This is a genomic window from Streptococcus sp. 2018WUSS126 (genome assembly GCF_044427425.1).
Classification (GTDB): domain Bacteria; phylum Bacillota; class Bacilli; order Lactobacillales; family Streptococcaceae; genus Streptococcus; species Streptococcus hashimotonensis.
This window is the reverse complement of sequence record NZ_JAOTGB010000006.1, coordinates 1-89,611: the sequence shown is the minus strand read 5'-3', so window position 1 is coordinate 89,611 and position 89,611 is coordinate 1. Positions and strand designations below refer to the sequence as shown.

Below are 89,611 nucleotides of genomic sequence, written 5' to 3'. Positions count from 1 at the left end.
GGAGTAGAACAATTTCTAGTTTCTCAGAGACAGACTTTGGACTTCTTTTGGACATAATAAAACTCCCTTTATAGTTTCTAGTGAAAATTTTTGTTTTTTCACTGTCCACTATAAGGGGAGTATATCACTTGAGAATAGCAGTTTAATCTTATTTAATCTTGTCTTCTTCGTAGTCACCATTTGGACAGACAACTTGTTTACCACCACCACGAACTTTTTTCTCAACGAGATAGTGGTCGCATTTCGGACAAGAACGCCCGACTGGCTTGTCCCAAGAAGTAAATTCACACTCTGGGTAGCGATCGCAACCATAGAAAAGACGATTGCGTTTGCTCTTGCGTTCAATCACTTGCCCTTTTTGGCAAACCGGACAAGTCACACCGATTTCCTTGGTGATTTGTTTGGTATTGCGGCAATCAGGGAAATTGCTACATGCATAGAATTTTCCAAAGCGACCTAATTTAATAACCATTTCATGTCCACAAACATCACAGTCAAAGCCAGCTGGTTCATCCTTAATTTGGATTTTTTCCATCTGTTCTTCTGCCTTAGATAATTCTACCTTGAATGGCTGATAGAAACCGTCAATGACCTTCTGCCACTGCTCTTTCCCGATTTCTACATCATCCAATTTTTGTTCCATATCGGCTGTAAATTTGACATTGACAATATCTGGGAAGAATTCAACAATCAGCTTATTAACGATTTCTCCGAGTTCAGTTGGTTCAAATCGCTTAGCCGCAAGCTTAACATAGTAACGTTTTTGAATGGTTTCAATCGTTGGTGAATAGGTTGACGGGCGACCTACACCATTCTCCTCTAATGTTTTAATTAAGGTTGCTTCAGAGTAGCGAGCTGGCGGCTGAGTAAAGTGTTGTTCTGGATTTGTTGACGCGCGTACCACCGTGTCACCTTTTTCCATATCTGGCAACATCTTATTTTTATCAGCGTCGTTATAGACCGCCATATAACCATCGAATTTTACTTGGCTACCATTAGCAGCAAAAACAATACCATTTTGACCCAAACGAACACTCATGGTATCAAAAACTGCTGCAGCCATCTGACTTGCGACAAAACGATTCCAAATCAGTGTATATAGTCGCAATTGGTCCTTGTCCAGATATTTTGCAATTGATTCAGGTGTTAAGTTAACATTTGATGGACGAATGGCTTCGTGGGCATCTTGTGCACCACTGGCATTTTTTACTTTATTACCATGCTTTGAATAGGTAGCACCAAAACACTCCGTGATAAAGTCAGCAGCTTGTGCTTGTGCAACAGGGCTAATACGTGTTGAATCCGTACGCATATAGGTAATCAAACCTTGGGTACCACCTGTGCCAAGACTGACACCCTCATAAAGTTGTTGGGCAACCATCATGGTTTTACGAGTACGGAAATTGATTTTATTAGCCGCATCCATCTGCATGGTAGAAGTTGTGTAAGGCAGAGGTGCGTTTCGTTTGCGTTCCTTACGCTCAACCTGTTCTACTAAGAAATCATCCCCATCAAGTCGGGCGAGAATTTCTTTAACCTGCTCATTGTTTTCAATTTTAGTTTTCTTTCCATCTATACCGTAGAATGAAGCCTGGAATTTCTTGCTCCCCTTTTTGAAGGTTGCATCAATTGTCCAATATTCTTCTGGTTTGAAATTGCTGATTTCATTTTCACGGTCAATTATTAATTTGAGAGCAACCGATTGAACACGTCCTGCTGACAGACCTTTTTTGACTTTCTTCCATAAAATAGGTGATATGGAGTACCCTACAATACGGTCTAAGACGCGTCGAGCTTGTTGGGCATCTACCAAGTCTAGGTTAATAGCACGTGGCTCCTGAAAGGCATTTTTTACTGCATCTTTTGTAATTTCATTAAAGACAACACGGTTTTTATCGTTTGCGTCCAATCCCAAAATGTGAGCCAAATGCCAAGAAATTGCTTCTCCTTCGCGGTCCGGGTCACTCGCAAGAAAGACTTGCTTTGCATTTTTTGCTTCTTTTTTCAAAGAATTGATGAGTGGTCCTTTTCCACGTATATTGATGTACTCGGGTGCATAGTTGTTATCAAAGTCAATAGACATACTAGATTTCTTCAAATCTCGAATATGCCCGACTGAAGCAACGACCTTATAATTTTTACCAAGATATTTTTCGATTGTTTTTGCCTTAGCAGGCGACTCTACAATAACGAGATTTTTCTTGGTTGTTGTTTTTTTCTTACTAACTGTTTTTGTAGCCATTCTTATACCTTACAAATATTTTTAACCTCACAAAGAATATACTATTTTTCAGTCAGTGTCAAGATATTTATTTTCCTATAGGAAGACTTGTTTTAAAATTGATACTCAGAAATGATGTCCAAGCCTGATGTAATGCACTTTGCCCCCTCTTGAATCAGATGATGACAACCATCTGATTTTCCGTCCATAATGGAACCAGGAATGGCATAGACTTCCCTTCCTTCTTCCAAGGCACGTTCGCAGGTAATCAAGCTACCAGACCGCATTTTTGCCTCACAGACCACCAGACCTTCTACCAACCCAGCAATGATCCGATTCCGTTCAGGGAAATGGTATTTGAGTGGCTGAGCACCAGCTTCATACTCTGTCAGCACCAGATGGTGTTTGCCAATGTAGGTCTGCAAGTCCTTGTTTTCTTTGGGATAGACCTTATCCAAACCTGTTCCAATTACAGCAATGGTTTGGCCTCCATTTTTCAAACTGGCGATATGGGCAGCCGTATCAATTCCTCTTGCCAAACCACTGACAATGACAAAACGATTGTTGAGTTCTTTGATAATCTTCTGAACAGACTGAACGCCATTTTTACTGGCATTTCGTGTACCAACAACTGCCAGCTTTGATTTTTCTAGCAATTCTAAATCCCCTTGATAAAACAAAAGTACAGGTGGATTGTAAATCTGTTTGAGCGCCAAAGGATAGATATCATCTAAAATTGAAAATGATGGATACTTATTAAATTCCTCGCGACAGGCTTTTGTATCTAGATTCTTATAATTTTCCATAAATAGCACTGGATTTTTACATTCAGACACTACAGCGACATTACGTAAGGTCAATTTTTTACCGTGTTTTTCTTGATAGGCCAAAACTTTATTAATATTAAGATTGGTCAAACCTGCTTTTTTCCATTTAAACAATTCAAAATTATTCATTTTCTTCACCTCATTCTTATTGTTCGTAATGGAAAGAAAAAAATGGGAGTGGGAAAGAACTCGACCACAAAAAGAGTTCGTCAACAAGTCTTTATTTCTAGTTGTTGATCTGAAACAGTCTATCCCCAGACTGTTTCACTCCCACCCCCGCATAGCTCCAAAGGTTCGGGGAACCTTTGGAGGTTGGAGATGAAGCGAACTTTGTTCGCAACAGTCGTAATGGTCAGATTTGGAGTGTGAGACACGAACAAATCTACCAATCAACCACTGCGCTGAGATGTTGACAAGAACTCTGAGAAGTGGCGTTATTACTTTAATTTTCGAGGTATTTCTTTGATAACACGCGCAGGATTTCCCGCTAAAACGACATTATCACCAAAAGACTTGGTTACAACAGCACCAGCACCAGCACCAACAACGACATTGTCCCCCAAGGTCACGCCTGGTAAGATTGACACACCACCACCAGCCCAGAAATTATCACCAATGGTAATAGGTGCGCCATATTCTTTTCCTGAATTTCTTTCATCGGGATCTAAAGGATGTAATGGAGTCAGCAGTTGCACATTGGGACCAAGCATGGCATTTTTCCCGATTCGTATCGGACAGACATCAAGCATAGTACAGTTGAAATTAGCATAAAAATCCTCTCCGACATGAATGTTACTTCCGTAATCACAGTAGAAATTTGGCTCCATGTAAATCCGCTCTCCTGTAGCTCCAAACCAGTTTTTCAAGATTTGAGAACGTATAGAGCCATCTAATTCATTATTGAAGTCCCGCATCTTTTGGCGAGCCAGAGTTCTCATTTGTCTAAGTTCTGAATCGGCAGCTATATAAAATTGTCCTGCTATCATCTTTTCTTTTTCAGTCAGCATACATCTGCTCCTTTTTTTCTTCTTAATACATATCTTAGGTTTTATTAATCTAAAAGTCAATCCTTCTTGACAAGTCCAGCTAAGATTTGGTATTGTTCTTATTAATTTAAACCAACGAAAGAGGGAATCATGCAAGAAAAACATGAACAAACTATAACTTTGACTGCTGCTGAATTGCTTGGGTTGATACAAACTGAATCGGTGCAATTACTAGACGTTCGTGACCCAGAAGAATATTCAGCTGGTCATATTGATGGTGCTATTAATTGTCCCATGGATCGGATTGCCACATTTGATGGACCAGTCGACCAACACTATCTCCTCATCTGTAAGAGTGGAAAACGTAGTAAGCTGGCCAGAGAAATCATGTCATCTAAGGGATATAAGGCAAATGATATTGCAGGTGTCATGGATGCTTGGGACGGATTGATTGTGAAATAAGGGTATTTCGGAAAGGAAGTACCCTTTTTCTTTACTTTATTTTTTAAAAATTATATAATCTAGTTATCGATACTAGATAAAAGGAGGTGGATAACCATGAAACAAACTATCCCCTACTGGCATGAATTACCTGATTTAGATTTGTATTTGGACCAAGTTCTGCTGTATGTTAATCAAGTAGTCCATTCTCAGGAAAGCCTTGAACAGAAGAGTTTATACTCAATGAAAATCAACAGTAGCCTAGGAAACGAAGCTGATGATAGAACTGGGGTTCATCAAGGCAAGTTGACAAGGGATAATGTTGATGTTCGAAGAATATTAACTGCTGCCATGGTCAATAATTATGTCAAACACAAACAGATTGAAAAACCTGTTAAGAAAAAATATCAGAAACAGCAAGTTGCCCGCTTGATTGCCTTGACTATCTTAAAAAATGTCTTTTCTATTCAAGAAATCAGTCAGACCTTAAATCTTCTTCTCCAGACAGACAGTTCTGAAACATTATACAATCATTTTGTTGACTGTATGCGAAACGAGGAGAGCGATGAAACGCCTGAAATCATTCGTTATGCCTGCCAGTCTGTTAAACTATATTACAAAACCCGTCAACTCACTATGGAGTTAGAAAGGAGTCACCATGAATCCTAGTTTGAAATTGAGCCTGAAACTATCCTTTGGAGAGGAGGTTGCTAACAGTGTCACCCATGCAGTCGGAGCCCTGCTTATGTTGGTCTTACTCCCCATTACTGCTATCCATTCCTTTCAAGATTATAATGTGACAGCGGTAGTTGGCATGACTATCTTTGTCATCAGCCTATTTCTCATGTTCCTATCCTCTTCCATCTACCACTCCATGCCCTACGCTTCTACTCACAAATACATCCTAAGGATTATCGACCACAGCATGATTTACATTGCTATCGCTGGCAGCTATACACCTGTTGCCCTATCCTTGGTCGGTGGTTGGTTGGGGTATCTAATTGTTGGTTTACAATGGGGATTAACCATTTTCGGCATTCTCTATAAAATTTTCGCCGAAAAAATCAATGAAAAATTTAGCCTTTTTCTCTATCTCTTTATGGGCTGGTTGGTTGTCTTTATTCTGCCAGCCATTCTTCAAAAGACTGGACTTGTTTTCGGAATTTTGATGCTGGCTGGTGGTTTATCTTATACTATTGGAGCCCTCTTCTACGCCAAGAAAAAGCCTTATTTCCATATGATTTGGCATCTCTTTATCCTACTGGCTTCAGCACTGCAATATATCGCCATTGTCTACTTTATGTTATAAGAAAGCAGCTTCTAGAAACCTAGAGGCTGTTTTTAATGCATTAAACTGATAATCATTCCAATCAGATAAAGGGCTGACACAATGCTCAAAAATACCAAATGCGTCTTTCGGCTCATAACCAAGTACCCAACAAATTCCCGAATGAAAGCATTAAGGCTAAAGTAAAATCTGGTTTTTGCGCCGTAGCCGATACATTTGATTTTCAATTGTCGTGCCAATAGCAGAGCTCTGAAAACGTGATAGTAATTGGTTACAAGTGCAAAGCGACTGCCAGGTTTCATCAGGGCATAGGAAAATTTCAAGTTTTCCTCGGTATTGGTTGATTGGTTTTCTATCACAATATCTTCCGCAGGAATACCCTGTTCCAAGGCATAGTTAGCCATGGCCTGCCCCTCTGCCAGAAGTTCATCAGGACCCTGTCCGCCTGACATGATGAGCTTGCTGCCAGGATATTTCTGGTAGATCGCTATGCCTTTTTCAATCCGCGAAGCCAAAAGCGGCGTTACCTTATCACCAATCAAGCCAGCACCTAAGACCACTACATAATCAAGCTTGCCTGGGAAGAGATTGACCAAGTTGACAAAGCTAGACGTGGTATAGAGCATGCTGATGATAATAGCATATGACACCAAAAAACCAATGTAGACGAACACCATATTGAAAAAGCTGATGCCTGAAAGGGATTGAACCACAAAGGGAGTGATGAAGAGATAGAAAGTCAGGGCAACCGCCAGTCCCATGGATAGGAAATTATGGAAGCGAACCCCTTCTCTCTTCAAAATCTGAAAGCCATTCAGATAAAGTGTGAAAAGCAAGACAAATGGACCACTTAACAAGGCTAAAAAGAGCACCATCGCCATGGCTATAGCCAGCAAGCGCAAGATTTCATTGTTTTCGAGAATGCCTGTTGAGATAATCCATGCCAAGGCCCAGACGAGGATGTTCAAGGCAAACAGTGAGATAAAAATCGACCGCCGCTCCCAGAAATAGACGAGAGCAAACAAACCGATAGCCGCTAAAAATAACCAGAAAAAGACTGTCAAGACTAGTTTCCCCCTGCTACCATAGACTTAATGGGCTCAAAGGTCTTACGGTGAATTGGCGTGATGCCTAGCTTGTTCAAGCCTTCCAAATGCTCTGACGTTCCATAACCAGCATTCTTGGCGAAGCCGTAGCCTGAGAACTCCTTGTCATAATCCACCATCATCTTGTCCCGCGTCACCTTGGCCACGATAGAGGCCGCTGCGATAGACAGGCTGTTGGCATCCCCCTTGATGATAGAGGTTTGCGGCAGAGGTGTGTCCAACTTCATAGCATCTATTAAGAGGTGTTCAGGCTCTTGGTTCAGCTTTCCCAAAGCCTCTAACATAGCTAGCTTGGTCGCCTCGTAGATATTAACCTGGTCGATGACAGCTGCATCTTTGACGCCTACTCCGACTGCCACCGCTCGCTCCATGACTTCTTGGTAGATAGCTTCGTGCTTTGACTTAGGAATTTTCTTGGAGTCGTTGAGGTAGCGGATTTTGCAACTCTTGGGCAAGATAACTGCCGCTGCCACCACAGGACCTGCTAGAGGCCCCCGGCCGACTTCGTCGATGCCAGCGATCCACTCCACCCCATTTTCATAAAGGGCTTTTTCGTAACATAGCATAGCTTCTAAGCGAGCATCTTCTGCTGCTTCTTTTTCCAACTCCTTTTGGCGTTTCTTGATAGCAGCTTGGACCCCTGCTCGCACGTCCTGAGCCAAGTCTGCCCAGACAGGACTGTCTAGACTGTCCACCTGAGCCAGCAGAGCGGTCACTTCCTTAATCGTTGCCATCTAAGTCACTCACCCTGTCTAATGTATAAGTGCCCAAACGACCGTCCCGAACATCCTTGACAAAGAGGTTATAAAAACGGTCATAATCATCACGGAAACCCAGTTTCTTGGTCCAGTCCATGATGAGTTCAGGCGTTTCCTGCTCCAAATCCATGCCCTTGAACCGCTCTTGTAGACGTTCTGGGTAGTTGACCTTGAAATAGTCCAAACCAAAAATAGTCACTTCATCCATAGGCAAGAGCTGGTCCTTAATGGCTCCTGTCAGAGCCAACTTAAGTCCAACTTCCTGGTCCTCAAATTTAGGCCAGAGAATACCTGGTGTATCAAGGATTTCAAGATCCTTGTTTGACTTGAGCCACTGTTGACCTTTCGTCACACCTGGTTTGTTGCCGACAACGGCGATTTTCTTTCCAGCCAGACGATTCATGAGGGTAGATTTTCCAGCGTTTGGAATACCGATAATCATGGTTCGCAAGGTCTCCTTTTGAATCCCTCTTTCGCGGAGACGTTCAATCTTGTCTTTCATCAGACTCTTGGCTGCGTCGGTCACCTTTTTCACCGTCGCTTGCTCTTTTGAGTTGATAGCCAGGGTGCGAATACCCTGACCTTCAAAGTAGCTCTGCCATTCTTTGGTACGAACAGGGTCTGCCAGATCGACCTTGTTGAGAATCATGAGCTTGGGCTTGTCGCCGACAATCTTGGTCAGCATAGGGTTTTGGCTGGATAGGGGCAGGCGAGCATCGACCAAGATGGTCACGAAATCAACGTGCTTGATGTTCTCCTGCACCTGACGGCGAGCTTTTGACATGTGGCCCGGAAACCATTGAATTGTTGCCATGGGGTCCTCCTAAATATGATTCATTGAAAAAAGCCGTAAAAACGGCTTGTTTTTTTATTATTATAGCAGAAAATCAATATTTTGTCTTTCTTGTTCCTCTTAAATTCTCTCCCGTAACTTTTCAACAAAGAGATAGGCTGCGGGACAAATCAGAGTATTTTTTATTGTTAAATTGTTGATTTGGTAAATTTTCTTGCGGTCAGTATGCGGAAATTCTCGACAGGCTTTGGGACGAGCATCATAGATACTGCATAGATTATCGCCTCCAAGGAAGGGACAGGGCATGGATTGAAATACCTTATCTCCGTCCTCATCCACACGCAAGTACATGTCCTCAAAAACTGGAAGTTTCATGCGCAAATGCTTGGCAATTCGGGTAATATCTGCTTCTGTAAAGAGTGGTCCCAACGTTTTACAACAGTTGGCACACTCTGTACAGTCGATTTCAGAAAATACTTCGGCATGAATATCTTGAACAATTCTATCCAAATTTTTAGGTGCTTTTTTCTTCAAATTTGCTAGAAATTTTCGATGTTCTCCTTGCTTCTGCTGGGCCAATTGCTTGTATCTTTCAATATCGACGGTCATAAACTCTCCTTTTCGACCACTATTATACCACAAACTAGCTATTGAGCTCTGCTATTTTTCAAAACCTTCTTCAGAAAAAATCCTGCGGGAAACTTCGGATACGGGTAGACCAATAATGGTGTGAATATCCCCAGAAATACCTGCCACAAAGCGTGGGTCAAGCTCCTGAATACCGTATGCACCGGCCTTATCCAGTGGCTGCTTTTCACGGATATATGATTGAATAACCTCTTCAAGGGCTGGATAATAGTCGACAAAATCAATCTGTGCAACCGTATAAAAAACATCTAGTGAGTGTCTTGTCCGTAGGCAGACAGAGGTTACAACGTGATGACTCTTTCCAAAATAGGAACGTAACATGGTTTCAGCTTCTGTCAAATCTTGAGGCTTGTTAAAAATTTGCCCATCTGACACGACGATTGTATCCGCAGAAATGTAGAGATGGCCAGTTACCAAATCCATGTCCGATTTGGCTTTGGAAATTTCACAACAGGTTTTTGCAGCTCGAGTGAGAAAATCATCTGTAGCGAATTGTTTCATAAAATGTTCTTCGATACAACGCTCATCTACTTCAACTGATGCGATTTGTGGTTGTAAAAATCCCAATAATTGTTTACGACGTGGGGAGTTGCTAAGCAGAACGTAAGAACTAATCTGCTCACGATCCCCCTCTTTTTGATATTGAAATACAGTTTGCATGTTTCCTCCAGTCAAAAACAGAGTCCGAAGACCCTGTTTTCAGATGATTGATTAATTTTCTTTTCTACGACCTACTGCCATGGCCAGTCCTGCAAGACCTAAACCAAACAGGCTGAGCGTCAGATTCATCTGGTCACCAGTATTTGGCAAGACTCCTGCTTTTGTAGTTTTTACTGGACTTGCTACTTCTGGTTTTTTATCTCCTACTTTTGGAGAATCAACTGGGACCTTCTTGTCCGTTGCTGAAGTATTTTGTGCTTGATTAGATGGTGAATCTGTATTTTCGGCTGGAACAGTTTCTGGATTTGATGCTGGATTTTCTGGATCAGTATCCAATAAAATCTCGATAAAGTCTGGGTAGCCATCTTCATCCGTATCAATGCTTGAATTTACAGGAATGATACGTGAATATGGGTTGACAACCTCATAAGCTGATAAGTCAGCTGTCTTTAGGTATTCAGCAAAGACACTGTCCATTGAAGGACCTTCTTCTCGTGCTCCTCCAAGCATTGTGTAGCCGTCACCACCAGCAGCAAGGAAGTCATTTGTTGCTAAATAGTACGTTTTTTCAAGATCCAAGGCGTCATATTCGCCAGTCTCTGGATTAAGAATACCGATAAGAAGAACACGTTCTTCTACAGGAAGAGTTGGATCGTAGAATACATTTGCTCCTGAAATGTGTAGAAATCCACCACTAGCTTCAAAGAGTGGCATGCCATTTTCATCTAGAAGCATCTCGCCAGTTTCTGGATTCACTTGCAATGTAGATGATAAAGACTTGGTAAACATATCATAAATTTGCTGACCAGTCACAGTGATTTGAGAAACAATGTTACCAAATGGCAAGACTGCAATAATATCACCTTTTGTAACAGGCTGATCTTTAGCAATTGTTGCACGTAGACCACCACCGTTAGTCACAGCAAGGCTAGTTTTGTTTGAAAATCCTGTTTGACCATAGGCATAGATTGCATCTGTCACTGCATTCCCCAAGTTGGTTTCACGAACACGCACGTTTGAGCGGTCTCCGTTTAATTCCACTGGGTTATTTTCAATAACTACTTGAGCATTTTCAGCTTCATATTTTGCTTTAATTTCATCAACCAAGGCTGCGATTTTAGCATTTGGCGTCACATTTTTAGTATCCGCGGCAGAAATCAAACTAGCTTCACCCAATAATTTATCGGATTTCAAGGTTACTTTACCGATATTGTTCAAGTAAGAGCCTGTTTGATTATAAGTAACATTATCTCCATAGGTAGTCGCTTCTACCGTGTGGGAATGACCGTCGATAACAATAACACGTTTACCAGCTAATTTACTATTTTTAGAAAGTGCTTCAGCAAGAGTTGAGCCTCTCCATTCAACAGGCGTTGTAGAATCGACACCTAGGTGAGCTAGAATGATATAGTTCTTGTAAACACGATTATCTGCTAGAGCACGTGCTTCCACTTCGTCAATCACTTTATTGACTTCTGTGACTGGGTCGGTAAATGTTACTCCCTCAACATTTTTCGGATGGGTTTTTGTTGCAGTTTCAGGTGTTGTTACACCGATAACTACAAATTCATCACCTACAACAGTTGGAGTTTTATCGACGATAGTTGAAGCTTCAAAAACACGAGCGCCGTTAACGTAAGTGTTAGCACTCAATAGCGGGAAGTTCAAGGTTTCCTTGTACTTGATTGCTTGATCCATCCCAAAGTCAAATTCATGGTTACCAACAGCCATTGCATCATAGCCGACTTGGTTCATGATATTGGCGCGGTCTTCACCTTTTGTAGAGTTGGAAATTGGAAGTCCTTGGAAGGCATCACCAGCATCTACTACAATTGTATTCTTTACTTTGGCACGTTCTTCTTCAATGACTGCCGCAGCCTTAGCGTCACCAATGACATTCTTTTCTTCAAGAATGCGACCGTGAACGTCGTTTGTGTGGATAATGACTGCCTCTACTGTTTCTTCCGCAGCAGGGACAACAGTTTCCTCCGTTGCTACGTTTTCAACTGACGTTGCTGGTACCGTAGCAGTTGCATCAGTCGTTGCTGGCTGATTGGTTGTGGTAGCTGCAGTCGTTGTCTCAGCAGCTTGTACTTGTTGAGCTAAAACAAATGGAGCCAACAAGAGTGTGGACATTACAGGCAACAATAAATCTTTCTTTTTCATAAATTAACCTTCCTTTGGTGTTACTTATAGTACTATTATACACTTTTTACAGAAAAAAAACATTAAAATCGCTTACATGTCAAAAAGGTTCGAAATAAGCGAATTAGCTATCTAATCCGCTCATTTCCTATTTACCAAATACTATTTGTCCATTTGCAATGGTGTAAAGGACCTGTCCTTTCAGACTATCACCAACAAACGGAGAATTAGCAGACTTCGAGGCAAAATCTGCTGTAACCAACCGATTTGCATTTGGGTCAAAAATAACAAGATTAGCTGGGCCATTTTCAGCAAGATAGCCAGCATCAAGACCATAGAGCTTGGCTGGATTAATCGTCATTTTCTCCAGCAATTGCACGAGTGTCAGATGCCCTTCTTCCACCAGATGCGTCAAACCAAGTGAAAGCGAGGTTTCCAAGCCTGTCATTCCTGATGGGGCCTTTGTGAGATCTTCTACATTTTTCTCATCTGCGTGATGAGGAGCATGATCCGTCGCAATGACAGAGATAACACCAGATTTCAACCCATCAATCACAGCCAAGCGATCACTTTCTAATCGTAGTGGTGGGTTCATCTTAGCATTGGCACCTTTTGTTAGAAGTAAGTCCTCAGTTCGTGAAAAATGTTGGGGTGCTACTTCTGCCGTGACGCTTGCTCCGAGACCTTGAACAAATTCAACCACCTTGACCGACTCGGCTTTGGATAGATGCTGGATATGAACACGCGCACCCGTTTCATAGGCAATCATGACATCGCGAGCGACCATGCTGTATTCTGCTACGCCTGTTGCTCCACAAACATGAAAATGTTTTTCAGCTACTTGCTCGTTGAGTCCCAAGACGCCATTCAGGTCAGGGTCTTCTTCATGCAGGCTGATGAGACAGCCCTGCTCTTTGGCTAATTTCATAGCTTGTCTAACCACGCCAGCATTTGTCAAAGGAATACCGTCGTCCGAAAAGGCCACCGCTCCAGCTTCTAGCAAAGCAGGAAAATCGGTCAGGTTTTGCCCATCGAAATGATCTGTAATGGTTGCCACACTATAAATATGAATAGCTTCTTTTTTAGCGGAATCCAATACTTCTTTTAAGGTTTCAACATTTGAAATCGTCGGACTAGTATTAGCCATCATGACAACAGAAGTAAAACCACCCGCTGCTGCAGAAAGAGCTCCTGTATGAATATCTTCTTTATGGGTCTGACCAGGCTCCCTAAAATGCACATGAACATCGACCAAACCAGGAGCAACGACTAATCCTGTTGCATCAATCATCTGTTCAACGTCAGCAGAAATCGACTCCGCAATCTTAACAATCTTACTTCCGTCCATCAAGATGTCGCAAACCTTATCTAAACCGGATTGCGGATCCAATACTCGACCATTTTTCACTAATAACATTCATATTCTCCTTTGTAGTACCAAAGCCATTACTATCTACTATCGAAGCCAATCAATTCCTGTTCTGCCTTGTGAAGTCAAGTAGGCATTTGCTTGTGAGAAGGGCTTGCTTCCAAAGAAACCTCGATAGGCCGAAAGAGGGCTTGGATGAGCAGATTCGATAACCAGATGTTTTGGATTGGTTATCAACGCCTTTTTCTTGCGAGCATAAGCACCCCAAAGAATATAGACAACAGGCTGGTCTAAGCTATTGACCACCTTAATAACAGCGTCCGTAAAAGGCTCCCAGATTTGCCCTGCATGTCCATTTGCCTGACCTGCTGGAACAGTTAAACAAGCATTGAGCAAAAGCACACCTTGTTCCGCCCAGGCTGTCAAATCATGATCTTGTTTGACGCCAACATCATCCGTCAATTCTTTTAAGATGTTTTGAAGAGATGGCGGAGCTGGTACCGAGTTCGGAACAGAAAATGACAAGCCCTGTGCCTGACCAGGTCCGTGATAGGGATCCTGTCCCAAAATAACTACTTTAACCTCTTCCAAATCCGTCGTTTGAATGGCAGCAAATACCTTCTCACGAGGCGGATAAATGGTTCCACCAGCATAAACATGATCTAAAAACTGATTGATTTTACCAAAATAATGCTCTGGCAACTGCGCCTTTATCAATTCGTGCCAAGCTGAATGTTCCATAAACTGCTCCTAGTTTGAACTTTTCTCTTTAACAATATAAATCGGACGTTTCTTCGTTTCCAAGAAAACTTTTGCCAAATATTTACCGAGAATACCAATGGTCATCAACTGCAGACCTCCCAAAAATAGGATGATGCAAATAGTCGACGGCCAGCCAATTGTAGGGTCTCCGAACACCAAGGTTTTGAAAACCACAAAAACCATTAGAACTAGCGACAATAGGAAGGTGAAGAAACCTGTATAGGAGGCAATATTCAAAGGTGTATCTGAAAAGTTAATAATTCCTTCAATGGAGTAGGACAGTAGCTTCCAGAAAGACCAACTAGTTTCACCAGCGACCCTCTCAACATTTTCATATGGTAGGTATTCTGTTTCAAAACCAACCCAGGCAAAAATGCCCTTTGAAAAGCGATTGTATTCAGACACAGAAAGAATGGCATCTATCATGTGACGACGCATGAGACGGAAATCACGGGCACCGTCTACTACCTCGACCTGGCTGATTTTATTCATCAATTTGTAGAATAATTTCGCAAAAAAGCTACGAATTGGTGGCTCACCATCACGACTGACACGACGAGTTCCAACGCAATCTAAATCTGGATTTCCATCCAACATAGCCTTCATTTCCATCAACATTTCAGGTGGATCTTGCAAATCAACATCCATGACAGTCACTAGCTCACCTTTCGCAGCTTGTAGACCTGCATAGAGAGCAGCTTCTTTCCCGAAATTCCTTGAAAAGGAAAGATAGCGAACAGCTCGGTCTTGACCAGACAATTGGCGTAAAACCGTTAATGTCCTATCCTTTGAACCATCATTGACAAAAATATACTCAAATTGTTCCCCCATCTCCTTACGAACTTTCTCCATAGCATCGTAAAAATAGGGAATTGCCTCTTCTTCATTAAAACAAGGCACGATAACTGAAATCATGTTCTTCTCCTCATACGGTCAATTATTGTATTCTCAAAATACGTTAGAGACTATTATACCATTTTACAGGATAAGTTCCCAGAAATCGTGCGTGGGCTCGTTTTAAATCTAGTCTTCCTGCCAAGTTTCCTGATTTTGACGGAATTTTTTAAGCAGATTCAAACCATCTGCATTGATATATCCCTGTACTTTTGCGACCTTGATTAACTCTGAATAATTGCTGAGCGTCACCAATTTCACGCCAGCATTGTCAAAATTACGATCTGCCTTTGGCAATTCATAAGTAAAGATTGCCACAACACCAATAACGTCAGCGCCTTCACGCTCAGCTGCTGCTACGGCATCTAGAACAGACCCTCCAGTAGAAATCAGATCTTCAACGACAACCATTTTTTGTCCCTTGACGATGCGCCCCTCTAATTGATTCCCTGCACCATGGTCTTTGGGTTTGCTACGGATGTAAGCAAATGGCAAATTCATCCGATCTGCAATGATAGCGCCATGGGGAATACCTGCTGTGGCCGTTCCGGCAATCACCTCAACCTCAGGAAATTCCTCTTCAATGCGTTGGACAAAGCCATCTTCAATCAGATTTCGAGTTTCAGGATAAGATAGTGTAATACGATTATCTGTATAGATAGGGGATTTGATACCTGATGCCCATGTAAACGGCTTTTCAGGGCGCAGATGAACTGCCTTAATATCCAATAAGTGTGATGCGATTTCTGTTGCTAGTGTCATAATAGACCTCCTTCTAAATGCGTACCATTCCAACATGACCATCCCGCCGAATAGCCTGTCACTCCTAAAGTATTGGTTCAATCTATGAACCCTACAAAAAACTATATTTATCCCTGTTGAATTCTTACAGACTTCTCCTAGTCCACCATTTCAATCCATGAATTAAAATACTGTTCAATGAAATTGGTTTTCTCTTTTATTTCTGTCACGGTAAGTTTTTCATCAAGACCTGTCAGAACCCATTTATCCTCAACATCATCTCTGCGATGGATAATCGCGACCAATTTCCCCTCGAAAGCTGTCAAAGGCTGCCGAACAGCTTTGGAAATGATGTAAACATCTTGCTCTCACCATCTTCAGCCAATAGATTTGGAATGTAGCCATAATTGATGGGGTACTGGTTGCCAAATTTATCAATATACCCGATAGGTCTATCGATGATAACCTGATAAACCTTATTCACGATTCCACTCCTCTTTAATAGACAAATAGGTCTGGTAAGGATGTTCTGATTTTGTAATCGGGCGACCTACTACGATGTAATCACTACCGATTCGAGCAGCATCTGCTGGTGTCATAACTCGTTTCTGATCGCCTACTTCACCGCCAGTCGGACGAATCCCTGGCGTCAGGCACACAAAATCAGAACTTGTGGCATCTTTAATCAAAGCCACCTCATGCGCTGAACAAACCACCCCATCAAGACCAGCTTCTTGTGCTCTTTGAGCATAATGAACAACCGCTTCCTGCAAACTAGTCTGTATATTCTGGTCTGTTCTCATCTGCTCCTCTGAGGTAGAGGTCAACTGAGTGACCGCTATTAAAACAGCATCCTTACCCAATCCCCTTCGTGCTGCCCGCATCATCTCAACACCACCAGCAGCGTGAACGTTAGTCATATCCACACCGAGTTTTGCCAAGACTTTCATAGCAGACTCGACGGTATTAGGAATATCATGCAGTTTCAAATCTAGAAAAATACTGTGACCACAGCCTTTCAAATAATTGATAATACCTGATCCCTCCGCATAATACAACTCCATTCCAACCTTTACATAGAGTTTCTCATCTGGTGGAAACTGTTCCAGAAAAGACTGAACTTCTTCTTTACCTGCAAAGTCAAGGGCAATAATTGGTCTTGTTTCTTTCATAAAATCCTTTCATTTACACAAAAATCCCTGCCAAATCGGTCAGGGATGTGCACGAATTCAGCTTGAAAATCACCTTTCAAGCCTATTACATGACACCTTCCTAGCCTCTCTGGACTTAGTTAAAGGAGATATTTTCTTTATATTACTCTTTTATTTTACCTTTGTCAACGCTTACCCAAGCTATGTCTGATTTCTCGGCGTAAACCTTCCAAACTATCAATACCATAAACTTCCATGCGTTTTGGTAAGTCTTGAATAATCTTTGGACAAGCAAATGGGTCTGTAAAGTTGGCTGTTCCTACCCCTACGGCTGAAGCTCCTGCAACCATCATCTCTATGGCCTTGTCCGCCGTATCCACACCACCCATACCAATAATCGGTAAATCAGTCATCTGAGCAACCTGACGAATGAGTTTGAGAGCAACCGGAAAAACTGCTGGACCTGACATTCCTCCTGTACCATTTGCCAAGATTGGTTGTCGAGTTTTGAGATTGAATCGCATACCAACCAAGGTATTTATCATCGTCAAGCCAGTCGCTCCAGCATCCTCAGCAGCCTTGGCCAACAAGGTTATGTCTGCCACACTTGGTGTCAGCTTAACGTAAACAGGGACAGATGAGGCTTCGACTGCTGCTTTTACTGCTTGATAGGCTAATTCTGGTACCTGTCCAATCAAGAGACCATTATTTCCGTGGTCCACATTGGGACAGGAAATGTTCAGCTCGATAGCTTTTACGTTTGGAGCCTTTGAAATTTTTCCTGACACATAGGCATATTCTTCATTAGAAAAGCCAGCCACATTGGCAATGATAGGCAAGTCTGGAAAATGCTGTTCCAACCAGGGGAGTTTTTCGGATAAGACTACATCAATACCTGGATTTTGAAGTCCAATGGCATTGAGCATACCTGCTGGTGTCTCGGCTACACGGGGAGTCGCATTGCCATAACGAGGATGACGGGTAGTCGCCTTAATCATAATGGAACCAAGCTGATTAAGGTCATAATAATCTGCATACTCCTGACCAAAACCGAAGCAGCCAGAGGCTGGAATGATGGGATTTTTCAAGTCTAAGCCTGGTAAGGAAATCGCTAATCGTTTTGTCATTTCAACCTCCTATAAAATCAGACTACCAGTTGTAAAGACTGGATCTTCCTTGCAGACACGCTTGTTCTCGTGTTCTTGTCCCTCTTTGGGTTTGACAACACAGGCATAGCACGCCCCCATCCCGCAAGCCATCCTAGCCTCCAGTGAAATGTAGGCATGAGGATGGTCCTGAAAGCGTTGATCAACATAGTTCATCATAGCAGGCGCCCCACATGAGTAAATGGCAGCAAACTCGTTTGTCAGCTGTTCAACGACCGTTGCGACATTCCCCTTACGTCCATAGGAACCATCATCCGTTGTGACATGGACTTGGCCATAATTTGCTAATTCTTCTTCCAAAATGACAGCCTCTTTGGTGGCAAAGCCAATGACTGACGTGACTTTGGCGCCACGGTTCGCTGCCTGTTTCGCCACTTCCACCAAGGGAGGAACACCGATTCCTCCTCCAATGATGAGAATGCGGTCATCTTCTTTTAGAAAGTCTACTTCAAACCCTTTCCCAAGCGGTCCCATAACATCCAAATACTGCCCAACAGTCATTTTCGAAAAGACTTCCGTCCCTTGACCTTCCACTCGGTAAATAATCCGACATTGAGCCTTATTCCTATCAATCTCGGAAATAGATATTGGTCTCCGCAAGAGCATGGAATCATCTGGGACACGAATATGGATAAACTGTCCCATTTTCATATCTTGGACCATATCCCCCTGCAAGGTCATAGCAAAAATTCGTGGCGCTAGTTGGACTTGGTCCACCAGTAACATCCATTCTTTTAAAATCATCTTTTCTCCTATTCTATATAACAATGACACAGAAAACAAGAAAGTCGATATAGAGAAAAAACCTTGCTGGCTAGCAAGGTTACACGAAAAGAAGGCAACATTTGCCCTATTTATCACGTTCCCTTCTTCGCCTCTCTGGACTCAGTTAAAGGATATATTTTCAGCATTATACATTTTTTAGAATAATTTGTCAAATCATGTTACAATAGAGGTATGAGAATCCAACAATTATACTATATTATCAAAATTGCAGAAACAGGCAGTATGAATGAGGCTGCCAAGCAACTCTTCATTACCCAACCTAGCCTTTCCAACGCTGTACGAGACTTGGAAAAAGAAATGAAAATTAAAATCTTTTTCCGTAATTCTAAGGGCATTACCCTGACAAAGGATGGCATGGAGTTTCTTTCCTACGCTCGTCAAATTGTTGAGCAGACCGAACTATTGGAAGACCGCTATAAAAATCCGAATGCAAAACGCCAACTATTTAGCGTCTCTTCTCAACACTATGCCTTTGTCGTCAACGCCTTTGTCTCGCTTTTGAAAGAAACTGAAATGGAAGATTATGAACTCTTCCTACGTGAAACACGGACCTGGGAAATCATTGATGACGTTAAGAATTTCCGCTCAGAAATCGGAGTGCTTTTCCTCAACCATTTCAACCGTGATGTCCTGCTGAAACTTTTGGATGACAATCGACTATCCTATACAACTCTCTTCACTGCCAAACCACATGTATTTGTCAGCAAAACCAATCCTTTGGCACAAAGAAAGTCAATCACTCTCGATGATTTGGTAGATTTCCCCTATCTCAGCTACGAGCAAGGTATTCACAACTCCTTCTACTTTGCAGAAGAAATTCTAGCCCAGGAACACCATAAAAAATCGATTGTCGTATCTGACCGTGCCACACTCTTCAATCTCTTAATCGGTCTGGATGGCTACACAATCGCAACAGGTATCCTCAATTCAAATCTTAACGGAGATAATATTGTATCCATTCCTCTGGAATTTGACGATGAAATCGAATTGGTCTATATCCAACACGAAAAGGCATTGCTGTCCGACATGGGAGAAAAATTCATCAATTACCTACTTGAAGAGGTAAAATTCGACCAAAAATAAATACCATTTTATATATACAAGCAAAATACAATATGTTATGATACATTTATGAAAGACGTTGAAAAGAAAAATGAAAATAATTCATTTTTCTTTAAGGAAACGCTTTCATTTTTTTATACTCTATGCTATAATACATGTATCATATATATTAAGGAGTGGTTAGATGGCTCAAAATAAAATGTTAGCTATGATTCTTGCTGGTGGACGTGGAACACGTCTAGAAGGGTTGACAAAAAAAGTCGCCAAACCAGCGGTCGCATTTGGCGGAAAGTACCGCATTATTGACTTTCCTCTCAGTAACTGTGCCAACTCAGGTATTGATATTGTCGGAGTTTTGACTCAGTATGAGCCTGTTCTCTTGAACTCATACGTTGCTCAATCTCAACGTTGGGGGCTTGATGTACAAGGATCTGGTGTCTTTGTATTGCCACCGAGTGAAAAAATCGAAGGTTTCGGACTTTACAAAGGTACAGCCGACGCTATTACACAGAACATCGATTTCATTGATCTTCACGATCCAGAGTACGTATTGATTTTGTCTGGTGACCACATCTATAAGATGAACTACGACAAACTCCTTGATACACATATTCAGAAAAAAGCAGATGCCACGATTGCGGTTATCGAAGTTCCAATCAAAGAAGCTTCACGTTTTGGTATCATGAATACGGACGAAGATTACCGTATTGAAGAATTTGAAGAAAAACCAGAAAATCCTAAGAGCAATTTGGCATCAATGGGTATCTATATCTTCACTTGGAAGACCTTGAAAAAGTACCTTCAAGAAGATGACAAATTGGACACTTCATCTCACGATTTTGGGCATGACATCATTCCGAAATACTTAGAAGATGGCCGCACTCTCATTGCCCATCCATTCCGTGGTTATTGGAAAGACGTAGGTACCGTTAACAGCCTCTGGGAATCCAATATGGACTTGATTGATCACGCTGGAGATTTGGACCTTTCTGATCGCTCATGGAGAATCTATTCAGAGGATAAGGGATCTCCTGCCCAAGTCATTGGTGCGACTGCAACTGTTAAATCTGCCTATATTGATAAAGGAGCAGTTATTGATGGTACAGTAGTACATTCTGTTATTTCAACAGATGTACAGGTCAACCAAGATGCCGTCGTAAAAAATTCTGTCGTCCTGCCTGGTGCTATTATCGGCGAAGGTGTTGAGCTTGACTACGTCATCGTCGCTGAAAATATTAAAATTGCTGACGGAGTTAAACTCACAGGAGACATCGACCATATCCTCTTGATCGACAAGAATGTAACCAAGTAAGAAAGGACTGCTATGCTAAGAAATACTCTCGGAATTGTAAATATTGAAGGAAACAACGTACATTTTGGTGATGTGATGAAGCACCGTGGCGTACAAGCTTTCGGTTTCTTAGGTCGTTATCGCCTAATTGACTTTGCTCTATCCAATATGTCAAACTCTGGAATTACAGAATTCCAAGTGTACATGCCTGCCGAAATGCGTTCAACAATTCAGCACGTTGGTACAGGAAAACACTATAATATCAACAGTAAACGCGGTACCCTTCGCTTGCTCAATAGCGCAACAGACCCAAATAGTGTCTATCGTCACGATATTAATGCTTTCACAGAAAACATCCACTACATCGAAAATTCTACAAAAGATTATGTACTAGTTGCTCCATCTTACTTCATCTATAGCCAGGATTTTTCAAAAGTCATGGATGACCATATCGCAACGGATGCTGATATTACCGTTCTTTATAAAAACGTTTCAGATGCTAAAGAAAATTTCATCGGCTGCCAAACTCTCAAATTTGGTGAAGACCATCGTGTCGTAGCTTTTGAGGAAAACCATGGTAAATATAAAAACCGTCCCGTTTCCCTTGAAGCCTACATTATGAAACGGACTACATTTATCGACTTGATTAAACGTGCTAACAAAGTGTCATCTCTCTACTGGTTAAAAGATATTTTACGTGATACAGTTGACCAGTACAAGATTATGGGCTATGCACATCGTGATTATGTCGCATGTATCAATACGACTGCTTCCTACTTCAATACTCAAATTGAATTGATCGACCAAGATACCCGCAAACTCCTCTTCAAACATGATTGGCCAATCCATACCCAAACAAGTGATAGCTCACCATGTTTGTATGGTCCATTGGCAGAGGTCAAACGTAGCCTAATTTCAAACGGGGCGAACATCAATGGTCAAGTCGAAAATTCAGTCATTGACCGCGATGTTATCATCGAAGAAGGCGTTGTTATCAAAAACTCAATCATTCTCAACGGCGTGACAATCAAGAGTGGGGCAAATATTGAAAATGCAATTATCGATAAAGCAACTAAAATTATTCACCCAATTGACATCAAGGGAAGCGAAACCTCGCCTTCATACTTGAAACCACACCAAATCATTTAGGAGCTAACATGACAAAAAAATCTGTTCTCTTTGTAGCATCCGAGGGACTTCCGTTCATCAAGACTGGCGGATTGGCTGATGTTATTGGCTCTTTGCCAAAAGAATTGGTAAAACAGGGTTTAGATGTCCGAGTCGTTCTACCACTCTACAAAAAAATTGCAGTAAACAATCACTCTGATTTCGATTACGTATCAAGTTTTGATGTGCGGGCTGGCGACATCCAATCTATGGCAAATGTTTACAGTCAGGTTGTTGATGGAGTAACATTCTATTTTATTGAGCACCGCGATTTCTTTGAACGCGATGAACTATATGGATATGACGATGATGCCATGCGTTTTGGCTATTTCCAACATGCTACATGTCGTCTGTTAGAAGCACTTCATTTCTTCCCGGATGTCATGCACACACATGACTGGCACACTGCTGCCCTTCCATTCCTTTGCCGTACTTTCTATAGCTACCGCGAAGAATTCCGCAATATCAAGCATGTATTCACTATTCATAACTTGGCTTTTCAGGGAATTTTCCATAAACAAGCGCTTTGGTCAGCGCTTGGCATGGACTATAGCTACTATTTGGATGGTATTGCACGTTTTCATGATGAATGTATCAGCTTCATGAAGCTTGGTATCCTATACGCTGACAAGGTTACTACAGTTTCTGAAACTTATGCTCGCGAAATCCTAACGGAAGAATTCGGCGAAAACATGCAACATGTACTAGAGTTGCGCAAATATGACTTGGTTGGCATTGTCAATGGTATCGACTATGATAGTTGGGATAGTCAAACAGACCAGTACCTTGTGAGAAATTATAGTCTTGAAACGATTGAAAGTAAAAAGGCTAATAAACTGGCCCTGCAAGCACAATTTGCCCTTCCACAAGATGAGAATGTCCTATTGATAGGTATCGTCTCTCGCTTGACATGGCAAAAAGGGTTCTATCTCTTGACCGAGGTACTTGGCCATCTTCTTCAAGCCCATGTCCAATTTGTTATCTTAGGCAATGGTGAGGAAGACATTGAAAATGCCTTTAATCACTTTAAACACGCCTATCCTGATAAATTTGCATTCTACCGTGGTTACAATGAACCACTTGCCCACCAAATTTATGCAGCAAGCGATCTTTTCCTCATGCCTTCTATGTTTGAACCATGCGGCATTAGCCAGTTGATTTCAATGCATTACGGAACACTCCCTCTAGTGCGTGAAACAGGTGGCTTGGTTGATACTGTAGCACCATACAATATGTCTACCAAAGAAGGAACTGGTTTTAGCTTTGGAGGGCGTGACGCTTACAATATGCGACAAGTCTATGATTTAGCCCTTCAAACCTACTATGATCGTCCCGATGACTGGCATGCCATGGTTGAACAAGCTATGAAGCGTGATTTTAGTTGGACAGCTTCGGCAGAGAAATACATCTGGCTCTACCGTGAAATTAGTGGTTAGGAAATAAGATGAAAAAATAAACTGAATCGGAGTGGGACCCTAGTCCACTCCTTTTCGGCAATGGAGATTGCTATGACAGAATTTACTGACCTAGATTTATATTATATGAATGCTGGTGAGCATACCACTCTTTACGAAAAAATGGGTGCTCATATTATAAAAGAAGGAAACAAAATTATCGGAACCCAATTTCGTGTCTATGCCCCAAATGCCAGAGAAGTATTCTTAGTTGGCAACTTTAATGAGTGGCAACGCAGTCACTCTATGGAGCGTGAAATTGATGGTGTGTTTCAACTTTATGTAGACGGATTAAAATCCCTTGAAGATTATAAATATCTGATTATCACACACGATGGGCGTGAAATATATAAGGCTGACCCTTATGCATTTTTCAGCCAAGTTCGTCCAGACACTGCCTCTACAACCTACAATTCGCGTTATAAATTCAAAGATGACCTCTGGATGTATAATCGTGTTAACTATGATTTTAAAGAACAGCCAGTATCCATCTACGAGGTGCACTTAGGTTCGTGGAAGCAAAAATTTGCTAATAAGAATGAAGGAGGAGCTCCTGTAGAAGCTTTCAATAGTTATAAGGAAATTACTCCACTTCTCATCGAACATATCAGGGAAAATAACTACACACATATTGAATTATTGCCAATTACCGAGCATCCTCTCGATGCGTCTTGGGGCTATCAGGTAACAGGCTACTACAGTCCAACTAGTCGCTATGGCAAGCCAGATGAACTTAAGTATTTAGTTGACCAATGTCACCAAGCAGGAATCGGAGTGATTCTTGACTGGGTACCACTTCATTTCTGTAAAGATGCTCATGGGCTCTACCAATTTGATGGTAGTTGGCTATACGAATACTCCTACGAACAAGATCGTGAAAACCACCAGTGGGGGACTGCTAATTTTGACCTTGGAAAAGGACTGACTCGTTCTTTCCTTCTTTCTAATTTAAAATACTGGTTGGAGTATTTCCATTTTGATGGCATCCGTGTTGATGCACTATCTTATCTCCTCTATTGGCGTGGTGAAACAGATGAAGATAAGATAAATCATGCCGCTATTGACTTTATCAAACGTGTCAACGCCATGGTCCATACCGACTATAAGGGAGTCTTGATGATTGCTGAAGACTCTTCAAGCTTCCCTAAAGTCACACATCCTCTAGAAGATGGCGGTATCGGATTTGATATGAAATGGGATCTGGGCTGGATGAATGATACACTAAAATTCGTGGAACGCCCTGCTATTTATCGAAAATATCACTCAAATGAAATCACTTTTGGTATGTACTATAACCAAAACGAGCAATTCTTACTACCACTTTCGCACGACGAAGTTGTTCATGGGAAGCACTCCATTATCGAGAAGATGAATGGCGACTACGAAGATAAGTTCCATCTGGCTCGAGTATACTACAGCTTTTACTTTGCCCATCCTGGAAAGAAATTACTCTTCATGGGAAATGAATGGGGTCATATCCGTGAATGGCACGAATATACAGAAATGGACTGGGGACTGCTACAATTTCCAATCCACCATTCTTTCTATCAAATGATGAAAACATTATCTACTTTCTATAAAGAACATGATGCTTTCTGGAAATATGACTACCAAGCCTATGAAAAAGGATTTAATTGGGTAAAAATAGATGAAGAAGCAAGCCTGTATGCTTTTTCTCGCACTAGTGATGAGCAAGAAATCTTAACTATTCATAACTTTAATGATCAAGAACTGTTTGATGTACACTTGGATTTGCCAGCTGACAGCGAATATAAACTTGTCTTCTCATCTAATGCTATTCCAATGAACACATTTAGCCTCTATCCCGATGAAAATGGAGCTAGAATTACTGTACCACGTTTGACCAGTTTTTATCTAGAGCGTGTGAAATAATTATCTATAAAGAATGGAGTATTGAACCGACCCCAATTTTCTGTCTAACTTTTGGGATGTGGCTCACTTATTCCATTCTTTTTGCATGCAAAAACAACCACCGTTTCCGATGATTGTTCGTTTCTCTTATTCAACACTTGTATATGTTGCAGCTTTCTCAAGGAAAGTATCAAACTCACCACTTGCTTTTACTTCTGCGATAACCTTGTCTATCGCAGTTTTTAGTTCTGTACTACCTTTTGGCAAAGCAATGACTTTCGAATTCTCATCAATCGTTGGAAATTCAACGGATGCAACGGCTAAATCTGAATTCTGTGAAACATAACCAGCAGCAACTGGAGAATCCATTAAAATAGCATCAACTTTTCCTGATTTGAGCTCATTTACAGCTTCACCCATCAAGGTTAAAGAAATTAGGTTAGCTTGACTAATATTTTCCTGTGCGTAGGCTTCCTGTGTTGACCCCTTTTGTACCGCAAGAGTCTTCCCGCTCATAGCATCAATTGAAGTGAGTGAATTGGCGCTATCTTTTTTGATAAGTAAGACATCAGAAATTTGATAGTAACTTTCAGAGAAATCAAAAACTTTTGCACGCTCTTCCGAATACGATAGACCAGCAATTGCAATATCAGCTTTGCCATTTTGAACGCTAGACAATACATTGTCAAAACTCATTGCTGAAACTTCAAGCTTGACCCCAAGTTCGTCGGCTATTTTTTGAGCCAACATCATATCTGCACCAACAACTTCATTCTTTCCATCAACTAGTGCCTGAAACTCGAATGGAGCATAGTCTGGACTAGTTGCCACTACCAATGTACCTTTTTCTTTAATTTTATCTAATGCAGATTGTGATGACGTCGAAGAACAAGCTGCCAATGTCAGTCCTGCTAAAACTGTTGCTGCTAATGCCAAGATTTTTTTCATATTTCCTAAATACCTTCTCTATTATTTTAATAAAATACTTATTCTAAAAAACACAAGCTTATTGATTTTCATTGTATTTTCTTGCAGTTTTTCAGAATGTATTCTCATTTTAATTCATTTTTATACATTTGTCAAGAAAATATTATTTTTATTCAATTTAATTGTATAAAATTTAATTGTTAGCAATGGATAATTCATAGGCTTCTTGAACAAATTGATCCATCTGTCCAGATTCTACTAGTTTTGTAATGACAGAGTCAACTTTTTCCTTTAAGGCTGTACTTCCTTTTGGCAAGGCAATAGCATAGGCATCTGAATAGCTACTTTTTATCTCAGTATCTAAAATAACCAAATCATCATTTTTGGCAACATAGGCTTTCGCAATCGGCTCTTCAAAAATAACTGCTTCTACCTTCTGTGATTTTAATTGATTAATCAGCTCTCCGTTCGAAGCCAGAGCAATAACCGTGGAAGACGGGAGCTGTTCTTTAACGATTTGTTCTTGAATAGAACCTTTTTGTGCTCCTATATTTGCCTCAGCTAGAGAATCAAGCGATGTATATTGTGCAAGATCCTCTTTATTTATAATAACTTTATTGGTTGAGGTGTAATAAGGAATGGAAAAATCATACACTTTTGCACGCTCTTCAGTAGCTGAAATTCCTGAAATGGCAATATCCGATTGCCCTGACTGGACATTGTTTAAAACATTATCAAAACTCATCGCTGAAAATTCAACTTCTACACCCAATTCTTGACCAATGGCTTTTGCAAGCTCAATGTCAGCTCCAACGATTGTATCTTTACCATCAACCAGTGTTCTAAACTCAAATGGTGGAAATTCTGGATTCAATGCAACAATTAGTTTTCCCTTTTCCTGAACATCCTTCAAAGAAGTATCTTCTTGAGTAGCATTTCCACTACAAGCGCTTAGGGTCATCGTTGCCAGTAAAACCAAGCCTGTCATAATATATTTTTTCATCATCATATTCTCCTTTAAAATAATCCTGTGCATACTTATACCGTTTTTTATATAAAACATCGGACTTTCATTGTAGTAAAATGCATGTTTTTTCTCCTTTTTTGAAAGATAAAAACATTTTATGTCGTCTTTATACATTTGTCAACTCTTTTATTGTATTTTTATTCAAACATCATAAAAAAGAAGCTATTTCTAGCTTCTACCTAAAATTCCTATCCCACTCTCCATCTTCATTTTTTCTAGTATAAAAGAACTCGGACAAATCTGGCTCATCCATGACTTTCAGTATTTCTAGCAAATCATAGGCCAAATCCATCTGAGGCAGGTCCGACTTCTCGACCCAACGCACCTCACCTTCTTCAGTTGATCGGATAGTTCCTGTAAACTCTGTTGCCTTATAGAGAAATACAATGTAACGATGTCCTTCCTTGTCCGGCCAATGCTTTATTCCGACTAATCGTGCATTTGCAATCGTCAAGCCAGTCTCCTCAAAGACCTCACGAACAACCGAATCATGGAAATTCTCGCCTTCTTCAATATGTCCACCTGGAAAGGCAACACCAGACCAACGATAACGCTTGGGATCTCGAATCTGTACAACGACCTTCCCTTCCTTGTCTTCGATTAGACACATGTTGGTCAAAGTGACCATTTCTTTTCTAGCCATTTTCTCTCTCTTTCTGTTTTAAAATCATTCTATATTCTGTACGTTCTGCACCTAAATTGACCGTTTTTTTGACACCATCAAATCGGAAGCCTACTTTTTCATAGAAGGCAATGGCACGCGCATTCCCCTCCAATACCCAGAGAGTAACGGTTTCGTAGCTCTGCAATTTTTCCAAAGCTGCCTGCATGAGCTGGTAGCCTATCTTCTGATCATAATAGTCCGCCAAGACATAGAGGGCGTAGAGCTCCCCTGCCCCTTGCAAATCCTCCTGACTAGACGAGCCGTAACAGGCAAAGCCAACCACCTTATCATCCATCACAGCAATCAAGATATTCTGAGGATACCGAACTGCCCAGTCTTGACAGCGTTCTAAGGTGTAAGTATTCTTTAAAAATTCCTGAGGTAACAGGTCAGCATAGGCTTCCTGCCAAGACTTCCAATGTACATAAGCCTTGCCTTGTATTTCCGTCTCTGACTCCATAGGTTTGATAAGCATACGATACCCCCTGAACTTTTCCTCTAGTATACATTAAAAAACAAGTTGGCACAAGACCAACTTGTTAATGATTATTTAATTAAAAATCGATGTTCTGAAGTCATTTGTAGAGTTCATCAAGGCTTGATAAACTTTCACTTTGAGTGCATGAACACGACTATTGTTCAAGTTGAGGCTGTTCGCTTGGATGTCTGCCTCCATGGCTTCTTTCATCAAGTTTTGCAACTGTTCAAAGCTTGTGATGGTTACTTCCTTGGTAGAATTTGCAACACCTAGTTCATACTGCATGGTAAACGGCTTGAGTTTGCCTGCTACTGCTTTTTCCAAACGCTCAGTAAACATGGCTTTCTTGAAATCAGCCCATGAAGTATATTGACCTTGGAATACATAGTCTAAGACAAGATTGTCTGTAATCAAACCAACATCTTTTTTAGTCCATGTATCGTAAATCTTAGAGCCTTTTTCCATAGCTAGGTCAGACAATTGGCCAGAAGTATACGGTACAAATCCATCTGTGTAACCTTTAGCCGCAATCAATTCAAAGGCCATACGGCGGAACATGATATCACCTGGAGAACCGTTTGAGTTTGAAAGGGCTGAGAAGTTAGCCGCAAACATTGGAACGCTGACATAACTGTTTCGATCCCACTTCTTGCTTGTGTTTGCAGTATTGTTCACATACTGACGCTGAACGATAATGCTCTGATCAATCAAATCATTGAAGGACTTCAAGCTTGCAACTTCGTCATCTGTCAATGCACGAGCAGAGTTTCCAGCATGGGTATCAACACCATTATTTTGGACATAGTAGTTTTCAATCTTACGCAACCAAGCTTTCTTCGCTGCATCCGATTGAGCCAAGATGTTTGTACCTTCTAGGTAATCCAGCAAGTAAAGCACATCGAACTGGTTATGGTAATACTCATTGAAATCAGCCTCGCTGTTGAAACGTGCAACTGGGGCTCCGACATGGACACGGTTGGCTTCATCGCTATTATAGACTGCGTTGAATCCAAGGTTCATCTCAGTGACATTGAAGACATTTTGCAGAAGACCTTGGGCGTAAACTTCCATACCTTGACCAATACGGCGGCCATAGCCTTTCAGATAAATATCGCCATCTTGGTTGTGGACCATTTCGTGGGTATAAAGGGCTGTGCCATAATCTGACAGCATATCGTAAGTGATATAGTAGGTCTCACTTCCATCCGCAAAGGCAGTCTTAATAGACGGATGCTCACGGTACCACTTGTTGATAGGACCGTAGAAATCTTGGATAGCATCAACATCGGCTGTCAAGTTGCGATAAGATTTCGTGCCATCTTTACCGTACATGACGTAACCTTCGTTATTGAGGACAGATCTGAAGAGCTTGTCACGGTTGGCTTCGTCCATCATCTTATACCAGAAGTCCGCATTGTCACGCTGACGTTCTGCCGCCAAATCAACCATCTGACGAACCTTATCACGATTTTCAACTGTTGAATAATCATTTACATAGTGCTCGTATGAACCAATCGCAATGGTATTCATGTTGGTGATGATAAAGATATTTTCTTGTGGCAGGGTCAAGAGTGGCAAGAGCATGTGGTTGTACTTCCAAGTTGGGTTAGACACCGTATCATTCACAATCTTGCTGTAGGCACCGACATTGTACTTACTATAAGTATCTGTCGTTTCTTGCTTAGCAGCTACTTCTGGAATCAAGGACTTACCTTCAACCACATAGGCTTTAGTCGTTTGTTTGAACCATTCGTTGTTGGTCATTTCTGGTAAGAAGAGCTGACGATAGTCTTCCAGCATATCGAAAAGCTTGGTCTGATTATTTTGTTTACCAATGATGGATGCGAACGTGGTCACGTTGTTGTGGGCACGAAGAACATCATAGCCACCATTACCAATTGCAAGAATCATATCAAGGGCAGATGCTGCATCATTTCCGAAGAAGTCAGGTTCAAAGATGGTCAAATCTTTGGTGTTTACGTCCCCGTAATTGATGTCATACCAACGGTTCAAGTAAGTCAAACCTAGCACAAAGGCTTCTTTGTTATTGGTGATTTTCTCTTTGATGTAGTCTTCAGAAGCCTGACCTTGACCATTTAGACTAGCAACCAAAATCTTACGAACGTTGCTCTCTAGGTTGGCTTTCACTTGTTCAACGCTTTCACCAAAGTAGAAGTCTTTAGCTGTGCCAGTCTGAGTATCCACATTTAATTTTGTAGGATAATTGATAATAGCCTTCATAGCATCTGAATCAAGGACTACAGTAGAAAGGCTGCTTACCAAGTCATTGACAAGGGCACTTCTGTCATTCAAGAATGATTCTGGCGTGTAAATCAAGTCCGTACCTGAAATAGTGTACTCGACCACATGATTATTCTTGAAGTCTTCTAGATAAGAAACTGCCTTGTAGTCCACAGTGCCATCTGCATAATGAAGCATAATCTTATTGATATTAGCCTTCTCAGCGTAGACATCAGCAACTACAACATTGTCCTTCATTGGAACAACATCCAGCAAACGAACCTTGTTGAGCTTATCGTCTGTCGCAATCTTGTTTCCATAATAGACAAGAAGTTCCTTGTTGTAGAATGGCAAGATTTTCTCCATGTTGTAGTAGGCGATTTCATGGTCAGCCTGTGCCTTATCCAAGGTCAAGTAGTCTACTGAATAATGATTGAGATTAAGCGGTACAGAATCGTCGATTGTCGCTTGAATAGCCATAGCTTCCACTTTTGCTTGCGCTTCTTCATCAGTGATAACAGTGACATTACTCAAGCTATCGGATGTTGTTGTAAATCCGTCTTTAATCTTACCATTTGGATTTGCTGGTTGACCGATAATGCTTGTCGTACCAGTCATATCGCTGATAACATTGTTAACATTACCACTATATGGAGCATAAGCACCAGTTACTTGGTTGGCACCTGCGATTCCGCCGATGATGGCAGCTGATTCAGTCGTCACAATAGAACCAGTTGCATAAGAATTATAGACACTTCCTGGTACATCATAGACAAGCATGGTACGACCGACGATACCACCAGCTACTTGATTTTCCGTACCTGGGAGGGTAATGGTCGCATCAACCTTGGCATTTCCAACACTTGCCATCGTACCGTTACCCAAGATACCACCAGTTAGGCTTGCATCAGTTCCAGTTACTTCAATACTTCCCTTGAAGGATACATCCTTGATAGTAGTATTAGTTGCTGACTGAACCAGACCTGATACGTTTTGCGGACCTTTTAGGCTTGCTTCTACTGCTACGTTTGTAATGGTTGCTCCATTGGCATTGATAGCAATTGTTGCAAGTGGGTTCTTAGAGGTTGTATTCAAGCTTGCATTTTTAATATCCAAGTTTTGAACTTTACCACTCAAGTTAAAGAAGAGTGGTGCTTTCAAGTTGCTGATAGAAAAGGCGTAGCCGTCATTTAATCCATCCAAGGTACCGCTAAAGTTGGTCACATACGATGCAACATCTCCAACAGGAACTTCACTTGCGTCCAAATGCGCTCCTAGTTTGAAGGTGCCTTTTGGATTTGCCTTCATAGCATCAATCAAAGCTTTGAAGGATGTGTAGGTATTTGCATCAGTCGCCATCTTAGGAATGTAGAATTCACGGTTGGCAACGTATTGGGCATCCTTGTCCTGTACCAATTCATCAAAGGATGAAACTAGTTTGAAGACTGCCTTACCGTTCAAAGTCGTTTCTTCAACACTTGAAACAGGTAGGTATACTTCCTTGAAGCGATCTGAAGTCACCTTGATAAACAACTCATCTGTGTTTGTTGGCAGTTCTTCCAAGAATTCTTGACCAATGTAGCTACCATTCTTACGACGGTAAACAGTCACCGCATCAATATCCTTGATTTCAATCTTCTTGTAGACCAAATCAAATTTACGCATGCTTTCAAGAACAGCTTCTTGTTCTGAGCTTTGTTCCTGCTCTGCCATTGTGTAGAAAATCTTAGTCTTAACAGTGTAATCTGTGTAGAAATCAAGATTTTCAAGTGTCAACTGGCCATTTGGATCTGTAATGGCCTGTTCTTGAACCAAGGCACCTGTATTATCATAGAGAAGGGCAAGAGCTCGTTGGAAGTTGGCAGTTTCATCTGTCAACTTATAGCTGATTGTCGCTGACTTGGCATCGTCATTTTCAACCAAGTCTGTGATAATCACTTGTGGTACTTTTTCAACCTTTGTACCACGCGCAATGACTTGCTTAACTGGTTGTTTGGTGATTTCTTCTGTTACAGTAGGATTTTCCTGACGAACTCCCTTGATAGTCTGGTAAGTTGTCGTAACTGTCTTAGAGCCATTTACACCCACCGTTACAACTTTGGTCTTACCTTCTAGCAGTGTCGGGTCATCAACATACTCTGTTTCAAAGGTAATTTCAACTTGATTAGTTTCGGTTTCCGTACCCTCTATTGATTTTGTTCCTTTGAGAACCTCTTTCGTTGTTGGCTCTTCAAGGACTCTCTCAGTCACTGTTGGGTTTGGTTGACGGACTCCGTTGATTGTCTGATAAGTAGTGGTAACTTCCTTAGAACCAACCTTACCTTCATTAACAACTTTTTCTTCTCCAACATAAAGTTCTTCTGTTTCTGTGACTGTCGTTTCAAACGGAAGTTCTTCTGTTGCGACAACAGTTTCAACTCCAAGAACATCTGCTGTTTTCGTGCCGACTCTTACAACTTCTGTTACTGGCGCTTTTGTCACTACATCTGAAACTTGTTCGGATTTGATTAGTACACCATCGGCATAATAATTCTTAGTCTCGATTGTCCGAACACCATCTTGTCCCTTCTGTTCAACTTCACGGCTACCTTCTGCCAAGTTTACATCATAGATTTCTTGCACATCAAAGGCAAAGACTTCGGTATGAGTAACTGATTCTTCTGTTAAAGAATTCGTCGAGTTTTCATAACTTGGTTCTGTATCTGGTGCTTCTGTAACAATATCATCGGTTGCTTGTTTTGTACCAACTTCAACAATCTTTGGAACAGCAGTTTTTGTAACAGTCGAGGAAATCTCTTCTTCCGAAATAATTTGACCTTTTGAATGGACTTGTTTAATCGTTACAGTACGATCCCCATCCTGTCCTTCTTGTACCACTCGCTCTGTCCCCTCAGATAATTGGGGATTTTCTACGGTTTGAATTTCAAATGGAATGGCCTCTGTCTTGTTGACAATGGTTTCTGTACGGATTCCTTCTGAAACTGGGAATTCCGCTGTTTTTTCCTCTTCCGAAGTAGTTTGTTCAATAGCTTTGCTATCCTTCAAATATCCTACATAAACGTAGCCATCAATCTCAGCTGGGGTCGGCAATGCTTGTCCTGCAGATATTTCAATAGCATGGTTATATCGATCCAAAATTTGACTCGTCAATGCGGAGCTAGTTGGACCCAAGAAGCTTGCTCCCGTAGCTGTCAAAAGGATGACACCCGCCAACTCCTTCTTACCTTTTTTACCAAATCTAACAGCTAATAATAGGAGAGACACTCCGCCCGCCACCAATAGTCCAGTTTCTACAGAGCCAGTATTTGGCAACACTTGAGACGTGCTTGTCGATGGAGTAGATGCTGTGCCAGTAGCTGGACGATAAATCAGGTAATAATTTGCATCCGCTTCCTGAGCTAAGCCAGGCAAGTCACGAATAATCAACTCCTTTTCTGCATCTGTCAATTCTTGCTCTGTCACATAGGAATAATTGATAGACTGAGCACTAGCTGACGGTGCTGCTGCGACCGACGATGCAAAAAACAAACTTGCTACAGCTGCCGAGACAAGTCCAATTGACAGTTTCCGAAAACCGAACCGCTGTCGTTTTTCACCAAAAATATTCTTCATAAAAACTCCCCTATTCCCTAAATAGTATAGAAACCATTATACCTACTAAGAGAGGTTTCTACAAATTTTTTGTCTTGCATTCTTGAAACATTCTTAGTTCAATCTTTTGATCAGTTTATTTGCGATACATAGGGTGTACTAATATTTCTGATTCTATATTATTAATTTTCATGGGAAATAAACTCAATTATTTCGATATCTTCAAAAGTACCTTTATCTAAATCATAATAAAATGAAATTACAAATTCTGCTTCCAAACTCCTTGACTCATAAAAGAATTCTGGTTCACCCGGCTCATAGTCTGGGTTATGAGTAGTTATACTAAATTCAACATGAGTAGCCATATTAGCAGTGCAAGCGATTTCAAAAAAACTGTCTCCTATATTGTAATCTTCAATATTTGAACCGAAGATTGATAGAAATTCAAATTCTCCCCATCCAATATCACCATATTCTGCTTCGAAATACATATTAGGCAAAGTATTTATAAGATAGTCTTCTAAGACCTTCTTTATGTTAAAATCCTCCATTACAAGATTTTCTAAATCAAAAACATCTGAAACCTCTCGCTTTTTATTTGCAGATGAAAAACTATTCCCTAAACTAGAAGTAACTTTCGCAAGTGAGCTAGCCATAGATTTAATACCATCATTGGTTTTGGAATGCGATACCACTTCAGTCATATCTAATAATGCATTAGTAATAGCTTGAACAATCTGAGGCGATACTTCTTCTTTTGAAAAATGTTCTACAAATTCTAACTCATCTATTATATAAAACTCTGCTTCTCCTTCTTCCCTCATCTCATGAAGAAGTTCGATTCTTGGCCCGATAGTCTGCTCGTCTATTTTATAAAGTAGATCATTCTTATTCTTTGATTTTCCATCTGAAGTTACCAAAATAACGTGTTTAATATTCTTATTCTCTTTGGAATGTTTAATCAAATCCTTCCAGACGATTAAATCTCCGTACTTGAGCTCATACTTCACATTATTATATTTCCGATAACCTTGTTTATTACGATCATCATATCCAGGAGGGATATTATTTACATACCGTTCCTTTCCTTCATTTTGGACAGCATCAATAAAATCTTGTGAATATCTATCGCCTGTTCTTTCTTCAATAACACTAATCAAGTCATAATACAATTTTTCCTGGTTTCGCTTAACTTCATCAATTAAGTTAATTGCCTCTTTTTTTATCTTTTCATCTTCAGCATTTATCGTTTCCCAAATTAATTTAGCAATCTTTTTTTCCATTTCTTTTGGGGCATCTTTCCCATTTCTAAAAGAAAACTCTTTGAAAATATCTTTAGAAAAATCATCACCTAATTTTTTCCATCTTTTTTCGATGATATTTATCGCTGACTGAACATTTTTATTATTTCCCTCTAGGATTTGCTTTTTGTTAAAATGAAACTCCAGTGCGACTAAATATGGAATATAAAGATGTTCCTTATTTTGCTCTATAACTTTGAAAAATAGGCTTGATACCTCTGGTGTAAATCGAAAAATATTCAAAAGCGAAGTTGTGTCAAGTACAATAATTGTATTTAACGGATCCATGTCACTGCGGGGAAAATTATCTCTGTAAAATTCCTTAAATTCTTCTGAGTATTTCATATTAATTTCCTTTCTAGCTTCCTACATATTCTTCAACTCGATGACCATATCACGAATCTGGGCTGCCAGTTCAAAGTCAAGCACTTCTGCTGCTTCCTGCATTTGACCTTCCAGTTTCTTGATCATGGCCTTGCGTTCGTCTTTGTTGAGGGCATTGAAGTCCACCACTTCTTCCTTGTCCTGAGTGACAGCCTTGGTCACGCTAATCAGGTCACGGATTTCCTTCTTGATAGTTTGTGGAATGATACCATGTTCTTCATTATAAGCTATCTGGATTTGACGACGGCGGGCGGTTTCCTCCATAGCCTTCCGCATGGACTCGGTAACCTTGTCCGCATACATAATCACATGTCCTTCAGAGTTACGAGCTGCCCGACCGATTGTCTGGATGAGCCCTCGTTCATTACGTAGGAAGCCTTCCTTGTCAGCATCCAAGATAGCCACCAGACTGACTTCTGGCACGTCAATCCCCTCACGAAGCAAGTTAATCCCTATCAAGACATCAAAGACTCCCAAACGTAAATCACGGATAATCTCCGTACGCTCCAAGGTCTTGATATCTGAATGCATATACTTGACCTTAACGCCCATTTCTTTCAGGTAATCAGTCAAGTCCTCTGCCATTTTCTTAGTCAGGGTAGTGATAAAGGTCCGCTCACCTTTCTCAACACGGGCATTGATTTCACCCAAGAGGTCATCCATTTGACCCATGGTTGGACGGACTTCCACTTCTGGATCCAAAAGCCCTGTCGGCCGAATGATCTGCTCGACAACGGTATCGGTCTGCTCCATTTCATAGTCACCCGGCGTCGCAGATACATAGACAATCTGGTGGACATGGCTCTCAAATTCTTCCCTGCGCAGCGGACGGTTGTCCAGTGCACTCGGGAGTCGGAAGCCATAGTTGACCAACATCTCCTTGCGTGAGCGGTCACCATTGTACATCCCCTTAATCTGACCCATGGTCATGTGGCTCTCGTCAATCATAATCAGGTAATCTTCAGGGAAAAAGTCCAGCAGAGTATATGGAGGCTCGCCCTCGCTTCGCCCGTCCATATGTCGTGAATAGTTCTCAACTCCGTTGGTGTAGCCCATTTCCCGCAGCATCTCGATGTCGTAGTCGGTTCGTTGTTTCAATCGCTGAGCTTCTAAGAGTTTTCCTTCTGCTTCAAAGACCTTGAGCTGCTCTTCCAGTTCCGCCTGGATCTTGGCAATGGCCGTTTCCATATGGTCGACGTTGGTCACGAAGTGGGTGGCAGGGAAAATCGCCAAGTGGTCCACATCGCCCAAGACCTTACCTGTCAGGCTTTCAATCTCACGAATGCGGTCGATTTCATCCCCGAAAAACTCCACACGGAAAGCGTGTTCATCACGAGAAGCTGGGAAAATCTCCACCACATCTCCACGAACACGGAAGCGTCCCCGTTGAAAGTCGATGTCGTTCCGCTCAAACTGGATATCTACCAGAGAATTAAGCAACTGGTCACGGGAAATCTCCTGACCTGGGCGGAGGCTGACCACGCTATCTGAATATTCCTTGGGCGATCCCAAACCGTAGATACAGGAAACGGAGGCCACGACGATGACATCATTCCGTTCGAGAAGAGCTGAGGTCGCTGAGTGACGGAGTTTGTCAATCTCATCATTGACCGAACTGTCCTTTTCGATATAGGTATCGCTAGACGGTACATAGGCTTCTGGCTGGTAGTAATCATAGTAAGACACGAAGTATTCGACCGCATTTTCTGGGAAGAATTCCTTGAACTCGCTGTAGAGCTGACCAGCTAGAGTCTTGTTGTGGGCGATGACCAGAGTAGGCTTATTGACACGGGCAATGACCTGGCTCATGGTGTAGGTCTTACCAGTACCTGTTGCTCCCATGAGAATCTGGGCTTTTTCGCCCCCCTCGATGTTATCAACCAAGGTTTCAATGGCTTGGGGCTGGTCACCAGACGGTGAGTATTTTGATACAAGTTTAAATTGGTTTTCAGTATTTCGATTGATCATACTCCTATTTTATCATAAGTTCGACTAATGGAGAAACATTCTAAACCATTCACGACCATGTCCAAAATATTAAATTTCCTCACATTTTAATGACTTTGTATGTAAGAAAATCTAACATTGCAAAAACCTCGATTTTGCATTAATTTTCAGAATATGATATACTAGGACAGTTATTTTATAATAGAAGGAGTATGGAAATGAAGAAAAAACTACTCATGTTATTGGCAAGCATTCTGCCAGTATTCTTTATTTTTACTGGCGTTAAAGCTGACGATACTATTGATGTCGTATTTGACAATGCTTACGCCCCATTCGAGTTTAAAGACTCAGATCAAATTTATAAAGGATTAGATGTTGACGTCATCAACGAAGTAGCCAAGCGCTCAGGTTGGACCATGAATCAAAGCTTCCCAGGATTTGATGCAGCTGTCAACGCTGTACAGGCTGGATCTGCGGACGCCCTAATGGCAGGTACAACTATTACCGAAGCACGTAAGAAAGTATTTACTTTCTCAGACCCTTACTTCGACACCAAAATCGTTATCGCTACCACAAAGGCAAATACCATCTCTTCATATAAGGACCTTAAAGGCAAAACTGTCGGTGTCAAAAACGGTACCGCAGCTCAAAACTTCCTAGAAGAAAACAAAGACAAGTACGGATACAACGTAAAAACTTTTGATACTGGCGATTTGATGTATAATAGCCTTTCTGCTGGTGCTGTTGATGCTGTAATGGACGACGAAGCGGTTATTCAGTACGCTATTCAACAAGGTCAAGATCTAAGCATTGATATTGACGGCGAAGCCATCGGTTCATTCGGTTTCTCTGTCAAAAAAGGTAGCCAATATGAATATCTTGTTGAAGACTTTAACAAAGCTTTAGCTGAGATGAAAAAGGATGGTACCTACGAAACAATCATGAACAAATGGTTGGGAGCTTCTACCACTTCTACCGAAAGTGCCGACTACTCATCTCGTTTAAGCTTAACAGGAAACGCATCAGCTAAAGCAACACCTGTTAAATCAAGCTATACAATTGTGGCAGATTCTTCTTTTGCTCCATTTGAATACCAAGATGAATCAGGTAACTATGTCGGTATTGACATGGAATTAATCAAGGCAATCGCTGAACAACAAGGATTTACTATTACCATTCAAAACCCTGGTTTCGATGCTGCACTAAATGCTGTTCAAGCTGGACAAGCTGATGCAGTTATTGCAGGTATGTCTATCACAGATGCTCGTAAGGAAATCTTTGACTTCTCAAACGCCTACTATACTTCAAACATCCTATTAGCTGTTAAAAATGGTAGTGACATCGCTTCTTACGAAGACTTAAAAGGGAAAACTGTCGGGGCTAAAAATGGTACTGCTTCATATAGCTTCTTAGAAGAAAACAAGGCAAAATATGGTTACACCCTAAAAGCCTTCGACGAAGCTTCAAGTATGTATGACAGTTTAAACTCTGGTTCTATCGATGCTCTTATGGATGACGAAGCCGTTCTTCTATATGCCATCCAACAAGGTCGCAACTTTGCAACACCAATCCCTGGCGAAAAATCAGGTGAATACGGATTTGCCGTAAAAAAAGGTGCCAACCCAGAATTGATTGAAATGTTTAACAACGGTTTAGCTGCCCTGGTTGAATCAGGCAAGTATGATGAAATCCTTAATAAGTATTTCAACTCAACTGAAGAAGCAAGCGCAACAACTTCAACTGTTGATGAGACAACGATTGTTGGTCTTTTGAAAAACAACTACGGTCAGTTGCTCTCAGGTCTTGGTATCACAATTGGACTTGCCCTTCTATCATTTGCTATTGCAATTGTCATCGGTATTATCTTCGGTATGTTTGCAGTCAGCCCAGTTAAAGCACTCCGTGTTACTTCATCTGTTTTTGTAGATGTTGTTCGTGGTATTCCGCTCATGATTGTCGCTGCATTCATCTTCTGGGGTATTCCAAACTTAATCGAGTCGATTACTGGTCAACAATCTCCAATCAATGACTTTGTCGCTGGTACGATTGCCCTATCCCTCAACTCTGGTGCCTATATTGCTGAGATTGTTCGTGGCGGTATTCAGGCAGTTCCAGCTGGTCAGATGGAAGCATCTCGCAGTTTGGGTATTTCCTACGGAACAACCATGCGTAAGATTATCCTACCTCAAGCTGGTAAAATTATGTTGCCTAACTTTATCAACCAGTTTGTTATTACTCTGAAAGATACTACTATCATTTCTGCGATTGGTTTGGTCGAACTCTTCCAAGCAGGTAAAATCATTATTGCACGTAACTACCAATCCTTCCGTATGTATGCAATTCTTGCCATCATTTACTTGGTAGTTATCACACTCTTGACTCGCTTAGCACGCAAACTCGAAAAAGGAGGCAAATAATGGCTCAATTAAAAATCAACGTCCATGACTTACACAAGTCTTATGGAAAAAATGAGGTCCTCAAAGGTATTACTGCTAAGTTCTATGAAGGGGATGTTGTTTGTATCATCGGCCCTTCTGGTTCAGGTAAATCGACCTTCCTTCGGACAATGAACTTACTTGAAACCATTACAAGTGGTCAAGTAACAGTCGATGGATATGACTTAACCGATCCTAAGACAGATGTTGACGCCTTCCGTTCAAATGTCGGAATGGTATTCCAACACTTCAACCTCTTTCCACATATGTCTGTACTTGATAACATCACATTTGCGCCAATCGAACACAAATTGATGGACAAATCTGAAGCTGAAAAAGTCGGTATGGAATTATTGGAAAAAGTTGGATTGGCAGACAAACGCGACGCTATGCCAGACAGCCTTTCAGGTGGTCAGAAGCAACGTGTTGCCATCGCTCGTGCCCTCGCTATGAACCCAGACATCATGCTCTTTGACGAACCAACTTCCGCCCTTGACCCTGAAATGGTCGGAGACGTTCTTAACGTAATGAAAGACTTGGCTGAGCAAGGTATGACCATGTTGATCGTCACACACGAGATGGGCTTCGCCCGCAAGGTTGCTAACCGCGTTATCTTCACGGATGGCGGTGAGTTCCTTGAAGATGGTACACCTGAACAAATCTTCGACAACCCACAACATCCACGTTTACAAGACTTCCTAGATAAGGTATTGAACGTGTAAAAATACAAAAAGCCTTTGACCAAGTGTGTCAGAGGCTTTTTAACATCTCACAATTAATACCTATAACATCTTTTTGTAAGAACACCCTTTCTTAGTCTTCTCTACAACTTCAAAACCACATTTCTCAAACAGCTTTCGTGAACCAAGATTCCAATCGTAAATTTCTTCGACAAGTATTTCCACAAAGCCAAGCTCCCTTGCACGTTCTACCATTCGCTGCAATACCTTGGTTCCAATTCCTTTGTTCCAATACCGCTTATCTCCAATGGCAATGGCAAAATCATCTGCAAACAGCGTCACATCACCAATTGGGATAAACTGATCGTCTTCAAAAATTTCAATAAAGTAACATTCGCCATTTTTAGACAAATAATCATACATACGATCGAGCCGATCCAAAGTATAAGATTCCTTATTTCCATCAATCAGCCATACTAATTCTAGATCTTGGTGCCATTCAAAAGCAAAATCATGCTGACCATCATACCGACGTAAACGGACTTGTTTGTCTATTTCTAAAATATCTGCTTGCTCAATTCCAGTGATTGCCATTTCGGATCCTCTCTCATTTACAATAAGTTCATTTTAACATATATCTCTATCAAAATCTATGAATATTATAGCACGCGATTGACAAGCTTCTATCGATATGCTATATTAAAACAAATAAAGTATGCGAGGTAAGGAGAAATGGACAATAACAAGTAAACTCAATTTAAGTTCTATACTTATTTAGTAGTTTTCTTGCGCCCATTTTTCTGTTCCCTCTATTCCTTGAATAGGGTCTTTTTGAGCAGATTCCGACACACTACTAAATAGGTAGTGTGTTTTTTCTTGTAAAGGAGGCCTTATGCTACTAACCACTCAACACCTAACCCTCGACCATCAAAAAGATTTGAGAAATCTGGTTCATGACCTAACCCTCATTGTTAACCCTGGCGATAAAATAGCAATCATCGGCGAAGAAGGAAATGGAAAATCCAGTCTATTACTCACCTTGATGGATTCAGCTCTTGTCACAGATTACCTACTCCTATCAGGCAATATTCACCGATATTTTCACTCGCCAGTCTACATTCCCCAAAGTCTTTCACTGGAAATGGCAGAGCTAACCTTGAACGACTACTTCTTTGGAGATATGGACAGTGACATTGATTACGGCCTACTCTACCTCTATGCTGACCAGCTCCAGTTTGACAGTGAGCGATTTGCCAGTCAACAATTGATTGGAAGCCTGTCAGGTGGCGAAAAATTAAAAATTCAGTTAATCAAATCTTTAGCAACTCCATCTGATATTATTTTTCTGGATGAGCCGTCCAATGACTTGGATTTAGATACCTTACTTTGGCTTGAAAACTATATCATTACTAGTCCTAAAACCATTCTATTTGTTTCCCACGATGAAGACTTTCTTAGCAGAACAGCTACAAAAATCATTCACCTAGAATCAGTAAAAAAGAAAACACTTGCTCAGACCAAGGTTGAAGATCTTGACTACCAAGATTACGCATTGAGACGCCAACAAGCCTATCAGAAGCAAGTCCAACAAGCTCGGAACGACAAAAAAGAATTTGACAAAGCTATGAACAAGCACCTACGTCAAAAATCACAGGTTCGTCATACCTTGCTCAACACCCACGATGCCACACTAGGACGGCTCATAGCCAAGAAAATGAAGAATGTCTTATCACGTGAAAAACGCTATGAAAGAATGAAGGAAAATCTCACACAAGTTCCTTTTCATGAGGATGCCATTACCCTCTTCTTCTCAGACATTTCACCACTACCAGCTAGAAAACAAGTGCTTCACTTAGAAAACTTCCAATTGAACATTGAAGGGCGACAATTAGTTCAAAATATCCATTTCAATTTAAATGGACAAGAGAAAGTTGGCATCATTGGACAAAATGGAATTGGTAAATCCAGTTTTCTAAAGTTAATCTATCAAGAACTCAGGCAACGAGCGGACATAAACTTGGGCTACATGCCCCAGCACTATTCAGAAGTCCTTGATGAGTCTAAAACTCCACTTGATATTTTATTAGAAAATGGCAATTGTGAGCAGGAACAACTTATCTTAACACATCTAGCCAGTCTGCAGTTTACACGACAAGAAGTTCATCACAAGATCTGTGAACTTTCGGGGGGACAAAAAGCCAAGTTACTCTTGTTAAAAATGGTTCTTGATCAAGCCAATTTTCTCTTATTAGATGAACCCAGTCGAAACTTCTCTCCTACTTCTCAGCCATATATTCGTCAACTATTTGCCGATTATCCAGGTGGCTTGGTATGTGTATCACACGACAGACGTTTTTTGAAAGAAGTTTGTCAAAGAATCTACCGACTAACTGAGAATGGACTGGAAGAACTGGAACAGATATAAAAAAGGAAAATGGCACACACGCCAAATTTCCTTTTATTTATTAATAAAGAATGAAGTCATGCTATTCGATTCACAACCTATAATTTATCAAGAGCAAGCTGTAAGTCCTCAATCAAATCATTGATATTTTCAAGACCAACAGATAGGCGGATTTGATTTGGTGTGACACCAGCAGCAAGTAAATCTTCTGGAGCTAACTGAGCATGCGTGGTTGTAGCTGGATGAACTACTAGTGATTTGGCATCCGCGACGTTTGCTAAATTGGAAAAGATTTCCAAACTATCAATAACCTTACGCGCTTCTTCTGCTCCACCTTTTACTTGGAAAGAGAAAATAGAGCCAACTCCCTTAGGCAGGTATTTATCCGCCAAAGGCTTATAAGGACTATCTGGAAGTGATGGATAATTGACCGACTCTACCTGAGGATGACTAAGTAAAAAGTCAACAATTTTTTCAGCATTAGATACATGACGCTCTACACGGAGAGACAAGGTTTCTAACCCTTGCAAAAGCAAGAAGGCGTTGAATGGAGAAAGGGCAGCACCTGTATCACGAAGTAATTGTACACGAACTGCCACAATAAATGCAGCTGCACCAATATCACGAGTATAACTAATGTTATGATAGCTTGGATCTTCTTCAACAAATTGCGGAAACTTACCAGATGCCGCCCAATCAAACTTGCCGCTATCGACAATCACACCGCCAATGGTCGTACCATGCCCACCGATAAACTTGGTTGCTGAATGGACTACAATATCAACACCATGAGAAAATACATTAATCAAATATGGAGTTGCGAAGGTATTATCTGAAACAAGCGGGATGTGGTGGGTGTGTGCAATTTCTGCCAATTTTTCAAGATCAGGAATATTGATAACAGGATTTCCCAAGGTTTCAATAAATACAAGTTTTGTATTATCTTGAATGGCAGCTTCTACTGCTTCAAAGTCATCAATATCTACAAAGCTTGTTGTAATACCATAGCGAGGAAGAGTTTCTTTGAATAGGTTAAAAGTCCCACCATAGAGTGTCGTTGCCGCCACAATGTGATCGCCAGCATGTGCCAATGCTAGAATAGTGTATGTGATAGCTGCCATTCCTGAAGAAGTGGCCAAGGCACCAATGCCACCTTCTAAAGCTGCCACACGATTTTCAAAAGTAGAGACCGTCGGATTAGTGATACGAGTATAGATATTCCCTGATTTACGCAAGGCAAATAAATCTTCTGCTTCTTGAGCGTCTTCAAAAACATAGGAAGTAGTTTGATAGATGGGTACAGCACGTGATTTTGAAGTAGAATCAACTTCTTGTCCAGCATGGAGTTGAAGGGTTTCAAATGAAAATTCTCTAGTCATAAAGGTACTCCTTTGGTCTTTTTCTGTATTCTACCTCATTTTTACCATCTTGACTAATACTTAAATATTAGAGATATGTATAGTTAACAACTATAGCCATAGGATCAGTTATTCTAGAAAAATAATATTCATTTTCCTTGAATAAAATAAGGACAAGATTTACAATAAGATTATGAATACCTTAATAGAATATATCGGTCCGATTATCCTCATAGTGCTAATAATCTCTTACAGCATCTATCGCAGACGCCATCCTAATAATATAGACACTAAACAAGCGCTCAATTGTCCAAAATGTAAATCAATAAAACTGCAAACTTACGTTCCAACACAAAAAAGATATTCTCGTAAAGCCGGTATGATTGGTCATGCAATCAATGGCATAGAGGGAGCTATGTTTGCAATGCTCTATGAAGCTGATCGGACTTATTATCGTTGTCAACATTGCGGTTACCGATTTTCTAGAAAGGAGAATCGTTTTATTTCTAACATCGAATAACTTCCCTAATTTTAACAGCTATAATTCAAAAGTATTCACTCCAATTTTTAATAGCTGAAATATAATCCTATAAACGCATCATTAGACTTCTTCCTTTAAGATTCTAAGCTGATGCGTTTTTTTATTTATCTGTTACTCCAATCAGCATGAGATGTTTTTCTACAACTGTATCGGTTAACTGACTAGCTTAAAAATTCCTGTCCAATCTAGAAAGGCCTTTCGACGCATTTGTTCAATTTCACAGCGAAATAATCCTGCTAAGGTTGCTCTATTTAAAACAATATCATTCTTACGAGAAAGGCTAGTTACTTTATTTACAAGCGTCTCGACTTCTTCACCATCTCTAATTCCCATATCCCATAACTCTTGAAGTACTGATTTTTTATACATTTTCTCATATTCTGCCATACCTTGTAGAGTCCAGTAACGTTCATTATTCTCAACTTCTAACCATTGCCACACAATTTCTGTATCAGCTACATTAGGTTTTTCATGCTGACAGGATAGACAGAGGACCATCTGATTAGCCAGGCTCGTATCCTTGCTCCATTTACTTGATACAATCTGACACACAGCTACACCATGAGAACTTTTACATCTCCAGCATTTTCCTTCAAGCAATTCATCAGCGCTCAAAATTCCTCTTTCTATCAAAGTATCATTCCAATACTCTGCAACTTTCGATACTTCAGCTTTCTTATTCAACAAATTAAACATCTTCATTCTCCTGTTATAATTACTTTTCTAATATCTGTGTCCGAACCATACTAGCCTGCAACATTGCTAACTCAACGACACAAGAATAATGACTTAAATCAAGATTTTCCAACAAACGATAAGATACAAATAACTTCGGTTGCAATCGTGTGAGAGGTTTTGACCATATTACTGCTTCTGACTGGAATTGTTTGAGTGCCTGAAAATAAATCTGATTGACTGTAAGATAGGCTCTACCATTTAGTAAATATGCGTAATCTTGTATTAAATCTCTACAAAATGAAGCTACCCAAATAGCTGCGGTCTTCTCAGAATCAGCATCGTAATCGGCTAATAAGTCCAGCGTAATCAGACTTCCTTTTCCAAAATCCTTCGATTTCTGATTTCGCAATTTTTCAGCATTTATCGGAGTCGTCAAACCAAAATGATTAGCATAGGTTTCCCACTCTTTATAAATATCATTCCAAGAAATCTCTGTCATCCTTTTCATTTGCGACTCCTATTTTTCTTTTTGTGAGATTATCATAACACCGTTTTGATTTTTTGTCAAACATGTTAAACAAAATTTGCAAAAAATATTTTTTAATGGTATAATTGGTTAAACAGATAAGGAGACAACCATGATTTTAGGTGATATTTTAAAAGAATACCGAAGCAAGAATAAATTATCAATGGATAAATTCGCTGAATTATCTGGTTTAACAAAAGGCTATATTTCTATGTTGGAAAAGAACCAGCATCCCAAAACCAAAAAAGCTCTCCTGCCAACGATGGATACGCTAGAAAAAGTCGCTAAGGGCATGGCTATATCGGTTAGTGAACTAATCGGGCAACTAGATTCCAATCAGGATATAGCTTTAACGATTACTCCTTCCCAATTTAAACTCTTTCAACAGCCTATTCATCCAGAGATTCAAACCTTGGACAATGAATTAAAAGGTGATTTCCATGCACGATGGTTAACTTTTGGTCAAGAACAGTTAGCAGCTATGCAAACTGCCTCAGTTACTCCTTCTGCTTCTATTCTTCACTTGGATGACTATCGGGAGCGAATCGAATTACCTGTTCCTGGTAAGGTTTCTGCCGGTACAGGTTACTGGCAGGATACAGATATGAACAATCTTGTATCGTTCTATAACGATGAGATTCCGAATAGCCAATCTTATGATACAATCGCTCAGGTTGTGGGAGATTCTATGGCTCCGCATATCAAGGATGGAGACTATCTCTTCATTCGCCTAACTCCTCATATTCCTCTAAATACGATTGGAATTTTTTCAGTCAATGGCGAAAATTTTGTTAAAAAGTTCAAAGGTGACTATTTGCAATCACTCAATTCTGACTATGATGACATCTATTTTAACCCAGAAGACGATATTCGACCTATTGGTCAAGTTGTAGATATTTATAGTCCAGATTGATTTCTAAGCCTAGTTAATCACAAGTTATATTGGCTACATTCCTCTATCTAGTTTTGGAAAGTCTGTTCGTATAGCTGGTGTTGTTTCCTACTAAAAACAGACTGAAAAGCACAGTAAAGGGAGGCTATGACAGCCTCCCTTTTATATGTCAAATTGGAAAAGTCCATTACCAGATAGTTATTTGACAACAAGTTAATGATTAAATAATTATTCTGCTACCCTTATGTCTTTGATTGTCCTCTTACTATTTGTCTAAAGTGTGGAGATTGCTTATTATGATGAAAATCGCTAGAGGTTTTTGTGATTTTCTAAGGTTATGTTCAAAAGTTACAACATCTTGAACACATAGTAGTTACGACACGAATAATCTTAGCCTACTTCTGATTGAACCGGGTAGCAAGGCTAAATAATGAGTTAATGCTATGCATTTGACAATGGATATCACAAATAGATATAAAACAGGGATAACGGACTCTTCCCCCTACTAGCATCCCTCTCTTTTTATTAGAGAAAGATGACTAATAGTATATACACTTCTACGAACGCTAAAGAACTCCTTTCAGCAATTCAGATGGCGTTCAACATCTTAACTAACTATTTCCTTTTTTCAATTAGATTATACCACTATTATAAAACGCTTTCAAATAATTATGTGCTCCAAAGTCAATTTTTTTGCTTTTCTTTTTCCTTGATAAAGTTTTCCCACATTTTTTGTTGCGGCTTAGCAAATGGGTAGGTAGGAAAATCTTCTACAGAAACCCATTTCAATTCTTTTGATTCTGGAAGGTTAAGTGTTTCTGCCACACCTTCTACCATTTCTATCTGCCATTTGCGGTGACTAAAAATGTGCTGGACGATGCCAAATTCTTGCTCTTGCCAATCAACAGTCAGACCATAAAGTTCCGTAAAGCTCTGCCGAATATCTGGCTGAACAACTTCTTCTGCAACTTCAAAGAGAGAGACTTGTTTGTCAACGATTGCTCCTTTTTCCAAAAGCGGAAAAGACCAGAAACCTGATAGAAGACCTGCTTCATTATTTTTTTCCAATAAAAATTGATTGTCTTTATTTCTGATGAGAAATCCCTGGTAGGCCACGGGAATCGGCTTTTTCTTTGGTGCTTTGATTGGATACTTATCCATTGTACCGTTTAAGTAGGCTGCGCTAAAGGCTTTGACTGGGCTGTCCTGGGGACGTGGATTAACTGGCGATTCAATATCCGACCCCAGATCCATCAGGGCTTGGTTGAAATCGCCCGGTCGATCTGGATCAATCAATAGCTCCATCATCGCTTGGAAAATCTTGCGATTGGCAGGCAAACCAATATCATAATCAACCTCAAACAAGCGGCTGAGAACCCGCATCACATTACCATCTACCGCTGGTTCTGGCAAATTAAAAGCAATACTGGAAATTGCTCCAGCAGTATAGGGACCAATGCCCTTTAGGCTTGAAATGGCTGCATGCGTGGTCGGAAATTGCCCATCAAAATCTTCTACCATTTGCTGAGCCGCCTTTTGCATATTCCGCACGCGCGAATAATAGCCCAATCCCTCCCAGAGTTTGAGAATGACCTCCTCTGGTGCTTGTGCTAAATCACTAATCGTAGGCAAGTGATGGAGAAAACGTTCATAATAAGGAATGACCGTGTCTACTCTTGTCTGTTGAAGCATGATTTCAGAAACCCATATAGCGTATGGGTCCCTTGTCCTTCTCCAAGACAAATCACGTTTATTAGCATCATACCAATCTAAGAGTGCCTTGCGAAAAGATTGAATCTTTTCCTCCGGCCACATTTCGATTCCATATTCTTTCAAATCTAACATACATCTAGTATAACACAAAGAAAGGGAGTCAGCTTTTGCCAACTCCCTTATATCGTTTATAATCAAAATCAAACTAGCTCCAAAGGTTTGGGGAACCTTTGGAGGTTGGAAATAGAGCGAACGAAGTTCGTCTCTACAAAGGTTTGAGGAAACTTTGGAGGTTGGAGATTGAGCGAATGAATTTGTTTCTCTAAATCTAGCCAAGACTGTCTGTTTTTGATGTTCGAAGAATTTTATTCTACTTTACCTGTTACAAACATGGTAAAACTTGCTGAAGCAAGTAGCTGTTTATCTTGATTTTCTATCTTAACTTCGACGACCTTTGTTCTACTTCCATCATGTGTGCAAGAGCCTATTACTGATAAGGTATCACCAAGTTTAGCTGCCTTCATATAATGTATATTGGACTGTAGGGTAACAGAATAAGTCCCCCTTGCTACCGTTGTCAGACCTGCAACTGAATCTGCCAATGTGAAAAGAAAGCCTCCATGTGCTATGCCGTATGGATTGAGAGATTTTTCCGTCACCTTTGTGGTCAGTAGCACCTCTTTCTCATTGAGCATTGTAGCTTGATAGTCATCTAAAACCGTAATCGGTTGTAAGTTTAATTTATCTAACACTTTCATCCTCTTCTGTCTGCTGACTTGTTTGCATTTGATAATAAACGCCTTGTTCAGCCATCAATGCTTCATGATTCCCTTGCTCAACAATTTTTCCGTCCACCATGACCAAAATCAAGTCAGCTGATTGAATGGTTGATAGCCGATGAGCAATAATAAAGCTGGTCCGTCCTTCCATCAATTTGGCAAATGCTTCCTGTACTAAAATTTCTGTCCGTGTATCAATAGAGGAAGTCGCCTCATCTAAAATCAGGATTTTAGGTATTTTAACAAAGACACGCGCAATAGACAAAAGCTGACGTTGTCCCTGGGATAAGGCTTCACCTCCATCTGCCAAAACTGTATCATACCCCTGCGGAAGCTGACGAATAAAGAAGTCTGCATTAGCTGCCTTAGCCGCCTCAATGACCAATTCCCGCGTGGCATTTGGATAGCCATAGGCAATATTATCATGAATGGTACCAGATTTGATCCATGTCTCCTGTAAAACCATCCCAATCTGTCTGCGAAGATCCTCACGACTGTACTGGCTAATCGGAACCCCATCTAAAGTAATTTGACCAGCCGTTACATCGTAGAAACGCATGAGAAGGTTAATCATGGTTGATTTACCAGCACCAGTAGGTCCAACAATGGCTACCTTTTGGCCAGCTTTGACAGCAAGATCCAGATGTTCAATCAGAGAACGATCAGGACTATAGGAAAAAGACACATTTTCAAAGGAAATAGCTCCCTTCAGCTCCTCAGAGTCAATTTCCCGCTCAGCCTGATCATCAATGCTATCTAAAGCCAAGATAGCAAACAGTCTGTCTGCACAAGCTAAGGCGCTCTGCAATTCCGATAGGACCGAGGAAATATCATTAAAAGGCTTGCTGTACTGACTAGCATAATTGAGAAAAGTTGTCAGTGAACCCACTGTAAACTGCCCTGCCATAATTCTCAGAGCTCCTAGTCCTGCAAGTAAGGCATAAATAATAGCATTGATAAACCGCGTACTTGGATTGACCGTTGAAGAGGCAAAGATGGCCTGTTGGGAATAGGTCGCATATTGGTTATTCACAACTTGAAAACCTTGCGTAAATTGCTCTTGAGCATTGAAAGATTGAACCAGTGTCAATTGACTGATGGACTCTTCCAAATGCTGAGATTGCTTCCCACGTGCCTGAGTCTGTTGTCTATAATAACCATAGGATTTCTTAGCGATATAGCGTGCCACAAGCAGAGAAACTGGAGTTAATGCCACAACCAGCAACATCATCGTCAAGTCAAGCCTAGCCATAGTGAAAATGGTTAGGAAAATGGTCAAGATACCAATGAAAAATTGATTGAAAATCATCAAGAGACCATTTGTTAATTGCTCACTATCACTTGAAAAACGAGCCACCAAATCACCGACTGATTGACGATCAAGATAAGATAGGGGCATCTGGTGCAGCTTCACATAGACCTGTTCACGCAAATCGGCCACCATTCCGTAAACCAAGCGATTGGTTACCAAAGGTAAGTACCATTGCACCAGCGTATTAAGCAAGATAACCATTACCATTTTGCCTAAGATACCGAGTAAGACCTGACCATTTGCTATCAATACGGCATCGACTGCCTGACCAATCAAGATTGGCAGATAAACTGTCAGAAGCACTTGCACCAAAGTTCCCACCAACATCAAGGACATTCGAAGAGGCTGGCGTAAAACCAATCTGACCAGTTCCTTAAAACTAGATTGTCTCATAGCTATCCTCCTCTCCTTGTTGTTGCGATTGGTGAATTTCTTGATAAATAGCAGAGCTTCTCAGCAAGTCCTCATGGCGACCAAGTCCAACTTGACGCCCTTGTTCCAAGACTAAAATCTGATCAGCTGTCCGTAAACTATTGGTTCTCTGAGATACCATTATTAAGGTTTGCTCAGGCAATTCACGACAAATCGCAGCCAATAACCGACTCTCCGTCAAATAATCCAGAGCAGATGTTGCATCATCTAAAACCAAAATCGGAGCCTTTTGTAACATGGCGCGTGCTATTGTCAACCGCTGTCTTTGACCACCAGAAAAATTCTTCCCAAAGGCTTCGACTGGACTATCCAAACCACCCTTGTCTTCTATGAAAGATTTAGCTTGAGCAATTTCTAATGCAGACCATAGGTCACTATCAGATATTTCTTCCAATCCTAAAGATAGATTAGAACGAATAGTTCCAGCAAAAAGCTGAGCCTGTTGCGGAACGATAGCAACTCGCTGCCGCCACTCTTTTAAATTCTTAGGACTTTTTCCGTCAATGAAGAGAGAGAGCTGATTTGTTGGCACTGAATAGAGTGCCTGCAATAAATCTACTAGGGTGGACTTACCTGACCCAGTTCCCCCGATAATTCCCATAAACTGTCCCTTACGTAGGTCAAAAGCAATGTCAGACAGGGACTCCTCAGCAGATTTTGGATAAGAAAAGGAAAGATGGCGCACAGAAAAGATGATCTCCTTATCCTCACTAACCACTTTTGGCAAACTAGACTCTACATCCTCAGATGTTTGGTCAAAAACCTCTTGAATACGTTGCGCTGAAATATAGGTCTGGTTGAGAGTAGACACGACCATAATCATCTTGACCAATTCTACTAAAATTTGAAGAAGGTAGTTGATAAGAGCGACCATCATACCCTGTTCCAACAAATTGTGTGAAATGGCTATATTCCCCTGCCAGATGAGAATGAGTAAAGTGCTGTTGACCACTAAAAATGTCAATGGTGATAAAAGACTAGACCAAAAACCAGCCTGCAACTGTTGCTTCTTATAAATCTGATTTATGCCTTGAAAAGCCTTAATTTCCCGCTCTCTTTGTCCAAATGCACGAATCACTCGCCAACCAGTCACTGTCTCACGTACCTGCCCCACCAAACCATCTAATTCTTTTCGCATCGACTGATAAATACGGCTGGTTATAACAGAAATGACTGTCACTATAAAAATCAATAGGATAATCATTCCTAGAAAATAGGCAGATAGACTTGGGCTAATATAGAATGCCATGATGAGCGAACCAAATACGACAATTGGAGCACGTAAAAACAAACGAAGAAAAGTATTAATACCTGTTTGAATTTGTAAAGTGTCGCTGGTCAATCGTGTCAGCAAGCTGGATGAGGAAAGAATATCTCGGCTAGACTTTGGAAGGGAAAGAACCTTCTGATACAAGTCATTCGTCAGCTCTTTAGTCACTCCAACCGCTGCTTTAGCTGAATAATATTGCGCTATTAGTGAAACAATAATTCCAATACATGCTAGACCAACCAGTAAAAAAAGCATAGCAACCAGGTTTCCCTGGCTGCCATTTGGAATAATTGTATCAACGATATAGGCGATAATTAATGGTACCAAAAGCTCAAAACAAGCTTCCAATAGTTTGAAAACTGGACCTAATATGGATTCCTTAATATAGTCCTTAAAATATCGTGATAAAAATTTCATATTAACGGTGCTCCAAAGCCTGAACCGCAGTAATCAAGGTCAAGTTGTAAACATCATCAGGGTTACAACCACGAGACAAGTCGTTTACAGGCTGATTCAAACCTTGTAAAACAGGACCTACCGCTGCAAATCCACCCATACGTTCGGCAATTTTATAACCAATATTACCAGCTGAGATACCTGGGAAGATAAATACAGTCGCTTGACCAGCAACACTCGAACCTGGTGCTTTTAATTTACCTGTAGCAGGGACAAAGGCAGCATCAAATTGCAATTCACCGTCCAAATCCAACTCCGGACGCAATTTTTGAGCAATTTTAGTTGCTTCAACCACCTTATCAACTTTAGGACCTGAGCCAGAACCTTTTGTTGAATAGCTAAGCATTGCAACTTTTGGATCGATACCAAACATTTTAGCAGTACGTGCTGAGTTGATAGCGATTTCTGCCAAGGTTTGAGCATCTGGATCAATGTTGATAGCACAGTCACCAAAAATATAACGCTCTTCACCTTTTACCATCAAGAAGGCACCTGATGTTTTCGACACACCTGGCTCTGTTTTAATGATTTGAAGAGCTGGACGAACTGTTGAAGCGGTTGAATGAATCGCACCAGATACCATACCTTCTACTACGCCCATATATACCAACATAACACCAAAGTAGTTAACATCTTTCAACAACTCATGTGCCTGCTCTTCTGATACCTTACCTTTACGGCGCTCTACCAAAGCAGCTACCATCTCATCATATCTATCATAATGAGCTGGGTCAATAATTTCAAAACCTTCTGTAATCCCTTCAATGTCAAGGTAAATCTTAATACGATCTGGGTTTCCAAGTAAGACGGGTACTACATCCGACTCATTTACCAAACGTTTTGTCGCTTGCAAGATACGTGGTTCTTCACCTTCTGGCAATACGATACGTACTTTTTTACCCTCTAGCTTTGTAGCTAATTGCTCAAAAATTTTCATGAACAAACTCCTTAAATTTATTTACTTATTAACTGATTGATAACAGCCTGAAAATCCTCAGGAAGCGGTGCTTCCAAATCAATCCTTTCGGCTGAAAAAGGATTGTCGAAGGCTAAATTATGACAATGTAAGGCTTGACGTTCTATCCCACATTCCAAACTTCCACCATACATATCATCTCCTAACAACGGAAATCCAATGTGAGAAAAATGAACACGAATCTGATGAGTCCGCCCAGTATGTAGTTGAATATCTACTAAATGAATATCTCCCCACGATTGCACAACACGATAGGAAGTATGAGCATATTTTCCATTCTTTGTCACACAACGGGTAATGATGCTATCTTCTGGACGACCGATAGGGGCAATAATATCCCCTGTCTCTTCTAGCTGCCCATTCCCCTTCACCAAAGCATAATAACGTTTATGAATAAGCTTGGCCTGTAACTGCTTATCGAGTCGTGCATGGGCATAGCCGTGCTTGGCAAACAGCATGACACCTGATGTATCCCTATCCAGACGAGTCACAATATGAACCTGCTTATTCTCATAATTCTGCTCAATGAGATAACCTTTTACAAAATTTGCGATTGTGGATGAATGCAAGGCAGAAGGAATGGAGGCGTAGCCAACCGGCTTATTTATCGCCAGAAAATGATCATCTTCATAGACAATATCCAACGGAAAGAAAATCGGCTTTAAACTACCAGTCAAATCCTCTTCAGCAGGTATGTCAATTGTAACCCTATCTCCAATATCAAGCAAGTAAGTTGCATTTTGCTCAATATCGTTGACCCAGATATTGCCGCCGGTATACTTAATCTTCGCTAATAGGCCTTTAGAGACACCGTGTTTTTTAAGGAAAGTCTTTATTTTCGTATGCTGGTCAGCAATGAATTCAAACCGCATTACTCCACCTCTCCAATAAAGGCGTCCTTAACCCGATTCCAAAAACTAGTATGGCTCGGTGTTGCAACAAAATGAATCTTACTATTGTCTATCTGATACTCTATACTTTCAATACTATCATAGACAAAAGTCTTATTGTCCACCGCAATCGAGTAACGGTCACTATGCTTTGGTTCAATCACAATCTTGTCTTTTTTAGGGACAACAACGGATGAACCCAAGGTGCGGTAAACACGATTGTTCAAACTTGCCACTTCTGCAATCTGCAATGCCTCGATTGTTGGATGTAAAACAGCACCACCTAATGACTTGTTATAGGCTGTTGAGCCTGTCGGCGTTGAAACCGAAATTCCATCCCCTCTAAAGCGTTCGAAGGGCACATTGTTAATAATAATATCTGCGACCATGGTCTTAGAAAGACGTTTTACTGTCGCCTCATTTAAGGCACGCGCCTCGACAATGCGGCCATCTGTCATCTTGACCTTAACATTTAAAATCGGATACGATACTCTAGCACCTGTATCAAGCTTAAGATTTTCAATCAGCTTGTCCACTTCAAAATCGCGATAATCTGTATAAAACCCCAAATGACCCGTGTGAATTCCTACAAAACGTACACGATCAATCAACTTTTCATATTTGTGAAAAGCAGATAAAAGCATCCCATCTCCACCGATAGAAATGACAATATCTGGATTTTTAGGAGTCAAAATAAAATTTGCTTCTTTTAACTTTGTCCATAATTCTTTGGACACCGCTTCACTCTTAGGATTTCGACTAGCGAGCAGAACGATTTTTTTTCTACCTGTATTCTTCATCTGTATCATCACTGTTGCCCACACCGTCATTCAGTTTGCGATAGGCAGGATCAAATAAGGCCTGCGCTTCTTGAATGTCGTTGCGGATTTTTCGCATCTCCTCATCTAATTCATAGGCAATTTTTGCTGTAACTTCCAAGCGTTTCTTGATTTCTTCTGGAAAATTCCCCTTATATTTATAATTCAGAGAATGTTCAATTGTAGCCCAGAAATTCATGGAAAGGGTTCGAATCTGGATCTCTGCCAGAACCGTCTCGTTGCCATTTATAGTATCCACAGGATACTCAATCACCACATGATATGAACGGTAGCCAGAGGCTTTCATATTGTTGATATAATCCCGTTCATGCACAATTTGCATATCCTTACGTTTCCGCAAAATAGCTAATACTTCTTCAATGTCGTCCACAAATTGAACCATAATCCGAAGACCGGCAATATCTTGCATATCTTGAGCAAGATTTTCCAATTTGATATGTCGCAGGGCCATTTTTTCTTTAATGGATTCAATCGGTTTTACCCGTCCTGTGACAAACTCAATTGGAGAATGCCGATTAGCCTTGCGATACTGCTTGCGAATCCCCCGCAGTTTGATTTTCAATTCACCAACTGTCTGAATATAGGGGTCTAAAAATTCTTCCCAGTTAAAGTCCATACGGCCCCTTTCTTGTCAAAACTTTTAAATTGTATTAGAATAACACAAAGACTAATCTATTATAACACATTGAAAGGGTTTACTGCATGAAAAACCACCTTGAAATTGAGTATAAAACCTTACTGACCAAATCCGAATACAAACGCCTGCTTACTGACTTTTCAGATGTGAGCCCAATTCTTCAAACAAACCACTACATTGATACCCCAGACCTAGATATGAAGAATCACCGCTTTTCACTCCGTATTCGTACATTTGAAGACTCAGCAGAACTAACCTTAAAAATTCCACAAGAAGTCGGAAATCAAGAATATAACCAAGTTCTAGACATCCAAACTGCTCATCATTTACTGGAAAATTTTCAACTACCAGCAGGACAAATTTCTGACATTATTTCTGCAACAGAGATTCCACTTGATAAACTTGCTGTCTGGGGAAGCCTCACGACAAAACGCTATGAGAAACAGACATCTATAGGTCTTATGGCTCTCGATGAAAATGATTATGTGGGACAAAAAGATTATGAATTAGAAGTCGAAGTGACCGATGCAGATGCAGGGAAAATTCTTTTTGATGAATTCCTTAAGAAGAAATCAATTCAATTCAAATATGCTAGTAGTAAGGTCGCACGAACAGCTGCCTACATGAAATAACTATAAAAAATCAGCCAAATAAGGTTGATTTTTTAGTTTCACTACTGAAAATTTCTCATTTTTTTGATAGAATAGAACTATCTATTGTAAAAAATACTTTTATGTCATCATAAAAGCTCAGTGTGTAAAAGGAGTTACTTTAAAATGGTACAACCACTCGGTGAACATAACATTAAATTATTCTCACTCAATAGCAACCGTGATATTGCTGAAAAAATTGCTGATTCTGCTGGAATTCCTCTTGGAAAACTGTCTTCTCGTCAGTTTTCGGATGGTGAGATTCAAATTAACATTGAAGAATCTGTACGTGGCGTAGACGTCTACATTATCCAATCAACAAGCTATCCGGTCAATAATCACTTGTGGGAATTATTGATTATGATCGATGCTTGTAAACGTGCTAGTGCCAACACCATTACAGCGGTCATCCCTTATTTCGGCTATGCTCGTCAAGACCGTACCGCTTCTCCACGCGAACCAATTACAGCTAAATTAGTTGCAAATATGCTGGTTAAAGCTGGTGTCGACCGTGTATTGACTCTTGATTTGCACGCTTCACAAATTCAAGGTTTCTTTGATATTCCAGTAGACAATCTCCTTACAGAACCACTTTTTGCAGCTTACTACATGGAAAAAGGACTCTGCGGAGAAGATGTCGTCATTGTGAGTCCTAAAAATTCTGGTATCAAACGCGCACGTAATATCGCTGAATTTCTAAATGCACCGATTGCGATTATCGACTACGCTCAAGATGATTCTGAACGTTCTGAAGGCTATATTATTGGTGATGTTGCTGGTAAAAAAGCTATTTTGGTGGACGATATTCTCAATACAGGTCGCACTTTCTCACAAGCTTCAAAAATTGTCCAAGAAGGTGGCGCTACTGAAATTTATGCAGTTGCCAGCCATGGTCTCTTTGCGGGAACTGCAGCCCAACTCTTAGATGAAGCACCAATCAAAGAAATATTAGTTACCGATTCTGTTGCAAGCAAAGAACAGCATCCTAAAAATATCGCCTTCCTAACAGCTAGTGACTTGATTGCAGATGCCATCCACCGCATCCAAGAACATCAGCCACTCAGCCCACTTTTCAAATTTACTAGTCCTGAAAAAGAAAACTAGGAGTAAACTCTTTGATTTATTTAGATAATGCAGCAACCACTGCTCTATCTCCTACTGCACTCCAACGGATGATGGAAGTGGCTCAAGAAAATTATGGAAACCCCTCCAGTATCCATCAAAGCGGTCGAAAAGCCAATCAATCTCTTAGACAAAGTCGTCAAGAGATTGCTCAGATTCTCTCCGCCTCTCCTGAACAAATTATTTTCACATCTGGAGGCTCCGAAGCTGATACTTTAGCTATTCAAGGCTATGTACTTGCACATCAATCCAAAGGAAAACACCTGATTACTACGGCTATCGAACACCATGCTGTCCTCCATACCATGCAATATCTAGAGGAGCGGTTTGGGTTCGAGGTAACCTATATCCAACCAGTCGATCAAGTAATCACCGCTCAACAAATTCAGGATGCCCTTCGACCAGATACTATTTTAGTCAGCGTCATGTTTGCTAACAATGAGACCGGTCAGCTACTTCCCATCAAGGAAATTGGAGAGCTCCTAGCCGATCATCAGGCCGTCTTTCATGTAGATGCTGTCCAAGCAATTGGAAAAATTGCAATTTCTCCCTCTGACTACGGAATTGACTTCCTCGCGGCCTCTGCCCATAAATTCCATGGTCCAAAGGGGATGGGATTCCTGTATAGTAAAGTTCATAAATTTGATTCCTTGATCCACGGCGGAAAGCAGGAACAGCAACATCGAGCAGGTACTGAGAATCTCCCTGCTATTGCTGCTATGGCGACTGCCCTAACAGAACAATATGAGTCCTTAGATACGCATCATAAGCATGTCAGTGAACTGCAACAACATATTATCAAGGGATTGTCTGGCTTAGACTATTATCTCAATCAGGCTGGACCTCATCTCCCTCATGTCCTTAATATCGGTTTTCCTGGTAAACTTAATGAACAACTACTCATGCAACTAGATTTGGCAGGTATCGCTGTTTCTAGCGGTTCCGCATGTACGGCAGGTGTTGTCCAAAATAGCCATGTTTTAGAAGCTATGTATGGAAAAGACTCCCATCGTCTGAAAGAATCCATTCGTATCAGCCTATCTGAAATCAATACAAAAGAAGAGATAGATACTCTTATCATCGAACTAAAGAAAATATTTGGAGGTTAAAATGGCATTCCAACAATCAGTTACCTTAAAAGATTGTAATTTTACTTATCACATTAGCCCTGCTATCAAAAAATATACACTCCGTGATAACACCTTTGAACAAACCAAAGCAGGCCACTATCAGCTTACACGTCTTCTGGAAGAAATTCCAAATTCAAACCAAGGATTCCTCTTGAAAATTATTATCAATCAAGACCTAACTGGTTTTAAAATTAACATTACCGACAAGTCTGGTCTTCATCTGGTAAACATTTTTAAGCCAGAAAGTAATAAGGTTATTCAAGAAAAATTCTATTTCCTCATGGATAGCTTGATTGACCGTGACATCTTTACAAAAGAGGGTTAGTATGATTGAAATTCACTATCTTGATGCTTACAAGCAAGAACGTATCCAAACATTTGAGAATAAAGATGCAGCCATTCTGGCTTTTTCCGGTTGCTTAACCCTCCCAGACTATTATCCAGTTACCAGCATTACACAAGACGGACAAGCTCTGGATTACAAAGGGACAATCGGGGATCTCTATCGCTATTTACAAACACTAGATTAGACAGTTTCCTGTTTAATCTTTTTTTAAAATCAATCTGTTGATTTTTTCACAAACTTGGACTAGAATAGAATAAAGAACTGTTTAATATATAAATAATCGATAAAGCGTATTCTATCGAAATAAAGGAGTCTAAAGTGAAAAACGATAAAAAATCTGATATTCCACGCGCAACTGCCAAACGTCTATCCCTCTACTATCGCATTTTTAAACGTTTCTATGCAGGAAATATTGAAAAAGCTAGTTCAAAAGAAATTGCTGAAGCTATCGGAATCGATTCGGCTACCGTCCGCCGAGATTTTTCCTATTTTGGAGAGCTTGGTCGTCGTGGCTTTGGCTACAATGTCAAAGAGTTGATGGATTTCTTTGCGGATATTCTAAATGATACCTCCATCACCAATGTTATGCTTGTTGGAGTCGGGAATATGGGGCGGGCCTTACTACACTATCGCTTCCACGAACGAAATAAAATGAAAATAGTCATGGCTTTTGAAGCAGATGATAATCCAGCTGTTGGAACGACAGATGAAAATATCCCAATCCATGCAATCTCAGAAATCAAGGAACGTATCAGCGAAGCAAACTCTCAGACAGCCATTCTAACGGTACCCAGCGTCAAAGCGCAAGAAGTGACCGATATTCTTGTTGAAGCTGGTGTTAAGGGGATTCTGAGCTTTTCGCCAGTTAACTTGTCTGTCCCAAAAGATGTCGTTGTTCAGTATGTTGATTTGACTAGTGAATTACAGACACTACTCTACTTTATGCGAAAAGGATAAGCAATGAAAAAACCAGTTATTGGTATTTCTGGAAATGAATATAAAACAGGGGATCATACAGAACCCCTGCTTTCTTATACCCAGACTTGCCTCGTACAAGCTATTGAAGATGCTGGCGGACTCCCACTCATCCTTCCTGTTACAGAGCCTGATTTGGCAAAATATTATATCCATCTTATTGACAAACTCATCCTAACAGGAGGACAAAATGTCCAGCCAAGTTACTATCACGAAGAAAGGACTATTGACAGCGATAATTATCTACCAAAGCGTGACGAGTTTGAATTAGCCCTCATAAGGGCTGCCCAAGAAAATCAGAAACCTATCTTCGGTATCTGCCGAGGTCTACAGCTCTACAATGTAGCTCAAGGTGGTAGCCTTCATCAATCAATTTCTGAACATTGGCAAGACATAGACGGACAAGAAGTCAGTCAAACGGTTCAATTGACTCAAAATAGTCCACTTTACGACATATATAAGTCCGATCCGAGTGTAAACTCATTTCACCGCCAGGCTATCAAAGACTTAGCACCTGACTTAGAAATCATTGCACTATCGGATAATCAACAAATTATTGAAGCAGTTCATTCAGCCTACCCAACTAAATTTTTAGGGGTTCAATGGCATCCTGAACTACTCTACGGTAAACGTGAGATTGAAAAAGACCTCTTCCACTATATTGTCAATAAACTTTAAAATAACTCACTTTCTTCTCTAAAAGAATAGTAATCCTTATTTCCAACAATTAAATGATCTAATAATACCAGTCCTAGCTTTTCGCAGGACTCTTTTAAATTCTCTGTAAATAGCAAATCATTCCTACTCGGTTGTACTGAACCCGACGGGTGGTTATGAACGATGATAATCGATGTTGCCATACATTTTACTGCGTAATGCAAAATTTCACGTGGTTCTGCAATGCTACGATTAACACTCCCAATAAAAATCGTTTTTTGACTGATAATCTGGTTCTGTGTATTGAGATAAAGTGCAACTAGATGCTCCTGCTTCTTATGCCCGATTTCATGAATCATCTTACGTCCCAACTTCTCACTTCCCAAAATTCTCTCATTTAAGAGTAGCTCTGATTGATTGATACGCTTTCCAAGTTCAATCATAGCCTTAATTTCAATCGCCTTGACGCGCCCAATTCCAGTCAAACTTTGCAATTCTTCAATTGATAGTTCTCTTAGAGCCGCTAAACTCTCCAAACGATTCAATAATTTATTGGAGAGAATAGAAACAGGTTCTTTTTTTGTCCCAGTTCTAATAAAAATTGCTAGTAATTCCTGATTACTGAGACGCTCAGCTCCAACTTCTACTAAACGTTCTCTAGGTAGAATGGCCTCTTCTTTAAATTCAATTTGATACATAATTTCCTCCTCACCTATCTATTCGTAAAATCTTGCAAAAAAAGAAGCCATATAAAACCAAAGAATATCTCCTCAGTTTCATACCACTTCTTTATTCTTAATATATAGATGTTTTATTGTCCATAATCATACTGATTATAACTCTTATTGAAGGAATCTAAGATGTCTTTTGCAGTTTCATTATATGGAGTTGTTGATTCAAGAACTCCTTTTACAACAATACGTTGCGTAGCATAATAGTCCGTACATGTCACTAACGTAACTTCTGTACGTCCTTCTACATCATCAATGACATAGACACTTTCAGGCGAAACAATTTCCACACTATCAATAACGTAGGTGTAAACATTGGTCTTGTCAGTAATATAGATTTTCATGCCGTTTTTAGCACGATCAAGCGGTGAAAAGAGAACATCTGCCGCACCAGTTACACCAAAAATATGGTGGCTGGCCAACGCATAATTTCCTTTCCCCATCTCTTGGTTTTCCTTCATGGTACCAGCTCCATACATGAGCGAAGTATTGAAGACCCCTTTAAAAATAGGAAGGTTGATACCAAGCTCGGGAACCGCAATTCCACCAATTACAGGTAAGCGTTGTGCATCCCACTGAGCTGCTAAAATAGCCTCTGTAGAAATAGACTGAACCTGTTCGAAATCAAATGTTGTCTCAGCCTGTTTATTCTTTTCGATATCCTCTGTCGTAACATTGCTAATCTGGTATTTATTCGTATTCCAGCCGATAATAAAATTACGGATAGAGGTATTAAATATCAATGCCAAGGAAATCAGTATCAATACAACTGTTAAAAAATTGCGCCAAAAAGAACCTTTACGCTTCTTCTTTTTCTCACGTTTTGACATGATTATTTATTCCTTTTCTTCTTTAATTTCGGCAGCATCTACCAAGGCAAAGGTCATGATTTTCGCTTCATCATTCAAGCGCATCACTTTTACCCCCATGGTTGAACGACCAGTTTGAGAGATATTCGCAACACTTGTACGAATAATCACGCCAGTATCGGTAATAACCATAATATCTTCATCACCAGATACCGTTGTCAAACCTGCTAGAGAGCCATTCTTATCAGCAACTTTAAGAGTCTTGATACCCTTACCACCACGACCTTTGGTTGGATACTCACTGGCTGGTGTACGTTTACCAAAACCTTTTTCCGTCAATACGAGTACTTCTTGGTCATCAGAAATCATAGTAGCGCCAACTAACTGGTCTCCCTCGCGTAAATTGATACCACGAACACCTGTTGCTGTACGGCCCATATTACGAACATCTGTTTCAGTGAAACGTACAGAATAACCGAACTTAGTCCCCATAATAATGTCTGCTTGACCATTTGTTAAGAAAACATTGATGAGTTCATCGTCTTCTTTCAAATTCAAAGCTTTCAGACCGCTCTGGCGAATATTGGCAAATTCTGACACACTAGTCCGTTTTACAACACCTTGGCGAGTTGCAAAGAAGAGATAACTATCTGCCTCCTGGTCCTTAGTTACATTGATAATGGTTTGAATTGCCTCGTTTTCTTCCAATTTAAGCAAATTGACTACTGGAAGTCCCTTTGCAGTACGACCATATTCTGGGATTTCATAGCCTTTGAGACGGTAAACACGTCCCTTGTTAGTGAAGAAGAGCAAGCGATCATGAGTGCTTGTAGAGACTAATTCTCGTACAAAATCATCATCCTTGACGCCAGTTCCTTGAACCCCACGTCCTCCACGCTTCTGAGCTTGAAACTCATCCTGTGCCAAACGCTTGATGTAGCCTTGGTTTGACAAAGTGATTAAAACATCAGTTTCTTCAATCAAGTCCTCATCTTCAAGGGAAAGAACTTCACCAACCATCAATTCTGTACGGCGTGGGTCAGCATACTTACGTTTGACTTCTTCTAATTCGTCTTTAATAATCTGAACAACACGCTCAGGCTTAGCTAGAATATCAGCCAAATCTGCAATCAATGCCACTAACTCATCATATTCTGATTGAATCTTGTCGCGTTCCAAACCTGTCAAACGACGAAGACGCATATCAAGAATGGCCTGACTCTGACGTTCAGAAAGGTCAAATTTCTCCATCAATTCAGCTTGAGCAATAGCATCAGTTTCTGAATTACGGATAATGCGAATGACCTCATCAATATGGTCAAGAGCAATCAGCAAGCCTTCTAAGATATGAGCACGCGCCTCAGCCTTTTCTTTATCAAATCGTGTACGGCGAGTGACTACTTCTTTTTGGTGTTCAATATAAGACTCTAGAATCTGACGTACAGAAAGGATTTTCGGTACACCATTTTGGATGGCCAACATGTTGAAACTAAAGTTGGTTTGAAGCTGGGTTTGCTTAAATAGGTTATTCAAAATAACGTTAGCAGAAGCATCACGACGAACTTCGATAACAAATCGTACACCCTCACGGTTGGATTCGTCTCGAACAGCAGTGATTCCTTCAATACGTTTTTCTTGGACTAATTTGACAATATGTTCTTGAACCTTGGACTTATTGACCATGTATGGAAACTCTGTAACAACAATGCGTTCTCGACCATTTCCATATTCTTCAATTTCTGTGCGGGAACGAAGAACTATTGAACCTTTACCAGTTTCATAAGCACGGTGAATTCCAGATTTCCCCATAACCAAGGCACCTGTCGGAAAATCTGGTCCAGGCAAGACTTCCATAACCTCACGTGTTGTTACCTCGGGATTGTCCATAACCAGCTTAACTGCCTCGATAGTCTCACCCAAGTTGTGTGGAGGAATATTGGTAGCCATACCAACGGCGATACCAGTCGTTCCGTTAACCAGAAGGTTAGGGAAACGAGCAGGTAAAACCTCAGGCTCACGTTCACTCGCGTCATAGTTATCCGCAAAATTTACCGTGTTCTTGTTAATATCACGAAGCATTTCAAGCGCAATCTTGCTCATGCGTGCTTCTGTATAACGCTGAGCGGCTGCTCCGTCGCCATCCATGGAACCAAAGTTTCCGTGACCATCAACTAACATGTGACGGTAGCTCCACCATTGTGCCATACGAACCATTGCTTCGTAAATCGCACTATCTCCATGCGGGTGATATTTACCCATAACATCCCCTGTGATACGGGCTGATTTTTTATGTGGTTTATCCGGTGTAATTCCTAATTCATTCATCCCATACAAAATACGGCGATGAACCGGCTTCAGACCATCACGTACATCAGGCAGAGCACGTGAAACGATAACACTCATCGCATAGTCGATGAAGGATGATTTCATCTCATTGGTCAGATTAACCGTTACTAAATTTTTATCTTGCATTATATGCCTCTTTCAACAGTCATTGTGCTTCTATTATACCATATTGGCGAATAAATTTCTTTGTTGGAAACTAGCATGTAAACATTTTCAAAGGCGCTTTCACAAGTGACAAAAAGCTTAAAACATGCTAGAATGTATTATGGTCGGGATGAAGTCATCCCCAAATAAAACTAAGGAGATGTTTAGCAATGACTGCAACTAAACAACACAAAAAAGTAATCCTTGTCGGTGACGGTGCCGTAGGTTCTGCTTATGCTTATGCTCTTGTTAACCAAGGGATTGGTCAAGAATTGGGTATCATCGATATCAACAAAGACCGTACTCAAGGTGATGCAGAAGACTTGAGCCACGCATTGGCCTTCACATTCCCTAAAAAAATCTACTCTGCTGAGTATTCAGATGCTCATGACGCAGACTTGGTTGTATTGACAGCTGGTTTGCCACAAAAACCAGGTGAAACTCGCCTTGAATTGGTAGAGAAAAACCTTCGTATCAACCAACAAATCGTTACAGAAATCGTTAACTCTGGTTTCAACGGTATCTTCCTTGTTGCTGCTAACCCTGTTGACGTATTGACTTACTCAACTTGGAAATTCTCTGGTTTCCCTAAAGAGCGTGTTATCGGTTCTGGTACTTCTCTTGACTCAGCTCGTTTCCGTCAAGCATTGGCTGAGAAAATCGGTATCGACGCACGTTCAGTTCACGCTTACATCATGGGTGAGCACGGTGACTCAGAATTTGCAGTTTGGTCACATGCCAACGTTGCTGGTGTGAAATTGTACGACTGGTTACAAGATAACCGCGATATTGATGAGCAAGGTCTTGTTGACTTGTTTGTATCTGTTCGTGATGCAGCCTACTCAATCATCAACAAAAAAGGTGCTACTTACTACGGTATCGGTGTTGCACTTGCACGTATCACTAAAGCAATCTTTGATGATGAAAATGCAGTACTTCCATTGTCAGTTTACCAAGCTGGCCAATACGAAGGTGTTGAAGATGTCTTCATCGGTCAACCTGCTATCATCGGTGCCCACGGTATCGTTCGTCCAGTCAATATCCCATTGAGCGAAGCTGAATTGCAAAAAATGCAAGCATCTGCTAAACAATTGAAAGACATCATTGATGATGCTTTCGCAAACCCAGAAATTGCAGCTGGTGTAAAAAACTAATTATATAAAAAAGTAAAAAAGGTGAGCAATAGCTCGCCTTTTTTACTTTTTTATATCATAACGTAACATAGCAATTCCATCTGTGACAGTTGACTCTACCAAGAGCAATTTCTTTTCTTCCAAAAGTGAGGCGAAAAGTGGAATACCGTCACCCAAAATAGTAGGAATAATCCCAATAATAAGGTGATCAATCACTCCCGCCTCTAAACAGTCCTGAACCAGACTTGCCCCACCAAACAACCAAATATCTCCACCTTCTTGAGAGCGAAGTTCCATAATCTCCCGATGACGTCCCTTACGAAACGCACATTACCATAGTCCGTCTGCTCAGTATGACTCGCAACGATAAATTGCTTTTCCTGATGTCCTTCAATCCAATCGTAGCTTCCATCCTTACGTGCAATAAATCCATCTAAACTCATTGCAATATTTAACACCAATCGTCTCACAATTAACCTCATTTCATACCTTAGTGACAAACTATTATACCAGTCATTCTTCCTATTCTCAACCAAAAGTCCCTATAACTCCTCTTCCTTTGAATAGGACAATTATTCATTTCCTATACAGCAAAGAACATGATAAAAAGGTCCACTGGACCTTTTTATTTAGATTTGATATAGTTGATACCGTCTGCTTTAGGAGCGACTGCTTTACCAAAGAAAGCAGACAGGGCAATAACAGTAATCAAATATGGTGCAATTTGAAGATAAACCGTTGGAATATCTTTCAATCCTGGTAATTGTCCACCCACTACTGCTAAACTTTGCGAAAGACCGAAGAATAGACTGGCAAGCATAGCGCCAATTGGATTCCACTTACCGAAAATTACAGCTGCTAGAGCGATGAAACCTGAACCTACGATTGTTGTTGCAGAGAAGTTGATATTCACTGATTGAGCACTTACAGCTCCACCAACACCACCAAGGAAACCAGCAATCAACACACCTGCATAACGCATAGCGTAGACATTGATTCCCAAAGTATCCGCCGCCTGCGGATGTTCACCTACTGAACGAAGGCGCAAACCGAACTTGGTTTTATAAAGGATGAACCAAGCAAGAAATGCTGTTGCAATAGCTACATAACCCATCAAGCTTGTATTTTTGAAGAAAATTTCACCAATGATTGGAATATCTGCCAAGATAGGGAATGAAAATTTACCAAATGATTCAGTAATACTATCAGTTTGACCCTTATTATAGATAACCTTGACTAGGAAAACTCCCAAAGCTGGAGCCAAAAGGTTCAACACCGTACCTGAGACAACGTGGTCTGCACGGAAATTAATCGTCGCCATCGCATGAATAGCGGCAAAGATAACACCAGCAAGACCTCCTACAATAACAGCTAATAATGGAGTAGCATTACCAAATGTCCCTGCAAATTCGATATTGAAAACAACACCAGCAAAGGCACCGATAACCATGATTCCTTCTAGACCAACGTTTACAATACCACCGCGTTCAGAGAAAACTCCTCCAAGACTGGTAAAGATTAAGGGTGCTGAATAAATCAACATTTGCGAAATGAGTAAGGCAAGAATTGAAACATTCATCTTATTTCGCTCCTTTCGCTTTATTTCTAGATTTTAATAATTGTTCAAAAATAAATTTCACACCGATAAAGAAAATGATTGATGCAGTAACAACGTTGATCAATTCAGGTGGAATCTGTGCACGTACCATACCTGGGGCACCGACAGAAAGAACACCGAATAGAAAGGCAGCCAATGGAATGCCTAACGGTGAATTAGAAGCTAAAAGCGCTACTGACATACCATTAAAACCAATATCCAAGTTACCGCTTTGGATGTAAACGTTTTGGAAAGTACCCAAACCTTGGATAGCTCCTCCAAGACCCGCAAGAGCACCTGAAATAATCATAGATAGAATAATTGTACGTTTCGCAGACATACCCGCATAATCCGATGCTGTTGGGTTAAGCCCCACTGAGCGAATCTCAAAACCAAGAGTCGTTTTGGTCAATAGGAACCAAATCACAAAAACTGCAATAATGGCAAAGAAAATACCAATATTCATACGTGAGTTATCTGTCAATGCACGGAGCCACTCTGTTTGGTAAGAGGCATTTGCTGACACGTTAACTGTCGAGTCTGTATTCTTCATCAAACTATCTGCAAATACATCACGAATGATATAGTTACATGAATAGAGTAAGATGTAGTTCATCATAATCGTAACAATAACTTCACTTGTTCCCAAATAGGCACGTAGAATACCTGGAATAGCTCCAGCAATACCGCCTGCAAACATAGCAATCAAGACTGTTCCCAAAATCAAAACTGGACGTGGTAAGTCAGGATTTGCCAAGGCAAACCATCCAGCAAAAACCCAACCAACATAGGCCTGACCAGACAAACCAACGTTGAAGAAACCTGCACGACTAGCTACTGCGAAACCGAGAGCAGTGAAAACAAGTGGTGCCATTGCACGGAAAATTTCACCAATTGATTTGATATTACCAAAAGCTGAATAGAATAACTCTTCATAGCCCCAAATTGGATCGTAGCCAAAAACAAGCATGACAATCGCTCCAAGTAGGATACCACTGACCACAGCCATTAATGGAAGGGCCAAATTCTTATATTTATTAAGCATGTTCTTCTCCCTTCTCAATATGTCCACCTGCCATCAAGACACCTAACTCTTGTTTATTGGTCTTAGCAGGTTCAACAATACCATGGATGACACCATCATGGATAACAGCAATTCTATCTGATACATCCAAAATTTCATCCAATTCGAAGCTGACAACAAGAACAGCCTTACCCTTATCACGTTCTGCAATGAGACGCTTACGAATATACTCAATAGCACCAACGTCCAAACCGCGTGTTGGTTGGCTAACAATGAAAAGGTCTGGGTTGCGATCGATTTCACGCGCGATGATAGCTTTTTGCTGGTTACCGCCTGAAAGAGCCTTGATTGGAACGAGTTCGCTCGCCCCACGAACGTCAAATTCTTCCATTAATGCGCGTGCTTTTTCATTAATGATACTATAGTTCAAGATACCATTTTTTGAAATCGGTTCTTTATAGTAAGTTTGAAGCGCAAAGTTCTCAGCAACAGTCATCGGAAGAACGAGTCCATCGCGATGACGATCTTCGGGAACGTGGCTCACTTGCATTTCTGTAATTTTACGTGGAGTTTTACCAACTACTTCCTCACCTTTGATAGTGATTGAGCCAGATTTTACCTTGCGTAAACCAGTGATTGCCTGAATCAACTCACTTTGACCGTTTCCGTCGATACCGGCAATACCAACAACCTCACCTGCTCGAACATCAAGCGACAAGCCCTTAACTGCTGGAATACCACGGTTTTCATTGACAACCAAATCCTTAATTGATAAAATGACTTCTTTAGGATTTGCTTCAACTTTCTCTGTTTTAAAGGAAACGGAACGTCCAACCATCCACTCAGCCAAATCTTGGTTTGTTGCTCCTTCAACAGCAACTGTTTCGATTGATTTACCTCGACGAATAACTGTTACACTATCGGCAACTGCACGAATTTCATCCAATTTGTGCGTAATCAAAATAATAGATTTACCTTCTTCAACCAAGGCTTTCATAATTTTCAAGAGCTCTGCAATTTCCGCAGGGGTCAATACAGCTGTCGGCTCATCAAAAATTAAAAGGTCGGCTCCACGGTAAAGTGTTTTAAGGATTTCTACACGTTGCTGTGCACCCACAGAAATATCAGCAACCTTTGCAGTTGGATCAACTTCAAGACCATACTTAGCAGAAAGTTCTTTAATTTCTGCGATAGCTTTTTTAAGGTCAATCACGCCACCTTTGGTAGTTTCAGAACCAAGAATGATATTCTCGGCAACTGTGAAAGCATCAACCAACATAAAATGTTGGTGCACCATACCAATACCCAATTGGGCAGCTTTGGATGGAGAGTCAATCTTCACGGATTGACCGTTGATAACAATTTCACCGCTTGTAGGTTCCAACAAGCCAGCAAGCATGTTCATCAGAGTAGATTTACCCGCACCATTCTCACCAAGAAGGGCATGGATTTCACCACGTCTGACATTCAAATTGATGTGGTCATTTGCTACAAATTCACCAAATATCTTAGTGATATTGCGCATTTCAATGACATAATCCTTAGTCATAATCTATTATCCTTTCTGACTATAGCCTTCTGAAAATTCTTCAGTACTACTTTGAGTACTTAAAAACTCTTCATCAACTATACCATTTTTGTCAGTAAAACCTACCATAGCTGATAGGCTTTACTGAGAAAAATCTCAGCCCGAAAACGGCGCCCCGTCGGGTCGCCGAATCGGAATTGTCAAAAAGAAATTCATTAAGGTTTTTCAGGAACTTCTACTTTGCCATCCAAAATTGCTTGTTTAGCATCTGCAACTGCTTTAGAAGCATCTTCTGAAAGGTTAGTTTCCGCCAATTCAACACCTTTATCTTTCAATGAGAATTGAAGTACTTTACCGCCAGGGAAATCACCTGCAGCTGCCTTAGTTGCAATATCTTTAACTGAAGTACCAACTTGTTTCAATGTTGAAGCCAATACAAAGTTAGAAGACTTACCATCTTTAGAAGTGTATGTACCTTCTGCTGATTGGTCACGGTCAACACCGATTACCCAAACTTTATCTGCTTCATTACGAGTTTCGTTTTCTGCTTTAGCAGCTGCAAATACACCGTTACCAGTACCACCAGAAGCGTGGAAGATAACATCTGCACCTGCAGCATATTGAGCAGCTGCAAGAGTTTGACCTTTGGCAGCATCACCAAATGAACCTGCATAGTCAACTGTAATTTTGATGTCTTTGTTTACAGACTTAGCACCAGCAACGAAGCCAGCTTCAAAGCGATCGATGATAACACCTTCCATACCACCGATGAAACCTACGTGATTTGTTTTAGTTGATTTAGCTGCAGCAACACCAGCAAGATATGATGCTTCATGGTCTGCGAAACCTACGCTAACTACATTGTCTTGATCTGGAACAACACTATCCACGATTACATAGTGTGTATTAGGATTATTTGGTGCAACCTCAGCAATCGCACTCTCCAAGGCAAAACCAATACCGAACACAAGATTGTAACCACCAGCAACAGCTGAATCAAGGTTTGTGATATAATCTGATTCACTAGCTGATTGGAAGTAATCGTAGCCATTACCTTTGGAAAGACTAGCTGCTTTACCCCACTCTTGAAGACCTTCCCAAGCAGATTGGTTAAATGAACGGTCATCAACACCACCAATGTCAGTAACGATAGCAGCTTTCACAGATGTGTCCGCTGATGAAGATGCTTCTGAGCTACTGCTTTTTGAAGCACGGTTACCACATGCAGCCAAAGATACAGCCGCAACAGCTGCTAGACCAAGTCCTACAAGTTTCTTGTTCATTTCTGAACCCTCCTAAAAATCTTTTTGCAACTAAATTGTTGCAGAGTAATATTGCTACAGTCAAATGACTGTCATACAGACTATGTTAAGTCTGTAAAGGAATATGGTAGTAATTCCCCGACTGTCGTCTCGACTGTCGATTTATCTTTAGCGACCAAGGTCACTTTTAAATCCTTATCAAAAAATTCTGCCATAACTTGGCGACAAGCTCCACAAGGAGATATTGGTTTTTCTGTTTTACCATAAATTACGATTTCAGAAAAATCTTTCACACCTTCAGAAATAGCCTTGAAAATAGCTGTCCTTTCAGCGCAATTGGTCAAACCAAAACTTGCATTTTCAATGTTTACACCTGTAAATATTTCCCCAGTCTTAGCTACAAGAACTGCACTAACTGGAAACTTTGAGTACGGTACGTATGCTTTTTGACTGTTTTTTACAGCTAATTCAATTAAATCAATAGTCTCCATCCGCCTGTGCTCCATTCATGATTGCCACGCCTGATGACGCACCAATACGAGACGCTCCTGCTTCGATAAAAGCAATAGCATCTTCATACGAACGTGCACCACCAGAAGCCTTCACTCCCATGTCAGGACCTACTGTTTTTCTCATCAAGGCAACATCCGCTACTGTAGCACCACCTGTAGAAAATCCTGTAGATGTTTTAACATAGTCCGCACCAGCTTCTTGAGATAATTGACAAGCCTTCACTTTCTCATCGTCAGTAAGGAGACATGCTTCGATGATAACTTTGACTAGTTTATCACCACTTGCTTCTACAACAGCTTTAATATCCTCCAAAACCAAATCGTAATTTCCAGTTTTCAGAGCACCGATATTGATAACCATATCAATCTCATCTGCTCCATTTGAAATTGCGTCTTTTGTTTCGAATGCTTTTACAGCAGGTGTGTTTGCTCCGAGAGGGAAACCAATAACCGTACAAACTTTTACATCACTATCTTTCAAGCTTTCAGCTGCTAAAGCAACCCAAGTTGGGTTAACACAGACACTTGCAAAATCATATTCTTTTGCTTCTGCTAAAATTTTTTCAACCTGCTCTTGTGTTGTCTCAGGTTTCAAGATTGTGTGGTCAATATATTTATTTAATTTCATAGCTTTCTCCGTACATTAAGAAATAATTTCGATGATTTCTTTCGTTTTTACACTTTCTTTATCTATTTTAACATTTTTTTGGAAATTTGTAAGCATGTTTTCCGAAATATTTTCATTGGCATAAATCGTTGCGATTTGTTCGCCTTTAGAAACAGCTTCCCCCACTTTCTTATGGAAAACAATACCTGTTTCATAATCTAAATTGTCAGTCTTGACTGCACGACCTGCACCAAGTTTCATTGCAAAGAGACCAAATTCCAAAGCAGGAAGCCCCACAATATAGCCATCCTCTTCCGCAAGAACTGGAACTTGCTGTGTAACCTGAACTGGGCGATATAAATCTTCTAAGTCACCACCTTGAGCACGGACCATCTCTTCAAATTTCTTCAATGCTGCACCATTGTCAATATGCTGGCGTACTTCTTCAATGCTTTTCTCAACATTAGCAAGCCCCAACATAATTTGGGCTAGTTCACAGATAAATTCGGTAACATCTTCTCGACCTTTACCCTGTAAAATTTCAATAGCCTCTAAAATTTCCAAACGATTTCCAATCGAAGTTCCAACTGGTTGAGACATGTCAGTCAAAACTGCAACTGTCTTACGCCCAACCGCCTTCCCAAGATCCACCATGGTTTGAGCTAGAACCCGTGCTTCTTCAACGGTCTTCATGAAGGCGCCTTCTCCCACTGTTACATCTAGAAGAATCGCATCCGCACCTGCGGCAATTTTCTTAGACATTACCGAGCTGGCAATCAGCGGAATAATGTCAACGGTTGCTGTCACGTCACGAAGGGCATAGAGTAGTTTATCAGCTTTGACAAGATTATCTGACTGACCAATAACCGCAACACCAGTATCTTGAACTTGCTTGATGAAATCTGCTTGGCTAACTTCAATCTGGTATCCTTTGATTGACTCTAACTTATCCAAGGTTCCACCAGTATGACCAAGCCCACGACCGCTCATCTTTGCAACTGGAATATCAAAACTTGCTACCAATGGCGCTAAGATGAGTGTAACCTTATCTCCGACACCACCTGTAGAATGCTTATCTACCTTGATGCCTGGAATTGCAGACAAATCAATCTGTTCACCCGTTGCAACCATGGACATTGTCAAATCAGAAATCTCACGTGTTGACATCCCTTTAAAATAAATCGCCATCGCCAAGGCTGACATTTGATAATCCGGTACTGTCCCAGCTACATATCCATCAATCAACCATTTGATTTCTTCAGACGATAGTTCTAAGCCATCACGCTTTTTTTGAATTAAATCAACTGCTCTCATTCTTTCACACTTTCAAGGATGTAGTAACCCTTATCTTTCTTTATAATCTGGCAGTTGCCGAACACCTCTTCCATCTTAGCTTTGGCACTCGGAGCACCTTGTTTCTTTTGAATGACAATGGACAAGGTTCCGTGTGCCTCTAAGCGTTGAAAGGCCCCAGCAATTACTTCATGTACAACCGATTTTCCGGCCCGAATAGGTGGATTTGAAACAATATGATTGAATGTTTCGTCCACGTTTTCGTAGATATTGGATTGATAAATTTTAGCGATAACACCATTCCTCTCTGCATTTTTTGTAGCTAAATCCAAAGCTCTGCTATTAATATCAATCAGCGTTGTCTTGGTGCTAAACACCTTAGCAAGTGTCAAACCAATTGGTCCATAACCACAGCCAACATCCAACACCGATGCCCCTTTTTCAAAATAAAGGGTTTTTAAAAGCACTTGACTACCATAATCAACCATCTTCTTGCTAAAAACACCTGCATCTGTCATGAAAGACATTGGGGTGTCTAGTAAGTTTACGTGGATTTCATGAATATCATGTGCTATTGTAGGATTTTTTTCGTAATACATATTGGACATGTACTTATTATAACATTTCCTAAAAACGTTTTCAAGAGTTTTTCTTACATGAAAAATATGATAAAATGAAATCGATATTGAAACGCTTACCTATAGGAAGAATTATGTATGAAAAATGAATTTTTAAATTTTGAACAAATTGACCGAGCCACTTGGCAACAACTACATCGTAAGACTACCATTCCACTTAGTCAAAGCGAACTAAATTCTATTAAAAGTTTTAACGACCGCATCCAATTACATGAGGTTTCTGACATCTATCTTCCTTTGGTTAATCTTATCCATATCTATCGGAAAGCACGCAAAGACCTAAATTTTTCGAAGAGTTTATTTCTACAAAAAACTATCAAGCCACAACCATTTATCATTGGCGTTTCTGGAAGTGTTGCTGTCGGCAAATCAACAACTAGTAGATTGCTGCAAATTCTTATCGCTCGGACATTTAAACACGCCAAGGTTGAATTAGTGACAACGGATGGATTTCTCCATCCAAATGCGGTTTTAGAAGAACGGCAACTGTTAAATAAAAAGGGGTTTCCTGAGTCCTATGACATGGAGAAATTGATTGATTTCCTTGATAAGATAAAAAACGGCTACGACTGCCAAATCCCTGTCTATTCACATGAAATCTATGATATTGTCCCCAACAAAACTCAGGAGATTAAGTCTCCAGATTTCTTGATTGTTGAAGGAATCAATGTATTTCAAAATCCACAAAACCAGCGCCTCTATGTCAGTGACTATTTTGACCTATCTATATACGTTGACGCTGATGTGGAACATATTGAAACCTGGTACTTGGAGCGATTCCAAAAATTATTGACATTGGCAAAAAATGACCCTAACAACTATTACCATCGTTTTACCCAGATGACGTACCCTGAGATTCTATCTATTGCCCAGAATACTTGGAAAAACATTAATCTAGCTAACTTAGAAAAATTCATTGAACCAACCAGAAACCGTGCTGATATTATTCTTCATAAGGCCGAAAACCATGAGATTGATAAAATTTATCTAAAAAAATAAATTTCACTTGTCAAAAATACTCTTTTCAGATATAATGGTATAGTTAGTACAAGAAAGGGTGGAGGTGAAACCATTGGCAAACATTAAGTCAGCTATCAAACGCGCTGAATTGAACGTTAAACAAAACGAGAAAAACTCAGCACAAAAATCAGCTATGCGTACTGCAATCAAAGCATTTGAAGCTAACCCATCTGAAGAGCTTTTCCGTGCTGCTAGTTCAGCAATCGATAAAGCAGAAACTAAAGGTTTGATTCACAAAAACAAAGCAAGCCGCGATAAAGCACGTCTTGCATCAAAACTTGCTTAATTAAAAAAGAAACCTTTGGGTTTCCTTTTTTTTTTATTTTTTCCATCATAAGGAGGCGGGACAAAGTGGATTAGTTTTTCCCTCGATGAATAACATCATTAACTCGTCAACCACAAAGCCCTCACTAAGATTATACACCTAGTGAGGGCTTTGTGTTCGTTTTCATTATTCTGTGGGTGAAGGCGGAGCCATCATGGATGTCTTTCTCGCTCCCTATTTTTTTTATTATTAGGGAAGAACACGTTCCTTAAGATTCAAACTAATTCGTTAGAACCAATCTGCCAGTTCAAATGTATAGGTTTGATCATTATAATAGTACTGATACTCTCCTACATCGCCCAAAGCCTGAAAAATAGCATTATTTTCAGTAGAGGCCAATGTAATCATTTGTTGCATTGCTTCTGCTGTTCCGAATTGCAAGACCACTTTATCCGTACCTTGTAGTCGCTGATCAGTGATAGACTGTAAAATTGCTGCTTCATCAAAGCTTGTGAAATAGACTCCCTTTTGAACATAGTAATTCAATGAATTATCTGTGCACTTTGGATAGGTCAATGCTCTAGGTTCGTAATATTGTTCTTCTCCCCAGTAGTCGAGGAGGTCGGTATCAGCAATTCTACTTCTCTCTAAGATTTCATCAGGCACACATAGATAATCGTATGAAATATCTGTATGCGCTTCTCCACTTATAGCTTGATCAAAAACTGGGTCTCCCCAAGTCGTATCAACACCATAGTATTGTCCATTTATCTTGACTAGATTCCAAGCATGCCCAAACTCACCGTTTTGCCCATTTTTTGCAATCCCTGTGACGTAGATACAATCAATGCCTGCTTTTTTACATAGATATTGGAAGGTGCGACTATAGCCGGCACAAACCGATTTCTTATCTAATAGCACGCTGGTAATTCCTTGACTTCTCCACGTGACAGATTTGGTCTGCAGGGCTTCAAGGTCGTAATCCGTTTGCTTTATAATCACCTCGTAAAAATATTTAACCTTCTCATAGTCCGATCCTTTTGGTGTCTGAGCAAGTATCTTACTCACTTCATCTTCTATTTTATTTTGTGTCGGAGATAAATCACTCGGATACACCGGCTCTTCTAAATCCAATATATCAATTCCACCAGCCATTGCTGCTTCATCTGTTAGCCAGTAAAATTCTGGATAATCATGGGCGACAGAAAAATAGACGCGCGAATATATTTCATCATTAACAGAATCAATATCAATCACTTGCATCCGCTTGCTGAGTCCATTAACAAATTGGAGATAGACATGACGTTCTTTATCAGTATCCAATTGTTGGTAGTAAAAATTTCCTTGAACCTCTTCTTTTAATGCTGTTAATTCTGCTTCTAGTTGCTTTTTTTCTTTAGAAAATTCAATTTTAGCTGCTTCCAAACGTTCACTTAAATTTTTCCCTCCACCTGAACAAGCAGAAAGGACTGTCGCCGATAATAATATTGTTAAAATGCCACGAGAAACTTTCCTCATATTTACCTCCATTCTTGTTTAAGTATAACATAATTAGGAGGCATCTGACAAACTACACAAAACAAAAAGGGAGTGGAAAGAATTCAATAGATCGAAAAGAGTTCCCTCACTTCTAAACATTTAGGTTCGATTTTCTATGGTCACTTTCTTATTTTTAGGTGACCAGCTGAAACAGTTCCCCGAACTGTTTCACTCCACTGGACTATTTTGACATAAACTTCGTTTGTTTTATTTCCTCACTCAAACAGTCACTACTCTGACTGTTTGACCTCCCACCCCCGTATAGCTCCAAAGGTTCCCCGAACCTTTGGAGGCTGGAGATAGAGCGAACAGAGTTCGCTACAAAACTATCTGGGAGACAGTTGGATGTTGGAAATAGAGCGAACTTTGAGAAGAAAGGCTGGACTTTTTACCCAGCCTCTAATCTTGATGAATGGTTAGTTATTTGGGTAAACGTACCTCAAAAATAGTTCCTTTCGGTTGGTTATCTCTCACAGAAATCTCACCATCTAAATTCTTAATAATTTGTTGAGCTAAAGATAAACCTAAACCAAATCCACCTTTTTGACGTGTTCTAGCCTTGTCAACTCGGTAAAAGCGATCAAAGATTTTCTTTTTATCGGCATCGCTGATTCCCAAACCATTGTCAATAACTGTAAAACAAACTAATTTGTCCTTGATATTAGCTGCTATTTGAATTGTCCCATCATCATCGGTATACTTCATAGCGTTGTCAAACAAAATGGTGAGCAACTGTTTAATCAAAACCTTGTCTGTTCGAATTGGCTGATGAATCAAATTATTAACTGTTAGAGTTTTTCCATTTTCTTCGGCAATCATAAGGTAATTAGCAAAGATTTCATCAAAATAGTTGGGTTGGACATCGATCATATCGACTTTTAAGCCATCATCACGACGAGCTAAATTAAGTAAATTTGTTGTCAATAGTCGCATATTTCGCACTTCTTCCAAACTAGATCCGATACTTTCACTACTTTCCAAAATAGTTGTCTCGGGATGACGAAATAGACTTTCCAGGCGATTTTGAAGAACTGCCAACGGTGTGCGTAACTCATGACTAGCATTTTCAACGAAGTCTTTTTGTTTTTGATAACTGATTAAGATTGGACGCATGCTAAGATTCGATAGGTAAATACTTGCTAGTATAGAAATCAACCAAGCTGATACCATAACAATAGCAACTGTCGATTCATAGCTCTCAATGGAAGATTTAATTTGGCTGACATTCACCAAAATTGTCGCATATTTTATATCATAGGACGAATAATAACCTAGTTCATCTGTAGCCAGCCCAATCGTTATATAGCGATAATCTTCAGACATACCAAAACTTGATTCAACCGTAGTTTCCTTAATTTCACCCAATTTTTCCTTGTCTAATGATAGGTCGGCCAAACCAGTAAAAGTATCTGGATTAATCATCTCTCCGCTTTTACTATAGAGTAAAACATGAGTATTGGCACCTAATCTCAGCTGATCTCCAGCTCTAGTATTTTTTTGATTTTTAGGAACAGACATGCTATCTGAACTAGAGCTCGTAGTTTCTTCACCAGTTGGACTATCTTGAAGGATAAATACAGAATTGGGCTCATAGGTTCTTGCGATTGCAAAACCAACAGCCAGCGCTGGTTCTTTCTTAATGCGTTTCAAGGTGTTATCTGAATTTTGGTACATAGTTGAACGCATTAATTGAAAAATGATGGCTGTCATTAAACCAAAAATCAGAGTAAATACTGCAAAATAACGGATAAAGAAAGAAAATTTATCCGTGTACATTAATTTTTTAAATCGCTTAGGCATTTTTTAGAATGTATCCGACACTACGCAGGGTTTGAAGATTTTCCCCAAAAGTCGTTCCTTTCAACTTTTTCCTAATTTTAGAAACATATACTTCTACTACTGAAATTGTAGTATCACTGTCAAAGCCCCAAATACGGTCAAAAATTTGTGTTTTTGGCAAAATAACATTTTGGTTTTGCAAGAAATAAACTAGTAGGTCAAATTCTTTTCCTAGCAGTTCAACTTCTTCGCCATTTACCATCGTCATATTTGTAGATAGGTCAACTGTCACATCTCCAAAGGTTAGTGTATTTTCATTAAACTTGCCCGCTCGTTTTAATAGAGCTTGAATTCGCATCTTCAATTCTTCTAAATAAAACGGTTTTGTCAAGTAGTCATCAGCTCCCAATTCAAAACCATGGCCTTTATCCTCTAGACTTTCCTTGGCTGTGGTAATCAGAACTGGTGTCGTAACCCCCTTTTCACGTAACTCTTTCAAGACTTGAAAGCCATCTTTGTCAGGCAACATCAAATCCAAAAGAATCAAATCATAAACGCCTGTTTCCGCCTCATAAACGCCCTCCTCACCATCAAAAACCTGCATAACATCTGCAAAATCATCTAAGAAATCGAAAACAGAATTTGATAGACTTAAATCATCTTCCACTAACAATATTTTAATCATCATACACTTCCTTACATTTCGGTTTAATAAATAAACCAAAGACCTGGGACAGGTCACGGTCTTTAAGAGAAATGGTTAGATAAAGTACTACTATGACCATCTGAAAAATGAATGATAAGGTAGTCTTTATCTAACTATTTATTGATACGAGTTCATTATATCATGGAATAAGTAAAAATCGAAATCTCAATATTTATTGATTAGAAGAACTACTATCTCCTGAAATTTGAGATTTAATTTCTTGATTCCTCTTTTTTAAAGCATTCACTTCATCAGAAGAAGTACTCGAGTTTGACTGGGTTGCTCCACTTGTCGCATCAGGAGGAGTTGTACCTTGTCCAGATGGCATGCCTTGTGTAGGAACTCCTTGACCTGGTGGCATACCTTGAGGTGCTCCACCCTGTCCTGGTGGCATACCTTGGGTATTCGCAGATGCGGCTACCTGTCCATTCGTTGCTGCAGAATTATTTTGCGCCAAACTTGCCTGACTTTGTGTTGAAACTCCTGCTGAGCTTTTAGAAATACTCATTCCCCCTGCAAAGCCCAAGGTAGCAGCTGAAATAGCAACAGCAGCTAGTACTGTTTTTGACTGTGACTTAAATTGATTAATAAATGACATGAAATTCCCCTTTTCAATAGAATATTATCAGAATGAGACCCGTTAAATAACTCCTCTTTACCTGATGATAATAGTATAGTATTGAAAACTTAAAACAAGCTAAAGAAATTCAGCATTTTTTATAAAAGTCCATTACACAAAAAGAAGCCCTCTCGGACTTCTGAATTACAACTCTGTAATATCACCTGTGCGTAGATAAACAACCCACTCACAAATATTTTTAGCATAATCACCGACACGTTCCAAGTAGGTTAAAACTTGGTAATAGTCGCGACCAGCAACCAAGGATTCTGGATTCTTCTTGATTTCTTCCGTTGTCAATTCTTGGATACTTGAATAAAACTCATTAACAACCTCATCACGAGCAGCTACTTCATATGCGACTTCCATATCCGCATCACCAAGATAAAGCTCCAAAGTTTCTTCAACAAGTTTTCGAACTTCGCGCCCCATCTTCTTCACTTCATCTTCAACTACTGGAATACGGACTTCACCTTTCATACGAATAGCAGCTTTTGCGATCGAAACTGCGTGGTCTCCCATACGTTCTAAGTCACTTGTTGCTTTCAAGACAGTGATTACTCGACGTAAATCTGTAGAAACTGGTTGTTGCAAAGCAATAATCTCTAAAGATTTCTTTTCGAGTTTAATTTCAAAATCATTGATTTTTTTATCGGCTTCGATCACTTCTTTAGCCAATTCACGATCATGAGTTGTAAAGGCACGAACAGCATTATTAATTTGAGCCAAAACTTCATTTCCCATCGCGTAAAATTGATTGTGAAGTTTTCCTAATTCTTCTTCAAACTGCGCTCTTAACATATAAACCTCTTTTCTTTTTAACAGGCCTAACCAAACTTACCTGTAATATAATCGTCTGTCTCTTTGTTTGCAGGGTTCATGAACATTTCTTTTGTCAAATTGTATTCTATCAAATCGCCATCAAGGAAGAAACCTGTTCGATCTGAAATACGTGATGCCTGTTGCATAGAACGTGTTACTAGCACCATTGTATACTTATCTTTCAGACCATAAAGTGTGTCCTCAATTTTACCAGCCGAGATTGGGTCAAGGGCTGAAGTTGGCTCATCCAACAAAATAATTTTTGGGCTTGTCGCCAATACGCGGGCCACACATACACGTTGCTGCTGACCACCTGAAAGTCCAACTGCCGAGTCATGCAAGCGATCTTTCACTTCATTCCAAATAGAAGCACCAATCAAGGAACGCTCAACTGCTTCGTCCAAGACCTGCTTGTCCTTGATACCGTTAATACGTAAACCATAAACGACATTCTCGTAGATAGACATAGGGAATGGGTTTGGTTGTTGGAAGACCATACCGATTTCCTTACGAAGATCAACAGTATCCGTACGAGGACTGTATATGTTTTTTCCGTTGTAATCAATCGCACCTGTCAATGTTACCTCTGGGTTTAAATCTCCCATACGGTTAATAGAACGCAAGAGGGTTGACTTACCAGAACCAGATGGTCCAATCAAAGCAGTAATTTCATTTGGATAGAAATCGATTGACACATTATTCAAGGCTTTTTTCTTGTTATAGTAAACAGACAAATCTTTTACTTGTAAAATAGGTGATGTCATTTGTTCCCTTTCTATCCAAAATGTCCTGAAACGTAGTCACTAGTTGACTTGAGTTTTGCATTCTGGAAGACGTTTGCTGTCTTATCATATTCAATCAAGTCACCCAGATAGAAGAAAGCTGTGTAATCACTTGCACGAGCTGCTTGTTGCATATTGTGCGTAACAATGATAATGGTGTAGTCCTTCTTCAATTCAAACATAGTTTCTTCTAACTGCATAGTCGCAATCGGGTCCAAGGCTGATGCAGGCTCATCCATAAGCAAGATTTGTGGTTTTACAGAGATAGCTCGTGCAATACACAAACGCTGTTGCTGTCCACCTGATAAGGTAAAGGCTGACTTGTGCAAGTCATCTTTTACCTGATCCCAAAGGGCTGCTTGTTTCAGAGAAGTTTCAACAATCTCATCCAAAACCTGCTTATCTTTCACGCCTGCACGTTCATGTGCAAATGTGATGTTACGATAAATAGATTTTGCAAATGGGTTGGGACGTTGGAATACCATTCCGATATGCTTACGAATTTCGTAAACGTTCATATCTGGTCTATTGATGTCGATTCCTTCATAAAGAATTTGACCGGTTACCTTAGCAATATCAATAGTATCATTCATACGATTAAGACTGCGAAGATAGGTTGATTTCCCACACCCTGATGGTCCAATCAAGGCTGTAATTTTATTTTTTTCGAACTGCATATCAATGCCCTTGATCGCTTCATTTTTACCATAGTAAACATGAACATCTTTTGTCGAAAGGGCGATATTCTCCTCTGGAAAAGTAATGATATGGCGTTCATTCCAGTTGTAATCTGCCATTTTTTCTCCTTATAAGTCAGACTTCTAGGCTGCTGAAGTCATTTTCGCATGAAGTTTCTTACCGATATATCGTGCAGAAAGGTTGAAAATCAAGATGAAAACCAAGAGGATTGCTGCTGAACCAGCAGAAACTTGGGTTGCATCTGGGATTGTACCTTCGCTGTTTACCTTCCAGATATGAACCGCAAGGGTTTCTGATTGACGGAAGATAGAAATCGGACTAGTAACACTCAATGGATTCCAGTTTGACCAGTCAAGAGCTGGAGCTGACTGACCAGCCGTGTAGATAAGAGCTGCTGCCTCACCGAAGATACGACCAGATGCCAAGACGATACCTGTTACAATCCCTGGAAGTGCTTCTGGAATAACAACATGGAGAACAGTTTCCCAACGTGATAGACCAAGAGCCAATCCTGCTTCACGTTGCGTATGGTGAACGTGACGAAGGCTGTCCTCTACGTTACGCGTCATCTGTGGCAAGTTGAAGACTGTAAGAGCCAAGGCACCTGATAAAATAGAAAAACCGTACTCAAACTGAACAACGAAAATCAAGTAACCAAACAAACCAACGACAACGGACGGTAGGGATGACAAAATCTCAATACAGGTACGGATAAAGTTAGTCAATGGACCTTTTTTAGCATATTCAGCCAAATAAATACCTGCACCGGTTGACAAGGGAACAGAAATTAAGAGCGTTACAACCAATAGGAAGAATGAGTTGTAGAGCTGAATTCCAATACCACCACCTGCTTTGTAAGATGAAGATTTACTTGTCAAAAAATCCCAGCTTACATGTGGCAGACCACGTAGCAAGATGTAAAGAATCAGTGACGTCAAGATAACGACAATCACACCAGCGATTGAGTAAAGAATACCAGTCGCCAATTTATCAAATTTTTTAGCGTGCATAGTTTTTCTTACCCTCTCTCGTAATAAATTTCATAATCATGTTAAAGATAAGGCTCATCAAGAGCAAGACTAGGGCCAAGGACCATAGGACGTTGTTCTGAACAGTTCCCATAACCGTATTACCGATACCCATTGTCAAAACAGAAGTCAACGTCGCTGCTGGCGTTGTCAAGGAAGTCGGGATAACCGCAGAGTTCCCCACTACCATCTGAATAGCCAAGGCTTCACCAAAGGCACGCGCCATACCAAAGATAACGGCCGTAAAAATACCTGGCTTAGCTGCGTTCAAGATAACACGCCAAATCGTCTGCCAGCGAGTGGCTCCCATAGCCAAACTTGCTTCGCGGTAGTGACGAGGTACTGCACGTAAACTGTCAACCGTCATAAAGGTTACTGTTGGCAAAATCATAACGAAAAGTACAAATACACCCGACAAGATACCGAAACCTGTTCCACCGAAGATTGAACGTACAAATGGCACAACCACTTGCAAACCAATGAAACCATATACAACCGATGGAATACCAACCAAAAGTTCGATAACAGGTTGTAAGATTTTTGCACCACGTTTTGGTGATATTTCTGTCATGAAGACTGCTGCACCGATTGCAATAGGGGTCGCAACAACAGCTGACAGAATCGTAACAATGAAAGAACCTGAAATCATTGGCAGGGCACCAAATATTTTCGAGCTTGGTTCCCACTTGCTTCCAAATAAGAAATCAGTGATGCTCACACCGTCAACAAAGAACGTCGATAATCCACGCTGCGCAACGAAAATCAAAATCATTGCAACAATAAAGACAATCAATGATAGACAAAGGAATGTAATTACCTTACCAAACTTCTCTAATCGAGAATTTTTAGATGGAGACGATAACTCTTTTGCTAGTTGTTCGTTTTTCATGCTTACTCCTTCTCAGTCACCGTGCCATCAGCACTTTTCACAACTTTCATATCGTTGATAGAAATGTATCCCATACTTTCAACGATACCATTTTGAACTTCATCTGACATCATGTAATCTAAAAATTCTTCTGTCAAATCAGTCGCTTTTCCCATCGTATACATATGCTCATAGGACCAAATTGGCCAATCATTTGTTGCTACATTTTCAGCAGTTGGTTCAAAACCGTTTAACTTAATTGTTTTAACGGAATCATCTAGATAAGCAAATGATAGATAGGAAATTGCACCTGGTGTCTGAGCAACAATAGATTTTACCATACCGTTAGAATCTTGTTCTTGACTCTGAGTTGCGGTTTGTCCATCCATGATAACACTATCAAAGGTCGCACGTGAACCTGAACTAGCTGCACGGTTAATGATTGAAATTTCCAAATCCTTACCACCCAGTTCTTTCCAGTTGGTAATCTCACCAGTAAAAATTTTACGCAGATCTTCTGTAGTAATATCTTTAACCGATACTTGCTCATTTACAATAACGGCCAAACCAGCTACTGCTACTTGATGGTCAACAAGTTTACTTGCATCAATACCATCTTTTTCCTCAGCAAATACGTCAGAGTTACCAATTTGAACAGCTCCAGACTGAACTTGTGACAAGCCAGTACCTGATCCACCACCCTGAACATTGACGGATTTACCGATATTGACACTACCAAATTCATCTGCTGCTGCCTCAACAAGTGGTTGAAGCGCCGTCGAACCTACGGCTGTAATAGACTCTCCTCGATCGATCCAAGAAGAACAACCAGAAAGAGCCATACTACTCAAAAGAAACAAAGCTGCAATTCCAAGCTTCTGCTTTTTTTTCATTTCGTTTTTTCCTTTACATTTTTCAGTGGAATCTCCTAAAATTAACTCTGTATTTTACATAGAATTTACAAGATATTTCCACTCATCCACTATATCATATAAAAAGACAAGTTGCAAAAAAAATTTGCTGATTTATTTTAAAATCTCAACCCTTTTGGAAAGCCATTTTTAAGCGTTCCAGATACAATTTTTGCGAAACCAAGACCGTTCCCCTGGACTGCTACCTGATACCAGCCATTAGCTAGATCCTTGGACACAGCTATTGTATGTCCAGCAGTATAGGACGAGAATTCTTCTAAGCTGATTTCTACTCGATTTTTAACCTCCGAACTATGGAGTGCTAGACCTAAAGCAAAACTTGGTTCAAATCTTTTTTTCTTAAACGTCCCCAAGTGAAGGCCATTTCGAGCAATCTTTACTTTTGACAAATCAGGAAGGCCATGTGGCAGTAGATAGAGATTGTCGCCAAAAACCTGCAGTAAACCATCCAATTGAACCCTTAAATGCTTCTGTTCAAATTCTTTCCAGAGAGCTTGCTGTTCTCTATTCAAATTGGATTTTCCTGGTTTTAATTTTTTCTGACTGGCTTCTCCTAGAAATCTAAATTTGGCAACGAACTGACCTTCTCCTGCAAAATGGTGGGGATACATACGAGCAACTTCTGTATAACCGATTCCTTCTACCATTCCATTGATTTTAGGAATGTCTATAAGTTCCAAATCATATTGTTCTAAGAGCCAAGTCACTACTTCTTCATTTTCCTCTGGTGACCAAGTGCAAGTAGAATAAATCAATTGACCATCTGTAGCCAACATGTTCAAGGCCGATTCTAAAATCTCTCTTTGTAAGCTTGCACATTGTACTGGATAATGTTTGGACCAATATTGAATCGCATCGGGGTCTTTTCGAAACATCCCTTCACCTGAACAGGGAGCATCTAGGACAATCATATCGAAATATCCCGGAAAGACCTTTTCCAAGCGGTCTGCTGATTCATTTGTTACAACAACATTCCTCGCTCCGAAACGCTCAATATTTTCAGCCAAGATTTTTGCTCGTTTGTTGGAAATTTCATTACTAACCAAAAGCCCTGTATTTTCTAAGTATGAAAGCAAGTGAGTAGACTTTCCTCCTGGCGCTGCTGCCAAGTCCAACACTTTCATCCCTTTTCCCGGAGCTGCAATCTGACCGACAACCTGTGCAGCTGGCTCTTGTGAGTAGACTAAGCCAGTTACATGTTCTGGAGATTTCCCTGAGACCTTACCATAGTATGACCAAGTCATATTAGGGATTGGTTGCTCAAAATCCAATTGGCTTTCTTTAAGAGGATTTGTGCGAAATCCTGAGATTGGGTCTTGTTCGAAACTCTCAAAAAATGCTTGGGCTTCACTACCAAGCAAATGATTATATTTATCTATAAAATCCTGTGGCAATTGCATTAGAATATATACCCCTTCACTTCCTCAAGATGGGATTCTGATACTAGCATGACAAACTCTCGTTTATCATAGGCCAGACTCGGACCATCAAAACTTAACATGACTAAACCTAAAGAGGAACCAATAATACTGGCTGCTGCGTAGTCCCATGGACACAGATAAGAAGCATAGGCAAATAATCTTCCTTCCAGAACGTGGGCGAAACCAATTCCAGCACTTCCTACAGATCTTGTACCTAAACTTTGATTTGCTAATTCTGCCACTCCATGTGCATTGGCTGCATACAACTGTGCATTGATTCCTATCAAACTCTGGCGAAGAGGGCGCAGCTCTGGTTTCTTTAAGCGCTCTTGATTGCAATAAACAGGGAATGAATCTCCTCCATGGAAAAGTTTGTCTCGCATGACATCATAAATGATACCGAACTTTCCTACTCCATTTTCAAAATAGGCAATCATAATGGCAAAATCAGTTTTCTGAGCAATAAAATTTGTGGTGCCATCAATTGGATCAATAACCCAAACATTTCCCTTATGAATAGAAGAAACGTCTCCACCTTCCTCACCTAAAATCCTATCACCCTGATAGCGAGATTGAATCTGTTGAGTCAGCATTTCTTGAACTTGTTTATCAAGGTGCGTTACCAAGTCTGTAAAGTCACCTTTTTCTTCAATCTGAAGATCATCATGTAGATGCTGTCGGAGAAAATTTCCAGCTTCCAGGACAATCGTTTGGGCAAAGTGATACTTAGTTTCCAAAACGAATAACTCCTTTCCCCTTATCTTGAGCCGCCTTAACAACTCGATAGGTTGAATAGCCAGAAACTGCTTCAAAGTCACGATCAATTTGACGTTCCTGTCCCTTACTTTTAACAACATCTTTAAAGCTTTTATAACTAGCTAATATAGCTACCGCATCTGCTCCTTTTTCATAAGCCGCCTCCACCTGATTCAAAAAAGAAAGCACGGAGGAAATCTCCTCTGTGCTCCACGAAAAATCAAGTGGATATGAATAATTTTTGTTCATATCTTTTATCTTTCTTATCCTATTTCTGCTCTCAATGTAGCATTTTTTAGTTCTTGTTTGCGATACTTCCTCGGAAGAAATGCACGAATTTCATCTTCGTTAAAACCAATCTGCATCCGCTTCTCATCCAAAATAATCGGACGCCGTAAGAGACTCGGATAGGTTTCGATTAACCCAATAAGCTGCTTCACAGAAAGCTCATCAACATCAATATCTAGTTTCTGAAAAACTTTTGAACGGGTAGAAATCAAGTCATCTGTCCCATTTTCTGTCAATGCTAAAATGTTCTTTAATTCCTCAGCAGTTAGAGGGCTAGTCATAATATTGTGCTCAATAAAAGGGACTTCGTGACTTGTCAGCCAAGCACGAGCTTTACGACAACTGGTACAACTCGGTGACAAAAATAAAGTAATCATGTCTTCCATCCCCTCTAAAAACATTTTTCTTCTTACTTATTATACTCTAACTTAAAAGAGTTTTCAATAGTAAATCTAATCTCTTCCCTGTAATTCACCTAATTTTTCTAAAGAGTAAATTCCCAAAGTAAGTTCTAGTCTGTCTTAAAAACTGGAAACTAGAATGAGACAAAGAAATAAGGTAGAACTTACTATGGGACAAGTTGGTAATCGACAATGAAAAACAAACACTTAACTCTC

General features: G+C 40.3%; 83 protein-coding genes and 2 pseudogenes. 23 read left to right on the top strand and 62 right to left on the bottom strand.

Going from position 1 to position 89,611, the window contains the following annotated elements:
- Positions 1-148 precede the first annotated feature (148 nt).
- The 3 genes from topA to ODU34_RS03615 all read right to left on the bottom strand — a co-directional run bounded on the left by topA (position 149) and on the right by ODU34_RS03615 (position 4,055).
- Positions 149-2,242 (bottom strand): type I DNA topoisomerase, encoded by a 2,094-nt coding sequence (gene topA / locus ODU34_RS03625; RefSeq protein WP_398578369.1) that lies wholly within the window; start codon positions 2,240-2,242, stop codon positions 149-151.
- A gap of 92 nt (positions 2,243-2,334) precedes the next feature.
- Positions 2,335-3,177 carry a DNA-processing protein DprA gene (gene dprA / locus ODU34_RS03620; protein ID WP_105178554.1) on the bottom strand — a complete coding sequence of 281 codons (843 nt, stop codon included), beginning with the start codon at positions 3,175-3,177 and terminating at the stop codon, positions 2,335-2,337.
- A gap of 308 nt (positions 3,178-3,485) precedes the next feature.
- Positions 3,486-4,055 (bottom strand): sugar O-acetyltransferase, encoded by a 570-nt coding sequence (locus ODU34_RS03615; protein WP_398578368.1) that lies wholly within the window; start codon positions 4,053-4,055, stop codon positions 3,486-3,488.
- A 129-nt stretch (positions 4,056-4,184) separates the two neighbouring features.
- Between ODU34_RS03615 and ODU34_RS03610 the strand changes: the two genes are divergently transcribed.
- The 3 genes from ODU34_RS03610 (at position 4,185) to ODU34_RS03600 (ending at position 5,784) form a co-directional block, all read left to right on the top strand.
- Positions 4,185-4,496, top strand: a complete 312-nt coding sequence (locus tag ODU34_RS03610) for a rhodanese-like domain-containing protein (RefSeq protein WP_105178552.1) — start codon at positions 4,185-4,187, stop codon at positions 4,494-4,496.
- A 96-nt stretch (positions 4,497-4,592) separates the two neighbouring features.
- Positions 4,593-5,144, top strand: a complete 552-nt coding sequence (locus ODU34_RS03605; RefSeq protein WP_105178551.1) for a DUF1836 domain-containing protein — start codon at positions 4,593-4,595, stop codon at positions 5,142-5,144.
- Positions 5,134-5,784, top strand: coding sequence for a hemolysin III family protein (locus tag ODU34_RS03600; protein WP_105178550.1), 651 nt, complete (start codon positions 5,134-5,136; stop codon positions 5,782-5,784). Before ODU34_RS03605 ends, ODU34_RS03600 begins: the two co-directional genes overlap by 11 nt.
- A gap of 32 nt (positions 5,785-5,816) precedes the next feature.
- Here the strand turns inward: ODU34_RS03600 and ODU34_RS03595 are convergent, their stop codons facing one another.
- The 14 genes and pseudogenes from ODU34_RS03595 to ODU34_RS03530 all read right to left on the bottom strand — a co-directional run bounded on the left by ODU34_RS03595 (position 5,817) and on the right by ODU34_RS03530 (position 18,739).
- Positions 5,817-6,827, bottom strand: coding sequence for a YdcF family protein (locus ODU34_RS03595; protein WP_105178549.1), 1,011 nt, complete (start codon positions 6,825-6,827; stop codon positions 5,817-5,819).
- Between the two features lie 2 nt (positions 6,828-6,829).
- Complete coding sequence (locus ODU34_RS03590; RefSeq protein ID WP_105178548.1) at positions 6,830-7,603, bottom strand: ribonuclease HII; 774 nt, start codon at positions 7,601-7,603, stop codon at positions 6,830-6,832.
- On the bottom strand, positions 7,590-8,441 hold the full coding sequence (ylqF, locus tag ODU34_RS03585; protein ID WP_029175463.1) for a ribosome biogenesis GTPase YlqF: 852 nt from the start codon (positions 8,439-8,441) through the stop codon (positions 7,590-7,592). Before ylqF ends, ODU34_RS03590 begins: the two co-directional genes overlap by 14 nt.
- Positions 8,442-8,540: 99 nt before the next feature.
- Positions 8,541-9,029, bottom strand: a complete 489-nt coding sequence (locus ODU34_RS03580) for a YkgJ family cysteine cluster protein (RefSeq protein WP_002936504.1) — start codon at positions 9,027-9,029, stop codon at positions 8,541-8,543.
- A 51-nt stretch (positions 9,030-9,080) separates the two neighbouring features.
- Positions 9,081-9,728 carry a nucleoside triphosphate pyrophosphatase gene (locus ODU34_RS03575; RefSeq protein WP_136647102.1) on the bottom strand — a complete coding sequence of 216 codons (648 nt, stop codon included), beginning with the start codon at positions 9,726-9,728 and terminating at the stop codon, positions 9,081-9,083.
- A gap of 51 nt (positions 9,729-9,779) precedes the next feature.
- The gene (gene nt5e, locus ODU34_RS03570) at positions 9,780-11,894 is read right to left on the bottom strand and encodes a cell surface ecto-5'-nucleotidase Nt5e (RefSeq protein WP_136647101.1); all 2,115 of its coding nucleotides are present in this window, start codon (positions 11,892-11,894) and stop codon (positions 9,780-9,782) included.
- A 127-nt stretch (positions 11,895-12,021) separates the two neighbouring features.
- Positions 12,022-13,290 (bottom strand): dihydroorotase, encoded by a 1,269-nt coding sequence (locus ODU34_RS03565; protein ID WP_136647100.1) that lies wholly within the window; start codon positions 13,288-13,290, stop codon positions 12,022-12,024.
- Positions 13,291-13,329: 39 nt separating this feature from the next.
- Positions 13,330-13,983 carry a uracil-DNA glycosylase gene (locus ODU34_RS03560; RefSeq protein ID WP_024415416.1) on the bottom strand — a complete coding sequence of 218 codons (654 nt, stop codon included), beginning with the start codon at positions 13,981-13,983 and terminating at the stop codon, positions 13,330-13,332.
- Between the two features lie 9 nt (positions 13,984-13,992).
- Positions 13,993-14,919, bottom strand: a complete 927-nt coding sequence (locus tag ODU34_RS03555) for a glycosyltransferase family 2 protein (protein ID WP_136647099.1) — start codon at positions 14,917-14,919, stop codon at positions 13,993-13,995.
- Between the two features lie 108 nt (positions 14,920-15,027).
- A complete protein-coding gene (pyrE, locus tag ODU34_RS03550; protein WP_014637891.1) occupies positions 15,028-15,660 on the bottom strand; it encodes an orotate phosphoribosyltransferase in 633 nt (210 codons plus the stop codon).
- A 137-nt stretch (positions 15,661-15,797) separates the two neighbouring features.
- Positions 15,798-16,123 (bottom strand): annotated as a pseudogene (locus ODU34_RS03545) (inorganic diphosphatase).
- On the bottom strand, positions 16,116-16,811 hold the full coding sequence (gene pyrF / locus ODU34_RS03540; RefSeq protein ID WP_136647098.1) for an orotidine-5'-phosphate decarboxylase: 696 nt from the start codon (positions 16,809-16,811) through the stop codon (positions 16,116-16,118). Before pyrF ends, ODU34_RS03545 begins: the two are co-directional and overlap by 8 nt.
- A 164-nt stretch (positions 16,812-16,975) precedes the next feature.
- Positions 16,976-17,917 (bottom strand): dihydroorotate dehydrogenase, encoded by a 942-nt coding sequence (locus ODU34_RS03535; RefSeq protein WP_205014797.1) that lies wholly within the window; start codon positions 17,915-17,917, stop codon positions 16,976-16,978.
- A gap of 9 nt (positions 17,918-17,926) precedes the next feature.
- A complete protein-coding gene (locus ODU34_RS03530; RefSeq protein ID WP_275585442.1) occupies positions 17,927-18,739 on the bottom strand; it encodes a dihydroorotate dehydrogenase electron transfer subunit in 813 nt (270 codons plus the stop codon).
- A gap of 174 nt (positions 18,740-18,913) precedes the next feature.
- Here ODU34_RS03530 and ODU34_RS03525 point away from each other — a divergent pair, with 174 nt between their 5' ends.
- The 5 genes from ODU34_RS03525 (at position 18,914) to glgB (ending at position 25,609) form a co-directional block, all read left to right on the top strand.
- A complete protein-coding gene (locus ODU34_RS03525) occupies positions 18,914-19,825 on the top strand; it encodes a LysR family transcriptional regulator (RefSeq protein WP_012775137.1) in 912 nt (303 codons plus the stop codon).
- Between the two features lie 163 nt (positions 19,826-19,988).
- Positions 19,989-21,116: a glucose-1-phosphate adenylyltransferase gene (locus ODU34_RS03520; RefSeq protein WP_105178540.1), complete on the top strand. Its 1,128-nt coding sequence runs from the start codon at positions 19,989-19,991 to the stop codon at positions 21,114-21,116.
- Positions 21,117-21,128: 12 nt separating this feature from the next.
- Positions 21,129-22,244 (top strand): glucose-1-phosphate adenylyltransferase subunit GlgD, encoded by a 1,116-nt coding sequence (gene glgD, locus ODU34_RS03515; protein ID WP_009909890.1) that lies wholly within the window; start codon positions 21,129-21,131, stop codon positions 22,242-22,244.
- Between the two features lie 8 nt (positions 22,245-22,252).
- Positions 22,253-23,698 carry a glycogen synthase GlgA gene (glgA, locus tag ODU34_RS03510; protein ID WP_024385259.1) on the top strand — a complete coding sequence of 482 codons (1,446 nt, stop codon included), beginning with the start codon at positions 22,253-22,255 and terminating at the stop codon, positions 23,696-23,698.
- A 72-nt stretch (positions 23,699-23,770) separates the two neighbouring features.
- The gene (gene glgB, locus ODU34_RS03505) at positions 23,771-25,609 is read left to right on the top strand and encodes a 1,4-alpha-glucan branching protein GlgB (RefSeq protein WP_105178539.1); all 1,839 of its coding nucleotides are present in this window, start codon (positions 23,771-23,773) and stop codon (positions 25,607-25,609) included.
- A 126-nt stretch (positions 25,610-25,735) separates the two neighbouring features.
- Here glgB and ODU34_RS03500 read toward each other — a convergent pair whose 3' ends face one another.
- The 7 genes from ODU34_RS03500 to uvrB form a co-directional block, all read right to left on the bottom strand.
- On the bottom strand, positions 25,736-26,536 hold the full coding sequence (locus tag ODU34_RS03500) for a transporter substrate-binding domain-containing protein (protein ID WP_024407163.1): 801 nt from the start codon (positions 26,534-26,536) through the stop codon (positions 25,736-25,738).
- Positions 26,537-26,708: 172 nt separating this feature from the next.
- A complete protein-coding gene (locus ODU34_RS03495; protein ID WP_079254971.1) occupies positions 26,709-27,518 on the bottom strand; it encodes a transporter substrate-binding domain-containing protein in 810 nt (269 codons plus the stop codon).
- A gap of 199 nt (positions 27,519-27,717) precedes the next feature.
- Complete coding sequence (locus ODU34_RS03490) at positions 27,718-28,185, bottom strand: 8-oxo-dGTP diphosphatase (RefSeq protein WP_105178538.1); 468 nt, start codon at positions 28,183-28,185, stop codon at positions 27,718-27,720.
- Positions 28,178-28,681 (bottom strand): GNAT family N-acetyltransferase, encoded by a 504-nt coding sequence (locus ODU34_RS03485; RefSeq protein ID WP_169051024.1) that lies wholly within the window; start codon positions 28,679-28,681, stop codon positions 28,178-28,180. The genes ODU34_RS03490 and ODU34_RS03485 overlap by 8 nt, the downstream gene beginning before the upstream one ends.
- Positions 28,682-28,756: 75 nt before the next feature.
- Positions 28,757-34,537, bottom strand: coding sequence for a ZmpA/ZmpB/ZmpC family metallo-endopeptidase (locus ODU34_RS03480; protein ID WP_105178537.1), 5,781 nt, complete (start codon positions 34,535-34,537; stop codon positions 28,757-28,759).
- A gap of 161 nt (positions 34,538-34,698) precedes the next feature.
- Positions 34,699-36,162, bottom strand: coding sequence for a PIN-like domain-containing protein (locus ODU34_RS03475; RefSeq protein WP_105178536.1), 1,464 nt, complete (start codon positions 36,160-36,162; stop codon positions 34,699-34,701).
- A gap of 21 nt (positions 36,163-36,183) precedes the next feature.
- Positions 36,184-38,169 carry an excinuclease ABC subunit UvrB gene (gene uvrB, locus ODU34_RS03470; RefSeq protein ID WP_105178535.1) on the bottom strand — a complete coding sequence of 662 codons (1,986 nt, stop codon included), beginning with the start codon at positions 38,167-38,169 and terminating at the stop codon, positions 36,184-36,186.
- A 197-nt stretch (positions 38,170-38,366) separates the two neighbouring features.
- On the opposite strand from uvrB, the gene ODU34_RS03465 reads away from it, so the two are divergent.
- Positions 38,367-40,565 (top strand): ABC transporter substrate-binding protein/permease, encoded by a 2,199-nt coding sequence (locus tag ODU34_RS03465; RefSeq protein ID WP_105178534.1) that lies wholly within the window; start codon positions 38,367-38,369, stop codon positions 40,563-40,565.
- Positions 40,565-41,305: an amino acid ABC transporter ATP-binding protein gene (locus ODU34_RS03460; RefSeq protein WP_002940438.1), complete on the top strand. Its 741-nt coding sequence runs from the start codon at positions 40,565-40,567 to the stop codon at positions 41,303-41,305. Before ODU34_RS03465 ends, ODU34_RS03460 begins: the two co-directional genes overlap by 1 nt.
- A gap of 60 nt (positions 41,306-41,365) precedes the next feature.
- On the opposite strand, the gene ODU34_RS03455 is transcribed toward ODU34_RS03460, so the two are convergent.
- Positions 41,366-41,857 carry a GNAT family N-acetyltransferase gene (locus ODU34_RS03455; protein WP_105139005.1) on the bottom strand — a complete coding sequence of 164 codons (492 nt, stop codon included), beginning with the start codon at positions 41,855-41,857 and terminating at the stop codon, positions 41,366-41,368.
- Between the two features lie 298 nt (positions 41,858-42,155).
- Between ODU34_RS03455 and ODU34_RS03450 the strand changes: the two genes are divergently transcribed.
- Positions 42,156-43,688: an ATP-binding cassette domain-containing protein gene (locus ODU34_RS03450; protein ID WP_105178533.1), complete on the top strand. Its 1,533-nt coding sequence runs from the start codon at positions 42,156-42,158 to the stop codon at positions 43,686-43,688.
- Positions 43,689-43,765: 77 nt separating this feature from the next.
- Here ODU34_RS03450 and ODU34_RS03445 read toward each other — a convergent pair whose 3' ends face one another.
- A complete protein-coding gene (locus ODU34_RS03445; RefSeq protein WP_105178532.1) occupies positions 43,766-45,046 on the bottom strand; it encodes an O-acetylhomoserine aminocarboxypropyltransferase/cysteine synthase family protein in 1,281 nt (426 codons plus the stop codon).
- Between the two features lie 358 nt (positions 45,047-45,404).
- On the opposite strand from ODU34_RS03445, the gene ODU34_RS03440 reads away from it, so the two are divergent.
- A complete protein-coding gene (locus ODU34_RS03440; protein ID WP_014635984.1) occupies positions 45,405-45,545 on the top strand; it encodes a hypothetical protein in 141 nt (46 codons plus the stop codon).
- A gap of 174 nt (positions 45,546-45,719) precedes the next feature.
- On the opposite strand, the gene ODU34_RS03435 is transcribed toward ODU34_RS03440, so the two are convergent.
- The gene (locus tag ODU34_RS03435; protein WP_024407218.1) at positions 45,720-46,262 is read right to left on the bottom strand and encodes a hypothetical protein; all 543 of its coding nucleotides are present in this window, start codon (positions 46,260-46,262) and stop codon (positions 45,720-45,722) included.
- Positions 46,263-46,281: 19 nt separating this feature from the next.
- The gene (locus ODU34_RS03430; protein ID WP_024407219.1) at positions 46,282-46,752 is read right to left on the bottom strand and encodes a hypothetical protein; all 471 of its coding nucleotides are present in this window, start codon (positions 46,750-46,752) and stop codon (positions 46,282-46,284) included.
- Positions 46,753-46,882: 130 nt separating this feature from the next.
- Between ODU34_RS03430 and ODU34_RS03425 the strand changes: the two genes are divergently transcribed.
- Complete coding sequence (locus ODU34_RS03425; protein ID WP_105178530.1) at positions 46,883-47,683, top strand: XRE family transcriptional regulator; 801 nt, start codon at positions 46,883-46,885, stop codon at positions 47,681-47,683.
- A 663-nt stretch (positions 47,684-48,346) separates the two neighbouring features.
- Here the strand turns inward: ODU34_RS03425 and mutY are convergent.
- The 8 genes from mutY to ODU34_RS03385 form a co-directional block, all read right to left on the bottom strand.
- Positions 48,347-49,507, bottom strand: coding sequence for an A/G-specific adenine glycosylase (gene mutY, locus ODU34_RS03420; RefSeq protein WP_169051023.1), 1,161 nt, complete (start codon positions 49,505-49,507; stop codon positions 48,347-48,349).
- A gap of 233 nt (positions 49,508-49,740) precedes the next feature.
- On the bottom strand, positions 49,741-50,133 hold the full coding sequence (locus ODU34_RS03415; RefSeq protein WP_164503906.1) for a PaaI family thioesterase: 393 nt from the start codon (positions 50,131-50,133) through the stop codon (positions 49,741-49,743).
- Positions 50,117-51,859: an ABC transporter ATP-binding protein gene (locus ODU34_RS03410; protein ID WP_105178528.1), complete on the bottom strand. Its 1,743-nt coding sequence runs from the start codon at positions 51,857-51,859 to the stop codon at positions 50,117-50,119. Before ODU34_RS03410 ends, ODU34_RS03415 begins: the two co-directional genes overlap by 17 nt.
- A complete protein-coding gene (locus tag ODU34_RS03405) occupies positions 51,846-53,585 on the bottom strand; it encodes an ABC transporter ATP-binding protein (protein WP_105178527.1) in 1,740 nt (579 codons plus the stop codon). The genes ODU34_RS03410 and ODU34_RS03405 overlap by 14 nt, the downstream gene beginning before the upstream one ends.
- A gap of 1 nt (position 53,586) precedes the next feature.
- On the bottom strand, positions 53,587-54,561 hold the full coding sequence (gene pta, locus ODU34_RS03400; protein WP_012775151.1) for a phosphate acetyltransferase: 975 nt from the start codon (positions 54,559-54,561) through the stop codon (positions 53,587-53,589).
- 17 nt (positions 54,562-54,578) lie between these two features.
- Positions 54,579-55,472 (bottom strand): RluA family pseudouridine synthase, encoded by an 894-nt coding sequence (locus tag ODU34_RS03395; protein WP_012027041.1) that lies wholly within the window; start codon positions 55,470-55,472, stop codon positions 54,579-54,581.
- Positions 55,472-56,290 carry an NAD kinase gene (locus ODU34_RS03390; protein WP_105178526.1) on the bottom strand — a complete coding sequence of 273 codons (819 nt, stop codon included), beginning with the start codon at positions 56,288-56,290 and terminating at the stop codon, positions 55,472-55,474. Before ODU34_RS03390 ends, ODU34_RS03395 begins: the two co-directional genes overlap by 1 nt.
- On the bottom strand, positions 56,274-56,945 hold the full coding sequence (locus tag ODU34_RS03385) for a GTP pyrophosphokinase family protein (RefSeq protein WP_002935242.1): 672 nt from the start codon (positions 56,943-56,945) through the stop codon (positions 56,274-56,276). The genes ODU34_RS03390 and ODU34_RS03385 overlap by 17 nt, the downstream gene beginning before the upstream one ends.
- Before the next feature lie 86 nt (positions 56,946-57,031).
- Between ODU34_RS03385 and ODU34_RS03380 the strand changes: the two genes are divergently transcribed.
- From ODU34_RS03380 to ODU34_RS03350, 7 genes are all read left to right on the top strand, one after another.
- Positions 57,032-57,598, top strand: a complete 567-nt coding sequence (locus tag ODU34_RS03380; RefSeq protein WP_024378698.1) for a CYTH domain-containing protein — start codon at positions 57,032-57,034, stop codon at positions 57,596-57,598.
- A gap of 144 nt (positions 57,599-57,742) precedes the next feature.
- Positions 57,743-58,720, top strand: coding sequence for a ribose-phosphate diphosphokinase (locus ODU34_RS03375; RefSeq protein ID WP_012775438.1), 978 nt, complete (start codon positions 57,743-57,745; stop codon positions 58,718-58,720).
- 11 nt (positions 58,721-58,731) lie between these two features.
- Entirely contained in the window at positions 58,732-59,847 is a 1,116-nt protein-coding gene (locus tag ODU34_RS03370) for a cysteine desulfurase family protein (RefSeq protein WP_105178525.1), read from the top strand.
- Position 59,848: 1 nt separating this feature from the next.
- Positions 59,849-60,193 (top strand): DUF1831 domain-containing protein, encoded by a 345-nt coding sequence (locus tag ODU34_RS03365; protein ID WP_024407230.1) that lies wholly within the window; start codon positions 59,849-59,851, stop codon positions 60,191-60,193.
- A gap of 1 nt (position 60,194) precedes the next feature.
- Positions 60,195-60,398, top strand: coding sequence for a DUF4649 family protein (locus ODU34_RS03360; protein ID WP_024378702.1), 204 nt, complete (start codon positions 60,195-60,197; stop codon positions 60,396-60,398).
- Between the two features lie 134 nt (positions 60,399-60,532).
- Positions 60,533-61,171 (top strand): redox-sensing transcriptional repressor Rex, encoded by a 639-nt coding sequence (locus tag ODU34_RS03355; protein ID WP_002935251.1) that lies wholly within the window; start codon positions 60,533-60,535, stop codon positions 61,169-61,171.
- A gap of 3 nt (positions 61,172-61,174) precedes the next feature.
- A complete protein-coding gene (locus tag ODU34_RS03350; protein WP_105121010.1) occupies positions 61,175-61,867 on the top strand; it encodes a gamma-glutamyl-gamma-aminobutyrate hydrolase family protein in 693 nt (230 codons plus the stop codon).
- On the opposite strand, the gene radC is transcribed toward ODU34_RS03350, so the two are convergent.
- From radC to gyrA, 3 genes are all read right to left on the bottom strand, one after another.
- Complete coding sequence (radC, locus tag ODU34_RS03345) at positions 61,864-62,544, bottom strand: DNA repair protein RadC (RefSeq protein WP_002935253.1); 681 nt, start codon at positions 62,542-62,544, stop codon at positions 61,864-61,866. The two genes, ODU34_RS03350 and radC, sit on opposite strands and share 4 nt — an antisense overlap.
- Positions 62,545-62,657: 113 nt before the next feature.
- Positions 62,658-63,407 carry a class A sortase gene (locus ODU34_RS03340; protein WP_002935254.1) on the bottom strand — a complete coding sequence of 250 codons (750 nt, stop codon included), beginning with the start codon at positions 63,405-63,407 and terminating at the stop codon, positions 62,658-62,660.
- Positions 63,408-63,413: 6 nt separating this feature from the next.
- A complete protein-coding gene (gene gyrA / locus ODU34_RS03335) occupies positions 63,414-65,858 on the bottom strand; it encodes a DNA gyrase subunit A (protein WP_105178524.1) in 2,445 nt (814 codons plus the stop codon).
- 188 nt (positions 65,859-66,046) lie between these two features.
- Here gyrA and ODU34_RS03330 point away from each other — a divergent pair, with 188 nt between their 5' ends.
- Positions 66,047-67,030: an L-lactate dehydrogenase gene (locus ODU34_RS03330; protein WP_002940816.1), complete on the top strand. Its 984-nt coding sequence runs from the start codon at positions 66,047-66,049 to the stop codon at positions 67,028-67,030.
- A 42-nt stretch (positions 67,031-67,072) separates the two neighbouring features.
- On the opposite strand, the pseudogene ODU34_RS03325 reads toward ODU34_RS03330, so the two are convergent.
- The 9 genes and pseudogenes from ODU34_RS03325 to ODU34_RS03285 form a co-directional block, all read right to left on the bottom strand.
- A pseudogene (locus tag ODU34_RS03325) lies at positions 67,073-67,479 on the bottom strand (dihydrofolate reductase family protein).
- 155 nt (positions 67,480-67,634) lie between these two features.
- On the bottom strand, positions 67,635-68,588 hold the full coding sequence (locus ODU34_RS03320; protein ID WP_002940834.1) for an ABC transporter permease: 954 nt from the start codon (positions 68,586-68,588) through the stop codon (positions 67,635-67,637).
- Between the two features lies 1 nt (position 68,589).
- Entirely contained in the window at positions 68,590-69,651 is a 1,062-nt protein-coding gene (locus tag ODU34_RS03315; RefSeq protein ID WP_105178523.1) for an ABC transporter permease, read from the bottom strand.
- Positions 69,644-71,179 (bottom strand): ABC transporter ATP-binding protein, encoded by a 1,536-nt coding sequence (locus tag ODU34_RS03310; RefSeq protein WP_105178522.1) that lies wholly within the window; start codon positions 71,177-71,179, stop codon positions 69,644-69,646. The genes ODU34_RS03315 and ODU34_RS03310 overlap by 8 nt, the downstream gene beginning before the upstream one ends.
- A gap of 194 nt (positions 71,180-71,373) precedes the next feature.
- Positions 71,374-72,441: a BMP family protein gene (locus ODU34_RS03305; RefSeq protein WP_044758722.1), complete on the bottom strand. Its 1,068-nt coding sequence runs from the start codon at positions 72,439-72,441 to the stop codon at positions 71,374-71,376.
- An 80-nt stretch (positions 72,442-72,521) separates the two neighbouring features.
- Positions 72,522-72,911, bottom strand: coding sequence for a cytidine deaminase (locus ODU34_RS03300; protein WP_024415456.1), 390 nt, complete (start codon positions 72,909-72,911; stop codon positions 72,522-72,524).
- On the bottom strand, positions 72,898-73,560 hold the full coding sequence (gene deoC, locus ODU34_RS03295) for a deoxyribose-phosphate aldolase (RefSeq protein WP_024418109.1): 663 nt from the start codon (positions 73,558-73,560) through the stop codon (positions 72,898-72,900). The genes ODU34_RS03300 and deoC overlap by 14 nt, the downstream gene beginning before the upstream one ends.
- A gap of 15 nt (positions 73,561-73,575) precedes the next feature.
- Positions 73,576-74,853, bottom strand: coding sequence for a pyrimidine-nucleoside phosphorylase (locus ODU34_RS03290; protein WP_012027066.1), 1,278 nt, complete (start codon positions 74,851-74,853; stop codon positions 73,576-73,578).
- The gene (locus ODU34_RS03285) at positions 74,850-75,440 is read right to left on the bottom strand and encodes a class I SAM-dependent methyltransferase (protein ID WP_024405804.1); all 591 of its coding nucleotides are present in this window, start codon (positions 75,438-75,440) and stop codon (positions 74,850-74,852) included. Before ODU34_RS03285 ends, ODU34_RS03290 begins: the two co-directional genes overlap by 4 nt.
- Positions 75,441-75,548: 108 nt before the next feature.
- Here ODU34_RS03285 and coaA point away from each other — a divergent pair, with 108 nt between their 5' ends.
- Positions 75,549-76,469, top strand: coding sequence for a type I pantothenate kinase (coaA, locus tag ODU34_RS03280; protein ID WP_029172133.1), 921 nt, complete (start codon positions 75,549-75,551; stop codon positions 76,467-76,469).
- Positions 76,470-76,527: 58 nt separating this feature from the next.
- Complete coding sequence (rpsT, locus tag ODU34_RS03275) at positions 76,528-76,776, top strand: 30S ribosomal protein S20 (RefSeq protein WP_012027069.1); 249 nt, start codon at positions 76,528-76,530, stop codon at positions 76,774-76,776.
- Positions 76,777-77,043: 267 nt separating this feature from the next.
- Here the strand turns inward: rpsT and ODU34_RS03270 are convergent, their stop codons facing one another.
- The 14 genes from ODU34_RS03270 to ODU34_RS03205 all read right to left on the bottom strand — a co-directional run bounded on the left by ODU34_RS03270 (position 77,044) and on the right by ODU34_RS03205 (position 89,371).
- A complete protein-coding gene (locus ODU34_RS03270) occupies positions 77,044-78,273 on the bottom strand; it encodes a transglutaminase domain-containing protein (protein WP_053866986.1) in 1,230 nt (409 codons plus the stop codon).
- A gap of 441 nt (positions 78,274-78,714) precedes the next feature.
- On the bottom strand, positions 78,715-80,094 hold the full coding sequence (locus ODU34_RS03265; RefSeq protein WP_105178521.1) for a cell wall metabolism sensor histidine kinase WalK: 1,380 nt from the start codon (positions 80,092-80,094) through the stop codon (positions 78,715-78,717).
- On the bottom strand, positions 80,087-80,758 hold the full coding sequence (locus ODU34_RS03260) for a response regulator transcription factor (protein WP_024400692.1): 672 nt from the start codon (positions 80,756-80,758) through the stop codon (positions 80,087-80,089). Before ODU34_RS03260 ends, ODU34_RS03265 begins: the two co-directional genes overlap by 8 nt.
- Before the next feature lie 193 nt (positions 80,759-80,951).
- On the bottom strand, positions 80,952-81,377 hold the full coding sequence (locus ODU34_RS03255; protein WP_105178520.1) for a hypothetical protein: 426 nt from the start codon (positions 81,375-81,377) through the stop codon (positions 80,952-80,954).
- A 165-nt stretch (positions 81,378-81,542) separates the two neighbouring features.
- On the bottom strand, positions 81,543-82,199 hold the full coding sequence (gene phoU, locus ODU34_RS03250; RefSeq protein WP_024413748.1) for a phosphate signaling complex protein PhoU: 657 nt from the start codon (positions 82,197-82,199) through the stop codon (positions 81,543-81,545).
- Between the two features lie 26 nt (positions 82,200-82,225).
- The gene (gene pstB, locus ODU34_RS03245; RefSeq protein WP_105178519.1) at positions 82,226-82,984 is read right to left on the bottom strand and encodes a phosphate ABC transporter ATP-binding protein PstB; all 759 of its coding nucleotides are present in this window, start codon (positions 82,982-82,984) and stop codon (positions 82,226-82,228) included.
- An 11-nt stretch (positions 82,985-82,995) separates the two neighbouring features.
- Positions 82,996-83,799 carry a phosphate ABC transporter ATP-binding protein PstB gene (gene pstB, locus ODU34_RS03240; protein ID WP_002940866.1) on the bottom strand — a complete coding sequence of 268 codons (804 nt, stop codon included), beginning with the start codon at positions 83,797-83,799 and terminating at the stop codon, positions 82,996-82,998.
- Between the two features lie 24 nt (positions 83,800-83,823).
- Positions 83,824-84,711, bottom strand: coding sequence for a phosphate ABC transporter permease PstA (pstA, locus tag ODU34_RS03235; RefSeq protein ID WP_014635996.1), 888 nt, complete (start codon positions 84,709-84,711; stop codon positions 83,824-83,826).
- The gene (gene pstC / locus ODU34_RS03230; protein WP_002937619.1) at positions 84,701-85,618 is read right to left on the bottom strand and encodes a phosphate ABC transporter permease subunit PstC; all 918 of its coding nucleotides are present in this window, start codon (positions 85,616-85,618) and stop codon (positions 84,701-84,703) included. Before pstC ends, pstA begins: the two co-directional genes overlap by 11 nt.
- 2 nt (positions 85,619-85,620) lie before the next feature.
- Positions 85,621-86,490 carry a phosphate ABC transporter substrate-binding protein PstS family protein gene (locus ODU34_RS03225; RefSeq protein ID WP_002937620.1) on the bottom strand — a complete coding sequence of 290 codons (870 nt, stop codon included), beginning with the start codon at positions 86,488-86,490 and terminating at the stop codon, positions 85,621-85,623.
- A 137-nt stretch (positions 86,491-86,627) separates the two neighbouring features.
- Positions 86,628-87,929: an RsmF rRNA methyltransferase first C-terminal domain-containing protein gene (locus ODU34_RS03220; RefSeq protein WP_105178518.1), complete on the bottom strand. Its 1,302-nt coding sequence runs from the start codon at positions 87,927-87,929 to the stop codon at positions 86,628-86,630.
- On the bottom strand, positions 87,929-88,687 hold the full coding sequence (locus ODU34_RS03215) for an inositol monophosphatase family protein (protein ID WP_105178517.1): 759 nt from the start codon (positions 88,685-88,687) through the stop codon (positions 87,929-87,931). The genes ODU34_RS03220 and ODU34_RS03215 overlap by 1 nt, the downstream gene beginning before the upstream one ends.
- Positions 88,677-88,955, bottom strand: a complete 279-nt coding sequence (locus ODU34_RS03210; protein ID WP_024400697.1) for a UPF0223 family protein — start codon at positions 88,953-88,955, stop codon at positions 88,677-88,679. The genes ODU34_RS03215 and ODU34_RS03210 overlap by 11 nt, the downstream gene beginning before the upstream one ends.
- Before the next feature lie 14 nt (positions 88,956-88,969).
- On the bottom strand, positions 88,970-89,371 hold the full coding sequence (locus ODU34_RS03205) for a Spx/MgsR family RNA polymerase-binding regulatory protein (protein WP_009909989.1): 402 nt from the start codon (positions 89,369-89,371) through the stop codon (positions 88,970-88,972).
- Between the last annotated feature and the right edge of the window lie 240 nt (positions 89,372-89,611).

What these genes read in the sequence shown, in the direction of transcription:
- ODU34_RS03290 (WP_012027066.1), bottom strand. Translation starts at nt 74,853, where the DNA reads ATGAGAGCAGTTGATTTAATTCAAAAAAAGCGTGATGGCTTAGAACTA.
- pstC (WP_002937619.1), bottom strand. Translation starts at nt 85,618, where the DNA reads ATGAAAAACGAACAACTAGCAAAAGAGTTATCGTCTCCATCTAAAAAT.
- ODU34_RS03310 (WP_105178522.1), bottom strand. Translation starts at nt 71,179, where the DNA reads ATGACTAAGGATTATGTCATTGAAATGCGCAATATCACTAAGATATTT.
- ylqF (WP_029175463.1), bottom strand. Translation starts at nt 8,441, where the DNA reads ATGGCAACAATTCAATGGTTTCCGGGCCACATGTCAAAAGCTCGCCGT.
- ODU34_RS03285 (WP_024405804.1), bottom strand. Translation starts at nt 75,440, where the DNA reads ATGTCCAATATGTATTACGAAAAAAATCCTACAATAGCACATGATATT.
- ODU34_RS03330 (WP_002940816.1), top strand. Translation starts at nt 66,047, where the DNA reads ATGACTGCAACTAAACAACACAAAAAAGTAATCCTTGTCGGTGACGGT.
- pyrE (WP_014637891.1), bottom strand. Translation starts at nt 15,660, where the DNA reads ATGACACTAGCAACAGAAATCGCATCACACTTATTGGATATTAAGGCA.
- pstA (WP_014635996.1), bottom strand. Translation starts at nt 84,711, where the DNA reads ATGCACGCTAAAAAATTTGATAAATTGGCGACTGGTATTCTTTACTCA.
- ODU34_RS03260 (WP_024400692.1), bottom strand. Translation starts at nt 80,758, where the DNA reads ATGATTAAAATATTGTTAGTGGAAGATGATTTAAGTCTATCAAATTCT.
- glgD (WP_009909890.1), top strand. Translation starts at nt 21,129, where the DNA reads ATGCTAAGAAATACTCTCGGAATTGTAAATATTGAAGGAAACAACGTA.
- ODU34_RS03405 (WP_105178527.1), bottom strand. Translation starts at nt 53,585, where the DNA reads ATGAAATTTTTATCACGATATTTTAAGGACTATATTAAGGAATCCATA.
- ODU34_RS03495 (WP_079254971.1), bottom strand. Translation starts at nt 27,518, where the DNA reads ATGAAAAAATATATTATGACAGGCTTGGTTTTACTGGCAACGATGACC.
- ODU34_RS03270 (WP_053866986.1), bottom strand. Translation starts at nt 78,273, where the DNA reads ATGAGGAAAGTTTCTCGTGGCATTTTAACAATATTATTATCGGCGACA.
- ODU34_RS03560 (WP_024415416.1), bottom strand. Translation starts at nt 13,983, where the DNA reads ATGGAACATTCAGCTTGGCACGAATTGATAAAGGCGCAGTTGCCAGAG.
- ODU34_RS03360 (WP_024378702.1), top strand. Translation starts at nt 60,195, where the DNA reads ATGATTGAAATTCACTATCTTGATGCTTACAAGCAAGAACGTATCCAA.
- ODU34_RS03430 (WP_024407219.1), bottom strand. Translation starts at nt 46,752, where the DNA reads ATGAAAAGGATGACAGAGATTTCTTGGAATGATATTTATAAAGAGTGG.
- ODU34_RS03445 (WP_105178532.1), bottom strand. Translation starts at nt 45,046, where the DNA reads ATGACTAGAGAATTTTCATTTGAAACCCTTCAACTCCATGCTGGACAA.
- ODU34_RS03460 (WP_002940438.1), top strand. Translation starts at nt 40,565, where the DNA reads ATGGCTCAATTAAAAATCAACGTCCATGACTTACACAAGTCTTATGGA.
- ODU34_RS03475 (WP_105178536.1), bottom strand. Translation starts at nt 36,162, where the DNA reads ATGAAATACTCAGAAGAATTTAAGGAATTTTACAGAGATAATTTTCCC.
- ODU34_RS03225 (WP_002937620.1), bottom strand. Translation starts at nt 86,490, where the DNA reads ATGAAAAAAAAGCAGAAGCTTGGAATTGCAGCTTTGTTTCTTTTGAGT.
- ODU34_RS03600 (WP_105178550.1), top strand. Translation starts at nt 5,134, where the DNA reads ATGAATCCTAGTTTGAAATTGAGCCTGAAACTATCCTTTGGAGAGGAG.
- ODU34_RS03210 (WP_024400697.1), bottom strand. Translation starts at nt 88,955, where the DNA reads ATGAACAAAAATTATTCATATCCACTTGATTTTTCGTGGAGCACAGAG.
- ODU34_RS03265 (WP_105178521.1), bottom strand. Translation starts at nt 80,094, where the DNA reads ATGCCTAAGCGATTTAAAAAATTAATGTACACGGATAAATTTTCTTTC.
- ODU34_RS03535 (WP_205014797.1), bottom strand. Translation starts at nt 17,917, where the DNA reads ATGACAAAACGATTAGCGATTTCCTTACCAGGCTTAGACTTGAAAAAT.
- glgB (WP_105178539.1), top strand. Translation starts at nt 23,771, where the DNA reads ATGACAGAATTTACTGACCTAGATTTATATTATATGAATGCTGGTGAG.
- ODU34_RS03590 (WP_105178548.1), bottom strand. Translation starts at nt 7,603, where the DNA reads ATGGCAACGATTAAGGAAGTGACCGCTCTGCTGGCTCAGGTGGACAGT.
- ODU34_RS03440 (WP_014635984.1), top strand. Translation starts at nt 45,405, where the DNA reads ATGATTGGTCATGCAATCAATGGCATAGAGGGAGCTATGTTTGCAATG.
- ODU34_RS03365 (WP_024407230.1), top strand. Translation starts at nt 59,849, where the DNA reads ATGGCATTCCAACAATCAGTTACCTTAAAAGATTGTAATTTTACTTAT.
- ODU34_RS03565 (WP_136647100.1), bottom strand. Translation starts at nt 13,290, where the DNA reads ATGTTATTAGTGAAAAATGGTCGAGTATTGGATCCGCAATCCGGTTTA.
- ODU34_RS03425 (WP_105178530.1), top strand. Translation starts at nt 46,883, where the DNA reads ATGATTTTAGGTGATATTTTAAAAGAATACCGAAGCAAGAATAAATTA.
- ODU34_RS03480 (WP_105178537.1), bottom strand. Translation starts at nt 34,537, where the DNA reads ATGAAGAATATTTTTGGTGAAAAACGACAGCGGTTCGGTTTTCGGAAA.
- ODU34_RS03340 (WP_002935254.1), bottom strand. Translation starts at nt 63,407, where the DNA reads ATGTCAAAACGTGAGAAAAAGAAGAAGCGTAAAGGTTCTTTTTGGCGC.
- dprA (WP_105178554.1), bottom strand. Translation starts at nt 3,177, where the DNA reads ATGAATAATTTTGAATTGTTTAAATGGAAAAAAGCAGGTTTGACCAAT.
- ODU34_RS03485 (WP_169051024.1), bottom strand. Translation starts at nt 28,681, where the DNA reads ATGCTTATCAAACCTATGGAGTCAGAGACGGAAATACAAGGCAAGGCT.
- ODU34_RS03390 (WP_105178526.1), bottom strand. Translation starts at nt 56,290, where the DNA reads ATGAAGAATACAGGTAGAAAAAAAATCGTTCTGCTCGCTAGTCGAAAT.
- pyrF (WP_136647098.1), bottom strand. Translation starts at nt 16,811, where the DNA reads ATGAAAGAAACAAGACCAATTATTGCCCTTGACTTTGCAGGTAAAGAA.
- uvrB (WP_105178535.1), bottom strand. Translation starts at nt 38,169, where the DNA reads ATGATCAATCGAAATACTGAAAACCAATTTAAACTTGTATCAAAATAC.
- ODU34_RS03525 (WP_012775137.1), top strand. Translation starts at nt 18,914, where the DNA reads ATGAGAATCCAACAATTATACTATATTATCAAAATTGCAGAAACAGGC.
- ODU34_RS03520 (WP_105178540.1), top strand. Translation starts at nt 19,989, where the DNA reads ATGGCTCAAAATAAAATGTTAGCTATGATTCTTGCTGGTGGACGTGGA.
- ODU34_RS03415 (WP_164503906.1), bottom strand. Translation starts at nt 50,133, where the DNA reads ATGAAAGTGTTAGATAAATTAAACTTACAACCGATTACGGTTTTAGAT.
- gyrA (WP_105178524.1), bottom strand. Translation starts at nt 65,858, where the DNA reads ATGCAAGATAAAAATTTAGTAACGGTTAATCTGACCAATGAGATGAAA.
- pstB (WP_002940866.1), bottom strand. Translation starts at nt 83,799, where the DNA reads ATGGCAGATTACAACTGGAATGAACGCCATATCATTACTTTTCCAGAG.
- mutY (WP_169051023.1), bottom strand. Translation starts at nt 49,507, where the DNA reads ATGTTAGATTTGAAAGAATATGGAATCGAAATGTGGCCGGAGGAAAAG.
- ODU34_RS03500 (WP_024407163.1), bottom strand. Translation starts at nt 26,536, where the DNA reads ATGAAAAAAATCTTGGCATTAGCAGCAACAGTTTTAGCAGGACTGACA.
- ODU34_RS03615 (WP_398578368.1), bottom strand. Translation starts at nt 4,055, where the DNA reads ATGCTGACTGAAAAAGAAAAGATGATAGCAGGACAATTTTATATAGCT.
- ODU34_RS03610 (WP_105178552.1), top strand. Translation starts at nt 4,185, where the DNA reads ATGCAAGAAAAACATGAACAAACTATAACTTTGACTGCTGCTGAATTG.
- ODU34_RS03465 (WP_105178534.1), top strand. Translation starts at nt 38,367, where the DNA reads ATGAAGAAAAAACTACTCATGTTATTGGCAAGCATTCTGCCAGTATTC.
- ODU34_RS03580 (WP_002936504.1), bottom strand. Translation starts at nt 9,029, where the DNA reads ATGACCGTCGATATTGAAAGATACAAGCAATTGGCCCAGCAGAAGCAA.
- ODU34_RS03385 (WP_002935242.1), bottom strand. Translation starts at nt 56,945, where the DNA reads ATGGACTTTAACTGGGAAGAATTTTTAGACCCCTATATTCAGACAGTT.
- ODU34_RS03375 (WP_012775438.1), top strand. Translation starts at nt 57,743, where the DNA reads ATGGTACAACCACTCGGTGAACATAACATTAAATTATTCTCACTCAAT.
- ODU34_RS03395 (WP_012027041.1), bottom strand. Translation starts at nt 55,472, where the DNA reads ATGCGGTTTGAATTCATTGCTGACCAGCATACGAAAATAAAGACTTTC.
- ODU34_RS03380 (WP_024378698.1), top strand. Translation starts at nt 57,032, where the DNA reads ATGAAAAACCACCTTGAAATTGAGTATAAAACCTTACTGACCAAATCC.
- pstB (WP_105178519.1), bottom strand. Translation starts at nt 82,984, where the DNA reads ATGACATCACCTATTTTACAAGTAAAAGATTTGTCTGTTTACTATAAC.
- coaA (WP_029172133.1), top strand. Translation starts at nt 75,549, where the DNA reads ATGAAAAATGAATTTTTAAATTTTGAACAAATTGACCGAGCCACTTGG.
- glgA (WP_024385259.1), top strand. Translation starts at nt 22,253, where the DNA reads ATGACAAAAAAATCTGTTCTCTTTGTAGCATCCGAGGGACTTCCGTTC.
- ODU34_RS03455 (WP_105139005.1), bottom strand. Translation starts at nt 41,857, where the DNA reads ATGGCAATCACTGGAATTGAGCAAGCAGATATTTTAGAAATAGACAAA.
- ODU34_RS03605 (WP_105178551.1), top strand. Translation starts at nt 4,593, where the DNA reads ATGAAACAAACTATCCCCTACTGGCATGAATTACCTGATTTAGATTTG.
- topA (WP_398578369.1), bottom strand. Translation starts at nt 2,242, where the DNA reads ATGGCTACAAAAACAGTTAGTAAGAAAAAAACAACAACCAAGAAAAAT.
- ODU34_RS03320 (WP_002940834.1), bottom strand. Translation starts at nt 68,588, where the DNA reads ATGAATGTTTCAATTCTTGCCTTACTCATTTCGCAAATGTTGATTTAT.
- pta (WP_012775151.1), bottom strand. Translation starts at nt 54,561, where the DNA reads ATGAAAATTTTTGAGCAATTAGCTACAAAGCTAGAGGGTAAAAAAGTA.
- ODU34_RS03220 (WP_105178518.1), bottom strand. Translation starts at nt 87,929, where the DNA reads ATGCAATTGCCACAGGATTTTATAGATAAATATAATCATTTGCTTGGT.
- ODU34_RS03255 (WP_105178520.1), bottom strand. Translation starts at nt 81,377, where the DNA reads ATGTCATTTATTAATCAATTTAAGTCACAGTCAAAAACAGTACTAGCT.
- ODU34_RS03450 (WP_105178533.1), top strand. Translation starts at nt 42,156, where the DNA reads ATGCTACTAACCACTCAACACCTAACCCTCGACCATCAAAAAGATTTG.
- ODU34_RS03350 (WP_105121010.1), top strand. Translation starts at nt 61,175, where the DNA reads ATGAAAAAACCAGTTATTGGTATTTCTGGAAATGAATATAAAACAGGG.
- ODU34_RS03410 (WP_105178528.1), bottom strand. Translation starts at nt 51,859, where the DNA reads ATGAGACAATCTAGTTTTAAGGAACTGGTCAGATTGGTTTTACGCCAG.
- ODU34_RS03315 (WP_105178523.1), bottom strand. Translation starts at nt 69,651, where the DNA reads ATGCTTAATAAATATAAGAATTTGGCCCTTCCATTAATGGCTGTGGTC.
- phoU (WP_024413748.1), bottom strand. Translation starts at nt 82,199, where the DNA reads ATGTTAAGAGCGCAGTTTGAAGAAGAATTAGGAAAACTTCACAATCAA.
- deoC (WP_024418109.1), bottom strand. Translation starts at nt 73,560, where the DNA reads ATGAAATTAAATAAATATATTGACCACACAATCTTGAAACCTGAGACA.
- ODU34_RS03205 (WP_009909989.1), bottom strand. Translation starts at nt 89,371, where the DNA reads ATGATTACTTTATTTTTGTCACCGAGTTGTACCAGTTGTCGTAAAGCT.
- ODU34_RS03300 (WP_024415456.1), bottom strand. Translation starts at nt 72,911, where the DNA reads ATGGAGACTATTGATTTAATTGAATTAGCTGTAAAAAACAGTCAAAAA.
- ODU34_RS03305 (WP_044758722.1), bottom strand. Translation starts at nt 72,441, where the DNA reads ATGAACAAGAAACTTGTAGGACTTGGTCTAGCAGCTGTTGCGGCTGTA.
- ODU34_RS03490 (WP_105178538.1), bottom strand. Translation starts at nt 28,185, where the DNA reads ATGGCTAGAAAAGAAATGGTCACTTTGACCAACATGTGTCTAATCGAA.
- ODU34_RS03555 (WP_136647099.1), bottom strand. Translation starts at nt 14,919, where the DNA reads ATGATTTCAGTTATCGTGCCTTGTTTTAATGAAGAAGAGGCAATTCCC.
- radC (WP_002935253.1), bottom strand. Translation starts at nt 62,544, where the DNA reads ATGTATCAAATTGAATTTAAAGAAGAGGCCATTCTACCTAGAGAACGT.
- ODU34_RS03575 (WP_136647102.1), bottom strand. Translation starts at nt 9,728, where the DNA reads ATGCAAACTGTATTTCAATATCAAAAAGAGGGGGATCGTGAGCAGATT.
- ODU34_RS03435 (WP_024407218.1), bottom strand. Translation starts at nt 46,262, where the DNA reads ATGTTTAATTTGTTGAATAAGAAAGCTGAAGTATCGAAAGTTGCAGAG.
- nt5e (WP_136647101.1), bottom strand. Translation starts at nt 11,894, where the DNA reads ATGAAAAAGAAAGATTTATTGTTGCCTGTAATGTCCACACTCTTGTTG.